Annotated in this window: 101 protein-coding genes and 1 pseudogene (2 of these 102 cut by a window edge); 57 read left to right on the forward strand and 45 right to left on the reverse strand. The window is 71.9% G+C overall.

Annotated elements, in window-relative coordinates; genetic code table 11:
• The 5 genes from ICC28_RS22405 to ICC28_RS22425 form a co-directional block, all read right to left on the reverse strand.
• Positions 1-118 carry the beginning of a PRC-barrel domain-containing protein gene (locus ICC28_RS22405; RefSeq protein WP_188290458.1) on the reverse strand. 332 nt of this gene lie to the left of the window's left edge, so the window shows 118 of its 450 coding nt (coding positions 1-118); its start codon is at positions 116-118; the stop codon falls past the left edge of the window.
• A 1-nt stretch (position 119) separates the two neighbouring features.
• Positions 120-692: a PRC-barrel domain-containing protein gene (locus ICC28_RS22410; RefSeq protein WP_188290459.1), complete on the reverse strand. Its 573-nt coding sequence runs from the start codon at positions 690-692 to the stop codon at positions 120-122.
• Positions 689-835 carry a hypothetical protein gene (locus ICC28_RS22415; RefSeq protein WP_188290460.1) on the reverse strand — a complete coding sequence of 49 codons (147 nt, stop codon included), beginning with the start codon at positions 833-835 and terminating at the stop codon, positions 689-691. The genes ICC28_RS22410 and ICC28_RS22415 overlap by 4 nt, the downstream gene beginning before the upstream one ends.
• Positions 836-1165: 330 nt before the next feature.
• A complete protein-coding gene (locus ICC28_RS22420; RefSeq protein ID WP_188290461.1) occupies positions 1166-2050 on the reverse strand; it encodes a universal stress protein in 885 nt (294 codons plus the stop codon).
• 103 nt (positions 2051-2153) lie between these two features.
• Positions 2154-3119 (reverse strand): TerC family protein, encoded by a 966-nt coding sequence (locus ICC28_RS22425; RefSeq protein WP_188290462.1) that lies wholly within the window; start codon positions 3117-3119, stop codon positions 2154-2156.
• A gap of 252 nt (positions 3120-3371) precedes the next feature.
• Here ICC28_RS22425 and ICC28_RS22430 point away from each other — a divergent pair, with 252 nt between their 5' ends.
• Together ICC28_RS22430 and ICC28_RS22435 are read left to right on the forward strand one after the other, a co-directional pair.
• Positions 3372-6428, forward strand: coding sequence for an FAD-binding and (Fe-S)-binding domain-containing protein (locus tag ICC28_RS22430; RefSeq protein ID WP_188290463.1), 3057 nt, complete (start codon positions 3372-3374; stop codon positions 6426-6428).
• 99 nt (positions 6429-6527) lie between these two features.
• The gene (locus ICC28_RS22435; protein WP_188290464.1) at positions 6528-6875 is read left to right on the forward strand and encodes a hypothetical protein; all 348 of its coding nucleotides are present in this window, start codon (positions 6528-6530) and stop codon (positions 6873-6875) included.
• On the opposite strand, the gene ICC28_RS22440 is transcribed toward ICC28_RS22435, so the two are convergent.
• Positions 6839-7360 (reverse strand): retropepsin-like aspartic protease, encoded by a 522-nt coding sequence (locus ICC28_RS22440; RefSeq protein ID WP_188290465.1) that lies wholly within the window; start codon positions 7358-7360, stop codon positions 6839-6841. The genes ICC28_RS22435 and ICC28_RS22440 overlap by 37 nt on opposite strands.
• 393 nt (positions 7361-7753) lie before the next feature.
• On the opposite strand from ICC28_RS22440, the gene ICC28_RS22445 reads away from it, so the two are divergent.
• From ICC28_RS22445 to ICC28_RS22485, 9 genes are all read left to right on the forward strand, one after another.
• Complete coding sequence (locus ICC28_RS22445; protein WP_188290466.1) at positions 7754-8104, forward strand: NADH-quinone oxidoreductase subunit A; 351 nt, start codon at positions 7754-7756, stop codon at positions 8102-8104.
• Positions 8095-9513: a hypothetical protein gene (locus ICC28_RS22450; protein ID WP_188290467.1), complete on the forward strand. Its 1419-nt coding sequence runs from the start codon at positions 8095-8097 to the stop codon at positions 9511-9513. Before ICC28_RS22445 ends, ICC28_RS22450 begins: the two co-directional genes overlap by 10 nt.
• Positions 9506-10435, forward strand: coding sequence for an NADH-quinone oxidoreductase subunit H (locus tag ICC28_RS22455; protein WP_411158616.1), 930 nt, complete (start codon positions 9506-9508; stop codon positions 10433-10435). The genes ICC28_RS22450 and ICC28_RS22455 overlap by 8 nt, the downstream gene beginning before the upstream one ends.
• 14 nt (positions 10436-10449) lie before the next feature.
• Positions 10450-11019, forward strand: a complete 570-nt coding sequence (locus ICC28_RS22460) for an NADH-quinone oxidoreductase subunit J (protein WP_188290468.1) — start codon at positions 10450-10452, stop codon at positions 11017-11019.
• Positions 11016-11321 carry an NADH-quinone oxidoreductase subunit NuoK gene (locus ICC28_RS22465; protein WP_188290469.1) on the forward strand — a complete coding sequence of 102 codons (306 nt, stop codon included), beginning with the start codon at positions 11016-11018 and terminating at the stop codon, positions 11319-11321. The genes ICC28_RS22460 and ICC28_RS22465 overlap by 4 nt, the downstream gene beginning before the upstream one ends.
• Positions 11318-13267, forward strand: coding sequence for a proton-conducting transporter membrane subunit (locus ICC28_RS22470; protein WP_188290470.1), 1950 nt, complete (start codon positions 11318-11320; stop codon positions 13265-13267). The genes ICC28_RS22465 and ICC28_RS22470 overlap by 4 nt, the downstream gene beginning before the upstream one ends.
• A gap of 5 nt (positions 13268-13272) precedes the next feature.
• Positions 13273-14778, forward strand: a complete 1506-nt coding sequence (locus ICC28_RS22475) for a NuoM family protein (protein WP_188290471.1) — start codon at positions 13273-13275, stop codon at positions 14776-14778.
• Positions 14775-16196, forward strand: a complete 1422-nt coding sequence (locus tag ICC28_RS22480; RefSeq protein ID WP_188290472.1) for an NADH-quinone oxidoreductase subunit N — start codon at positions 14775-14777, stop codon at positions 16194-16196. The genes ICC28_RS22475 and ICC28_RS22480 overlap by 4 nt, the downstream gene beginning before the upstream one ends.
• Before the next feature lie 143 nt (positions 16197-16339).
• Positions 16340-17872: a hypothetical protein gene (locus tag ICC28_RS22485; protein WP_188290473.1), complete on the forward strand. Its 1533-nt coding sequence runs from the start codon at positions 16340-16342 to the stop codon at positions 17870-17872.
• A 12-nt stretch (positions 17873-17884) separates the two neighbouring features.
• Here the strand turns inward: ICC28_RS22485 and ICC28_RS22490 are convergent, their stop codons facing one another.
• From ICC28_RS22490 to ICC28_RS22515, 6 genes are all read right to left on the reverse strand, one after another.
• Entirely contained in the window at positions 17885-18217 is a 333-nt protein-coding gene (locus ICC28_RS22490) for a hypothetical protein (RefSeq protein WP_188290474.1), read from the reverse strand.
• Positions 18214-18672: a hypothetical protein gene (locus ICC28_RS22495; protein WP_188290475.1), complete on the reverse strand. Its 459-nt coding sequence runs from the start codon at positions 18670-18672 to the stop codon at positions 18214-18216. Before ICC28_RS22495 ends, ICC28_RS22490 begins: the two co-directional genes overlap by 4 nt.
• 34 nt (positions 18673-18706) lie before the next feature.
• Positions 18707-19171, reverse strand: a complete 465-nt coding sequence (locus ICC28_RS22500) for a GNAT family N-acetyltransferase (RefSeq protein WP_188290476.1) — start codon at positions 19169-19171, stop codon at positions 18707-18709.
• Between the two features lie 27 nt (positions 19172-19198).
• The gene (locus tag ICC28_RS22505; protein WP_188290477.1) at positions 19199-19954 is read right to left on the reverse strand and encodes a transglutaminase domain-containing protein; all 756 of its coding nucleotides are present in this window, start codon (positions 19952-19954) and stop codon (positions 19199-19201) included.
• Between the two features lie 116 nt (positions 19955-20070).
• On the reverse strand, positions 20071-20919 hold the full coding sequence (locus tag ICC28_RS22510) for a cytochrome c biogenesis CcdA family protein (protein ID WP_188290478.1): 849 nt from the start codon (positions 20917-20919) through the stop codon (positions 20071-20073).
• A 7-nt stretch (positions 20920-20926) separates the two neighbouring features.
• Positions 20927-21490 (reverse strand): redoxin family protein, encoded by a 564-nt coding sequence (locus ICC28_RS22515; RefSeq protein ID WP_188290479.1) that lies wholly within the window; start codon positions 21488-21490, stop codon positions 20927-20929.
• Between the two features lie 280 nt (positions 21491-21770).
• Here ICC28_RS22515 and ICC28_RS22520 point away from each other — a divergent pair, with 280 nt between their 5' ends.
• On the forward strand, positions 21771-21962 hold the full coding sequence (locus tag ICC28_RS22520) for a hypothetical protein (RefSeq protein ID WP_188290480.1): 192 nt from the start codon (positions 21771-21773) through the stop codon (positions 21960-21962).
• A 185-nt stretch (positions 21963-22147) separates the two neighbouring features.
• Here the strand turns inward: ICC28_RS22520 and ICC28_RS22525 are convergent, their stop codons facing one another.
• The gene (locus ICC28_RS22525) at positions 22148-22558 is read right to left on the reverse strand and encodes a MerR family transcriptional regulator (protein ID WP_188290481.1); all 411 of its coding nucleotides are present in this window, start codon (positions 22556-22558) and stop codon (positions 22148-22150) included.
• A gap of 454 nt (positions 22559-23012) precedes the next feature.
• Here ICC28_RS22525 and ICC28_RS22530 point away from each other — a divergent pair, with 454 nt between their 5' ends.
• Positions 23013-24503, forward strand: a complete 1491-nt coding sequence (locus tag ICC28_RS22530; RefSeq protein ID WP_188290482.1) for a SulP family inorganic anion transporter — start codon at positions 23013-23015, stop codon at positions 24501-24503.
• A 3-nt stretch (positions 24504-24506) separates the two neighbouring features.
• Here the strand turns inward: ICC28_RS22530 and ICC28_RS22535 are convergent, their stop codons facing one another.
• The gene (locus ICC28_RS22535; RefSeq protein WP_188290483.1) at positions 24507-25007 is read right to left on the reverse strand and encodes a nitroreductase family deazaflavin-dependent oxidoreductase; all 501 of its coding nucleotides are present in this window, start codon (positions 25005-25007) and stop codon (positions 24507-24509) included.
• A gap of 169 nt (positions 25008-25176) precedes the next feature.
• On the opposite strand from ICC28_RS22535, the gene ICC28_RS22540 reads away from it, so the two are divergent.
• The 8 genes from ICC28_RS22540 (at position 25177) to ICC28_RS22575 (ending at position 33863) form a co-directional block, all read left to right on the forward strand.
• Entirely contained in the window at positions 25177-26268 is a 1092-nt protein-coding gene (locus ICC28_RS22540; protein WP_188290484.1) for a PP2C family protein-serine/threonine phosphatase, read from the forward strand.
• Positions 26269-26298: 30 nt separating this feature from the next.
• Complete coding sequence (locus tag ICC28_RS22545) at positions 26299-26835, forward strand: MarR family winged helix-turn-helix transcriptional regulator (RefSeq protein WP_188290485.1); 537 nt, start codon at positions 26299-26301, stop codon at positions 26833-26835.
• A gap of 223 nt (positions 26836-27058) precedes the next feature.
• A complete protein-coding gene (locus ICC28_RS22550; protein WP_188290486.1) occupies positions 27059-27760 on the forward strand; it encodes a hypothetical protein in 702 nt (233 codons plus the stop codon).
• 676 nt (positions 27761-28436) lie between these two features.
• Entirely contained in the window at positions 28437-29201 is a 765-nt protein-coding gene (locus tag ICC28_RS22555; protein WP_188290487.1) for a DUF899 family protein, read from the forward strand.
• A 105-nt stretch (positions 29202-29306) separates the two neighbouring features.
• A complete protein-coding gene (locus ICC28_RS22560) occupies positions 29307-30164 on the forward strand; it encodes an ABC transporter ATP-binding protein (protein ID WP_188290488.1) in 858 nt (285 codons plus the stop codon).
• On the forward strand, positions 30161-31147 hold the full coding sequence (locus tag ICC28_RS22565; protein WP_188290489.1) for an iron-siderophore ABC transporter substrate-binding protein: 987 nt from the start codon (positions 30161-30163) through the stop codon (positions 31145-31147). The genes ICC28_RS22560 and ICC28_RS22565 overlap by 4 nt, the downstream gene beginning before the upstream one ends.
• 5 nt (positions 31148-31152) lie before the next feature.
• Entirely contained in the window at positions 31153-33219 is a 2067-nt protein-coding gene (locus tag ICC28_RS22570) for an iron ABC transporter permease (RefSeq protein ID WP_188290490.1), read from the forward strand.
• A gap of 137 nt (positions 33220-33356) precedes the next feature.
• Positions 33357-33863: a GNAT family N-acetyltransferase gene (locus ICC28_RS22575; RefSeq protein WP_188290491.1), complete on the forward strand. Its 507-nt coding sequence runs from the start codon at positions 33357-33359 to the stop codon at positions 33861-33863.
• 43 nt (positions 33864-33906) lie between these two features.
• On the opposite strand, the gene ICC28_RS22580 is transcribed toward ICC28_RS22575, so the two are convergent.
• Both ICC28_RS22580 and ICC28_RS22585 read right to left on the reverse strand, forming a co-directional pair.
• Positions 33907-34368: a GNAT family N-acetyltransferase gene (locus tag ICC28_RS22580; RefSeq protein ID WP_188290613.1), complete on the reverse strand. Its 462-nt coding sequence runs from the start codon at positions 34366-34368 to the stop codon at positions 33907-33909.
• 274 nt (positions 34369-34642) lie between these two features.
• A complete protein-coding gene (locus ICC28_RS22585; RefSeq protein WP_188290492.1) occupies positions 34643-36955 on the reverse strand; it encodes an MMPL family transporter in 2313 nt (770 codons plus the stop codon).
• 96 nt (positions 36956-37051) lie between these two features.
• Between ICC28_RS22585 and ICC28_RS22590 the strand changes: the two genes are divergently transcribed.
• Positions 37052-37630, forward strand: a complete 579-nt coding sequence (locus ICC28_RS22590) for a TetR/AcrR family transcriptional regulator (protein WP_188290493.1) — start codon at positions 37052-37054, stop codon at positions 37628-37630.
• 36 nt (positions 37631-37666) lie between these two features.
• On the opposite strand, the gene ICC28_RS22595 is transcribed toward ICC28_RS22590, so the two are convergent.
• Positions 37667-38182, reverse strand: coding sequence for a hypothetical protein (locus ICC28_RS22595; protein WP_223189272.1), 516 nt, complete (start codon positions 38180-38182; stop codon positions 37667-37669).
• 5 nt (positions 38183-38187) lie between these two features.
• Positions 38188-39186: an RNA polymerase subunit sigma-70 gene (locus tag ICC28_RS22600; protein ID WP_188290494.1), complete on the reverse strand. Its 999-nt coding sequence runs from the start codon at positions 39184-39186 to the stop codon at positions 38188-38190.
• A gap of 227 nt (positions 39187-39413) precedes the next feature.
• On the opposite strand from ICC28_RS22600, the gene ICC28_RS22605 reads away from it, so the two are divergent.
• The 3 genes from ICC28_RS22605 (at position 39414) to ICC28_RS22615 (ending at position 45321) form a co-directional block, all read left to right on the forward strand.
• A complete protein-coding gene (locus tag ICC28_RS22605) occupies positions 39414-40409 on the forward strand; it encodes a hypothetical protein (protein WP_188290495.1) in 996 nt (331 codons plus the stop codon).
• 134 nt (positions 40410-40543) lie between these two features.
• Positions 40544-42382 carry an HSP90 family protein gene (locus ICC28_RS22610; RefSeq protein ID WP_188290496.1) on the forward strand — a complete coding sequence of 613 codons (1839 nt, stop codon included), beginning with the start codon at positions 40544-40546 and terminating at the stop codon, positions 42380-42382.
• Between the two features lie 2 nt (positions 42383-42384).
• A complete protein-coding gene (locus ICC28_RS22615) occupies positions 42385-45321 on the forward strand; it encodes a hypothetical protein (RefSeq protein WP_188290497.1) in 2937 nt (978 codons plus the stop codon).
• 161 nt (positions 45322-45482) lie between these two features.
• Here the strand turns inward: ICC28_RS22615 and ICC28_RS22620 are convergent, their stop codons facing one another.
• Positions 45483-46043 (reverse strand): TetR/AcrR family transcriptional regulator, encoded by a 561-nt coding sequence (locus ICC28_RS22620; RefSeq protein ID WP_188290498.1) that lies wholly within the window; start codon positions 46041-46043, stop codon positions 45483-45485.
• Positions 46044-46046: 3 nt separating this feature from the next.
• Positions 46047-46742 (reverse strand): type 1 glutamine amidotransferase domain-containing protein, encoded by a 696-nt coding sequence (locus ICC28_RS22625; RefSeq protein ID WP_188290499.1) that lies wholly within the window; start codon positions 46740-46742, stop codon positions 46047-46049.
• 185 nt (positions 46743-46927) lie between these two features.
• On the opposite strand from ICC28_RS22625, the gene ICC28_RS22630 reads away from it, so the two are divergent.
• A complete protein-coding gene (locus tag ICC28_RS22630) occupies positions 46928-47881 on the forward strand; it encodes a LysR family transcriptional regulator (RefSeq protein ID WP_188290500.1) in 954 nt (317 codons plus the stop codon).
• Positions 47882-48116: 235 nt separating this feature from the next.
• Here ICC28_RS22630 and ICC28_RS22635 read toward each other — a convergent pair whose 3' ends face one another.
• Entirely contained in the window at positions 48117-48461 is a 345-nt protein-coding gene (locus ICC28_RS22635) for a hypothetical protein (RefSeq protein WP_188290501.1), read from the reverse strand.
• Positions 48462-48637: 176 nt separating this feature from the next.
• Between ICC28_RS22635 and ICC28_RS22640 the strand changes: the two genes are divergently transcribed.
• Positions 48638-49453, forward strand: a complete 816-nt coding sequence (locus ICC28_RS22640; RefSeq protein WP_188290502.1) for an SAM-dependent methyltransferase — start codon at positions 48638-48640, stop codon at positions 49451-49453.
• A gap of 94 nt (positions 49454-49547) precedes the next feature.
• Here the strand turns inward: ICC28_RS22640 and ICC28_RS22645 are convergent, their stop codons facing one another.
• Positions 49548-50822 carry a cytochrome P450 gene (locus tag ICC28_RS22645; protein WP_188290503.1) on the reverse strand — a complete coding sequence of 425 codons (1275 nt, stop codon included), beginning with the start codon at positions 50820-50822 and terminating at the stop codon, positions 49548-49550.
• A gap of 471 nt (positions 50823-51293) precedes the next feature.
• Positions 51294-52187: a hypothetical protein gene (locus ICC28_RS22650; protein WP_188290504.1), complete on the reverse strand. Its 894-nt coding sequence runs from the start codon at positions 52185-52187 to the stop codon at positions 51294-51296.
• 325 nt (positions 52188-52512) lie between these two features.
• Between ICC28_RS22650 and ICC28_RS41560 the strand changes: the two genes are divergently transcribed.
• A complete protein-coding gene (locus ICC28_RS41560; RefSeq protein ID WP_188290505.1) occupies positions 52513-52659 on the forward strand; it encodes a hypothetical protein in 147 nt (48 codons plus the stop codon).
• Here ICC28_RS41560 and ICC28_RS22660 read toward each other — a convergent pair.
• From ICC28_RS22660 to ICC28_RS22670, 3 genes are all read right to left on the reverse strand, one after another.
• Positions 52656-53576, reverse strand: a complete 921-nt coding sequence (locus tag ICC28_RS22660) for a sulfite exporter TauE/SafE family protein (RefSeq protein WP_188290506.1) — start codon at positions 53574-53576, stop codon at positions 52656-52658. The genes ICC28_RS41560 and ICC28_RS22660 overlap by 4 nt on opposite strands.
• Before the next feature lie 93 nt (positions 53577-53669).
• Positions 53670-55559 carry an AMP-dependent synthetase/ligase gene (locus ICC28_RS22665; RefSeq protein WP_188290614.1) on the reverse strand — a complete coding sequence of 630 codons (1890 nt, stop codon included), beginning with the start codon at positions 55557-55559 and terminating at the stop codon, positions 53670-53672.
• 259 nt (positions 55560-55818) lie between these two features.
• The gene (locus tag ICC28_RS22670; RefSeq protein WP_188290507.1) at positions 55819-56520 is read right to left on the reverse strand and encodes a hypothetical protein; all 702 of its coding nucleotides are present in this window, start codon (positions 56518-56520) and stop codon (positions 55819-55821) included.
• Between the two features lie 497 nt (positions 56521-57017).
• Here ICC28_RS22670 and ICC28_RS22675 point away from each other — a divergent pair, with 497 nt between their 5' ends.
• The 3 genes from ICC28_RS22675 to ICC28_RS22685 all read left to right on the forward strand — a co-directional run bounded on the left by ICC28_RS22675 (position 57018) and on the right by ICC28_RS22685 (position 60384).
• Positions 57018-58571 carry a polysaccharide lyase 6 family protein gene (locus tag ICC28_RS22675; RefSeq protein ID WP_188290508.1) on the forward strand — a complete coding sequence of 518 codons (1554 nt, stop codon included), beginning with the start codon at positions 57018-57020 and terminating at the stop codon, positions 58569-58571.
• Positions 58572-58765: 194 nt separating this feature from the next.
• On the forward strand, positions 58766-59437 hold the full coding sequence (locus ICC28_RS22680; protein ID WP_188290509.1) for a bifunctional 4-hydroxy-2-oxoglutarate aldolase/2-dehydro-3-deoxy-phosphogluconate aldolase: 672 nt from the start codon (positions 58766-58768) through the stop codon (positions 59435-59437).
• Complete coding sequence (locus ICC28_RS22685) at positions 59434-60384, forward strand: sugar kinase (protein WP_188290510.1); 951 nt, start codon at positions 59434-59436, stop codon at positions 60382-60384. The genes ICC28_RS22680 and ICC28_RS22685 overlap by 4 nt, the downstream gene beginning before the upstream one ends.
• A 146-nt stretch (positions 60385-60530) precedes the next feature.
• On the opposite strand, the gene ICC28_RS22690 is transcribed toward ICC28_RS22685, so the two are convergent.
• Entirely contained in the window at positions 60531-61604 is a 1074-nt protein-coding gene (locus ICC28_RS22690) for a LacI family DNA-binding transcriptional regulator (protein ID WP_188290615.1), read from the reverse strand.
• A 208-nt stretch (positions 61605-61812) separates the two neighbouring features.
• On the opposite strand from ICC28_RS22690, the gene ICC28_RS22695 reads away from it, so the two are divergent.
• The 11 genes from ICC28_RS22695 to ICC28_RS22745 all read left to right on the forward strand — a co-directional run bounded on the left by ICC28_RS22695 (position 61813) and on the right by ICC28_RS22745 (position 75871).
• A complete protein-coding gene (locus tag ICC28_RS22695) occupies positions 61813-63066 on the forward strand; it encodes an extracellular solute-binding protein (protein ID WP_223189274.1) in 1254 nt (417 codons plus the stop codon).
• A 13-nt stretch (positions 63067-63079) separates the two neighbouring features.
• Positions 63080-64051, forward strand: coding sequence for a carbohydrate ABC transporter permease (locus tag ICC28_RS22700; protein ID WP_282699791.1), 972 nt, complete (start codon positions 63080-63082; stop codon positions 64049-64051).
• Complete coding sequence (locus tag ICC28_RS22705) at positions 64038-64976, forward strand: carbohydrate ABC transporter permease (protein ID WP_282699790.1); 939 nt, start codon at positions 64038-64040, stop codon at positions 64974-64976. Before ICC28_RS22700 ends, ICC28_RS22705 begins: the two co-directional genes overlap by 14 nt.
• Positions 64977-65012: 36 nt before the next feature.
• Positions 65013-65777: an SDR family NAD(P)-dependent oxidoreductase gene (locus tag ICC28_RS22710; protein WP_188290512.1), complete on the forward strand. Its 765-nt coding sequence runs from the start codon at positions 65013-65015 to the stop codon at positions 65775-65777.
• Positions 65765-67549, forward strand: coding sequence for a heparinase II/III family protein (locus ICC28_RS22715; protein ID WP_188290513.1), 1785 nt, complete (start codon positions 65765-65767; stop codon positions 67547-67549). Before ICC28_RS22710 ends, ICC28_RS22715 begins: the two co-directional genes overlap by 13 nt.
• Before the next feature lies 1 nt (position 67550).
• Complete coding sequence (locus tag ICC28_RS22720) at positions 67551-69521, forward strand: heparinase II/III family protein (protein ID WP_188290514.1); 1971 nt, start codon at positions 67551-67553, stop codon at positions 69519-69521.
• A 103-nt stretch (positions 69522-69624) separates the two neighbouring features.
• Positions 69625-70245 (forward strand): DUF624 domain-containing protein, encoded by a 621-nt coding sequence (locus tag ICC28_RS22725; protein WP_317454064.1) that lies wholly within the window; start codon positions 69625-69627, stop codon positions 70243-70245.
• The gene (locus tag ICC28_RS22730; protein WP_188290515.1) at positions 70242-71312 is read left to right on the forward strand and encodes a nitrous oxide reductase family maturation protein NosD; all 1071 of its coding nucleotides are present in this window, start codon (positions 70242-70244) and stop codon (positions 71310-71312) included. Before ICC28_RS22725 ends, ICC28_RS22730 begins: the two co-directional genes overlap by 4 nt.
• Positions 71309-72469 carry an SGNH/GDSL hydrolase family protein gene (locus ICC28_RS22735; protein ID WP_188290516.1) on the forward strand — a complete coding sequence of 387 codons (1161 nt, stop codon included), beginning with the start codon at positions 71309-71311 and terminating at the stop codon, positions 72467-72469. Before ICC28_RS22730 ends, ICC28_RS22735 begins: the two co-directional genes overlap by 4 nt.
• A gap of 10 nt (positions 72470-72479) precedes the next feature.
• Complete coding sequence (locus ICC28_RS22740; protein ID WP_188290517.1) at positions 72480-74894, forward strand: polysaccharide lyase 8 family protein; 2415 nt, start codon at positions 72480-72482, stop codon at positions 74892-74894.
• A 2-nt stretch (positions 74895-74896) separates the two neighbouring features.
• Positions 74897-75871 (forward strand): acetylxylan esterase, encoded by a 975-nt coding sequence (locus ICC28_RS22745; protein WP_317454065.1) that lies wholly within the window; start codon positions 74897-74899, stop codon positions 75869-75871.
• Between the two features lie 272 nt (positions 75872-76143).
• Here ICC28_RS22745 and ICC28_RS22750 read toward each other — a convergent pair whose 3' ends face one another.
• Positions 76144-76563 carry a hypothetical protein gene (locus ICC28_RS22750; RefSeq protein ID WP_188290518.1) on the reverse strand — a complete coding sequence of 140 codons (420 nt, stop codon included), beginning with the start codon at positions 76561-76563 and terminating at the stop codon, positions 76144-76146.
• 3 nt (positions 76564-76566) lie between these two features.
• Between ICC28_RS22750 and ICC28_RS22755 the strand changes: the two genes are divergently transcribed.
• Positions 76567-77046 carry a WG repeat-containing protein gene (locus tag ICC28_RS22755; RefSeq protein ID WP_188290519.1) on the forward strand — a complete coding sequence of 160 codons (480 nt, stop codon included), beginning with the start codon at positions 76567-76569 and terminating at the stop codon, positions 77044-77046.
• 59 nt (positions 77047-77105) lie between these two features.
• Here the strand turns inward: ICC28_RS22755 and ICC28_RS22760 are convergent, their stop codons facing one another.
• The 3 genes from ICC28_RS22760 to ICC28_RS22770 all read right to left on the reverse strand — a co-directional run bounded on the left by ICC28_RS22760 (position 77106) and on the right by ICC28_RS22770 (position 79161).
• Positions 77106-77882, reverse strand: coding sequence for a hypothetical protein (locus ICC28_RS22760; protein WP_188290520.1), 777 nt, complete (start codon positions 77880-77882; stop codon positions 77106-77108).
• Positions 77883-77932: 50 nt separating this feature from the next.
• A complete protein-coding gene (locus tag ICC28_RS22765) occupies positions 77933-78199 on the reverse strand; it encodes a hypothetical protein (protein WP_188290521.1) in 267 nt (88 codons plus the stop codon).
• Positions 78200-78381: 182 nt separating this feature from the next.
• Positions 78382-79161, reverse strand: coding sequence for a hypothetical protein (locus ICC28_RS22770; RefSeq protein ID WP_188290522.1), 780 nt, complete (start codon positions 79159-79161; stop codon positions 78382-78384).
• Positions 79162-79604: 443 nt separating this feature from the next.
• Between ICC28_RS22770 and ICC28_RS22775 the strand changes: the two genes are divergently transcribed.
• A complete protein-coding gene (locus ICC28_RS22775; protein ID WP_188290523.1) occupies positions 79605-82571 on the forward strand; it encodes a helix-turn-helix transcriptional regulator in 2967 nt (988 codons plus the stop codon).
• 248 nt (positions 82572-82819) lie between these two features.
• Here ICC28_RS22775 and ICC28_RS22780 read toward each other — a convergent pair whose 3' ends face one another.
• From ICC28_RS22780 to ICC28_RS22790, 3 genes and pseudogenes are all read right to left on the reverse strand, one after another.
• Positions 82820-83269 carry a hypothetical protein gene (locus ICC28_RS22780; RefSeq protein WP_188290524.1) on the reverse strand — a complete coding sequence of 150 codons (450 nt, stop codon included), beginning with the start codon at positions 83267-83269 and terminating at the stop codon, positions 82820-82822.
• The gene (locus tag ICC28_RS22785) at positions 83269-85035 is read right to left on the reverse strand and encodes a protein kinase domain-containing protein (protein WP_411158617.1); all 1767 of its coding nucleotides are present in this window, start codon (positions 85033-85035) and stop codon (positions 83269-83271) included. Before ICC28_RS22785 ends, ICC28_RS22780 begins: the two co-directional genes overlap by 1 nt.
• Before the next feature lie 392 nt (positions 85036-85427).
• Positions 85428-85877, reverse strand: a pseudogene (locus ICC28_RS22790) (IS5 family transposase); the annotation flags it as partial.
• Between the two features lie 445 nt (positions 85878-86322).
• Here ICC28_RS22790 and ICC28_RS22795 point away from each other — a divergent pair.
• From ICC28_RS22795 to ICC28_RS22805, 3 genes are read left to right on the forward strand one after another with little or no spacing between them, the layout of a single operon-like run.
• The gene (locus ICC28_RS22795) at positions 86323-87144 is read left to right on the forward strand and encodes a hypothetical protein (protein ID WP_188290527.1); all 822 of its coding nucleotides are present in this window, start codon (positions 86323-86325) and stop codon (positions 87142-87144) included.
• A 27-nt stretch (positions 87145-87171) separates the two neighbouring features.
• On the forward strand, positions 87172-89574 hold the full coding sequence (locus ICC28_RS22800) for a hypothetical protein (protein ID WP_188290528.1): 2403 nt from the start codon (positions 87172-87174) through the stop codon (positions 89572-89574).
• Positions 89571-91904, forward strand: coding sequence for a leucine-rich repeat domain-containing protein (locus ICC28_RS22805; protein ID WP_188290529.1), 2334 nt, complete (start codon positions 89571-89573; stop codon positions 91902-91904). Before ICC28_RS22800 ends, ICC28_RS22805 begins: the two co-directional genes overlap by 4 nt.
• 42 nt (positions 91905-91946) lie before the next feature.
• Here ICC28_RS22805 and ICC28_RS22810 read toward each other — a convergent pair whose 3' ends face one another.
• Complete coding sequence (locus ICC28_RS22810; RefSeq protein ID WP_188290530.1) at positions 91947-92426, reverse strand: GNAT family N-acetyltransferase; 480 nt, start codon at positions 92424-92426, stop codon at positions 91947-91949.
• Between the two features lie 161 nt (positions 92427-92587).
• On the opposite strand from ICC28_RS22810, the gene ICC28_RS22815 reads away from it, so the two are divergent.
• On the forward strand, positions 92588-93673 hold the full coding sequence (locus ICC28_RS22815) for a hypothetical protein (RefSeq protein ID WP_188290531.1): 1086 nt from the start codon (positions 92588-92590) through the stop codon (positions 93671-93673).
• A gap of 81 nt (positions 93674-93754) precedes the next feature.
• A complete protein-coding gene (locus ICC28_RS22820; RefSeq protein WP_188290532.1) occupies positions 93755-94171 on the forward strand; it encodes a RidA family protein in 417 nt (138 codons plus the stop codon).
• 27 nt (positions 94172-94198) lie between these two features.
• On the opposite strand, the gene ICC28_RS22825 is transcribed toward ICC28_RS22820, so the two are convergent.
• Positions 94199-94816: a TOPRIM nucleotidyl transferase/hydrolase domain-containing protein gene (locus tag ICC28_RS22825; protein ID WP_188290533.1), complete on the reverse strand. Its 618-nt coding sequence runs from the start codon at positions 94814-94816 to the stop codon at positions 94199-94201.
• Positions 94817-95175: 359 nt separating this feature from the next.
• On the opposite strand from ICC28_RS22825, the gene aspT (ICC28_RS22830) reads away from it, so the two are divergent.
• The 4 genes from aspT (ICC28_RS22830) (at position 95176) to ICC28_RS22845 (ending at position 102803) form a co-directional block, all read left to right on the forward strand.
• Positions 95176-96855, forward strand: a complete 1680-nt coding sequence (gene aspT / locus ICC28_RS22830; protein WP_188290534.1) for an aspartate-alanine antiporter — start codon at positions 95176-95178, stop codon at positions 96853-96855.
• A gap of 4 nt (positions 96856-96859) precedes the next feature.
• A complete protein-coding gene (gene aspT, locus ICC28_RS22835; protein WP_188290535.1) occupies positions 96860-98563 on the forward strand; it encodes an aspartate-alanine antiporter in 1704 nt (567 codons plus the stop codon).
• A 32-nt stretch (positions 98564-98595) separates the two neighbouring features.
• Positions 98596-100248: a bifunctional aspartate transaminase/aspartate 4-decarboxylase gene (locus ICC28_RS22840; RefSeq protein WP_188290536.1), complete on the forward strand. Its 1653-nt coding sequence runs from the start codon at positions 98596-98598 to the stop codon at positions 100246-100248.
• 185 nt (positions 100249-100433) lie between these two features.
• Positions 100434-102803 carry an ATP-binding cassette domain-containing protein gene (locus ICC28_RS22845; protein ID WP_188290537.1) on the forward strand — a complete coding sequence of 790 codons (2370 nt, stop codon included), beginning with the start codon at positions 100434-100436 and terminating at the stop codon, positions 102801-102803.
• A 124-nt stretch (positions 102804-102927) separates the two neighbouring features.
• On the opposite strand, the gene ICC28_RS22850 is transcribed toward ICC28_RS22845, so the two are convergent.
• Complete coding sequence (locus tag ICC28_RS22850) at positions 102928-103389, reverse strand: iron chaperone (RefSeq protein ID WP_188290538.1); 462 nt, start codon at positions 103387-103389, stop codon at positions 102928-102930.
• Between the two features lie 98 nt (positions 103390-103487).
• Complete coding sequence (locus tag ICC28_RS22855; RefSeq protein ID WP_188290539.1) at positions 103488-103943, reverse strand: carboxymuconolactone decarboxylase family protein; 456 nt, start codon at positions 103941-103943, stop codon at positions 103488-103490.
• A gap of 183 nt (positions 103944-104126) precedes the next feature.
• Between ICC28_RS22855 and ICC28_RS22860 the strand changes: the two genes are divergently transcribed.
• On the forward strand, positions 104127-106562 hold the full coding sequence (locus ICC28_RS22860) for a tetratricopeptide repeat protein (RefSeq protein ID WP_317454066.1): 2436 nt from the start codon (positions 104127-104129) through the stop codon (positions 106560-106562).
• 132 nt (positions 106563-106694) lie between these two features.
• Complete coding sequence (gene sigJ, locus ICC28_RS22865) at positions 106695-107567, forward strand: RNA polymerase sigma factor SigJ (protein WP_188290540.1); 873 nt, start codon at positions 106695-106697, stop codon at positions 107565-107567.
• A 19-nt stretch (positions 107568-107586) separates the two neighbouring features.
• Here sigJ and ICC28_RS22870 read toward each other — a convergent pair whose 3' ends face one another.
• The 3 genes from ICC28_RS22870 to ICC28_RS22880 form a co-directional block, all read right to left on the reverse strand.
• Complete coding sequence (locus ICC28_RS22870) at positions 107587-108291, reverse strand: hypothetical protein (RefSeq protein WP_223189275.1); 705 nt, start codon at positions 108289-108291, stop codon at positions 107587-107589.
• Positions 108292-108561: 270 nt separating this feature from the next.
• Positions 108562-109458: an SDR family oxidoreductase gene (locus ICC28_RS22875; RefSeq protein WP_188290542.1), complete on the reverse strand. Its 897-nt coding sequence runs from the start codon at positions 109456-109458 to the stop codon at positions 108562-108564.
• A gap of 152 nt (positions 109459-109610) precedes the next feature.
• Positions 109611-110189 carry a hypothetical protein gene (locus tag ICC28_RS22880; protein ID WP_188290543.1) on the reverse strand — a complete coding sequence of 193 codons (579 nt, stop codon included), beginning with the start codon at positions 110187-110189 and terminating at the stop codon, positions 109611-109613.
• Between the two features lie 235 nt (positions 110190-110424).
• Here ICC28_RS22880 and ICC28_RS22885 point away from each other — a divergent pair, with 235 nt between their 5' ends.
• Both ICC28_RS22885 and ICC28_RS22890 read left to right on the forward strand, forming a co-directional pair.
• Positions 110425-110832 carry an SseB family protein gene (locus tag ICC28_RS22885; RefSeq protein WP_188290544.1) on the forward strand — a complete coding sequence of 136 codons (408 nt, stop codon included), beginning with the start codon at positions 110425-110427 and terminating at the stop codon, positions 110830-110832.
• A 33-nt stretch (positions 110833-110865) separates the two neighbouring features.
• Positions 110866-111390: a hypothetical protein gene (locus ICC28_RS22890; RefSeq protein WP_188290545.1), complete on the forward strand. Its 525-nt coding sequence runs from the start codon at positions 110866-110868 to the stop codon at positions 111388-111390.
• Positions 111391-111459: 69 nt separating this feature from the next.
• Here the strand turns inward: ICC28_RS22890 and ICC28_RS22895 are convergent, their stop codons facing one another.
• The 4 genes from ICC28_RS22895 to ICC28_RS22910 form a co-directional block, all read right to left on the reverse strand.
• Positions 111460-112455, reverse strand: coding sequence for an AraC family transcriptional regulator (locus ICC28_RS22895; RefSeq protein ID WP_223189276.1), 996 nt, complete (start codon positions 112453-112455; stop codon positions 111460-111462).
• Positions 112456-112555: 100 nt separating this feature from the next.
• Positions 112556-112945, reverse strand: a complete 390-nt coding sequence (locus ICC28_RS22900) for a MarR family winged helix-turn-helix transcriptional regulator (RefSeq protein ID WP_188290546.1) — start codon at positions 112943-112945, stop codon at positions 112556-112558.
• Positions 112946-113020: 75 nt separating this feature from the next.
• Positions 113021-113371 (reverse strand): VOC family protein, encoded by a 351-nt coding sequence (locus ICC28_RS22905; RefSeq protein ID WP_188290547.1) that lies wholly within the window; start codon positions 113369-113371, stop codon positions 113021-113023.
• A 159-nt stretch (positions 113372-113530) separates the two neighbouring features.
• Positions 113531-114029, reverse strand: the final stretch of a protein-coding gene (locus ICC28_RS22910; RefSeq protein ID WP_188290548.1) for a LacI family DNA-binding transcriptional regulator. 533 nt of this gene lie beyond the right edge of the window; 499 of the gene's 1032 nt are visible here — the last part of the coding sequence; its start codon lies beyond the right edge, outside the window; it ends in the stop codon at positions 113531-113533.

Below are 114029 nucleotides of genomic sequence, written 5' to 3' on the forward strand. Positions count from 1 at the left end.
GGCGCAGTCCGGCGATACGCGCCGGTGACGGCGCGACGGTGCACGCGCTCACCGTCCCGACCGTCTCGGCCGTCGCGAGGTCCATGACGGCCCTGCCCCGGGCCTGGGTGAACAGCATCTCACTCACCCTCCTGCCGGTCGGCGCGGAGACGGTCGCGCAGACTCTCCACGGCGGCACCGAACCCTCCCAGGTCACCCGCGCTGCACTGCGCGGTGGCGTCCGGAACGAGCACTCGCTCGCCGGAGACGGTGACCGGGCCGGTCACCGGCACCAGGATGCGGCGGTGCTCGGCGGTCTCGATCTCGTAGCCCGCCACCACCGGGGCCTTGCCCATCGCGACGACGGCGTCGGTGACGGTGCCCAGCCGGGTGCCTCCACGGGTCATGACGGACAGGCCGAGCACCTTGCCACCGCCCGGTTCCTTCGCGGCCGACCGGGCGGCCGTGTCGTTCTCCTCCAGCGTGCTCTCGCTGCGCACCATGACCGCGTCCGTCCCCAGCGCGTGGACCTTCTCCCACAGCAGGGCCCGATGGAGAGGTCCGGCCAGCAGTCCTCGGCCCGCGAGAGTGAAGCATCGGATGCTTCCCGTCGCAGGGTCGAAGACGAGGTCCTTCACCTGCCCCAGGTCTTCCCCGGACAAGGTGACCACCGGCTTCTTCGCGAGCGCGCCGGCGCGCATGTAGACCGTCACGGCTTCCCGCCTCCTTCCTGCCGCGGGCGGCGGCCCTCGGCGATGACACTGCCGGAGCGGCGCCGCGCCTGAAGCGACACGAGCACAGCGGCCGCGGCCAGGAGGATCGCGAGAGCGATGATGAGCCAGGTCCACCATTCCATCGGTGTGCCCCTTCGCTCGACGGGTTTGCTGCTCGGACGGTGTGACGTCAGGGGCCGAAGCGAGCCGTACTGCCGTTCCCCTCACGCCGGCGGGCGCCGTGACCCCCGGAGGCGCCACGATCGGTTCCCGTGGCCGGACCGTCTGCACCCGGCCACCCGTTCTCCTCCCGGAGTTCCCTGCTCCCTCGGCGGCATGCCTGTTCGGGCCTGCGAATGGCGTACGGCGTCGGCTCGCCGCACGCGCCAACGGGCAGCGCGCGGCGAGGCCCCGACGGCCGACCGACGCACCTGCCTGTCCGTCCCCCGGACGGGCATCCCGCCCGGGGTTCCTCACTCGTCCGCCGCCGGGACCACGGCGACGGGACAGCGCGCCGTGTGCAGGACCTCGCCGCTCACCGAGCCGAGGAGCAGCCTGCGCAGACCCGTCCGGCCGGACGAGCCGACCACCATCAGGTCGGCCCGCTCGGACAGCTCCGTCAGGCAGGTCGGCGGATGCGTCCAGTCCACATGCAGCTCAGCCGATACGTCCGGGTACTGGGCGCCCAGCTCGGCGATCCTTTCCCGGAGGAACTGCCGAGCGCTTTCCTCGGTCCGGCGCACCTCGGGTTCCAGGGCCATGCCGGTGCGGGGGAGCGGCAGCAGCGCGGGCCGGTGCAGGGCGTGCACGACCTGGAGGCCGGCCGACCGGCGGGCGGCCTCCTCGAACGCGAACTTCGTGGCCGTAGCCGAGTAGTGCACGAGGTCCACGCCGACGACGACGGGCCCGCCCCGCGCATCGACCGGTCGGCCGGGACGCATCACGAGGACCGGACAGTGGGCGTGGGTGGCCACCTGAAGGCTCACCGAACCCAGTGACAGGCGTGAGAAGCCGCCTGCCCCGCGATGCCCCAGCACCACGAGGGACGTCTCCGCCGACCGCTGCACCAGCGTCCCGGCGGGATCACCGAAGGGCAGTTCGCCCGCGACGGTCAGGTGCGGGAAGGCCGACCGGGCGACCGCCTCGAACCGGTCGACCACCGTCTCGCCCCGCCGCACGGCGACCCTCGCCTCGGCGTCCTTCTTCGCCGCGTTCCCGAACGGCGAGGGCAGCGAGACGGCATGGGCGATGTGCAGGGGCACGTCACGCAGAGCGGCCTGCTGGGCCGCGAACCGTACGAGGGTGTCCTGGTCGTCGGCGTCGTCGACACCGACGATGACGGGTCCCGCATCAGCCATCTCGCCTCCCGGGTGACCTGCCGTAGGAACAGTGGTCAGCGCCGGGTACCCCCGACCGGGCGCACGAAGCGTGCCCCGGGACCCCGGCGTCGGCCCCTGCAGGTCACCGGGAAGGCCGGTCGGCGGTGTCCTCGGACGGGGCCGTACGCAGCAGGCTGAGCACGACGGAGGCACCCAGGATGACGGCGATCACCGCGAGGCTGATCAGCGGGTGGATCTCGGGGACCGCCGTGCTGATGACTTCGTGGGACGCCTGCATGACGAGTTTGACCCCGATGAGGCCGAGGATCAGCGCCAGGCCCGCGCTGAGGTAGTGGAACCGGTCCATCAGACCGGCGAGCAGGAAGTACAGGGCGCGCAGGCCGAGGATCGCGAAGGCGTTGCTGGTGTAGACGATGAAGATGTCGCTGCTCACGCCCAGCACCGCGGGAACGCTGTCCACGGCGAACACGATGTCGGCGCTCTCCACCGCGGCGACGACGGCGAGCAGCGGAGTGGCGACGAGCCGGCCGCCCTCGCGGACGAAGAACCGGGCACCCGCGTACTCGTCCCGCACGGGGACGAGCTTGCGCAGGAGCCGCACGGCGAGGCTCTTGCCGGGGTCGACACTGCTGTCCTCCTGGGTGAGGATCTTGTAGGCGCTGTAGAAGAGAAAGGCGCCGAAGACGAACAGGACGGCGGTGAAGCGGCTGACCACCGCCACACCGGCGGCGAGGAAGACGCCGCGGAAGACGAGGGCCCCGAGGACGCCGAGGAACAGCACGCGATGCTGGTACTCGCGGGGCACCTGGAAGTAGCCGAAGATCAGGGCGAAGACGAAGAGGTTGTCCGCGGACAGGCTCTTCTCCAGCAGCCACGCGGTCGTGTACTCCACGCCGGCGGTCGTGCCCACCGTGAGGAAGACGACAGCGCCGAAGGCGAGGGCCAGCCCCACCCAGACCCCGCTCCAGGCCGCGGCCTCCCGCATCTCGATGGTGTGCGCCCGCCGATTGACCAGAAGATCGATGGCCAAGGCCGTCGCCACGGTGACCACGAAGACGATCCACAGCCACACCGGTACATCGTGCACGAATCCCACCCTCCTGCGGTTCCGCGGCTCCCGTCCCGCATGCCCATTCGGCCGGGGTGCCCGCCCAGCCACCGGGCAAACGCCGGTGGACACCGACCGGTGCACGAGACCGCCGGGCTCCCGGGGCTGTCACGTGTATGCGCGGATGCTCGGTTTGCCGCGGTACGGCCGCGGATACACGGGCCGGGACATCAGGGCACGCAACGCCCCGCACCTGCACGACGCCCCGCACCCACAGAGGAGGGCTTTCGCATGAGCCAGGTGGACCTCCCGCTGCCCGTCGTCCGCCGGCCGTCCGAGGAGGTCGCCGTCGCCGGCCTTGAACGGGAGCTGCGGGACCGGGTCGACGGCGAGGTCCGCTTCGACACGGGGACGCGCGCCGCGTACTCGACGGACGGCTCCAACTACCGGCAGGTGCCCATCGGCGTGGTGATCCCCCGTACGGTCGAGGCCGCCGAGGAGGCGGTGGCGGTGTGCCGTCGGTACGACGCGCCCCTGCTCTCCCGGGGCGGCGGCACGAGCCTGGCGGGGGAGTGCTGCAACACCGCCGTGGTGCTGGACTGGAGCAAGTACTGCAACCGTCTGCTCTCGGTGGACGCCGGCAACCGGCGCTGCGTGGTCGAACCGGGCATCGTCCTGGACGACCTGAACCGGCAACTGGCCGCGTACGGCCTGCAGTACGGGCCGCGGCCGGCCACCCACCCGAACTGCACGCTCGGCGGCATGATCGGCAACAACTCGTGCGGGTCGACGGCCCAGGCGTACGGGAAGGTCGTCGACAACCTGCACCGCCTCGAGGTGCTCACCTACGACGGAACCCGTCTGTGGGTCGGGCGGACCGACGACGCCGAGCTGGAGCGGCTGATGTCGGGCGAGGGGCGGGAGGCGGAGCTGTACCGCGGGGCGGCGGCGCTGCGGGACCGGTACGCCGGACTGGTCCGGGAGCGCTTCCCGGACATCCCGCGCCGGGTCTCCGGTTACAACCTCGACTCGCTCCTGCCCGAGCAGGGCTTCGACGTCGCCGGGCTGCTGACCGGTTCGGAGTCCACGCTGGTCACCGTCCTGCGGGCGGAGCTGGAGCTGGTGCCCGTGCACACGCACAGCGCCCTGGTCGTCCTCGGCTACCGGGACATCTGCGAGGCCGCCGACCATGTGCCCGAGGTCCTGGAGCACGAGCCCGTGGCGCTGGAAGGAGTGGACCACCAGCTGATCCACTTCCAGCAGAAGAAGGACCTGAACCCGGAGGCGCTGCGGATCCTGCCCGGCGGGCGGGCGTATCTGTTCGTGCAGTTCGCGGGCGACACACGCGCGGAGGTCGAGGGCCGGGCGAGGGCCCTGATCGCGGCGAAGCCGGACGACGTCGACCACACCTGGTACGACGACCCCGAGGAGGTGCGCGGCCTGTGGCGGGTGCGTGAGTCCGGCCTGGGGGCGACCGCGCACGTTCCCGGGCAGCCCGACACCTGGGAGGGCTGGGAGGACTCCGCGGTGCCCGTGGACCGCCTCGGCGACTATCTGCGCGACCTCAAGCGCCTGTACGAGGAGTTCGACTACGGACACCCCTCGGTGTACGGGCACTTCGGCCACGGCTGCGTCCACACCCGCATCCCCTTCGACCTGGAGTCCGCAGAGGGCGTCGCCCGTATGCGGGCCTTCGTGGAGAAGGCCGCCGACCTTGTGGCGTCCTACGGCGGATCGCTCTCGGGCGAGCACGGGGACGGCCAGTCGCGCGGCGAACTGCTGGTGAGGATGTTCGGGCCGGAACTGATCGAGGCGTTCGAACGGCTGAAGGGGCTGTTCGATCCGGGCAACCGGATGAACCCGGGAAAGATCGTCCTGCCGTACCGCGTCGACGAGAAACTGCGGCTCGGCGCGGACTACCGGCCCTGGGAGCCGGAGACCGCCTTCTCCTACCCGCACGACGACGGACAGTTCAGCCGGGCCGCCGCCCGGTGTGTCGGCGTCGGGAAATGCCGCTCCCTGGAGGGCGGGGTGATGTGCCCCAGCTATCGGGTCACCCGCGAGGAGGAGCACTCCACCAGGGGCCGGGCCCGGCTGCTGTTCGAGATGGTCCGCAACGACTCGCCCGTCGACGCGGGCTGGCGTTCCCCCGAGGTGCGCGACGCCCTGGACCTCTGCCTGGCCTGCAAGGGCTGCAAGACGGACTGCCCGGTCAACGTCGACATGGCCACCTACAAGGCCGAGTTCCTGCACCACCACTACAAGGGCCGGCTCCGGCCGTTGGCGCACTACTCAATGGGCTGGCTCCCCGCGGCGGCCCGTGTGGCCGCGCTCGCACCCCGCACGGTCAACGCGCTGGCCTCGATGCCGTGGGCGGCCCGGACGGCCAAGACGCTCGGTGGCGTCGCGCCCGAGCGGGACGTGCCGCTCTTCGCCGAGCAGCGCTTCACCCACTGGTGGCGCGAGCGGGGCGGGCCCTGCGGCGACGGACACCGCGGCGAGGTCGTGCTGTGGCCCGACACCTTCACCGACCACTTCCACCCCGCGGTCGGCAGGGCCGCCGTCGAGGTCCTGGAGGCGGCGGGCTTCCGGGTCAAGGTGCCCGACGCGGCGGTGTGCTGCGCGCTCACCTGGATCTCCACCGGCCAACTCGGCATCGCCAAACGGGTCCTGGGCCACACACTCGACGTCCTGCGCGAAGACCTGCGGCGTGGCACACCGGTGGTGGGCCTCGAACCGAGCTGCACCGCCGTCTTCCGCGCCGACGCGGCCGAACTGCTGCCCGAGGACCCGGACATGGACCGCCTGCGGGACCAGACGCGCACCCTCGCCGAACTGCTCGTCGAACGCGCTGGCGACTGGCAGCCGCCGACCGTCGGCGCGCGGGCGGTGGTCCAGCGCCACTGCCACCAGTACGCCGTCATGGGCTTCGACGCGGACCGGAAGGTCCTGGAACGGGCCGGGGTGCACGCCGACGTACTGGACGAGGGCTGCTGCGGCCTCGCGGGCAACTTCGGTTTCGAGAAGGGCCATTACGAGGTGTCCATGGCCTGCGCCGAGGCCGGACTGCTGCCCGCCGTACGGGAGGCGGACGAGTCGACCCTGGTCCTGGCGGACGGTTTCAGCTGCCGTACGCAGGTCGAGCAGGCCGGTACGGGACGTACCCCGCTGCACCTGGCGGAAGTGCTCGCGGCGGCGCTGCACGAGGGCCAGGACACCACGCCCGAACGGCCCGCGCCGCCAGGGGCGTGGGCCCTGGTGCCGCCGGCCGCCGCGGGCGCGGCCGCCCTGGCGCTGGCCGCACTCGTGTCACGAACCGTCCGCCGGCGCAAGGGACCTGGCAGGTGACCGGGCGTTCGGCGTGGGGGTTTCGGGCGCGGGTTTCGCGGGACCCGACAGCATGCCCGGACAGTCGGTCGCGGCAGTGGAAACGAATGGTGGTTGACGATGGTTGAGTTGACACGGGTCACGGGCCACGAGCAACACGTGGGGCCACGTACGGAGTTCGCCCCGCTCAGCGTCATGGCGCTCGCCGGCGACGGGCCGGCCGGCGGCCGCATGGTGAGCTTCTTCGTGGACGATCCCGAGGGGACCGGGACCGACTTCCGCGGCGGCTCCCCGGTCCGGGTCACCACGGCATCGGACGGGACGGGAACGACGGACGTTCCGCTGGTGGCGGGTGACCTGCCGGGCGCCGTGGAGGTGAAGGCCATCGCGGAGGAAGGCGCGCACGCCTCCTTCGCCCTGCACGTGATCGATCAACGGGACGGCACGGACAGCGTCTCCTTGTCGTAGTCCACCGTGATCCGCCCGAAGTCGCTCAGGACGTCCGAGCCCAGCAGACCGTGCAGGGACCGCGCACCCGGCGCTTGCGGCAGGTCGATCACCGCGAGGTCCGCCGCGGCGAGGGACACCCGCCCCATCCGCCAGTCGGGCACCTCCACCACGGGCACGCGGCCCGTCCCGACGACACCGCTGACGGGCCGCCTCTCACCGGTCCTGGCCAGGTCCAGCTCCCGGGCGAGGTCGTCGTCGACGACGCTCGCGGAGGCGCCGGTGTCCAGTACGAACGTGTAGGGCCCCTCGCCCTTGACGGTCACCGGCACGAGGACCAGCGTCTGCCCACCGCTCTCGACGACCGTGAGGGACACCCGCCGCGTGCCCTCCTCGCCCTCGGGCGACGCCTCGGACCCGGCGGAGCCGTCCGTGTACCCCGTTGCGAGCGCGGCGGTCACGCACAGGGCCGCCCAGCCCGCGGTGCAACGCCTGAGCAGGGACATACCGGCGCCTCCTCGGCCTCGGGCCGGCCCACTGGAATCCCTTCCCGGAGTCCCCCCGCCGTCCCGGGCCAAACAGCCTCGCGAGAACGATGACAAAGGGGGTCCGCCCTTGAGGGCCTTCGCCCGCGGTGTCCCGTTCCACGCCGCCGGACTTACTCCTTGCGGTGCCGGATCACCTGCCGTCCAGCGTGGCGGCCCACCCGCGCACCCCGTGGACGTGATCCTCGGACACACGCCGGGCGAGGAACCCGGGCGGACGGTGGGCGCCGGCTGTGCCGGGGCAGTTCCGCGGGGCGTCCCCACGGACCGGGTACCGGGGGTTCGACCCGCTCGCCGCGGGTACGCGGCGGGCCGACGCGGAGGGAGCGGCGGACTGGTGAGTGGTGAGGTGCGGTGAGCGGTTTCACGGCGGCGCTTTCCCTGGCGGCCGTGGCGGTTCTGGCCGTCGTGGGCCTGTACGGGGCGGCCCGGTCCCTGCGGATCGCGCAGGACCCGTCGGCCGCGCAGCCGTACGGCTCGGGCCTGGAGCCCGTCGAGCACGCGGTGAGCCGCTACCACGCGCGCTGGTACACGGTGACGATGCTCTTCCTCGCCTTCGACATGGAGATGGTGTTCATGTACCCGTGGACGCTCGTGATCTCCGTGATGGGACCCGGCGCGGTGATCGAGATGTTCGTCTTCCTCGCCGTCCTGCTCACCGGCGTGCTCTATGCCTGGCGGGAGGGAGCACTGCGTTGGACGTGACATCCCTCCTGCTGCGGGCGAGCGCGGCCCGGCCGCGTGTCCTGCTGGTGACCGCACCGGGCGGAACAGCGGTGCGGCTGGCCGCCGAGAAGGAGCTGCGGTCCCGGGACTGGCCACTGGCCGCCACGCCCGCCGGAGCCGATCTGATGTTCGTAGCGGGCCCCGACTGTCGGCTTCTGCGAGCGGCACTGGGGCGGCTGTGGCACGACCTGCCGCAGCCGCGGGTTCGCGTGCAGGCGGTGACAGCCGGAGAGGTGTCCTCAGCGCTCGACGCAGGCCGCGCCCGCCTGGGGGCGCCCGGCCGCCGACGCGCCGGCCAGCGCTGGGCCGCCGGTGAGGACGGCCCCCCGCAGTCCGGACCGTCCGGCGGCCTGCACACGGAGAAGGGGCAGCGGGCGGGAGCGGACGACAGCGCACCCGGGGGAAGCGGAGGACACCGTGACGACGGCTCGGGGCGCGGTGGCCATGGCGCGGCGCACGGGAGGAGTCCGGGGGGTCACCCAGGGCACGACGACCGCGCCGGTCGCCGCCACGCCTCCGAGGAGCCGGAGCAGGGCGACGACGGTCGGCACGCCCGCGGCGGCGGCCACGGTGACCATGGCGACGAGGACATGGAGATGCCCGGCGGGTTGCCGATGGCCGAGCGGGGAGAGGACCGGGACGGACTGACGCTGGACCGTCTGCACGTTCCACTGGGGCCGTTCCTGCTCGACTGGCCCGCGGGGCTGACCATTCGGGTGGTGTTGCAGGGTGACGTCGTTCAGCAGGCGGACCTGGGCGAACTGCCTGCCGACGGGCCGAAGGACGTCTTCTGGTCCCAGCCGTGGATCCGGGCCCGGGCCGGTGAGCCGGTGGGCGTGGGCGAAGCCGCCCGGCGGCGGGCCGCGGGGCATCTGGACAGCCTGGGCCGGCTGCTGTCGGTGGCGGGCTGGCCCGCCGAGGCGGTGACGGCACGGCGACTGCGCGACGACCTTCTGGCGGAGGCGCCCGGTTCGGCGGTACTGCCCCGGCTGGAGCGCTTCGCCCGGCGGGTCGGACGGTCACGGACCCTGTACTGGCTGACGCGCGGCATCGGCTCGTTGAGCGCGGCCGAAGCCCGTGCCGCGGGTGTGAGCGGCCCGGCCGCTCGGGCGGACGGTGACGTGCCGGCCCGCTACCGCCAGTGGCTCGCCGAAGTCATCCACGACGTAAGGCAGTTGGACGAACCCGCCCTCCTCGACCCGGCCGCACACCAAGCTCCGCGCGGCCGGTGGGACACCGACCGGCCGCCCTCGCTCGCCCTGACCGAACTGCTGCCCCGCCTGCTGGTGGGAGCCGAGCTGAGCGCGGTCCGGCTCATCGTCGCCAGCCTCGACCCGGATCCCGACGAGTTGGCCGCCGCGCACCCCGCGGAGGTGGCCCGTGGTTGAGGCGGGACAGTGGTGGACGCTGCTGGCCGCGCCGGCGATGCTGCTCGGTCTCGCCGTCCTGGCGGTGACCGCCGGCGCGGCGCTGGACGCACGGAACGCCGGCCGCCCGGTCACCGTGTCCGGGGCGATGCGGCCCTTGCTCGGGGTGCCGCGGGCGCTGACGGAGCAGCCTCGGCGGCTGCCCGCGGCCGACCGGCTGCTGTGGCGGGCGGGCGTGGTCACCGTGCCGGTGGCCGCCGTGCTGTCGACGCTGGTCATCCCGTTCGGGGGCCACGTGGTCGCCGACCTGTCGGTCGGGGTGGTGTGGTTCAACGCCATGGAGGTGCTGACCTGGGCCGGGCTGTGGCTGGCCGGCTGGGGCCCCAACGCGGCGTTCTCCCTGGTCGGCGGCTACCGCTTCATCGCCCAGGGCCTGGCCTACGAGCTGCCGTTGATGTTCGCGCTGATCTCGGTGGCCACCGGCGCCGAGTCCTTGCGGACCAGTGACATCGCGGCCGCCCAGGACGGCCTGTGGTACGCGGTCTGGATGCCGTTCGCCTTCGTCGTCTACCTGGCCGGTGTGCTCGCCTTCGCCTTCCTGGGGCCCTTCGCCTACCCGGCCGGCCGGGACGTCGCCGACGGTGTGCTGGGCGAGACCACCGGGGTGGACCGCCTCCTGCTGCAGGCCGGGCGGTGGCTGTGGCTGGCGGCCGGGGCGGCGATGGCGGTGCCGCTGTTCCTGGGCGGCGGCGCGGGACCGGGGCTGCCGGGCTGGGCCTGGTCTCTGGTCAAGACGCTGCTGGTGCTCGGGCTGTTGGTGGGGGCGGTGCGGAGGCTGCCGATGGTCCGTGCCGACCGCTACGTGGAGCTGGCCTGGGTGGTGCTGCTGCCGCTGTCCGTGCTCCAGGCGCTGGTGCCGGCGCTGGTCCAGCTCAACCGCTAGGAAGGGAAGGCGTCATGGGGACGACGGGGACCGCGCTGCTGCTGGCGCTGGGGCCGACGGCCCTGGTCTTCGGCGTGCTGGTGTTCACGCTGAACTCGATGGCCCGGGTCACCTTCGCGCTGCTCGCGTCGCTGGTGTGCGTGGGAGGGGTGGTGACCGTGCTCGGGCTGCCGTACCTGGGTGTGGTCATCGTGCTGATGATGGTCATGGAAATGGTCGTCATGGCCGTGTTCATGATCGCCTACATGATGAACCCGGCCGGTCTGATGCCGATGTCGATGCTCCACAACAAGCGGGGCGCGGCGGCCATCAGCGGCGTCGTCTTCGCCGCCCTGGTCACCGGGATCTTCCTGGTGCCCTGGCCGGACCGCACCGGGACGCGCCCGGCGGACACGACCTTCCAGGTCGGCATGGCCCTGATGGAGGAGCAGATGCTGACCATGGTCACCCTCGGATTCGTGCTGCTGGCCACCATGGTCGGCGCCACCGTGCTCGCCACCCGGCGCGGCCGCTACGACCGTTTCGGCGACGACCTCGACCAGCGGCCCGCCAAGGACCCCAGCGGTGGGGGAGTGGGCCGGTGACCTTCGAACTCCTCCTGGTCCTCGCCGCCGGGCTGTTCTGCACCGGCCTGTTCGGCGCCCTCTCCCAGCAGTCCATCGTCATGATCATGATGGGCATCGAGCTGATGATCGGCGGGATCGTCGTCGCCGCCGCCGACTTCTGGCACTTCCTCGCCCCGTCCGTGGGCGGCGGACAGGTCGTCATCGTGGCCGCGGTGGTGGCGATGGCGGTGGAGATGGCCATGGGCTTCGCCGTCACCACCGCCATCTACCGCGCCCGCCAGGTCGACATGACCGACATGGCCGAGGAGTTGAAGGGATGAACGGCCTGGTCTGGCTGCTGGCCGCCCTGCCCCTGGGCGGGGGGACCCTGCTGGCCCTGACGGGTCAGCGCGGCCCGCGCACGGTCACCCTCCTCGGCGTGGCGGTGGCGGCGGCGACACTGGGCGTGGCCGTCACCGCCGCGGTGACCCGGCCGACGGCGAGCGCGCCGCTGTTCGCCGGGATGCGGGCCGGACTGGCGGTGGACGGTCTGTCCGCGGTCATGGTGGTCACGGTCGCCGCCGTCACGACAGCCGTCCTCGTCTTCGCCACGGGCGAGTTCACCGCCGGGGAGAACCGGGGGCGCTTCCTCGGCCTGATGCTGGTCTTCGCCGGAGCGATGCTGGTCACCGTCACGGCGACCACGCTGCCGCTGCTGCTGATGGCCTGGGAGGTGATGGGCGCCACCAGTTGGGCCCTGATCGGCTACCGGTGGCAGCAGCCCGAACGGGCGCACGCCGCCGACGTCGCGTTCCTCACCACCCGCGCCGCCGACCTCGGCCTCTACCTGGCCGCCGGCGCCGCCCTGGCCGCAGGCCTCGACTCCCTGAGCCTGGACGCCCTGGCACACGCGGATTCGCCGTGGCTGCACGTGATCACCGCAGGCGTCGTCGCGGCCGCCCTGGGCAAGTCCGCCCAACTGCCGTTCTCCTTCTGGCTGTCGCGGGCCATGCAGGGCCCCAGCTCCGTCTCCGCGCTGCTCCACTCCGCGACCATGGTCGCCGCCGGCGCCTACCTGCTGCTGCGTCTCCACCCGCTGCTGGCCGCCACCGACTGGGCCGGTCCGCTGGTCTCCTGGGTCGGCGTCCTCACCGCCCTGGCCCTGGGCGTGGTCGCCGTCGCCCAGACCGACCTGAAGCAACTGCTCGCGGCCTCCACCTGCGCACAGGTCGGCTTCATGGTGCTGGCCGCCGGCAGCGGCGGAGTCGCCTCCGGCACCACCCAGCTCGTCGCCCACGCCGCCACCAAGTCGGGCCTGTTCCTGGCCGCGGGCGCCTGGCTGACGGCGCTGGGCACCAAGCGGTTGTCCGCCCTGCGCGGCGCGGCCCGCTCCACGCGGCTGGTCGGCGCCGCCTTCGCCGTCGGCGCTCTCACCCTGGCCGGACTGCCCCCGCTGTCGCTGTGGGCGGCCAAGGACGAGGTCCTGGCCGCCGCCCGCGCCGAGGGAACCGTGCTGTACGCCGTGGGGCTGGCTGCGGCGGCCGTGGCGGCCGTCTACAGCGTCAAGGCCCTCTGGTACGTCACCCGGCCGCTCCCCGAGGACCCGGAGGCGGACTACGACACCGAGCGGCGCGGCACCCGGCACATCGCCGCCACCGTGCCGCCGCCGCTGCTCGCCCTCGTCCTCGCCGCCGCCGGCCTGGGCGTACTGGCCCTGCCCGGCCCCGCCTCCTGGCTGAAGCACCTGGTCGGCGCCGCGGGAGAGCCGTCCCCCCGGCTGTGGGAGTTGGCGCTGTCCGCCACGGTCGCGCTCGCCGCCGCGGGCCTGGCCTGGTGGTGGGCGTCGCGTCCGGCGCCCGTACCGGGTGTCGCCGTGCGCGCGGCGGAGGGCTGGCTGTACCTGGAGCGAGTCGTGCGGGCCGTCGTGGTGCGCCCCGTGTTCGGCCTGGCGCGGGCGCTGGCCGCCTTCGACGACCGCGTCGTCGACGGGGCGGTGCGGCAGACGGCGCGCGGCGGCTGGGCGCTGGCCCGGCTGGCCCACCGCCTGGACGACACCGTCGTCGACGGGGCCGTGCGCGGGGTTGCCGACGGGGGCCTCGCCGCCGGCCGCCTCGCCGGCCGGCTGGACGAGGACGGCATCGACTCGGCTGTCCGCGTGGTCGCCGCCGGCGCCCGGAACCTGGGCAGTTGGGCGCGCCGCCCGCAGACCGGCCTGCTCCACCAGTACTACGCCCAGGCCGCCGTCGCCTTCGCCGTACTGGTCCTGATCATCCTGTTGGTGAGGTAACCCCTGTGCTGACTGCCATGACCTTCCTGCCGCTGCTGGTGTGCGTGGCGCTGCTGCTCTGGCCGCGCGCCCTGTCCGACCGGGTGTACGTGCGGATCTGGATCACCACCGCCGCCGTCGAACTGGCCTTGGTCGTCGTGGCGTGGGCGGGCTTCGACACCGGCGGGGGGATGCAGTACGAACAGCGGGCACGCTGGATCCCCAGCGCCGGGGTCGGCTACCACGTCGGCGTCGACGGTCTGTCGCTGCCGCTGGTGGCGCTGACCTGTCTGCTGTTCCTGGCCGTCGCCGTGTACTCGCTGCGCGAGACCCGGCGGGTGCGCGCCTACGTCTGCCTGTTCCTGTTCCTGCAGACCGTCTGCATCGGCCTGTTCGTCGCCCTCGACCTGATCCTGTTCTTCGTCTTCTTCGACCTGTCGATCGTCGGCATGTTCTTCGTCATCGCCGGATGGGGGCACGGCGAACGCGCCCGGGCGGCGGCGCTGAAGTTCTTCCTCTACACGTTCCTCGGCTCTCTGTCCCTGCTGCTCGGCTTCATCGGCCTGTACCTGGCCGCCGACCCGCACACCTTCGACCTCACCGAACTGACCAGCAGCAACCCCCTGGCGGGCAGCGGCCCGTACGCCGGTCTGGTGCTCCTGGCCATCGGCCTCGGCCTGGCGGTCAAGACGCCGACCGTGCCCTTCCACACCTGGCTGCCCCCCGCCCACACCGACGCCCCGGCCGCCGGCTCGGCGATCCTCGCCGGGGTCCTGCTGAAGATGGGCACCTACGGGTTCGTCCGCATCGCCATGCCGCTGCTGCCCGGCAGCTGGCGCGACCACGCCCTGGTGATCGTGATCGTGGGCGTTGTGTCGGTGGTGTACGGCGCCCTGGTCGCGCTGGCGCAGACCGACTTCAAACGCATGATCGCCTACACGTCGGTGAACCACATGGGCTACGTCGTCCTCGCGGTCGGCGCCGCCGGAACCCTGGCCGGCACCGACGACCAGGCCCGCTCCCTCGCCGTCACCGGCGCGGTCACCCAGATGGTCAGCCACGGCCTCCTCACCGGAGCTCTGTTCCTGCTCACCGGAGTGCTGTACGACCGGGGCGGGACGAACGCGATGGGCGCCTACTCCGGGCTGGCCGCCCACACCCCGCGGTTCGCCGCGGTCACCGCCGTCGCCGCGTTCGCCAGTCTCGGCATCCCGGGCTTCTCGGGCTTCATCGCCGAGTTCCAGATCTTCACCGGCTCCCTGGCCTCGCAGACGACCGCCACCGCCATCGCTCTGACCGGCATCCTCATCACCGCCGCCCTGTTCCTGACCGCCCTGCGGCGGATGTTCCTCGGCGCCCCGCGCCTGCCCGGGACCATCCCCACCGGGGGTGTCGCGGACCTGCGCCGCCACGAGGCCCTGCCCACCGTCGGCCTGCTCGCGCTCGCCCTGGTGATCGGCGTCGTCCCCCGCTGGCTCCTGGACGTGATCGAACCGGCCAGCCGCACGCTGACCGGGCTGGTGGCGCGGTGAACGAGAACCTCACCGCGCTCATCCCCGAACTCGCCCTGCTCGGCGCCGCCGTCGTCGGCCTGCTCACCGGCTCCTGGCTGCCGCGCCGTCGCCAGTGGGCCGTGGCCGTTCTGGCAGCCGCCGCCTGCGTGGCCGGCCTCGTGGCCACCGCCGTCACCATGGCCACCGACCGCGAACAGACCGTCTTCTCCCACGCCTTCGCCGTCGACACCGCGACCGTCATGGGCCGCCTGGTCGTCCTCACCGCCCTGCTGCTGATCATCGCCATGTCCGTGGAGACCGTGCGCGGGCACAAACGCGAGACGGAGTACTGGGTCCTCCTGCTCCTGGCCGGCGCGGGCGCTCTCGCCCTGACCGGCGCGAACGACCTGCTGATGCTCTTCGCCGCCTACCTGCTGGCGAGCGTCCCGGCGTACGCGCTCGCCGGCTTCGCCAAGGACGCCCGGGGCACCGAGGCCGCCCTGAAGTACTACCTGATGGGCGCCCTGTTCGGCACGACCATGCTGGCCGGCACGGCCGTCCTCTACGGAGCCGGCCACGCCACCCTCTACCGGGAGCTCAACTCCTCCCTGCCCACCGCCTCCTACGGGCTGGTCGCCGTCGGGCTCCTCGGCGTGCTCGCCGGGCTGCTCTTCAAGGCCGGTGCGGTGCCCGCCCACTTCTGGGTGCCCGACGTCACCGACGGCGCCCCCGCGCCCGTCGCCGCCTACGTCACCACACTCCCGAAGATCGGCGCACTGATCGCCGGATTCCGCCTGCTCCAGCAGGCCCTGTCCACGAGTGACGTCAACTGGCCACTGCTGCTGGCGATCCTCGCCGCCGCCACCATGACCCTGGGCAACCTCGCGGCCTTCTTCCAGACCTCCGTCAAACGCCTGCTCGCCTACTCCACCATCAGCCAGGTCGGCTACCTCCTCATGGCCCTCGCCGTCGCGGGCCGCACCGAACTGGCCCAGAGGAGCCTGCTGTTCTACCTGGCCGCCTACGCCGCCACCAACCTCGCGGCGTTCGCCGTCGTCACCGAACTGCCCCGCGCCCGCACCCTCGACGACTACCGGGGTCTCGCCCGCCGCCGCCCCGTCCTCGCCGCCGTCCTCGTCGTCAGCCTCTTCGGCCTGGTCGGCACCCCGCCCACGGGGGTCTTCCTCGGAAAGCTGGAGATCTTCAGCGCGACCATCGACGGCGGCTACACCTGGCTCGCGGCCCTCGCCGTCGCCAACACGGTCGCCTCGCTCTTCTACTACCTGCGCTGGCTCGTCCCCGTGTTCGCCACCACCGATTCCGCGCCCGCCACCGCGCACACAGCTCTGGGACGCTGGGCCGCCGCCGCTGCCTCCGCCGCGGCGGCCCTCTCCCTGGTGCTCGGCATCGCCGGACAGACCGTCCTCACGCCCGCCACCGGAGCGCTGCTGCCGTGACCCGCGCCGAGCGACGTCCCCCACGGCGCCGACCGCTGCCCGCCGCCCCCTGACGGATCATTCGTCGCCCGCCGCGGTCGGCCGGCCCGGCCGACGTCGAAAACCCCGCGCGGACCGGATCCGGTCCCGGCAGGATGCCCCTCGTGAACCACGTGCTGTGCGGGCTCGCCGCCAACCCCGCCCTACCGTCCGAGCTGGTCGACCGGCTGATCGCGATCGCGGACGCCGACCTCGCCGCCGACCTCGCCGGTCGCGCGGACCTCAGCCGTGGGCAGGCGCTGGCGTTGGCGGCGCGGGTCGAGGAGAGTGCCGTACAACTCGCCTACCGGGGAAGGCTGTCCGCCGAGGACGTCGATCCCGCGGCCCAGCCCGACGCCGCGCTCGCCTTGCTCGACGAGGGGGCCGGAGAACCGGAGTGGGGCCGTCGTCTCGTCGCCGATCCGGAGGTTCGGCGTCGGGAGAAGCTGGCGGGCTGCCCGGACCTGCCGGCCGAGGTCGTGCGGGCGCTCGCCGCGGATCCCGACGTACGGGTCGTGGCGGAACTCGCGTTGTGGACCACGGCGGAGCGGGCCGCCGAGCTGGCGGAGCATCCGCACGCCGAGGTGCGGCGGGCGGTGGCCGCCAACGAGGCGACGCCTCCGGCCGTGCTGGCGAGACTGATCGGCGGCGAAGGGATGGCCCCCGCGGAGCGGTGCGTGGTCTGTGACCGGGAGCAGACGCCGTTCGCGCACGACCCGCACTGCCCGCGCCTGGACTGCGACCTGCCGCCGGGCGCGGCCTGCGACGGCTCCCACGAGTCCACGGTGCACCACCTGCGGGAGGCGGCACTGCGGAACCCGGCCACGCCCGTCGCGGCCGTCGTCGGCTTCGCGGACCACCCATCGGCGTTGCTGCGCCGGACACTTGCCGCCCGCGCCGACCTGCCCCCGGAGGTGGCCGCACGGCTCGCCCTGGACCCCGTCCCCGGTGTCCGGGCGGCTCTCGCCGAGAATCCCGCGCTCGACGAGGCCACGCTGCGCACCCTGGCCGACGACGCCCATCAGGACGTGCGGCGCAGCCTTGCGCACAACCCGCACGTGCCGTTCGACGTACTCGTCCGGCCGGCGGCCGGCACGAAGCTCGGCGCCACCCTGCTGCCCCGGGTCGAGGCCGCCTCGGCCGCCGAGGTGGCGGAACTCGCCCAGTCTCCCAGCGCGCCCGTGCGGATGCTCGTGGCCCACCGACGCGATCTGCCGGCCAGGATCCGCGACGCGCTGGCCGACGACTCCGACGCGAGGGTCGTCAAGTCCGTCGCCGCCCACCCGGGCCTGTCCGACGGCCAGTTGCGCGCCATGGTCCGGCGGTACGGCGTCCAGGTCGTCGCCAAGGTCGCGGCCAACCCCGACGCCGCACCGGCGCTCCTGGAGGACCTGACCCGGCACCAGCCCGCGGTGCGCAAGGCGTTCCGCGAGATCGCCCGGCACCGCCGCGCCACGGCTCCGGCGCTCCTCGCCTGTCTGGCGGACGTGCAGGCGAGACCCGTAGCCGCCGGTCATCCCGCCCTCCCGCCGCCGGTCCTCGTGGAACTCCTGACCGACACCGACCGGCGGGTCGCGGAAGCGGCGGCCGCCAACCCGTCGTTGCCCCCGGGCGTGATGCTGGAACTGGTGCGGTGGGCGGCGTCGGCGGGGGAGTGACCGGCAGCGTCATCACGCCGCCGCGTCGAGGACGACGTAGGGCACAAGGACGGCAGGCAGGGTCAACAGCCATGGTCCGAGCGGGCGTTCACGGATGAGCGGGAGGAGTACGTCGGCGAGCAGGACCAGCAGCAGGACGAGCAGTCCGAACAGGCCGAGGAGCACGAGGACGAGCCCGCTGTTCTCGATCTGGTCGTAGGTGCAGCCTGCCAGGTCGCGCCTGCCGAGGTCGCTGTCGTCGCAGTGCCCGTGGGCGGCGTACCAGCGGACGCACAGCACCACGGGGATCGTGGGGATGCCGATCAGCAGGTGCACCAGCAGGGGGATCGAGTAGCGGCGGATCAACGCGTCTCCTGCCGGGTTCGGTAGCGGGTCGCGCCGACGGCGAGCGCTGTGGCGGAAAGGGTGAGGGTCAGAGTTGCCCGATTCATCCATGTGTAGCTGGAGTCGGCGGAGTAGGTGGTGCCGTCGGCGCGGACGCAGTCGAAGCGGAGGGGCAGGTAGGAGGAGCGGTGGTGGGACAGGCCCTGGACCGTGGACTGGTCGAAGTCCTCGCGGCAGGCGGGTGCGGGGACCGAGTTCGCTCCGTCGTTGAATTCCAGTTCGGAGTCCATGACGGCGAAGAAGCCGAGGGAGTAGATGGCGGCGGCCGCGGCGGCGGCTGCCCCTGCGGAACGTTGCATCAGGTGTACCGGCCAGGGCTGGGGCCGACCCGGGAAGGCAACGGCAAGGGCGCCGGCCAGGGCGATCAGCGCCCCGATGGCGCATGCGGCGGAGATGCCGAGACCCACGAGCAGCACGGGCTGTTCCCTTCTTGCCTGTTCGTCCCTGTCCTCAGCTGTATCTGTCGCGCACGGGCGGTGCGGGCCTGCGCACCATGAACACATCGACCGGATCCTCTGTCTCCACGGTGAATCCGTGCCGTTCGTACAGCCGCCGGGCAGGACTGCCCTGCAGGACGTTCAGCCGGACCAGGGTGCCTTCGTGGTCGCACCGCTCCAGCAGCCCGCCCAGTACGGCGCTACCGATGCCGCTGCCCTGCACGGGCGGAGCCAGGTAGAAGTGCTCCAGCCAGTGGGCGTCCGCGGCCGGCCGCAGGGACACGCAGCCGGCGAAGGTGCCGCCCACCTCTATCACCCAGGTGTGGTCCGGAGCGAACCCGTCCCGCAGGCGCTGCCGCACCCGGTGCCCGTCGTACCGGCCGAGCCGCTCCAGATCCGCCCGCAGCACCACCGCCCGCAACTCGGCCACCGCCTCGACGTCCGCCGCCTCGGCCGGCCGAACTTCCCAGTCCGCCATGATCGTCAGACTACTGCGGCAGGCTGACTAGGCTCCCGCCGACCGGCGCCCCAGCACTGGCTCCGCCAGGAGGCGGGCAGGCCCGCAGAGGGTCTGGCCGTGGCGGGCGAAGAGGGCGTCGCGTGAGTCGAAGTGGCCGAGGTCCGCGAGGACGTGGGCCGAGAGGTCGCAGGCGGCGCCGTTGCTCGGGCAGGCGGCCGCCCCGTCCCAGTCGACGGCCGTGCGGGACAGCGCCTCGAAGAGGGTCTCGGGGCCCGCGTTGGTGAAGCCGCCACCGCCGTGGTGGCTCAACTCATCCAGGTCGCCGAAGAGTTCGGAGACCGTCAGCCATGGGGAGGGGGCGTCGAGGTGGAACTCCGGCCAGGCCAGCACTACTTGGTGGGGGACGAGTCCGCGCAGCCGAGGGAAACGCGGATACCAGAAGCTGCCGTCGACCAGTAGGCCCCGCACCCGCGTGGCCACGCCGGACGCCCGCGCGACGGACTCCAGCACCGCCAGCCGCTGACTGCACGAGCCGCGGCCCCGGCTCAGCACCTGCGACACGGGCCGCTCGTCCTGCACCGAGTACACCGGGCGGACGTTCTCGGTGATCCACTGGTGGGCCTGGCGCAGGGCCGCCGACTGGTGGGCGGGGTCCGCGGTGTCCGGCAGGTCGATCCGCCCGAGGAGTGCGGTGACGCGCGGGTGCTGCCAGTCGAGGATCCGGGTCGGGGCCGTGCTTCCGGTCGCTTCGGCGGTTCCCTCGCGGGCACGGCCTCGCGGCATGAGCAGCGAGCTCGTCATGGCCCTGTCCTCTCCTCCGGCACCCTTCTGCGGGTGGCAGGACGTCATCCTGTCAGGGAAGTTGAACGCGTTCAACCGGGGCGGGTGGGTCAGCTCTCCTGCTCGCGACAGGGGAGTCACCCTGTGCCGCCCCGCCTGCGGCGCCGGATCAGTACGGCCGTCAGCAGCAGGGCCGCGAAGATCACGGCGATCAGCGTCGGGCCGGCGGAGTCCAAGGCGTCGGCCAGGGCGCGCTGGACGGTGGCCGCTGTGTCGATGACGGGGTCGGAGGTGACGGCACCGTCCTGGGCGCGGACCTCGTACCAGCCGTAGTAGGCGACGTAGGAACCCACGAGGAGGAGCAGGCCGCCGCCGAGGCGCGGGGCGAGGGCACCCAGGCGGCGCAGGCGTGTGACGGCCGTCGTCCGGGTGAGCGCGACGGTGAGCGACGCGGCGCCGACGATCAGGCCCATCCCGGCCGCGTACGCGGTGAAGAGGGCGATGCCCTCGCCGGTGGAACCGCTGCGAAAGGCCGAGACGACGATGGCGAGGAAGGGCGCGATGGTGCAGCCGAGGGAGGCGGTGGCGTAGGCCATGCCGAACAGGGCCATCGAGGGCAGGGACCGGGTCACCTTCGGCGCACGCCGCAGCTTCGGCGCGAGCACGGGCAACTGGCGTCCCGCCAGGAGCCAGGCCCCGGCGACGGCGATGAGGAGGCCGAAGGCGATGGTGAACCAGGGCAGATGCTGCTGGACCTGACCGGCGACGGGCTGGACGGCGAGGCCGAAGACACCGAAGAGGGCGGCGAACCCGACGGTCATCGCGGCGGTGGCGGCGAGCGCCCGGCCCACGGCCACGCTCCGGCGGGGCGTGTCGTCGCCGAGGACGAGCAGGGACAGGTACGCGGGGAGCAGGGCGAAGCCGCACGGGTTGACGGCGGCGAGCATCCCCGCGCCGAGCGCGAGGGCGAGAGGCAGGTCGGCCATGGCGGGGTCAGCCGGTGACGGCGGCGACCTTCTCCGCCAGGCCTTCACCGCCGGGCAGGACACCCTCGTAGACGGTCTCCCCATTCTTGTCGAGGATCACGTAGTGGCTCTGCTGGGTCACCTCGAACCGCTTCCACACCTCGCCCTCCTCGTCGGACAGGTGCGGGAAGGAGCCGGTGCCCGTGTCGGCGACGAAGTCGCGCATGGCGGAGTTCTTGTCCAGGCCCGCGACGCCTACGACGTTCGCCCGGCCCTTGTACTCCTCGGCCACCTTGGCGGTCTCGGCGGCCTGCCCCTTGCACGTGGGGCACCAGGGCGCCCAGAACCACAGGACGGCGGGCTTGCCCGCGAGGGACTTCGCGTCGAACGGCTTGCCGTCCACCGTGGTGGCCGTGAAGCTCAGCGCCTGCGCGACCTTCTCCCCCTCCGCCCCGCCGCCGGCCGTGGCGGGGGACGAGGCCGCCGTCGACGGGGCGGCACCGGCCTCACCGTCGCCGTCGTCGGACCCGCATCCGGTGACGGCGAGGGCGGCGGTGGCCAGAACGGCCGGAAGAAGGACGCGGGCGCGCATGAACTGTCTCCTGGATCGGTGGCGGCAGCAGGGGTGAGGCTATCCCCGCCGCAGCGAGGCGGCGGTCGGCTGCCGCCTTACGGTTTCGTGACGTCAGCCGGCGGCGCCTTTGAGCCGGTCCGGGTCGAGGGCCGTGGTCCGCTCCGCCCCGGGCCGGCCGCAGCAGGCCGTGGTCGGCGTCGGCGCGCAGTATGGACGTGTGAGCGCTGTGCCTGTCCTGCATGGAGCAGGTGGGTGGGAGGCACGGTCCGCGCAATGTCTTGGATTGAGGTGATCCACCATGACCCTCCGCTCGATCGCTCACCACCTCGGCCTGCCTGTCCGGCGCGACTCGCAGGAGGTAGCGAAGATCATCGAGGGGCTCCGCCCCACCCTCGACGAGATCCCTGCCGACAAGCGGGAACGGCTCGCTGCCGAGTGGACCAAGGTTCTCAGTGAACGTCACTGGCACCGGCCCTATCTCCGGGACTGAGTGCCGCGTCCTCTGATCAGTACCACGACCTCAAGCTGACGGGCAGTCCTGGTTCCCGGAACGGCGGGGCGCCCAGGTGCGCATCGGGTGGCCTGGCCGAGGTCCTCGACGGAGCCCCGACCGTAGCGGAGCCGCGTCGCGTGCTCGGTGCGACCGAGGTGGGGTGAGGGGCGTCGAGGAGGCCGTCAGCGGACGGCGGTGCCCTGGTTTCGTTGCACCCGCTCGCCGAGGGTGCGTGCGAACTCCTCGGCACGTGCCAGCTGGACGCGGAGCTTGGTGACCTGTTCGGCCGCGGCCCGCTCGTACTCCCGCACTCGCTCCAGCAGCGGCTCGCGCTCGGTCGGCGTCAGCTCGTCGCCGTCGAGGCGGTCGGTGGCGTCCAGGAGGTCGCGCATCTGGTCGAGGGTGAAGCCGAGGGGCTTCATCCGGCGGATCACCATGAGCCGCTCGACGTCCCGTTCGGTGTAGAGGCGGAAGCCGCCCTGAGAACGGGCGGAGGGGACGACCAGGCCGGTCTCCTCGTAGTGCCGGATGGTGCGCAGGGACAGCTCGGTCCGTGCGGCGACCTCGCCGATCTGCATGTGCTTGCCGTCCACGCTCACCGCATCCCTGACCGTCTCGTCCCCGGCGGATCGAGCCCCGCCGATCTCTACCCTAACGTTAGGGTAGAGTTGCCGCCGGTGAAGGGCCGGTGTGCCGCCCCTTCGCCGTTGCCGTGCCGGGGCCGATGCCGCCCCCGGCGAAGCCCCGATTCTTGCAGAACAGGCAGGAGACAAGCGTGCGCGAGCCCGTGACGCCCGCCGCCTGCCCGCCGTGAGGCTTCGCCTCCGGACGTGAGCAGGGACGCCCCCGCCGCGGCCCCGAGGGTTCGCCCCCGGACGTGAGCGAGGCGGAGCCCGTCACGTCCCCTCCCGACTTCCGGCCCGCCTCGGCAGGCCGTCCGCGGGGTGCCGTCCGGCCTCCCGCGTCCTCCCGCACGTCCGGCTCGCCGTTGCCGGGCGGGCCCGAGTACGACAGGTTTCCGATCCGTTGTCTTCGTCTGCCCCTGCCGTGTCCCCGGCCGCGCTGCTGCGCGGTCTGAAACCCGAATGGCTCCGTGATCCGAGGGTGTGGCGCACCGAGGTGCTGGCCGGCCTGGTGGTCGCCCTCGCGCTGATCCCCGAGGCGATCTCGTTCTCGATCATCGCCGGTGTGGACCCGGCCGTCGGCCTGTTCGCCTCCTTCACCATGGCGGTGACCGTCGCGATCGTGGGCGGCCGCCGCGCGATGATCTCCGCCGCCACCGGTGCCGTGGCCCTGGTCATCGCCCCGCTCAACCGCGAGCACGGCCTGGGCTACCTGGTCGCCGCCGTCATCCTCGCCGGTGTGTTCCAGGTCGTGCTGGGCGCCCTCGGGGTCGCGAAGCTGATGCGGTTCATCCCGCGCTCGGTGATGGTCGGCTTCGTGAACTCCCTCGCGATCCTGATCTTCATGGCGCAGGTGCCGGAGATGCGGAACGTGCCCTGGGCCGTCTATCCGCTGATCGCCGCCGGGCTGGCGTTGATGGTGTTCTTCCCGAGGATCACCACGGTGGTCCCGGCGCCGCTGGTGTCCATCCTCGTCCTGACCGTGATCACGGTCGCGGCCGGGATCGCGGTGCCCACCGTGGGCGACAAGGGCGCCCTGCCGTCGTCGCTTCCGGTGCCCGGCCTCCCGGACGTGCCGTTCACGACGGACACCCTGACCACGATCGCCCCGTACGCCTTCGCCATGGCGCTGGTCGGGCTGATGGAGTCGCTGATGACGGCCAAGCTGGTCGACGACATCACCGACACCCACTCCAACAAGACGCGCGAGTCCGTCGGACAGGGCATCGCCAACATCGTCACCGGCTTCTTCGGCGGCATGGGCGGCTGCGCCATGATCGGCCAGACGATGATCAACGTGAAGGTGTCCGGCGCCCGCACCCGTCTGTCGACCTTCCTGGCCGGCGCCTTCCTGATGGTGCTGTGCATCGTCTTCGGGCCGGTCGTCTCCGACATCCCCATGGCCGCCCTGGTCGCCGTGATGGTCATGGTGTCGTTCGCGACGTTCGACTGGCACTCCGTCGCGCCGAAGACGCTCAGGCGGATGCCGGCCGGGGAGATCACCGTCATGGTGGTCACCGTCGCGGTCGTCGTCGCCACGCACAACCTGGCCATCGGCGTGGTCGTCGGCTCGCTCACCGCGATGGTCGTCTTCGCCCGGCGCGTCGCCCACCTCGCCGAGGTCACCGCCGTCGTCGACCCCGACCGCACCACCGTCGTCTACCGGGTGACCGGCGAACTCTTCTTCGCCTCCTCCAACGACCTCGTCGGGCAGTTCGACTACGCCGGCGACCCCGAGAAGGTCGTCGTCGACCTGTCCGCCGCGCACATCTGGGACGCCTCCTCCGTGGCCGCGCTCGACGCCATCGAGACCAAGTACGCCCAGCGCGGCAAGAGCGTCGAGATCACCGGGCTGAACGAGCCGAGCGCCCACCTCCACGACCGGCTCAGCGGCGAACTCACGGCCGGCCACTGAGGCTCAGGCCCGGCGCCGCCCCTCGGCGGCGTCGAGCCGGACGAAGGGGACGGCCCGGCCCGCCTCGCGGTACGACGCCTCCCTCCCGTCGACGGGGAGGCCCATGAAGGAGCACAGCCGACGGGCGGCCCGCGGGTGGCGCCGCGCGTAGTCGACCATGATCTCGGCGCCCTGGTCGGGCGTGAGGAAACGGGCGGTGACGGCGTGCGGGCGGGTGCCGAACCGGATGAGGGTCTTGGGCTGCCTGCGCAGATTGCGGTACCAGTCGGCCCGCGGGCCGAACCCGGAGGCGACGGTCCAGCCGTCCGGGCCGTAGGCCACCACTTCGAGGACCGCCTTGCGGTCGAGACCACTGACGCGGCCGGTGTGGTGCAGCAGCAGGAACCGCCGCCCCAGCAGCGGGCCGAGCCCGACACCGAAGAGCAGGATCGGCAAACGGAGGGCCAGACGTCGCCATCCGATGGGGAGTTGAGGGCGGCGGAGTGTGGTGTCTCGGTGTGCCATGCTCGCCTTCCGTGCGCCGGACGGGTCGGCTCCCGGGCTCGATTGCGGTAAAGCAGCAGAGACGGGAACCGTCTCACGTGGGCCACCTTTGCATAGTCTAAAGGTGGGGGAGGGGCGCCTGCGGGGCGAGGGGCGGCTCTCAAGGGCCGCGACATCGCTGGAGTACGTCATGACCGACCGGAAGCCGCCGTCGAACCGGACCCTGCTGTCCTGGATGCCGATCGTCGTCATGGCCGTGGTGGCGGTCATGGACGTTGTGGCCGGGCCGAGCGTCGGCTTCCTCCCCCTCGTCTCGCTCGGCCCGGCGTTCGCCGGACTGGTCGGCGGGTGGCGTCGTACCGCCTGGTTCGGCTGCGCGGCCATGGTGCTGTGCATGGGACTCGGCTGGTACGACGAACTCCTCGACGACCGCCGCGGCTACATCGCGGTGGCTTCGGTGGCGGGTGTGACCGGCGTGAGCATCGCGGCGGCTGTGATGCGTTCGCGTCAGGAGGGGGAACTGGCCAGTGTGCGGTCGATCGCGGAGGTGGCCCAGCGGGTGCTGCTGCGGCCGGTGCCGTTGACCGCGGGGCCGTTGCAGGCTGCGGTGTCGTACACGTCGGCGGTGGCGGAGGCACGGATCGGCGGGGATCTGTACGAGGTGGTGGCCTCGCCGCACGGTATCCGGGTGATCGTGGGTGATGTGCAGGGCAAGGGGTTGGCGGCGGTGGAAACCGCGGCGGTGGTGCTGGGGGCGTTCCGGGAGGCGGCGCACGACGAGCCGGATCTGGTGGGTGTGGGGGAGCGGCTGGAGCGGAGCGTGGCGCGGGAACTGGAAGGGGAGAAGTTCGTCACCGCGATCCTCGCCGAGATCGGCACGGATCACGGTGCTCTGCTGCTCAACTACGGTCATCCGGCGCCGATGGTGCTACACCGGGACGGGACGGTCGACTTCCCGCAGCCGCCCGCCTTCGCCCTTCCGCTGGGCCTGGGTGCGCACGGGAGCGAGGGCCCGAAGCCGTATCGGGTGGAGTTCGCGCCCGGTGATCAGCTGTTGCTCTACACCGACGGTGTCACCGAGGCCCGGGACGCGGAGGGCCGCTTCTATCCCGTCGGCGAGCGGGCGTATCTGCTGAAGGACCCGGACGCGAACCGTGCTCTGGAGGCCTTGCGCACGGATCTGGCTCAGCACGTCGAGGGACCGGCCCACGACGACGCCGCGATGCTGCTGCTGCGCTACCACGGTCACGAGGGGGAGGCCGCGCCCCCGTCGGAGGGGTGAGCGGGGACCTCGGCACGGTAGAAAGGACCCATGCCCAAACGCGAGGTCCCCTCTGGGGCGGTGGACGACGTGGACGCGGTGACCCGCGCGGTGCTGACCGCCTCGCGGCTGCTGGTGGCGGTCTCCGCCCGTTCCCTGGCCGCGGTGGAGGAGCGGGTGACGCTCGCGCAGTTCCGGATGCTGGTGGTGCTCTCCACGCGCGGGGCCACCAAGCTGGTCGCGCTCGCCGACCTCCTCCAGGTCGCGCCCTCCACGGCGATGCGCATGGTCGACCGGTTGATCACGGCCGGTCTCGCCGACCGGCAGGCCAACCCCGACGACCGCCGTGAGACGCTGCTGCGGCTCACCGACGAGGGCCGGCGCACGGTGGAGGACGTCACCGCCCGGCGCCGGGCCGAAATCGCCGGAATCGTCGAACGCCTCACCCCGGCCCAGCGGCTGGCCCTCGTCGAGGCGCTGGCCGCCTTCAACGAGGCCGGGGGAGAACCCCCGGCGCCCGTGCCGGACGACGCGGAGCCGCATCCGCTGGGCTGGGTGGTGGAACCGACCCCCGCCCGCGACGCCTGAACGGTGCGGGGCGGCGTGGGCACCGGCCGCGTTTCCCGACCCGGTGCACGTTTTGCATAATGCAAGGGAATCCGGCCGAGATGCGGCCTGCTGCCTGATCCCGGCAACTCCGACGCGCGTCCATGTCCGGCCGAAAGCAGTGCGGGGCACCGGTCCGGCACACCAGGATGTCGGACGCGAAGGACGCGAAGGACGCGAAGGACGCGGAGAGGGGAGACGGCACATGCGGCGCAGACGCCGGCCCCTCGCCGTGCCCGAACCGCATCTCCTGGGGCATCTGCGCAGCGCCGTGTGGGGACCGGCCGAGTTCGTCGGTCTGCCGCCGTGGTGGCTGACGGCCGAGGGGCTGCTGGCCGGGACAGCGGCGGTCGGCGGGATCCTCGCGGCCACCCTGGCCGGTACCTGGTACGGGATTCCCGGGTTGGCGGACGGTGAGGGCGGCCTGGTGTGTGCCGCCGCGCTCGTGGTCTACCTCTGCGTGGTGCGGGCCGGCCGGGCGCTGGTCGGCATCGCCGCCGTCCTGGGCGTCTGCCTCGCCCTCCAGGCGCCCCAGGCGGCCGTGGGCCTGGTGCTGGCGGAGCGGGGGCGCGTGGAGTCCACGGTGGTGATCTCGGTCGAGGGCGGGCCCGGAGCCGTCTCCGGCCGCGGGCTCTACCTCTGTTCGGTGGCCGACCGCAACGGCGTTCCCCTGAAGCGACAGATCCGACGCGGCTGCGAGCAGGCCACCCGACCCGGCGACGCGCTCACCGTCGTGTACGACACGCAGGGACGGATCCCGCCACGCGGCGTGGGCAGCGGCCTGCCCTGGCGGGAACCGCTGCGCGCGCTGGGCGGCTGGGCAGCGGCGCTGATCGCGGTGGTCGCGTTCGCGGTCGTACGGTCCTTCCGGCTGTCCCCCGCCGTGGAGGAACCGCCCGCTTCGTGATCCCGCGATGCTCAGCGTGGTGTGCAGGACGACGCCGGGTGCCCCGCCGCAGCGCTCGCGGAGCATGCCGTCCAGGATCTGGCGGGCGTCTGTGCACTGGTCCTCGGTAACGTCGGCCGGTGATCCACCGGGCGCCGAGGGGGTGCTGCGGACGGCGTCCAGCAGTCCCGCGCCGGGGCCGAGCGCGTGTCCAGCACGGCCTGCCGGACGGCCAACCCGGCGAGCCCGCCTCGCGCAGGGCGGCGGCGAAGCGTGGCGGGTCCGCGAGCCGGAGGGGCGGTGGCGCCGGGTCCGTCGGCACCGCGGCGAAGCCGGCTACGGCGGCCCGTAGGGCACCCACCGTCCAGGCGAGGAACTCCGCTTCCCGACGTGGGCGTCGGCGCCGGGGGCGTCGGTGATGTGCGGCGGGCGGTGGCGTGCTCGCCGTAGCGGAGCCGCGCCTGCGGCGTCCTCGTCGTACCGGAGCCGCGCTTGCCGCGTCCTCGCGACGGTCCGCATCGGTGGGCGCGTGCGGCGTCCGCCGCGCTCATGCCGAAGAAGTCCACCGGTGGAGCGACGCTCACGCCCACGCGGTCGCCGTCGGCGGCAAGGTGCCCCCGCGGCCGCCGCGATGAGTTTCGCCCCCGTCCGCAGTCCCCACCGGTGACCGTCGTACGACACACCCTGGAGGACACCCGTGACGACCATCCCGCCCCCCGGCCGCCCGCCCGTCGTCGACCTGGCCACCTGGCAGGCCGCTCGCGACGAACTGCTGGTCCGCGAGAAGGCGCACACCCGTGAGGGAGACGCCATCGCCGCGGCCCGCCGCCGGCTGCCCATGGTGGAGTTCGACGGCACGGTCGAGGTGGTGGGGCCCGGCGGACCGGTTCCCTTCCTGGACCTGTTCCAAGGGCGCGACGAGCTCGTGGTCTACAAGCACATGTGGCACGACGGCGCGCCGCACCAGGGGCAGTGCGAGGGCTGCACCACCACGGCCTGGCACCTGAAGGACGCCGTCTACCTCAACGCCCGCGGCGTGTCCTTCGCCGTCCTGACCACGGGCCGGTGGGAAGAGGTGGCCGCCTACGTCGATTTCATGGGCTACACCGAGCCGTGGTACTCGGTGCGCGGCGTGGACGGGCCGGCCGGTGGCGCGATGGGCTACCTGACCTGCTTCCTGCGCGACGGCGACCGCACGTTCCTCACCTACTCCACGACGGGCCGCGGCAACGAACGGGTCAACGCGTCCATGGGCCTGCTCGACATGACGCCCTACGGCCGCGGCGAGGCGTGGGAGGACAACCCCGAGGGCTGGCCCAAGGGGGAGAACGCGTGCTGGACCTGGCGCTCGGACGCGGACGGCAACCCCACCTGGGGACCGACCAGCCGCCCCCGCCCGCAGTGGACCCGGCCCGGAGCCACCCCCGTGCAGACCCTCGGCCGGAACGGCCACTGTCACTGACGACGGGCCTTTCGGCACGGCGATCGGTCTTTGGCGGAACTTCGCCTTGCGACCGATCGCCCACCCCCTCACGCGTTTCCGTAAGGTTAGGCTAACCTGTGTCGCGTGCGAGCAGGCGAAGAGATCTCCGCGACCCTCACCCCTCGTGGCCATGAACTCTCGGCCACGGGCGTCACCGTGGCCTACGACGGCATTGATGTCGTCCACGACGCCTCGGTGACCCTGCGGCCCGGTGACGTGACCGTGCTGGTGGGGCCGAACGGCAGTGGCAAGTCGACGCTGTTGCGCACGCTCGCGCGGCTGCAACGGGCGCGGACCGCCGCGCTCGCCATCGACGGCACCGACGGCCTCGCCCTGACCCCCCGTCAGCTCTCCCGCCGCCTGGCCCTGCTGACGCAGGACCGCCCCACCCCCAGCGGCCTCACCGTGCGGGACGTCGTCGAGTTCGGCCGCTACCCCTACCGGGGCCGCTGGGGCGGCGCCGATCCGGACGGCCCGGCCGCCGTGGACCGCGCGATGGCCCTGACCGGCGTCGCGGAACTCGCCGAACGGGGCGTCGAGCACCTCTCCGGCGGACAGCTCCAGCGGGTGTGGCTCGCCGGCTGCCTCGCCCAGGAGACCGGCGTGCTCCTGCTCGACGAACCGACCAACCACCTCGACCTGCGCTACCAGATCGAACTCCTCGACCTGATACGCGACCTGGCGGACGACCACGGCATCGCGGTCGGCGCCGTCCTGCACGACCTCGACCAGGCCGCGGCCGTGGCCGACCGGATCGTACTGCTCCACCAGGGGCGCATCATCGCCGCTGGCCTCCCCGAGGACGTCCTGACGTCGGAACGCCTGACCGACGCCTACGGCATCCGCATCGAAGTCGGCACCGACCCCCTCACGGGCCGCCTGCGCACCCGCGCGATCGGCCGACACCACACGCGAAGCGAAAGGCTCAGCACCCCCTCATGAGACGCCTGTTGACGACCGCGGCGGCCGCCACCGCCGCGGCGCTCGCCCTGACCGCCTGCGGTACGACCGAGCCCGCCGCCGACGCCACCGCCGAACCGAACACGGCCCAGGCCGTCACCCTCACCGACGCCTCCGGCAAGAAGGTCGAACTCGGCAGGCCGGCCAAGAAGGTCGTCGGCACCGAGTGGCACGAGGTCGAGCTGCTGATATCGCTGGGTGTCGACCCGGTCGGCGTCGCCGACGTCAAGGGCTACAAGACCTGGGACACCGCGGTCCCGTTGAAGAACGAGCCCAAGGACATCGGCACCCGCGGCGAGCCCAGCATGGACACCATCGCCTCGCTGGAGCCCGACCTCATCGTGGCCAGCACCGACCTGCCGCCGGCCGCCGTCAAGCAACTGCGCGAGGTCGCTCCGGTGGTGGAGGTGCGCTCCGCCGACGCCGCCGACCCGATCGGGCAGATGACGGAGAACCTCGACCTCCTCGCCAAGGCCACCGGCACCACCGAGCGGGCCGAGGAGATCAAGAAGGAGTTCGACACGAAGCTCGCCGACGGCAGGAAGGCCCTCGCCGAAGCCGGCCTCGACGGCGCCGAACTCGCCTTCGCCGACGGCTACGACATCTCCAACCAGGTCTCCATCCGGCCCTTCACCAGCGGCTCCCTCATCGGCGCGGTCAACGACAAGCTCGGCCTGAAGAACGCCTGGACCGTCGAGGGCGACAAGGACTACGGCCTCGGCTCCACCGACGTAGAAGGCCTCACCAAGCTGAGCGACGACGTCCGCTTCGCCTACATCGGCAACGACGGCGACAAGTCCAGCACCCCGTTCACCGACGCCCTGGCCAAGGACAAGGTGTGGACCTCGCTGCCGTTCGTCAAGAAGGGCAACGTGCACCGACTGCCCGACGGCATCTGGATGTTCGGCGGCCCCGGTTCGATGGGAGCCTACGTCGACGCCCTCGTCGCCGAGCTGACGAAGTAACGCCCATGGCCGTCACCGCGACCACCCCCGCCGCCCGTCCGTCCGCCGTCACGTCCCGGACGGGCGCGGCCGCGGTGACGGCCGCCCTGACCCTGCTGGTCGCGGCCCTCGCCGTCGTCGACATCACACAGGGCACGGCCGCCGTCGGCCCCGGGGAGGTGTGGAAGGCGTTCACCGGCCGGGCGGACGCCGCCGACTCCTCCGTCGTCATCGCCTCCCGGCTGCCGCGGATGACCGCCGGCCTCCTCGTCGGCATCGCGCTGGGCACGGCGGGCGCCGCGCTGCAGAAGGTCAGCCGCAACGTGCTCGCCTCACCCGACACCCTCGCCGTGAACGCCGGCTCCTACCTCGCCCTCGGCATCGCCGCCGTCACCGGCCTCTCGCTGCCGCTGCTCGCCTCCTCCGGCGTCGCCTTCCTCGGCGCCCTCGCGGCGGCCGCCGTCGTCCTCGGCCTGTCCGGACTCGCCGCCGGCACCGTCCGGCTCGTGCTCGCCGGCAGCGCCCTCGCCCTCGGCCTCACCGCCGTCACCGAGGGCCTGCTCCTGCTCTTCCCCCAGGAGACCCAGGGCCTCTACCAGTGGAACCAGGGCAGCATCGCCCAGAGCGGCTTCGACGGCGTGCTCCAGATGACGCCGCTCGTCCTCGTCGGCCTCACCGGACTGCTGCTGTCCGCCCGCCGCATCGACGCCCTGGCCCTCGGTGACGACGCCGCCCGCGGCCTCGGCGTCCCGGTCCGCGCCACCCGCGTCACCGTCGTCGTGCTCGCGGCCCTGCTCTCCACCGCCGCCGTCACCCTCGCCGGGCCGATCGGCTTCGTCGGCCTGTGCGCCCCCGCGCTCGTCCGCCCCCTCGCCCGCCGCTTCCGCGCCTTCTCCCGCACCCGCGCGAGCCTGCCCGCCGTGGGCCTGACCGGTGCGGTGCTGGTGCTCGGCTCGGACGTCCTGCTGCGCGCCCTGGTCCCGGCGGACGTGGCGGTCGCCGTACCGACCGGCGTCGTCACCAGCTTCGTCGGGGCCGTGTTCCTCGCGGTCATGGCCACGCGCGTGCGGCACACCGGCGCGTCCGCCGCCCCCGACCGGCTGCGCATCAGGAGCAGGGCCGTCTTCCTGACCACCACGGCCGTCCTCGCGGTGGTCCTCGTCGGCGTGACGATCGCCGCCGTACTCCTGGGCGACAGCAAGCTGCTGCTGGGCGACGTCGCCAACTGGGCGCAGGGCCGGGCGGGCCGGACCGTCGGCTTCGTCCTCGACACCCGGGTGCCCCGCGTCCTCGCCGCGCTCCTCGCGGGCGGCGCGCTCGCCCTGGCCGGCACGCTCGTCCAGGCCGTGACCCGCAACCAGCTCGCGGAACCCGGCATCCTGGGCGTCTCCGGCGGCGCCGCGCTGGGCGCCGTCCTCCTGGTCACGACGGCGCCCGTGGCCGGAACGTGGAGCGTGGCGGGCGCGGCCTTCGCGGGCGCCGCCGTCAGTTCCGTCCTCGTCTTCGGACTCGCCGCGCGCGGAGGCTTCGAACAGAACCGGCTGGTCCTCGTCGGCTTCGGCGTCGCCACCGGGACGTCCGCCCTGATCAGCCTGCTCATCATCCTCACCGACCCGTTCAACGCGGTGAAGGCCCTCACCTGGCTGTCCGGCTCCACCTACGGCCGCACCCTGCCCGACGTCCTCCCGATCGCCCTCGTCCTCGGCGTCGGCGTACTCGTCGCCTTCCTCCGCCGCACCGAACTCGACCTCGTCTCCCTCGACGAGGACACCCCGAGGCTGCTGGGCCTCGGCCTGTCCCGCGGTCGCCTGGGCTTCCTCAGCCTCTCCGTCCTGCTGAGCGCCACCGCCGTGGCCGCCGCGGGCACGATCGGCTTCGTGGGCCTGGTGGCCCCCCACGCGGCCAGGGCCCTGGTGGGCCGTCAGCACGCGCGCGTGGTCCCGGTCGCGGTGCTGCTCGGCGCCACCCTCGTCTGCACGGCCGACCTGCTCGGCCGCACGGTGATCGCGCCAGCGCAGCTCGGCGCGGGCCTGATGACGGCCGTGATCGGCACGCCGTACTTCCTGTACCTGCTGGTTCGTAGCCGCCGCTGAGCGCTCCGCCGGACGTGCCGTGACGTGTCGTCGTTCGCCTGCGGGCTCGTCGTGGCCGGTCCGCCGGCCCCGCTCGTGGACAGCCGTCGGAGCGTTGATCCGGTGGTGTCGTCCGGCGCGCTGTGAAGAATGCGACCATGCGTATCCGATCCGTACGCCTGGACGAACTGCCCGCGCTCCAGGACATCGAGAGGGCCGCCGGGCAGTGCTTCCGGGACATCGGCATGCCGGAGATCGCCGAGGACGAGCCGCTGCCGCTCGGTGAACTCGCCCGCTACCATCACGCCGGGCTGGCCTGGGTCGCGACCGACGACGCCGACGCCCCGATCGCCTACCTGATCGCCGACCGCGTCGACGGCAACCTCCACGTCGAGCAGGTCTCGGTGCACCCGGACAGCGCGCGCCGCGGGGTCGGCCGACTGCTGCTGGACCATCTGGCGGCCCACGCCAGGAACGCGGGCGTACCCGCCCTGACCCTCACCACGTTCACGCAGGTCCCGTGGAACGCGCCCTACTACAGGCGCTGCGGTTTTGAACTCATGGACGACAACAGGCTCCCTCCCGGCCTGCGCAGGATCCGCGAGCGCGAGGCGGCACACGGCCTGGACCGGTGGCCGCGGGCCTGCATGCGCCGGGAGCTGTGACGCAGGGAACGGCGCGCGCCGGAGAGCGAGCCGTCCGCCTGCGTCACGACGGTGCCGCGTAGCAGCGGACGGTCACCCTCTGGTGCGCACTCCACTCCTGCTCGACCGTGGCCGTCAACTCCCAGCCCAGCCGCTCGTACAGGGCTGCCGCCGCCGTATCGGACGCGACGACGTCGAGGACCGGATGCAGGCCACGGTGGCGCGCCGCCTCCACTGCGCTGCCGATCAACAGGGCACCGATTCGGTGTCCCCTCGCCTGCGGAGCGACGAACAGCCTGCTGACCACGGCGGTCATCTCCCGTGTCGTCCCGTGCCGTTCGCTCCACAGCACCGGGGCCAGATCGCCGTCGCCCGCCTGCGCCAGACTCACATGCCCCACCAGGCCGCCTTCGAGTTCGGCAACCCAGGAGCCCAGCAGGGAACCGCGCGAGAGCCACTCGTCGGGCCGATCCGGCCAGTTCACCGGATAGCCGTCGTGCGCATGGACCTCCGCGAGGATCCGCACGCACTCCTCGACATCGCCCTCCGCCCGCCGCCGGACCGAGCAACTTCGCCTTCCGTCAGCCACCTTGGAGCTCTCACTGTTCACGCAGGCATGGAAACACAGGCCACCGAGCCACAACCAGCCGGCGTGACCGAGGTCGGCGTGGCACCTGCGCCGCACGCAGGCGAGCGCCCGGCCGAGGCGGGGCCTGTGCCGGGCGCCTGTACGCGGCGGGGTGCCCCGCGACCACTGGCCGACGCGAGGCATCGCGCCTTGTGGGTGCGGGGCGGCACCGTCAGTCGTGCTGGGCTGCGGGCTCGGGAATCCGCGGTTGCCGCGAGGCGGGGGAGGCGGTGGTCGCCTTGTCGGTGTCGGTGTCGGTGTCGGTGTCGGTGTCGGTGTCGGTGTCGGTGTGGGCCTGGGGGTGGGTGTCGGTGGCCGGGTGCGGGAGGTTGGTGCCCTCGATGTCGACGTCGGGGGTGATGCGGTCCAGCCAGCGGGGCAGGTGCCAGGCGCGGCGGCCGAGCAGGGCCATGGCGGCCGGGACGAGGGTCATGCGGACCAGGAAGGCGTCGATGAGGACGCCGATGGCGAGGGCGAAGCCGATGGACTTGATGATCGGGTCGTGGTTGAAGACGAAGCCGCCGAAGACGGCGACCATGATCAGGGCGGCGGCGGTGACGACCCGGCCGCTGCCGGCCATGCCGTGGGTGACGGCCTGCGCGGCGTCGCGGGTGTGTTCGTAGTGCTCGCGCATCCGGCTGACGAGGAAGACCTCGTAGTCCATGGCGAGGCCGAACAGGACGCCGATCAGCAGGACGGGCAGGAAGGCGGTGATGGGTCCGGCGGAGGGGATGTCGAGGAGGTCGGCCAGGTGGCCGTCCTGGAACACCCACACGGTGGCGCCGAGTGACGCGGCGATCGACAGCAGGAACCCGAGGACGGCCTTCAGCGGGACGAGGACCGACCGGAAGGCGATGGTCAGCAGGACGAGGGCCAGGGCGACGATGAGGGCGATGAACAGGGGCAGGGCGTCGGAGAGTTTGGCGGACACGTCGATCGCGGCGGCCGTCGAACCGGCGATGTAGAGGGTGGCGCCCGCGGGGGCGATGGCGTCCTGGTGGTCGCGCAGGTGGTGTACGAGGTCGGTGGTGGCCTGGTCGTCGGGGCCGGTCTCCGGGATGACGGGGACGGCGGCCACGGTCGCGTCCTGGTTGGCGACGGGCTGGTCGACGTGGGCGACGCCGGGGACCTCGGTGAGCGCGGTGTGCAGCTCGGCCAGGGCCTTTTCGCGGTCGGCGGCGGGGATGCCGCCGGTGTCGACGACGGCGGTGAGCGGCGCGTTGAAGCCCGGTCCGAAGCCCTTGAGCAGGAGGTCGTGGCTCTTGTGCTGGGTGCTGGAGGTCGGCTGGGAGGCGTGGCTCGGCAGGCCCAGGCGCAGGTGCTGGGCGGGCAGGGCGAGGGCGAGCAGCGCGACCACCCCGGCGAGCAGCACGAGCAGGGGCTTGCGGGTGACCGTGCGGGCCCAGGCGAGGGACCAGGTGGTCCGCGGGGGCCTGCCGGTCATCGGCTGCTTGGTACGGGACTCCGTCTGCTTCGTACGGGGGCGCAGGCGCTCGCCGAGCAGGCCGAGGACGGCCGGGACGAGCGTGACGGCGATGAGGACGGCGAGGGTGACCGTCGCCGCCGCGGCCAGGCCCATGATCGCCAGGAACGGGATACCGGTGACGGTGAGCGCGGCGAGCGCGACGACCACGGTCGCGCCGGCGAAGACCACGGCGCTTCCGGCGGTGGCGGTGGCGCGGGCGCCGGACTCCTCGACGCTGACGGCGGGGTCGGCGAGCTGCTCGCGATGGCGGGCGATGATGAACAGGGCGTAGTCGATGCCGACGGCCAGGCCGATCATCAGGGCCAGCACGGTGGCGGTGCTGGTCATGTCGACTATGTTGGCGACGAGTTGCACGCCCAGGACGCCGATGCCGACACCGACGAGCGCGGTCACCAGGGGCAGTCCGGCGGCGACGAGGGAGCCGAGGGCCAGGGCGAGGACCGCGAAGGCGACGACGACACCGATCACTTCGGCGGGGCCGCCGACCTCGGTGACGGGTTCCATGACCGTACCGCCGAACTCGACCTGGAGTCCGGCGTCCCGGATCGGCGCCGCGGTGTCGACGAGCGCGTCCTTGGCGGACCCGGGCACCTGATCGGCGGCCTGCCGGAACTGGACGTCGGCGAAGGCGATCTTCCCGTCGGCGGACACCGTCCGCTCCGCGAAGGGATCACCGACGTGGACGACGCCGGGTATCCGGGCGGTCTCGCGCAGGCTCTCCCCGATGGCGGTCCGCGCCGTGCCGGAGGTGAGCGTGCCGTCGGCGGGGGCGGCGATCACGACCCTGGCGACGCCCCCGGCCGCCTCGGGCATCTTCTCCTCCAGCAGGTCCTGGGCCCGCTGGGACTCGATGCCCGGCACCGAGAACTCCGTACTGACCGGTCCGGCCATGGTGACACCGAGGCCGCCGACCGCGGCGAGCAGCAGCAGCCACACGGCGATGACCCGGCCGCGGTGCCGGCCCGCCCATCCCCCCAACGCGTACAAGACCGATGCCATGACACATTCCTCCGCTCCGAGAGCCGTTCAGGTTTTTGCAGCCTACGGTAATTTTGCAGTCAACTGCAAAAGTGCACTCGGTGGTAACCTGCGGGCATGGCAGACGGTGCGAGAGAGCGCGGCAAGGCCCGGCGTCGGGAGGCGATTCTGCGAGCGGCCTACAAGCTGTTCGCGGAGCGCGGCTTCGAGGCGGCGACGATCGCCGACATCGCGGAGGAGGCGGAGGTCTCACCCCGTACGGTCACGCTGTACTTCCCCTCGAAGATGGACCTGGCGACCTCGCACCTGGCGGAGTTCACCGAGCGGCTCAGCCGGGCGCTGAACGCACGTGAGCCCGGGGTCACCACCCTGGAGGCACTGGAGCGGTTCCTCCGGCAGGACGGCGCGAGCCAGCCGGACGCGACGGATGTGCTCTACGAGCGGATGCTCGACGCCAACCCGCAGCTGAGGGCCATCGCCAACAGCCGTCTCGCCGAGGTCATTCAGGAAGGCGCCCGCCTCTTCGCCGCCGAGCGCGGCAGCGACCCCGACGCCTTCGGGCCGCGGATGGTCGCCGCGGCCGCCGCCGCGGTCGTCGGCGAGGTGTATCTGCGCCCGAGCGAGGAGAACTTCGAGGCGGCCATGGCCTTCCTGGCCGCCGGGATCTCCTCCCTGCCCGGCGACCGCCTCGCCTGAGCACGTCAGGGCGAGATCCCCTGACGGCCCCCGTCGTCAGCCGGCCCCGGCGCGCAGGCTTCGCGCCCGGGCAGGGATCATCACCGTCGCGCCCATGGCCCGGGCAAGCGCAGCGGCCAGTGCGGTGGCCGCCGTCGCCGCGAGCGCCGCGACGAAGCCGCCGCCGACGAGCCCGCGGAGCCGGTGGGCGTGGCTGGTCCGGGCCGGTACCCGGCCTGCGGCGACGCCGGTGTCGTCCGTGCCGTTCATGTCGTTCATGCCGTTCTCCCGTCGCTCGGCCATGCCCGTACGGGGTGTTCCGGCCGGCCTGCGACGGTCCTGGCCCCGGCGCGTGACGACGCGTACCCGCGCCGTGCGACGGCCGGGGTTGCGCAGGGCGCGGACGCCGGTGCCGCGGAGCCAGAACCCGGCGTCCCGGCCGAGCACCGGGCCGGGCTCGCCGTCGCGCAGCTCCAGCTGCACGCGCCCCCGGGTGACGACGCCGAACGCGTCGTACCACTGGGCGGCGACCACTGCGACACGCGCGCCACCGCGCAGCGTGAGCGTCCGCACCGGGACTACTCCGTGCCGATCGCCGGCAGCCGCTCCGGCAGCCCGAGCCGCGGGAACCGGTCGTCGTGGAACGTGACGATCTCGGTGATCTCCCCGCCGGTGACGCGCAGGACGTCGACCGTCAGCGGCAGGTACGCGGACTCCCGCTCCTGCCAGAGGTAGAAGGCGACGGCGGGCTGCCGGTTGACGGAGATGGGAACCCCGCGCAGGCCCTTCATGCCCTCGAAGCCGTCCTCGACCCAGTTGCTCACGACGTTGTCACGGCCGACGTACAGGCCCGGCGTCGGCGGCATCGAGCAGCGGACGTCGTCCCGCAGCATCGCGGTGAGCGCCGGGATGTCCGTGGCCACGCTGGCGTCGGTGTAGCGGCGCACCAGCTCGCGCGTCCGGGCGTCCTCCTCGGCGCCGGTCCAGTCCTGCCGCTCGGCCGGCAGGTGCTCCCGCAGGCCGGCGCGGGCCCGCTGCAGCGCGCTGTTCACGGAGTTGACGGAATCCCCGAGGAGCTGGGCGACGTCCTTCGCCGGCCAGCCGAGCACGTCCCGCAGGATCAGCACGGCCCGCGGGCGCGGGGCGAGATGCTGGACCGCGACCAGGTAGGCCAGTTCGATCGTCTCCCGCGCGACGGCGACGCTCTCCGGCCCGGCCGCGTCGTCCGCGGGCAGCTCGTCCAGCAGCCGGTCCGGGTAGGGCTGCAACCACGGCACCTCGCCGCCGGTCGCGGGCTCCGGGCGGCACTTGGCGAGCAGGTCCAGGCAGGCGTTGGTGGCGATCCGGTACAGCCAGGCCCGGAACGTCGACCGCCCCTCGAAGGTCTCCCGCCGCCGCCAGGCACGCAGAAACGTCTCCTGCACGGTGTCCTCGGCGTCCTCGAACGACCCGAGCAGCCGGTAGCAGTGCACGTGCAGCTCCCGCCGGTGCCGCTCCGCCAGCCCCGAGAACGTCGGCTCGTCGACCTCGCCCAGCCCGCTCACGCCCAGCTCCTCCAGCCGTGTGTCCGTACTCATCCCGTCATCCTTCCGGCCCGTCGTGTCCCGTCGTAGGTGTGACGGGCGCGGGCGCGAAAACTCATCACCGTTGATCGCGGCGGATGCGCGGGACAGGGGAAGGGGCGTGAAGCGGCCGTGGCGTGGCGCGGCCGTGAAAACCCTGTGGAAGCGGTGTCAGTGGTGCCGTTTATGCTGCTCCGAACGATCATCGAAACGATCAAGCAGGACCCAGGGGAGGGCACGGCATGTTGGGCAGGTTGTTCGGCAGGGGTGGTGCGGAGAGACCGGGGGCGGATCCGCACGCCCTGCCCGTCCCGCGCAGGCGGAAGAACGGGGTGTACTCCCTGCGCGCGCTGGGGGACGCGCGCGTGCTCGCGCTCGTCGAGGCCGCCGACGCGGGGGACTGGCAGGCGGTCAAGGCGGCACTCGCCCCCTTCGACCTCGGCCGCCAGCAGGCGGTCCTGGGGCAGCTGGCCGTGCTGGACGGTGTGGAGGAGTGGGCCGTCCGGGCCGCCGAGCAGGACAAGGGCGACAAGGACCTCCGGGCGACCGCCCTGCTGATCTCGGGTGCGCGCCATGTCAGCTGGGGCTGGGAGGCGCGCACGTCCGCGCGTGCCGTGGACGTCAGCCGCGAGCAGTGGCAGACCTTCTACGAGCGGCTGCGCATCGCCGAGGAGCACCTGCTCGAAGCCGCCGAGCTGCGGCCCGACTGGATCACGCCCTGGCGCCATCTGCTCACCTCGGGACGCGGCATGTCCGTCGATGACAGCGTCCAGGAGGCCCGGCTCGCGGCCGGTCTGCGCCGTGATCCGCTGAACCTGGACATCCACCTGGAGTGGGTGGCGCACCTCCAGCCCCGCTGGGGCGGAGAACCGGGCCAGGCCCTGGAGTTCGCCCAGAAGGCCTTCGCCGCCGCGCCCGACGGGCACCGGCTCGGCTGTGTCGTCGCCATGGCGCGCATCGAGGAGTGGGTGGAGTCCGATGACAGCGACTGCCTGCAGCAGCCGCGGATCCGGGCCGAGTTGAGGGAGGCCGCGGAGCGCAGCATCCTGCACCACGCGTACGAGCGCCGCCTGGGCTGGCAGGGCGACTACAACATCTTCGCCATGGCCCTCTCGCTGGCGGGCAGCAGCACGGCCTCCAATGTCTTCCGCGAGCTGGAGGGTGTGATCACCGACTGGCCGTGGACCTTCATGGCGAATCCGCAGACAGCGTACGCGCGCTTCCGCAAGGCCTTCTGAGCCCCCGCCGGCACCGCCGTCGCCCGCACCGCCGTCGCCCGCACCGCCTTCGCCCGCACCGCCGTCGCCCGCCTCCGGCCGGCCCCTGCGGACCACCGCCGACCACCGCCGTTCCCTTCACCCCGGACTGACCCATGCCCCTGCGTGACACCTCCGCCCACCACACCTCCGCCGACCGCACCTTCCAGGTCGACCTGCGCGGCCTGGTGGACCTCCTCTCCCACCACCTCTACTCCAGCCCCCGCGTCTACCTGCGCGAACTGATGCAGAACGCGGTGGACGCGCTCACCGCCCGGCACGCCCTCGAACCGGCCGCCTCCCTGGGCATCCGCCTCTACGCCGACGGCACGGTCGTACGCGTCGAGGACGACGGCGTCGGTCTCACCGAGGCCGACGTGCACACCTTCCTCGCCACGATCGGCCGCAGCAGCAAGCGCACCGAGCACATAGCCGAGCAGCGCGCCGACTTCATCGGCCAGTTCGGCATCGGCCTGCTCTCCTGCTTCCTGGTCGCCGACGAGATCCACGTCCTCAGCCGCTCCGCCCGTACCCCCGACGCCCCGGCCGTGGAGTGGCGTGGCCGCGGCGACGGCAGCTACACCGTCCGCACCCTGCCCGCCTCCGCCCGCCCCCGGCCCGGCACCACCGTCACGCTCACCCCGCGCGCCGACGCGGGCGAGTGGACCCGCCCGGCCCAGGTGCACGCGCTGGCCCGGCACTTCGGCTCCCTGCTGCGCCACCCGGTGACCTTCGACGACGGCAGCGGCGGCCCGGGCGTGCCCGTGAACCCCGACCCCGCGCCCTGGGCGCTCACCCACCCCACCCCGGGCGCCCGGTCGCGTGCGCTGGCCGCGTACGGCGAGGAGGTCTTCGGGTTCAAGCCGCTGGACACCATCGAGCTGGACCTGCCGGCCGTGGGCCTGAAGGGCATCGCCTGCGTGCTACCGGAGGCGGTGCCGGCCGGCCGCCGCCACGGCCACCGCGTGCACGTCAAGGGCATGCTGCTGTCCGAGCAGGCCGAGGAGATCCTGCCCGACTGGGCGTTCTTCGTCCGCTGCGTCGTCGACGCCGAGAGCCTGCGCCCGACGGCCTCCCGAGAGTCCCTCTACGAGGACGACACCCTCGCCGCCGTCCGCGACGCCCTCGCCGACCGGCTGCGCGCGTGGATCGCCCGCGCCGCCGCCAGCGACCCCGAGCTGCTCCACCGCTTCCTCCAGGCCCACCACCTGGCCGTGAAGTCGCTCGCCGTGCACGACGACGAGATCCTGCGGATGCTGCTGCCCTGGCTGCCGTTCGAGACCACCGACGGGCACTGCACCCTCGACGAGTTCGCGCGCACCCACCGCACCGTGCTGGTGACGTCCAGCGTGGAGGAGTTCCGGCAGGTCGCCGCGATCGCCTCGGCCGCCGGACTCGGCGTCGTCAACGGCGGCTACACCTACGACCGCGAACTGGTCCACCGGCTCCCCGAGATCAGGCCCGAGGTCACCGTCGCCGACCTCGACCCGGCGACCCTCACCGCCCACCTCGACCCCGTCGACCGGGAGACGGAACTCGCCGCCGCGGCCTACCTCGCCCAGGCCCGTGACGCCCTCGCCGTCTTCGACTGCGATGTCGCGCTGCGCACCTTCCAGCCCGCCTCGGCGCCGGCCCTGCTGGTCGACAGCCGCGAGGCCCGGCACGAGCGCACCCGCTCCCAACTGGCCCGGGAACAGGACGGCGGGCTGTGGGGCGACATCCTGGGCGCCCTGCGCCAGGAGGCACCGCGCGCCCAGCTGATCCTCAACCAGCTCAACCCCCTGGTGCGCACCGCCGTAGCCATCGACGAACCCGAGCTGGCCCGCACCAGCGCCGAAGCCCTCTACGGGCAGGCCGCGATGCTGTCCCGGCGTCCGCTCCGGCCCGCCGAATCCAGCCTCATCAACCGCTCCTTCCTCGACCTCCTCGCCCACGCCCTCCGCAAGGACAGCTGACGATGCCGACGACCGCACCCCAGAACACCGACGAGCTGTACCAGGCGCTGCAGGACAACGACCGGCGCCCCTACGGCCGTACCCGCACCGTCACCGCCGAGGAACTCGTCGACGCCGCCGAGCAGTTCGGCGAGCCCGCCCCGCTGATCCACGCCCTCCTCGAACTCCAGGAGGCGTACACCTACGGCTCCGAGCCCCGGAAGTCGCCCGTCGTCTTCGCCCGCCTGCTCACCCTCTTCGACGAGCAGCCCGACGCCTTCGACGAGCGCCTGAGCCACATGGTGTTCTGGCGGTTCAAGTGGGTGTCCCACGCCCTGCGCCAACTGCCCGAGATACCGCTGGCCAGCCTGCGCCAGTGGCTCACCGAGATGCGCGACCGGTACGAGAAGGCCGGTCACGGCCTCCAGCCCTACTACGGGCAGGCCTACCAGCTCGCCGCCCACGTCGGCGAGGACACCGCCCTCGCCTACGAGCTGTGGGCGGGCCGCACCCGCACCCGGTTCAGCGACTGCGAGGCCTGCGAGACCTGCGAGCGCGCCCTGTACCACCTCGCCGCGGGCGACGACGAACGGGCGCTGAGGGCCTGGGAGCCGGTGCTGGGCGGCAAGGAGTCCTGTCAGGAGGAGCCGTCCCGTTCCATCTCGCACGCCCTGCTGCCACTGCTGCGCACCGGCCGCACCGACCGGGCCCGCGAACTGCACCTGGCCGGCTACCGCGGCTGCCGCCGCAACCCCTCGATGTCCCAGGAGGTCGGCCGGCACCTGGAGTTCTGCGCGCTGACCGGCAACGAGGCGCGCGGCCTGGAACTGCTCGCCGAGAACCGGATCCTGTTCGACGAGGTCGACTCGCCGCTGGACCAGCTCGGCTTCCTCACCGGTGTGGAGGTCCTCCTCCAGCGCGTCGAACTCCTCGGCCACGGCGAACTGCCCGCCACCGGATACGCGGGCCGCGGCTGGACGGTGTCCGCACTGCGCGCCGAGGTGCGGGGCCGCGCCGACGACCTCGCCGCCCGCTTCGACGCCCGCAACGGAACCACCGCCCACAGCGACCGCCGCAGGGCCCGTCTGGAGCGTGCCCCGCTCCTGGACGCGCTGGAACTGACCCTGCGCGTCCGCAGCCTCGACGACATGGCTCCGGCCGCTCCGGTCGCCGCGCCGCCCGCCGCCCGTACGGCCGCCGCCGTCCCCGACGCGCTGCCCGAACTGATCCTCCGGGCACGGACCTTGGACGACGAGGGCCACCCTGACGCGCGCGCCTGCTGGGACCGACTGCGCACGCGCGTCGCCGCCCGCGACTACGCCCACCCCGACGACCCGGCCGTCGGTCCGCTCGACCGACTGCGCGCGGACCTGCTGGCCGAAGAGGCGAGCCGGATGGTGGACAGGAACGAGTTCGCCGACGCCGCCGACCTGTTCGAGGAGGCCGCGGCCCTCTACGACGACGCCGGCACCCCCGGCCACGCGACGCTCGCCCGCGTCAGCGCCCTGCTCGCCACCGCCGAGTTCACGGTCCGGGACGCCGAGGGCGACGCGGCCGAGGCCGCGTTCACCACCGCCCACGCCTCCATGGTCCGCCTGCACGAGGAGACCCCCGGACTCGCTCCGCACCACGAGGCCCGGCTGCTGAGGAGGCGGGTGACCGCGCTCGCGCTGCGCGCGCAGGGCACGCGGGACGAGGGCCATGTCGCCGCAGTCTTCGCCGAGATCGACCTGCTGCACGAGTTCGCCACCCGGCACGACGTCGTCGCGCAGATCTCCGGCGCCCTGCTGCTGCGGGCCAGCACCCACGCCATCTCCGGCGACCTGCCCGCCGCGGTCGCCGAGATCGGTGCCCTCCTGGACCGGCTGAAGGCGCACGGCCCCGCCTGGCACCTGCCCCACACGCTCGGGCTGCGCGGCCGGTTCCAGCTCGGCCTGCGGGACGCGCAGGCCGCCCACGCGGACCTGACCGAAGGCCTGCGCCTGGCCGCCGACTGGCCGGCCGACACCATCGACACCGCCCGCCTGTACGGCGATCTGGCCGAGGCCGCCCTGCAGTTGGGCCGCCCCGACGAGGCCCTGCGGCACCTGACGCGCTCCGCGGAGCTGGAGCTTCGCCACGGCAGCCGTGTCGACGCGTTCTGCGCCTACAGCAACGCGGCCCAGCTCGGCCTCGACCTGGGCCGCACCGAGGACTGCATCGCCCTGCTCGACTCCCTGCTGACCGAACCGGACGTCGCCTCGGGGGAACTGGACGACCGGCTCACCGCTCAACTGCGCCTGACCCGGGCCCGCGCGCTGTACGCGGGGGAGGACCTCAAGGCCGCCACGACGGAGTTCGTCGCCCTCGCCGCCGAGTCGGCAGGCTGGGACGACGACCCGGGCAGCCACGCCATGATCGCCGCGGAGACGGCCGTACTCCTCGGCGAGTCCGGCGAGTTCGGCCGGGCCCGCGAGGCGGCGGACCAGGCCCTCGCCGCCCACGCCCGGGACCCGCGCTACGAGCAGCTCAGCAACTGCCTGCGCGAACTCGGCCGCCTCCAGGCCCAGCAGCAGGGCTCCGACGGCCTGTCCGACGCGCTCGCCTTCCTCGCCGACGCCGGGCGGATCGCCGACGCGGCCCGCGCCGCCGGATACGAGGCCCGCGGCCGTGCCCTGGACCCCGCACTGGCCTACGAGTACGGACGCGTCAACGCCTACGCAGGCCAGTACGAGGACTCCCTGGTCGCCCTGGACCGGGCCCTCACCCTCCTCGGCGGGCCGGGCGGGGACCGCGACCACGCCGGGGAGTGGGCTGAGTGCGTCCGCCTCGCGGGTGCCGTCGAGGGCATCTACCTGGAGCGCCCCGCCCCCGCCCTCACCCGCGTCGACGCGGCGATCACGCGGCTGACCGCCTTGGGGCACACCGCGGAGACCGAGTCGCTGAGGTCCCTGGCGACCCGGCTGCGCGACGAGGAGTGACGCGCAGGCCGGGGACGGGTACGGGCCACCGCGTCGGAGATGGGTGGCTCGGCCACGGTCGTGTTCGTGGCCTGCGCTGTCCCCGCACCGGCGCCCGGCCCGGGTGAGGGCGAACGCCGCCGACGTGTGGACGGCGGATGGTGATCGCTGTCGTCGTCCGGTCAGCGGCCCGTGCGCACGGGCGCGCCCAGCAGCCCCACCACCAGGGCCTCGGACGCGGGGGCCAGCAGCAGCGGGGCGTCCCGGGTCTGCTCCAGGCCGGTGACCAGGGCGAGGCAGATGTCGGCCGCCTCGGCGGGCTCGACCCCGTGCGCGCCGGCCGCGGCGAACAGGCTGGTGAGCACGGCGCGCAGCTCGGCGGTGAAGTCGGCGCAGATGTCGCCGAAGGCACGGGCCCTGCCGTCCAGCAGTTCGGCGGTGTGGGGAGAGGCGGCCTTGAGGCGCAGGACGAGGTCGAGCCTGGCGGCCAGGACACCCCGTACGCGATCGGGGTAGGGGGCGTCCTCGGCCGCCGCCCGCCGGGCCCGGTCGAGCGCGCGGTCGTGCAGCCGGGCGGCGAGGCGGCGGAAGGCGTCGTCCTTGTTGCGGACGTACTGGTAGACCGCTGACCGGGACACGCCCATGGTGGCGGCGATGTCGTCCATCGTCGTGCGCCGTACGCCGTGCCGGGTGAGGCAGTCGTAGGCGGCGTCGAGGACCTCGTCGAGCCGGTCGGTGGGCATCGTTCAGGCCAGCTTGGTGAGCAGCTCGGCCGCGAGCGGGCCGGAGGAGGCGGGGTTCTGGCCGGTGACGAGGTTGCGGTCGACGACCACGTTCGGCGCCCACGGCTCGCCGACCCGGACGTCGACGCCGGCCTCGGTCAGACGGGTCTCCAGGAGCCACTTGGCCTTGTCGGCGAAACCGGCCTGCGTCTCCTCCGCGTTGGTGAAGGCGGCCACCCGGTACCCAGCGAAGGCGTTGGAGCCGTCGCTCGCCTCGGCGGCGAGCAGCGCGGCCGGGGCGTGGCAGACCACACCGAGCGGCTTGCCCGAGGCGAGGGTGTCGACGAGGAGCCGGCCGGAGGTGGCGTTGACGGCGAGGTCCTCCATGGGGCCGTGGCCGCCGGGGTAGAAGACGGCGGCGTAGGCGTCGAGGTCGACGTCCTCCAGTCGGATCGGGTGGTTGAGCTCGTCCATCGAGGCGAGGGCGGCGGCGATCCGGTCGGCGCCCTCCTGGCCGCCGTTGGCCTCGGGGGCGAGGCTGCCCTTGTCGACGGTGGGGACGACACCGCCCGGGGTGGCGACGACGACTTCGTGACCGGCGGCCTTGAAGGCCTCGTACGGGGCGACGGCCTCCTCGGCCCAGAAGCCGGTGGGGTGCTTGGTGCCGTCGGCCAGCGTCCAGTGGTCGACGCCGGTCATCACGAAGAGGATCTTGGACATGGGGTGCTTCCTTCCGGGGGAGCGGAGTGCAGTGGCTGGGCAGGGCGGGTGCGCTGACGTTCTGGATGCAGATCGTCACTGCGGTGAACGTTTTCGACGGTAGGGCCTCGACCCATTGGTTTCCAATGAGGACCCCAATGCCTGACATTGGAAACCCTATGGCTGCAGGGCGCTAGATTCCCTGTGTGAGCACTAACGACGCGCAGGGCAAGAGCCCGGACGCACAGTCGGCCGACCCCGCGCCCCACCCCGACCTGAACCTGCTGCGCACGTTCCTCGCCGTGTACCGCTCCGGCTCCTTCACCGGTGCCGCCCAGTTGCTGGGGCTGTCGCAGCCCACGGTGACGACGCAGATGCGCGCCCTGGAACGCCAGACCGGGCGGCAGCTGTTCGAGCGGCTGCCGCGCGGTGTCGCCCCGACGGCCGTGGCGGACGAACTCGCGGCGCGGGTCGCCCCGGGCCTCGACCTGCTCGCCGCGGCGACCGGTCCGGACGCGGCGGCAGGCCGCAGGGCGCGGCCGGTGCACCTCGCCGGGCCCGCGGAACTGCTGTGCGTCAGCGTGCTGCCGGCGCTGGCGCCGCTCGTGGCCGAGGGGGTGCGGCTGCGGGTGGCGGCCGGGCTGACCGACGCACTGCTCGACGAACTGCGCGCGGGCCGCCACGACCTGGTGATCGCCACCGTCCGGCCCCGTGGGCGTGCCCTGTCCTCGGTGCCGCTGGCCGACGAGGAGTTCGTACTGGTGGCGGCCCCCGAGTGGGCCGAACGGCTGAGGGGACCGCTCGCCGAGGAAGGCCCCTCGGTCCTGCATCCGGTTCCGCTGGTGACCTACGCGGAGGACCTGCCCATCGCCCGCCGCTACTGGCGCCACGTCTTCGGCCGCCGACTGTCCTGCCCCGCCGCCGTCACGGTGCCGGACCTGCGCGGGGTGAAGGCCGCGGTGACGGCGGGCGCGGGCTTCACCGTGCTGCCGCGCTACCTGTGCGCCGAGGAGCTGGCCTCCGGCGCCCTGGTCCTCCTGCACGAGCCGGACGAGCCTCCGATCAACACGGCCTTCCTGGTCCAGCGGCCGGGCGTGCCGGACAACCCACACGTCATCCGCGTCCGCGACCACCTGCTGCACAGCGCACGGACCTGGTAGCCACGGATGCGACTGCCCATGCCCTGCGCCCGGACCTGGCGACCGTGGTAGCCGGGGTCAACGAACCGCTGAGACCGCGCTTCCACGCGCACGAGGTGGCAGGCCACGGGAGGCGATGTTCGACGCGCTCACCCCTCTGGACGGGAGTGTTGCGGATTCGGGGGAGTAGGCCCCCGCGCATTGAGGCGCGCGGGACGCTTCCCTCCGCGACCGGCAATGTCCGGTGAAACCAGGCTCACTCATCCAGCGCGTCGAACGCCTCGTCGCTCCAGCGCCAGCCGGCGGTGCCGTCCCCGTGAATGCGCAGCATGAACTCGGCGACCGAACCGCCGCCGGGGAACGTCATGGTGAGGGCGCTGCGGATCCGGTCGTGGCAGGCGTCGGCCCGGTCCCAGTCCTCCTCGTCGACGGCCCGCTCCTGCTCGGCGAAGACGGCACGGAACTCGTCGAAGCCGGCAAGCGCCTCGGCGTCGGCGAGAATCCAGGGCATATCGGCGCCGGTCACGGTCAGCCGGGCTATCTCCCGGTCGCCGTGATGGAGACGCCAGATACTGCCGGTGGTCAGGTTCGTATTGGCCATACTCCATGATGGCGATCACCACTGACACTCCGGGCGTGACCGGTGTGGCCGCTCGGGTCCCGTCCGCAGCTCCCCGACCCGAGCGGAAAACCCGAACTGACGGGCGAGTGAGCCGGGTTCGGACATAGGTTGTGCTCTGAGTGATAAACGCCTCGGTTGAAGAACGGATTTGACTGATGACCGACCCTGTGACGACGCCCGAGCCCGCAAGACACCAGAACATCGACACGTCGGTACCGCACTCGGCGCGGATCTGGAACTACTGGCTCGGCGGCAAGGACAACTACCCCGTCGACGAGGCGGCCGGCGACGCCTACACCGCCGTCTTCCCCGGCATCGTCACCATCGCCCGCAGCAGCCGCGCCTTCCTGCGCCGCAACATCACGTATCTGGTGGCGGAGGCGGGGATCCGGCAGTTCCTGGACATCGGCACCGGACTTCCGACGGCCCAGAACACGCACGAGGTCGCCCAGGGCATCGCCCCGGAGGCGCGGATCGTCTACGTCGACAACGACCCGATGGTCCTGGCTCACGCCCGCGCCCTGCTCTACTCCACCAAGGAGGGGGCGACCGCGTACATCGACGCCAATGTGACGGACCCCGAGCGCATTCTCGCGGCCGCCGCCGAGACGCTGGACTTCAGCCGTCCCACCGCGCTCATCCTGAGCAACATCCTGGGGCACGTGGCCGACTACGACCAGGCCCGTGACATCGTCACCCGGCTGATGGGCGCCCTGCCGTCGGGCAGCTACCTCTCCATCAACGACGGCTCCCGCGGCATCGACCCGGTCTTCGAGGAGGCCCAGGACGCCTACAACAACAGCGGCGCCGTTCCGTACAACCTGCGTTCCGTCGACGAGATCACCCGGTTCTTCGACGGCCTTGAGCTCATCGAGCCCGGGGTCGTCTCGGTCACGCAGTGGCGCCCCGAACCCGGTTCGCCCGCTCCCGAGGTGATCGCCGAGCACGGCGGGCTCGCGCGGAAGCCGTAGGCAGGCAGTCACGCGGTGGCTTGTGGTCGTGCCCCGTGCCGGCACGACCACAAGCCCACCCGGCATCGCGGGCCCGCCCGTACGCCGGCACGAGTCAGGTCACCTGGTGTCGCTGTTCGACGGCCACCCGCAGGGGCGCCCGGAAGGACAGCAGGCCCAGCATCGGGCCGTCCCCCGCTTCCTCCGCAAGCCGTACGCGCGGCAGATGGCGGGCCGCCGCCCGCAGGGCCACCGCCGCCTCCGTGCGGGCCAGGGAGGCGCCGGGGCAGCGGTGGCGGCCGACGCCGAAGGCCAGGTGCCGGCGGACGTTCGCCCGGTGCGGGCACAGGCGCTCCGGGGAGGCGAAGACGTCCGGGTCCGAGCCGCTGCCCATCAGCATCAGCAGCAACTGCGCACCCGCGGGCAGCTCGACTCCGCCCAGTTCGACGGGGCGTGCGGTGACACGGCGCCAGGTCGTCACCGGCGGCTCACGCCGCAGCACCTCTTCCACCCACGCCTCGGCCAGGCCCTCCTCCCGCGCGACACGGGACCACAGATCGCCGTCGGCCAGCGCCCGGCTCAGCACGGTGGCGATGAGCTGACCGGTGGTGGACTGCCCGGCGATGAAGACGAAGAAGCACACACCGACCGCGGTCTCCACGTCCAGCGGCCTGCCGTCGGGCAGCCGGTGCTCGGCCAGCGCGCCGATGAACGAGTCGCGCGGGGCGGTGCCGTCCGTCACCGTCCGCGTCAGCCACTGGTGGAACTCGCCCACGAGCGCGGCGAGTTCCACCTGGCGCTCGGGCGTCGGCCGGCCCCAGAACAGCTCCAGCGACGCGTCGCTCCAACGGATCAGTGTGGCGGGGGAGACCCCGTCGATGCCCAGAAGCTCCATCAGCACCCGGCACGGCAGCACTTGCGCGAACGACGTGAACAGGTCATCGCCCGTCACGTTCATCCGCTGCTGTATGTCCGTGAGCAGGTCGTCGGCGATGCGCTCGATGACCGGTACGGCGGCCGCGACGCGCCAGGCGTTGAAGAACCGGGTGACCACCCGGCGCAGCCCGGCATGGCTGGCGGAGCCGTTGTTGGCGAGCGCCGGCGGCAGCTTGAAGCCTGCCCGGGCGAGCACCCGCAGCACCCCGATCGGCAGCGGGGTGACGGTGTTCTGGGCGTTGTCCGGGTGGAAGGCGTCCGGGTCGAGCAACACCTGGCGTATGTCCCGGTAACGGCTGACCAGCCAGAGCCCGGTGCCGGGGTCGTAGTACACCGGCGACTCCTCGCGCAGCGCGGCCAGCCACGGGTACGGATCGCGGACGAAGTCGTCGCCGAAGAGATCGAGCAGCCCGGCCGGATCACCCGCGGACACGCTCTGAGCTGCGAAAGTCACGGCCGGACGCTAACACGTGACCGCGCGGTCGCTGTCCGTGTGTGCGCGGCATCACTCACCAACAGTGACGCTCACCCCTGATGCAGGTCACATCCGCTTCCCGTCAGCAATCGCCGCCTTGTTCCGCTCAAGCCACCGAGGGGACCAAGCGAACCGACCGGCAGAAGCAACGCCATTGTCATACCCGGCTCAGAGTTCGAGCCTGTCATGCGCCGCATCAAGATAGCCAGGAACGCATCTGCTGGAAGATCACCGAACGCCTCCGGCTCCGTGTTGAAGCGGCCCATGTCTATGTGGACGAAAACTGTTCAGCATGGCAGCGCAACTGCAGGCGGCCAGGGTGAGGAGAGATGCTGACGGCAACGGGTGACGGAAAGCGTCGGCACGTCATCGTTTACCACCCCCGACCACCTCACGCGACAGCCCAAGGACCTCGAAGAGGAGCGCTCGAGAGCCGACGGTCAGCGGCTGCTACGGGGCAGTACCCCCGGCTACTTGACGGATGGCAGTGAGTCCGGGCGGTCCGCTGCGGGGAAGGTGTCCCAATTCATTGGCGAGGCGCCGGATCTTTTCATCTGCGACGAGAACCTGGTCTTGGATCATCGTCACCCCCATGAGATACGTTCTTTCATCGAGGTTGCAGTAATAGAGAGCGCCCTGTTCGACATCGAAGACAACCCTGATGAGGATCCCGCCGGACAGGTGCTGCATGTAGGTGTCCAGCTGCTCAACGAGCCAATCAAGTTGCCTACCGGTTCGCTCGTAGGCCTGCCGTCGTTCGTCACGGCTGCTGCGGCGGAAGAATGGGTTCAGCGCTGGCGCTTCGAGGGCATCGATGTGAAACCTGCAGCGACCGTCCACGTAGTACCCGATGAACTGAAGGTCTTGAGGGTGTAGAGCCTCCCGGCACTTTTCCTCGACTTCCTGATCTGCGTCTTGGTACTCGTCATATCTGTGCGCGATCAGGATGGCACCCACATCGTATTGTTCGACGTGAGTTGCTCTACGTACTCGCCGTGTCGCCAGAAGAAGGGCAGATCCGCTTCTTGTCGCGATGTGCGAGTAGCCGGCTGTGATGGTAATCAGGAGTCCGAGGAAGGTAGTTCCCCAGGCCTTGGCAAGAACGACAGCCGAGGCTCCTGCAGAGTCGGCCACGTAAGAGACCCCAATCCCGAACGTAGCCAACCCGGTTATGAAAAGGACGGCGTCGAGACTGGTCCTCAGATTCTTGCCGCTGGCCCGGACCAAGAAAAGGACCAGAGCTGCGAGGGATATGACGCCAAGCACAACAAGTGCCCGTACGAAACTGTACGCCTCGCCCTTGATGTATGCGATCAACGCCTCGACGCAGATCGGTGCGATCACGCCTGTGCCCAGGCCCACCATCAGGAGTCTCAGACGCGACTGCAATGTGTCCCCCGCCGTCGAGCTCAGCAAGCTTCCTCAGTATGGAGGCTTGCACGTCGACGGGACAGGCGGAACGGACACTCGGTAGGCAGATCTTCCAAGCGGGCAGGAGCCGCGACGGTGTCGGCGCACCGCGGCAGATCGTCCACCCATAACCCATCCCGATGCTCCGGCACCTCGGTCGCGCTGATTCCGCGGTACCCGTCGGGGTCACCGCCGTACGCCCCGAGCGGCGGACCGTCGTCAGTGCTGACGCCGACGGTGGCTGCGAACTCGGCTACGCATGCTCGTCCACGCGCTCGGCAGCCAGGTCGCCGACCACGGCGCCCCCGGCGCGACCGACCATGCCTTCGACGCCACCGGCCGCCCCTCGGCACTGCCCTGCGCAAGCGCCTGGACGCCCAGGAGGGCTCCCGAGCCAAAGGGCTAGAGGGCGACGCGTTCGGGCTCCGTTGGGTCCGTTGTGTCCGCGGTCTTCGGTGCCGTCGGTGTGGCGCGGCGGGCGCGTACGGTCGTGATGGCGCCGAGGAGGGTCAGGGCCAGGCAGACCAGGAGGATGACGGCGGACGGGGCCTTGAGCATGGAGAGGCCGGAGCCGGTGAGCAGGACGACCAGGGCCCAGCGTACGGCGGAGCCGGTGACGCGGGTGGAGATGAGGGCGCCCAGGACGACTCCGGGGACGGCTCCGACGAGGAGCGTCGCCGCGAGGCCGAGATCGGCGTCGCCGACCAGGAGGTGCCCCAGGGCGGCGGCGCCCACCATGGGGATGGCCTGTACGAGGTCGGTGCCGACGAGGTGGTTGGCCTTGAGACGCGGGTGGGCCAGCATCAGCATGACGATGATCAGGGATCCGGAGCCGACCGACGTGATCCCGACGATGACACCGCCGACGAGGCCGATCAGCAGCGTGGCCACCGGGCGTACGGGGACGTGGGCGTCCTCGGTGACCGTGGCGGCGCGGCGGCGGTCGAGCCAGATGCGGCTGAGCATGCCGACCACGGCCAGCAGGAGCGCGGCGCCGACGACGTACTTCACGCGCTGCTGGAGCGCCTCGCCGTCGCCGAGGGCCTGGAGGACGAAGACGCCGCCGAACGCGGCCGGGACGGCGGTCGGCAGCAGCCACCGCACGATGTCCCAGCGCACCGTGCCGGCCCGCTGGTGCACGACGGCGCCGAAGGGCTTCATGAACACGGAGGCGGCAAGGTCGCTGCCGATGGCCGCGGTGGGGTTCACTCCGAACACCATGACCATGATCGGGGTCATGAGGGCCCCGCCGCCCATGCCGGTGAGCCCTACGGCAAAGCCCACGAGGGCTCCCGCGACGATGATCGGGCCGTCGAAGTCCATGGGGACGACTTTAAACAGTTTCCCTATGGGAAACGTATGGAACGAGTCATGTTCTCGCAGGGTGAGACGCCTGAGCGTCTCACCCCGGCCAGGTCACGCCTCGCGGGAACCCTCGTACATGGCCTCGATGGCCTCGGCGTACTCGCGCTCCACGACAGGCCGCTTGACCTTGAGGCTGGGGGTGAGCTCGCCGTGCTCCACGTCGAGATCACGGGGCAGTACCGAGAACTTCTTGATGGTCTGCCACCGCTGCAGCTCGCCGTTGACGCGCTGGACGAAGCCGTCGATCAACTCCCGGACCTGCGGTGACGAGACGACCTCCGCGTAACTGCGGCCTTCGAGGCCGTGCGATGCCGCCCACGGCATGATGGCGGTCTCGTCGAGGGCGATCAGGGCGGTGCAGTAGTTGCGGCCGTTGCCGAGGACCAGGACGTTGCTGACGAACGGGCAGACGGCCTTGAACCGCCCTTCGATCTCGGTGGGCGCCACGTACTTGCCGCCCGAGGTCTTGAACAGGTCCTTCTTGCGGTCGGTGATCCGGACGAAGCCGTCGCCGTCGACCTCGCCGATGTCGCCGGTGTGGAACCAGCCGTCGCTCTCCAGCACCTCCGCGGTCTTCTCCGGGAGGTTGTGGTAGCCGCGCATGATGCCGGGACCTCGGAGAAGGATCTCGCCGTCGTCGGCGATGCGGACCTCGGACCCGGGCAGGGGTTTGCCGACGGTACCGACACGAAGGTCGTCGGCGGGGTTGACGGTGCAGCCGGCGCTGGTCTCGGTCAGGCCGTAGCCTTCGAGGACGGGCACGCCGGCGCCGGCGAAGAAGTAGCCGATGTCGGGCGCGAGCGCGGCGCTGCCTGAGACGCTGCCGCGCAGATTGCCTCCGAAGGCGGCGCGGATCTTGCGGTACACCAGCCGGTCGGCCACGGCGTGGCGCACGGAGAGCCCCAGGGGAACCCGGCGGCTCCCGGCCGCCGCCACGGTCTTCTCCTGCGCCTTGGCGTAGTCGCGGGCGACCTGCGCCGCCCAGCGGAAGATCCTGTACTTGGCGCCGCCCTCGGCCCTCGCCCTGCTCGCGATGCCGTTGTAGACCTTCTCGAAGATCCGTGGTGCGGACGCCATCACGGTGGGCCGGACGGCGGGCAGATTGGTGATGATGCGGTCGACACGCCCGTCCACGGCCATCACGTGTCCGGTCTTGATCTGCCCCGAGATCAGGGCCTTTCCGAAGACGTGGGACAGCGGCAGCCAGAGGAACTGCACGTCGTCGGGGCGCAGCAGCCCGCTGACCTCCTGCGCGACACCCTGGTAGGACCAGCAGTCGTGGACGAGCCGGACGCCCTTCGGGCGGCCGGTCGTGCCGGAGGTGTAGATGAGGGTCGCGAGGTGTTCGCGCTCGATGGCGCCGACGGCTTTCTCGATCGCGTCAGGATGCTCCGCCAGATACGCGGCGCCGAGTTCCTCGAACTCGGCGAGGGACAGCACTTTCGGGCCGTCCACGGGTGGGGCGTCCGCCGGGGGGTCGAAGAGGATCGCGTGCTCGAGTCCGGGCAGGCGGTCGGCATGGGAGACGACCTTGGCCAGCTGGGCGGCGTTCTCGACGAAGATCGCCCTGCTGCCGGAGTCGGCGAGGATATACGCCGTCTCGTCGGCGTTGGTGCTGGGGTAGACGGCGGTGGCGGCAGCGCCCGCGCACATGACGCCCATGTCGGCCAGGATCCACTCCACGCGGGTGGAGGAGGATATCGCCACACGTTCTTCGGGCCGCACCCCGAGTGCGAGAAGACCGGCGGCGATCACCTTGACCCGCTCGCAGGTCTGCGCCCAGGTCAGCGAGTGCCACTGCTCGGCGCCGGCGGCAGCGCCGTCGTCGGCCGGTGCGGGGTAGCGGTAGGCCTCCAGGTCGGGTGTGGCCCGGACTCTTGAGAGGAAGAGGTGCGCCACGGAAACGGGGCGACTGTCAAGAAGGGACTGCGCGGAACTCACATCGACCTCCGGGCCGGGGGTGCGCCCATCCATGGACTTGTTAACTGGCTGGTAACTCGTAAGCAGGGCTGAGATTAGAGGCAAAACCGCCGATGCGTAAGGAGTCGCACGGATCGGGTGCGTCGGCGACGTGGCAGCCCGTAGGGCTGTGCCGTGCGGAACGCGGTCGGCGGGGACGGTCAGCGCTGTGGACGATGCCGGGCGCGACCGGGCCCTGGGGGGGTGGACAAGCCCGGCCCCATCCGGCTCGGCCATGGGTTCAGGTGTCGCGTGTTTCGGCAGCGCGGAACGGCAGACCTGCGTAGACGCGCCGCTTCAGCTCGCGGAAGTCGCGGAAGCCGTCCACGTGGGTGATCGCGTTGCCGTCGTCGTCATGGTCGTGGAACACGCGCAGCAGGTCCCGGTCGAAATGGTCCAGCATGCGGAGGTCGTCCTCCTCGATCACGGTCGGCGGGGTCCCGACTTCGAGGCGCGGCCGACCGATCACCGCGTTGGCGTCGAGCGCGCCACCGATCGTGAAGTGATGGTGTTCGCCGTAGAAGAGCCGGGCATGAACGTCGCCGCCGATGTAGGCGCCGCAGTCGTTGTAGTCGCCGATGAGCCGATCGGTGCTCAGGTCGCCGTGAACCTCCAGCCAGCCGGCGGTCACCACGTCCCGTGCCCGCATGCTGCCGGTCACCAGCAGGAAGGACTCGGGATGGTCGCTGTCGCCGTACACGCCGCCGACGACCAGGCCACCGAGTACGACCAGGAGGTAGGCGCGCTCTTGTGTCAGGTCGAGATCGCCGGGCACGTGCAGGTCGTGATCGACGAGCCAGATGTCGCTGGTGAAGTCCTCGATCTCGTCGAGCGCCGCGGTGACACGCCTGATCTTGTGGTCGTCGCGGAACCGGCCGACTGCCGTGACGACCTCGGCCCGTGAGACCTGGTCCTTCTTGTAGCTGCGCACGTGGTCGATCATGGTCAGGGCAGCATCCTCCTGTGATGGGCGCCGAGTCCGTCGGCGTACGTCTGCTCGGACGGCGAGCCGTCGAACTGACCTCTGCGAGGCCGTGCCAGCACGATAGGCGCCCTCGTCGGCGCGCCCGCTCCGGCCCGCCATCCCGCGCCGAAATGCCGTAGCGCGATAGGTATTTCTACCGACGTCACCGATCCGGGGGCGTCTGCGTGCCTGTCGCGGCAAGCGCAGTCGGCAAGGGCAGCCCCGCCTCACCCGTGGCCTGTCCGAGACAGGCCGGCCACCCGTCGCGTCCACGGATCGGCGCGGGCGGAGGTGCCCACGGCGGTCCCGCGTCGGCTCATCACGTCAACGCACGCCTCTTGTCCGGCCGTTGAGTCGCCCCTAGCCTGGTGCATCGTTACACCAACCTCTGCTGGATTCTTCCGTGTCCGCACAGGGGTATTGGCGGTCGTTCTGGATGCATCGATATACAAACTCTGCAGGGACAAGGAGCACCCGTGAAGAAACCCCGGTCGTTTCCCGTCCTCACTCCGACCGGCCTCGCGCTCACCGCGCTGCTGCTGACCGGCTCTCCACCCGCGCACGCTGTGACGGCAGCCGAGCCCGCCGGATCCGCGTCGCCGGCCGAAGAGACCAGGCACCGGCTCGTCACCGTCTCCACCTCGGCGGAGTTGAGCGCCGCGATGGACGCCGCGACGGCGGGTGACACCATCGAACTACTCGACGGCGACTACACGATCGGGGCCCTGAGCGGCAAGAGCGGCACCGCGACCGCGCCGATCACCATCCGGGCCAAGAACCTCGGACGTGCCGTCGTCACCGGCGGACACCTGAGCATCGTCGATTCCGAGCATGTCGTCATCAAGGGCCTGACCTGGAAGAACACAGTCAAGTTCGACACACTCGGCAGCATCGGCTCGCGGCATGTACGGCTGACCCGAAACCATTTCGCCTTCGCGCCGGAGCCCAGTCCCGCGCCCGACAAGTCCTACCACTGGGTCTTCATCTCCGGCACCGACAGCGGTCACCACCGCGTCGACCACAACCTGTTCGAGAACAAGACGCTGACCGGGAACTTCGTCGACATCGTGGGGACCGCGCCGCAGATCTCGCAGTACAACCGGATCGACCACAACCACTTCCGCAACGCCGTTCCGCAGTACGACGAGAAGGGCAAGCTGAAGAACGGCGGCGAGGCCCTCCGCGTCGGTGTCAGCACCATCTCCGAGTCCAGCGGCTACAACGTCATCGAGCACAACCTCTTCGAGGACTGCGACGCCGACCCCGAGATCGTCTCGATCAAGAGCGACGACAACATCGTCCGGCACAACACCGTCCGGCACTCGTTCGGATCCGTGACGGCACGCCGCGGCGACCGGAACTCCTACTACGGCAACTTCTTCTTCGGCGACGGCAAGGCGGGCAGCGGCGGGATCCGCCTCTACGGCGACGACCAACGCGTCTACAACAACTACTTCGAGGGCCTGACCGGCACCGGCTTCAACGCCGCCCTCCAACTGGGCGGCGGTGACATCGGATACGACGCCGATCCCACCGACAAGGACGCGTGGAGCAAGCACTGGCCGGTCCGGCGGGCCCGGATCGTGCACAACACGTTCGTGGACAACGTGTCGAACTTCGAGATCGCCAGTGACTACACCAGGTACAACTACCCACCGGTCGACAGCCTCATCGCCGACAACATCGTGGTCGGCTCGCAGGGGGAGCTGTTCAAGGAGGCGCTGGTACCGGTGAACCAGACCTACGCCGGCAACATCGCCCACCCGACCGGCACCGCCGTGGTCGGTGTGTCGGCACCGCCGTCGGCGATCCGCGTCGCCGACCCCCGCCTGACGAACGCGTCGGGCCTGTACCGGCTCGGTGACGGCAGCCCGGCCATCGACGCCGCATCCCGCCGCTACCCGTATGTACACGCCGACATGGACGGCCAGGCACGGCCGCGGCCCGACGTCGGCGCGGACGAGCGGTCCGGGGCACCGGTTCGCCGGCGCCCACTGGATGCGGCCGACGTCGGCGTCAACGCGCCGTGACCGCACGCCCGTTGCGGAGCGGTGCTCGTGTCGTGCCCTCCTCGCGGTACGGCCGGCGACCCGGCGGTCCCCTGGGGCGGAGCGCCTTTCCTCGGAGCACGCACGGCAACCAGATCGACAACGACACCTTTGGCACCTGCCGGATGCCCCGGAATCCGGCAGGTGCCGGCCGCTGCCACCGAAACGGATCCTCGATGAACACCGTTCCGCCCTCACCGTACGGCCGACGCCGTACCGCCCCCAGTGAAGCGCTGCTGCGCACCGGCGTCGTGGCGGTGCTGCGCGCCGACTCCCCGGACCACCTGCTGCCCGCGGCCGGAGCCCTGGTCGAGGCCGGGCTCGTGTGCCTTGAGCTCACCCTGACCACTCCGGGCGCGCTGGAGGCGCTGGAGCGCATGCGGAGCGAGTTCGGCGAGGCCGCCGACATCGGGGTCGGCAGCGTCCGTTCGGCCGTCGAGGCCCGGCGGAGCGTCGACGCCGGCGCGGCCTTCCTGGTCTCGCCCGCCTTCGCCGCCGAGGTGGTCGAGGAGGGGGTGGGGGCCGGTGTCCCGGTGTATCCGGGCGGCTTCACCCCCACCGAACTGGCCGCCGCCTGGGACGCCGGAGCCACCGCCGTCAAACTCTTTCCGGCGTCCACGCCGGGACCGGCGTATCTGAAGACGTTCGCCGACCCCTACCCCGAGGTGCGGGTGATGCCCACCGGCGGCATCGGCCTCGACGACGTCGGTCCCTGGATCCGCGCCGGAGCGCTGGCCGTCGGTCTCGGCGGTGCGCTGTCCGGTGACGCCCTGTACGGCGGTGATCTCGCCGCACTCGCACAGCGGGCGAGACGCGCACTCGACGCGGCCGCGGGAGCCCGGGCATGAGCGCCGGCCGGGTCATCACCCTCGGCGAAACGATGGGGCTGCTCGCCGCCACCGACGTCGGACACCTGCCGCACATCTCCCACATGGCGCTGGGCATCGGTGGCGCGGAGAGCAACGTGGCCGTCGCCCTGGCACGGCTGGGCACACCGGTGAGCTGGATCGGCCGACTCGGCGCGGACTCCGTCGGCGACCGTGTCGTACGCGAACTCACCGCCGAGGGGATCGACGTACGCGCCGTACGGGACGCGCAGGCGCCCACCGGTCTGATGCTCAAGGAACGGTTGCCGGGCGGAGCGGTGAAGGTCTGGTACTACCGCGCACACGGCGCGGGCGCCCGCCTCGCTCCCGCGGACGTCGACGACAGCCTGATCGCCGGTGCCCGGTTGCTGCACGTCACCGGCATCACTCCGGCCCTGGGGGAGTCCGCCGCCGCTGCCGTGTCGCACGCCGTGGAGGTGGCCCGCTCGGCCGGGGTGACGGTGTCGGTCGACGTCAACTACCGGTCCGCGCTGTGGCCGCCCGACCGTGCCGCGCCGGCCCTGCGCGCGCTCGTCGCCCAGGCCGACGTGGTCTTCGCGGGCGACGACGAGGCCGCCCTCGTACTCGGACGCGGGGGCGCTCCCGAAACGCTCGCCCTGGCGCTGACCGAGCTGGGGCCGACCACCGCGGTGATCAAGCTCGGCGCCGACGGCGCTCTCGCCCGGGTCGACGGTGAGACCCGTCGGCGGGCAGCGGTCCCGGTGCGGGTGACGGACCCGGTGGGGGCGGGGGACGCCTTCGTCGGCGCCTACCTCGCGGAGCTGGTGGCCGGCGCGGACGTCGAGCAGTGCCTTGCAACGGCCGTGCTGGCGGGAGCGCTGCTCTGCACGGTGCCGGGGGACTGGGAGGGCATGCCGAGCCGGGCGGTACTCACTGGCTGGACGGGCGCGGTGGACGTGGAGCGTTGAGCATCTCGCGGTCGATGGCCCCGGGCGTTCCCGGCCGGGCGGTACTCACTGGCTGGACAGGCGGGGCGGAGGTCGAGCGCTGAGCATCTTGCGGTCGACGGCCCCGGCCCATCCGGGGCCGTCGACCGTATTCCCGGGGCCGGAACTCACTCCTGGACGGGTGCCGTCGACTCCCGTACGACCAGTCGCGGCCGGATGAGCAGGGAGCGACCGGCCTCGGCGGTGGACTCGATACTCGCCCGCAGTTGCTTGAAGGTCTCGGCGGCCATCTCCGGGAGGGGCTGACGGACCGTGGTGAGCGGCGGCTCGAAGAGGTCGGCGAGCAGGATGTCGTCGAAGCCGACCACCGAGATGTCCCGCCCCGCGGTCAGACCGACGTCCCTTGCGCCCCGGCAGATGCCGATCGCGCACATGTCGTTGACGGCGACGAACCCCGTGGGCGGCTCGGGGAGGGAGAGCAGTTCCCGGGCGGCGCTGCGGCCGAGTTCCGCGGACTCCTTGTCGCCGAACTCGCTGGTGTCGGCACCGGGCCAGACCACCGCCGCGGACGGGTCGATCCCCGCCTCCTCCAGCGCGGTGTGGAAACCGCGCAGCCGCTCGCGGCGGTTGACGCTGTGCACGGAACCGGAGATGAAAGCGAGCCGGCGGTGGCCGAGTTCGAGGAGGTGGCGGGTGGCGAGCTCGGCGCCCATCGCGTTGTCGACGCTGATGCTGGCCAGGGACGCCGGATCGCCGACCTGCGCGGTGCGGTCGAAGGCGACCATCTTCAGGCCCCGCTTCAACAGCGGCGCGACATGGTCGACCGAGGGGAGCGAGGAGCACAGGACGACGCCGATGACACCGTCGGCCAGCAGCTCCTCCCCGTACTTCAGCTCGCGGGCGGGATCGCGCTCGCTGTTGCACAGCAGCACGTGGTAGCCCTCCGCCAGCGCGATGCCCTCGAGCTCGCGGGCCAGGGCCCCCCAGAAGGGGTTGGCGACGGACGGCACGATGAGGCCGATGACCTTGATGCGCCCGGTCCGCAGCATGCGAGCGGCACGGTTGGGGCGGTAGCCAAGACGGCCGATCGCCTCTTCCACCCGTGCGAGGGTGGCCGGCTGCATACGGCCGGTACGGCCGTTGAGGACATTGGACACCGTGCTTGCCGACACCCCGGCAGCCTCGGCGACCTGATGGATGGTTACCCCGCTCAACGTTTCCCTCCGAGTCCGGCCGTCCAGTCTAGTGTATCGATCTACTCGTCTCTACCGTGGTGCATCTGTGAATTGCCGGGAAAATTTTCTTGTGTACGAGCCGTTGACGGCTCTCCGGACCCGTTCCTAGCATCAGTGCATCGATTTACCACCTCCCACCCCCACCAAACCGTTAACGGTCAGTGTATCGATGCAACAGTTGAAGGGGTTTCCTATGGGAATCAACAGACGATCAATGCTGGCCGCCCTCGGAGCCGGCACCGCGGCGGCCCTCACCGGATGCGGCAGCGGGAACTCGGACGACGGTACGGCGGGCGGTGGCCCCGCCCAGGGTGAAATATCCCTGCTCACCCCCATCTTCGAAGGATCCGACGGCAAGAAGCTGCTGGAACAGGACATCCTCGGCGCCTTCCGCGAGAAGCACCCGGATGTCACCGTGAAGGTCGACTACACCACGTACAAGCAGCTCAACGAGAAGATCACCACCGCCATCGCGGGCGGCCTGGTGCCCGACGTGCTGATGATCGGCGTCGGCTGGGTCCCGCCGTTCGCCGCCAAGAAGGTGCTCGCACCGCTGCCGGAGTCGTTCGCCACCGCCCACGGCTACGAGGAGCGGGTCCTGGAACCCTCCCGCTACGACGGAAAGCTCTACGCGCTGCCGACCGTGATGGCCACCCGCCTGGTCGCGTACCGCAAGGACCACTTCGCCGCCGCGGGCATCAAGAAGCCCCCCGCGAACTTCGCCGAACTGCGCGCCATGGCCAAGCAGTTGACCAAGGGCGACCGGATGGGCATCGACCCGTACTCGATCGACCTGCGCCAGTGCTGGGAGACGTTCCTGTTCGCCGCCGGCGGTTCCCTGTTCAGCGCGGACGGCCGCAAGGTGACCTTCACCGACCAGCGCGGGGTGGAGGCGCTGCAGTTCTTCAAGGACGTCAGCGCGGACGGCTCGGCCGACTACGCACGCAAGACCGAGGGCGACGCCGGTGCCCCCACCAACATCCAGTCGGGCAAGGCCTCGATGATGGTGACGGGCAGCGGACTGTGGAAGCAACTGCGCGAGCAGACCCCGGAGCTCATCGAGAAGGACCTGATCGGGGCGTTCGTACTCCGGGGCCGCAGGCCCGCGATGCTCACCGGCGGCACCCTGGTCACCCAGTCCGCGCGCTCCCGGCACCCGGAGGCGGCCCGCGCGCTCGTGCAGCACCTGGCCGCACCCGACTCGATCCTGGCGGCCGCCGAGCAGCGCGCCACCGTGCCGGGCCTGCGCGAACTGCGCTCCAGCGAGTACGTCAAGGGGAACAGGCTCGTCGACTTCTCGCTGCAGAACCTCGACAGCGCCTGCGCCGAAGGCGGCACGCCCGCCTGGATGGAGATCCGGGAGAAGATCAAGCCGACGCTGGAGCCCGCCATCGTCGGGGGCGTGTCCGCCGCGGACGCCATCGCCGAACTCGGCGCGCTCGCCGAGTCCGCGATCGCGCGGCTGTGAGGGGCTGAACGACGTGGTCTCCCTCTCCATGGCGAAGACGCGGTCGGCCCGGCCGCCCTCCGCCCCGCTCCCGTCGTCCCCGTCACCGGCCGGCGCACCCCGGCGCGGCCGGGGTCCCGGAGCGCGCCGCCGCCGGGCCGGGCTGCTGATGGTCGCCCCCGCCATGCTGCACGCAGGGCTGTGGATCGGGCTGCCGGTCATCGCGGCCGTGGTCCTGGCGTTCACGTCGTACGACGTGCTGTCCGCCCCCGAGTTCGTGGGCCTGGACAACTTCCGGGACATGCTCGACGACGAGGTGTTCCGCAAGTCGATGGTGAACACCGTCGTGTACACGTTCTTCACCGTGCCGGTCGGCATGGCCATCGGCCTGCTGCTGGCCCTCGCCCTGAACACCGGGCTGCGGGCCCGCGGCATCTTCCGTACCGCGATCTTCCTTCCGCAGGTCACCGCCACCGTGGCGATCGCCCTGGTCTGGCTGTGGATCTACAACCCGCGCAGCGGTCTGTTCGCCACCCTGCTCGCGCTCTTCGGCATCGACAGCCCCGCCTGGCTGGCCTCGACGACCTGGGCGATGCCGTCGGTGATCCTGGTCGGCATCTGGCAGGGCATCGGGATGAAGATGCTGCTGTATCTGGCGGCCCTGCAGAACCTGCCCAGGGAGCTGTACGAGGCGGCGTCGGTGGACGGCGCGTCCCGGGTCCGGCAGTTCTTCTCGATCACCCTGCCACTGCTGAAGCCCGCGACGTTCTTCGTCCTCATCACCTCGATGATCACCGCGTTCCAGTCCTTCGACCAGATCTACGTCCTCACCGACGGCGGCCCCGCCCAGAGCACCACGATGATGACCTACGAGATCTACAAGTCGGCCTTCCGGGAGTTCCGCTTCGGCTACGCCTGTGCCCAGTCACTGGTCCTCTTCGTCCTGTTGATGGCCTTCACCCTGGTCAACCGGCGGATCATGGGAGGTACCCGTGGCCACAGCTGAAAAGCTCCGGACCACCGGAGCAGGCCCCACGGGCCGCCGGCCCGCACCGCCCGCGCGGAACCGCGCACCCGGCACGGCCGGGCGGCTCGCGCTCTACGCGACACTGACCGTCGTCGCCGTGCTGATGCTGGCGCCGTTCGTATGGATGGTGCTGACCTCACTGAAGACCCCGGCGGAGTTCGCCGCACAGGACGCCACACTGCTCCCGCGAAGCTGGGAGTTCGGCAACTACCGGGACGCCTTCGAGGCGGCGCCCTTCGCCACGTACGCACGCAACAGCCTGATCATCGCGGTCAGCCACACCGTGTTGAACGTCGTGGTCGCCTCGATGGCCGGGTACGCGCTGGCCCGCATCGCCTTCCGGGGCCGCGAGATCATCTTCTACTGCTTCATCGCGGCGCTGATGATCCCGACGTACACCAAGGTGCTGCCCGAGTTCCTCATCGTCCGCTTCATGCCGCTGGCCGGCGGCAACGACATCCTGGGGCAGGGCGGCAGCGGCTGGCTCGACTCCTGGTGGGCGCTGATCATCCCGGGGGCGGTGACGCCCTTCGCGGTCTTCCTCTTCCGTCAGTTCTATCTGGACCTGCCGGTCGAACTGGAGGAGGCCGCGCGGCTCGACGGGCTGGGCGAGTTCAGCATCTACGCCCGCATCATGACCCCGCAGATCCGGCCCGCCCTGATCACGGTCGCGCTCCTGACCTTCGAGAGCTCCTGGAACAACTTCCTGTGGCCGCTGCTGGTGACCCGCAGCGACAGCCTCCGCGTGATCCAGGTCGGACTCTCCGTCTTCCAGACCGAGAACAACACCCAGTGGCACTTCCTGATGGCCGGCACGACCCTCGCCACGCTTCCGATGGTCCTGCTCTTCCTCGTCAGCCAGCGCTACTTCGTCCAGGGCTTCGCCACCGCCGGCCTCAAGTGACCGCAGCCACAACGCTGCTGAAAGGGTTTCCTCTCCATGACTGCTGATCTCCAGGGATCCCGTGCGCTCGTGACCGGTGCGGGACACGGCATCGGCCGGGCCGTCGCCGTCGCACTCGCCGCGGCCGGCGCGGACGTCGCCGTCCACTACCACAGCTCCGCCGAACAGGCCGGACGGACGGTCGCCGCGATCGAGACGCTCGGCCGCCGCGCGAAGGCGTTCTCCGCGGACGTCACGGTGACGGCCGAGGTGGACCGGCTGGTGGACGAGGCCACCGGCTTCCTCGGCGGTCTCGACGTCCTCGTCTGCAACGCCGGTCATCTCATCGGCCGGGTCGCGGTCGCCGAGATGACCGACGAGCACTTCGGCCGGGTCGTCGACACCAACCTGACGTCCACGTTCCGCACCTGCCGCGCCGCGCTTCCCCACCTCGCCCGCTCCGACCACGGCCGCATCGTCACCCTGTCCTCCCTCGCCGCGCACAACGGCGGCGGCCCCGGCTCGGTGGCCTACGCGGCGGCCAAGGCAGGGGTGCGCGGCTTCACCAAGGGCCTGGCGAAGGAGACCGCCGCGCAGGGCGTGACGGTGAACGCGGTCGCGCCGGGCTTCATCAAGGGCACCGCCTTCCACGACACCTTCACCGCACCCGAGGCGCAGCAGGCGCTGGAGGCCGGTATCCCGGTGGGGCGCGCGGGCACCGCGCAGGACGTGGCCGCCGCGGTCGTGTATCTGGCCTCACCCGCCGCCGGGTTCCTGACCGGCACGACCCTCGACATCGACGGTGGCGTATGGCCGCGGTGAAGCGGATCCCCCGCGAGCGCGGCGGCTGGTGGCACGCGCACGTCTGCCCGGTGCACGGCGTGGAGCTCGGCCACGGCGACCTGCTGGCCGGCCGTTTCCCCGAGGCCGGTGCGCGCTGCCCGCACGGCTGCCGCGTGGCCACCGACGAAGTGCGCGGCGCGTGGACGGTCCTGTCGCACCAGGCATGGGCGCGGCACATCCGCCTCCTCGCCGAACGCGGCGACCACGACGAGGCGCTGCGCCACCTCGTGGAGTACGCCGCGCTGTACGCCGAACTGGCCGACGGGCAGCACGACGGCGCCCAGACGTGGATGCTGCGCGGGCGGCTCTTCCACCAGGCGCTCACCGAGGCGATCTGGGCGGTGAACATCGGACACGCCGCCTGGACGCTCGCCCTGCGCGGCGCGCCCGGCCTGCCGGCGGTGCTGCCACTGCTCGACGCGCTGGAGGCGGCGGCGCAGGACGCCCGTGACGCACTCGTCGCACGGGACGAGGGGCTGGCCTCCAACTACACGGCCTGGCTCACCGCGGCGGGCATCGTCACCGGCCGCGCCGCGGCGGCCGTACGCGCCATGCCGTGGACGGATGCCAAGCAGTGGCTCGACGGGGACCACGGCCTCTACGCCCATCTGCGCGCCGCCGTCACGCCCGACGGCTGGGAGTGGGAGGGCAGCACGTACTACCACGGCTTCGTGCTGCGCGCCGCGCTGCTGGCGCTGCGCGGCACCGATCCCGCGCAGCTCCCGCCCGACATCACCCGCACCCTCGCCCGGATGACCGATGTGCTGGCGGCGATCAGCACCGACGGGGGAGTCCTGCCCGCGCTGCACGACGGCCCGTACCAGCGCCCGCCCCTGGCACTGGAGTGGCTCGAACTGGTCTCCCTGGCCCAGCAGTTCACACCGGCCCCGACGCTGACGGCGATCGCCGGACGGGCCCGTACCGAGCTGGGCGGCGCCGACGACGGTCTGGACCGGCTGCTGGACGGCTGGTTCGCCGGCGACCCGCTGCCCGAGCGCCCCGCACCGGACCCGGTCACCGTCTTCGAGGACACCGGATACGCCGTCGTACGAGCGCGCGGTATCCACGCCGTGCTGGACTTCGGGCCGCACGGCGGCTCCCACGGCCACCGCGACAAACTGTCCCTGTACCTGTACGGCAAGGACACCCGCTGGCAGCCGGATCCCGGCCAAGTCCCCTACGCCCACGCCGAGTTCCGCGAGCTGTACGCCTCGACCGCCGCGCATCCCGCGTTCCGCGTGGACGACGCGGAACAGGACGAGTGCGCCGGACGGCTCCTCGCGTCGGACGACCGGTCGGTCACCGCCGAGGTCACCACGGCCTACGCCGGCGTCCGGGCGGTGCGGCACATCGAGACCGGCCCGGCCCATCTGGTCGATCTGCTCGTGGTGAGCGCCGCCGACGCCCGGCGCATCACCGCTCAGCTGCGCCCGGACACCCCTCTGGACATCCAGGCACAGCCCGGCGGCCCGCTGCGGACCACCTGGTACGGCGAGGAGGTCCTGCACGGCTGGCACACTGCCTCCGCGCCGGTGGACGTCTTCACCCGGCCAGGACCCGGACCCGCCGACGACCCGCAGCGCACCCGCACCCGGGTCGACCTGACGGTCCGGGCCGAGGAGGTCGTGTTCGCCTCCGTCTACCAGGCGGCGTCCGCGGGCCCCGCCGTGACCGACGTACGGCTGACCGGCTCCGGACTCGAGGTGGAGTTCGCCGACGGTTCCCTCGCCCTGCACCGGACGGAATACTGACGTGCTGCTCTCCGCGACCCCGCCCCCCGGGCCACGGCCCGCCCAGGAGCAGCGCCTGTACGACGAGGCCGTACGCCACCGTGCGCTCACTCCGCCGGCCGAGCACCCCTCGGCGAGCATCACCTGGCTCGGTCCGGCCGCCGCCAACCCCGCGCTCGCCCACCGCCTGTCCGGCGACCCCGCCCACCTGGCGGAGAGCCTGCGGTGGATCGAGGCCGCCGTGCGCTTCCCCCACTGGGGCAAGGCCCACATGCCGGACCACGACCTGGACGCAGGATGGCTCCTGCACGGGTTGTCCCTGGCGTACCACTGGCTGGGCGAGGCGCTGCCCGCCGAATCCCGGGCGCTGCTGCGGCACAAGCTCACGCTCCAGGGCCGTCGCCTGTACGAGTTCGCGGTGGCCACCGAGGGCCGCTGGTGGTCCTCGTCGTACTGGCAGAACCACAACTGGATCTGCCACGCGGGCCTGGCCACGGCCGGCTACGTCCTCGGCGAGCAGGAGTGGACCGAGCGCGCCAAGGACAATCTGGGCCGGGTGCTGGACCTGCTGCCGGAGGACGGCTCGCACGCCGAGGGCGTCGTGTACTGGCGCTACGGAGTCCCCTGGCTGGCGATACACCTCGACCTGCTGCAGGACGCCGAGGGCATCGACTGGTGGGAACGCGGCGGCTTCCTGGCCCACACCTTCCGCTACCGGCTGCACCAGACCGCCCCCGGATTCGCCACCAACGTCGACCACGGCGACTGCCACGACCGGCACAGCGGACACAGCGCCGCCCTCTACTACCGGCTCGCCGCACGCTACGGCATCGCCGAGGCGCAGTGGCTGGGGGAGAAGGTGAGCCGCGACCTGCTGGGGCAGGAGGCGGCCGCCAGCGGGGTGCGCCCGGGCATCCTGCCGGAGGCGTACCTGGAGTACCTCTGGTTCGACCCGTCCGTACCGGCCCGCGAACCCGCCGAGACCACCGCCTACTTCCCCGACCTGGGGCTGCTGGCGGCCCGCACCGGCTGGGACGACGACGCGACGCTGGTCTCCTTCAAGGCCAGCCCGGGCGGCGGGCACAAGGCGTGGGAGACCAGCGCCAAGCACCGCGCCGAACTCGGCTGGGACACCCTCAACACCGGTCACCACCACCCCGACTCCGGTTCCTTCGTCCTGGTCGGGCAGGGCGCGTACCTCGCCGTGGACGAGGGCTACAGCAACCGCAAGCGCGCCGCCCACCACAATCTGCTGCTGGTCGACGGCCAGGGGTACGCCGACGAGGACCGCTACCACGTCTACCGGGACATCCCCTACGAGCGGCAGGCGCGGCAGCGCGACGTGCTGGCCGAAGGCGGCTGGGCGCACGCGACCGCGGAGATCGCCGCCATGTACGAACCGGCCCTCGGCGTACGCCGGTTGGACCGCACCCTGGTGTTCACCCCGTCGGGCCGGCTCGTGCTGCTGGACCTCGCGGAGGCGGACGGCGGGCGCGAGTGGACGTTCCTGCTCCAGACCGACGAGCCGGTGGCGGACGCGGCGGACGGCGGACTGCTGATCCGCGCCGGGACGGCGCGGGCCCTGGTACGCCGATTCGCACCCCACCAGGCCCGTGTCTCCGCCACGGTCACCGAGGTCGAGGCCAATCCGACGTCCAGCACCCCGGCGCTGCGCATCACACGGACCCTGCACACGACGCGCACGACGACGCAGCGGACGTCCTCCGCCCACTTCCTGACCGTCATCGAGCCGGGCACCACACCGACCGCCCGAGAGGTGCAGTGCGAGGAGGGCCACGGCGTGTCGTTCGGCGACGAGACCGTGCTGCTCGCCCCCGTCACCCGGCGGATCCGCGGAGGCGGGGTGACGGCCGAGGCCGCCGCCGTCCTCGTCGGCGGCGAGGAGATCCACGTGGTCGCCGCGCGGCGGGTCGAGGTGGCGGGCCGCGTGGTGCTCGACGACTCGCAACCGTTCACGGGAAGGATCTGCTGACATGCGGACCACCGCCGCGTCCTCCTCGTCCGCGCCTTCCGCGCCCTCTGTGTCTTCCGCACCCTCTGTGTCTCCCGCACCCTCGGTGTCTTCCGCTCCCTCCGTGCCTTCCGATTCCTCTGCGCCTTCCGAGCCTTCCGCGGGCTGGTCGCTGCTGCTGCGGCGCCTTGAGTTCATCGCCTACCCGGCCGCCGCCGGGGCCGCATTCACGCTGCTCGCCCTCGGCGTGGTCACCTGGCTGCCGGCGCTCGCGGCCATGGCGCGGGCACTCCAGCGGTGGCGGGCGGACGGCGACGGCCGCTGCTTCACGGGCACCTTCGCCGCCTTCCCGCACTACTGGCGCGCCCTGTGGCGGCAGGGCCTGGCGGCGACCGCGGCACTGGCCGTCCTCGCGGCCAACCTCCTTCTCCTCTTCGGCCGGCCCTCCCCGGTCGCCTTCGCCCTCCTCGCCGGCCAAGTCGGGATCGCCGCCACGCTGACCGTCCTGTGCGTGTCGCTGGCCGCCCGCGCCGCACTGGACCCCGGTGCCCCGGTCGCTGACTGGGTGCGCGGCGCGGTCGCCCTCGGCTTCGGTTCGCCCGCCCGCGGCACCGCCCTGCTGGGGGCGGCGATCTCCGCCGCGGTGCTCTCGCTCGTCGTTCCGCTCGGCCCGCTGCTGCTGGGCCCCAGCCTTCCCGTCCTGCTCGCCCTGTCCTTCGCCGATCCCCGGAGGAACCCGTCATGATGCGCATCACCCGCACCGCGCTGACGTCAGCACTCCTCGCCTGCGCGGTACCGCTGGCCCTCCCGTCGCCCGCGGCGGCCGCAAGCGCGTACTACGTGAGCCCGACCGGCAGCGACACCAACCCCGGCACCTCAGTCGGCGCTCCGCTCGCCACCGTCCAGCGGGCCCTGGACCTCGCCCCGTCCGGCGCGGTGGTCAGACTCGCACCGGGCACCTACCGCCAGGACTTCACCACCCGGCGGCCGGGCGTCACGGTCACCGGCCCCTCGTCCGCGGTGGTCAGGGGTGCCGGAGAGATCCGGGTCATCCAGGTACAGCACGACAGGACGGTGCTCGACGGCTTCACCGTGGACGGACTGCACGGAGCGCCGGACAGCGCGGCCGGCTACCGCGCCAAGCTCATCTACGCCATGAGCACCACTCCCGGCGACGGAGTGGACAGGCTGCGCATCAGCAACATGACGATCCGGAACGCCCTGGACGAGTGCGTGCGGCTGCGCTACCTCGTCACCCGCGCCGAGGTGTACGGCAACACCATCCGCAACTGCGGGGTGGACGACTTCCGCTTCGGCGCCGGAGGCAAGAACGGCGAGGGAATCTACCTCGGCACCGACCCCGGCCAGCAGGGGACGAACGGCGCCCCGGACGCCGCCCCGGACGTCAGCCGCGACAACCGCATCCACCACAACACCATCGACACCCGGGGCAACGAGTGCGTCGACATCAAGGAGAACTCGACCGCCAACCTCGTCGAGCACAACGACTGCACCGGCCAGCGTGACACCAGTTCCGGCGGCCTCGACGCACGCGGCAGCGGCAACACCTTCCGCTACAACACCGTCCACGACAACCTGGGCGCCGGCGTCCGGCTCGGCGGGGTCACCCCCGAAGAGGGCCTGCGCAACAACGTGTACGGCAACACCATCACCGGCAACGCCAAGGGCGGCATCAAGATCATGACCACCCCGCAGGGCCAGGTGTGCGGCAACACCATGAGCGGCAACACCGGCGGGAACTCCGTGGGCACCCACGGCCACCTCTACGACCCGACGGCGCGGTGCGCATGAGGCACGGCAGACCCGTCGCACGGCGCGGGATCCTCACCGCGGCCGCCGGGCTGGCGGTAGCCGGCCAGGTGGCGCCGACCGCACACGCAGCGCCGGCACGTGGTCCCGCCTGGGCCGCGTCCTGGGCGACAGCGCAGACCGCGCCGACCGCCGCCGACCCCCTGGCGTCCGAGGGCCTCACGGACGTGACCCACCGTGCCGTCGTACGGCTGTCGGCCGGCGGACGCCCAAGACTGCGCTACGGCCACGCCTTCGGTACCCGACCCGTCCTGGTCGGGCCGGTGACGGCGGACGGGCACCGGGTGACCTTCGGCGGGTCGGCACAGGCGTGGCTGGCCGCGGGCGCGTCCCTGACCAGCGATCCGGTACGCGGACTGCGCAAGGCGGACGGCACCGACCTGACCGTGGACACCCATCTCCCGGGCCCCACCGGCCCGTTGTCCTTCCACCGCAACACCCACGCCACGCACTACGTCTCCGACCCCGGCGGCGGCCCGTTCCGTACCCGCACCAACTCGGTCTTCCTGCTCACCGGGGTGGACGTGGCCGGACCGAGCGGCCCCACCGTGGCCGTGCTCGGCGACTCCATCGCCGAGGGAGTCGGCACCCCCGACAACGCCAACCTCCGCTGGCCGGACCGGCTCGCGGACCGGGTGCGCGGCGCGGCCGTCGCCAACCTGGGCATCAGCGGCAACCGACTGCTGCTGGACGACGCCCGGTTCGGCCCCGGCGGCCAAGCCCGCTTCGACCGCGACGTGCTGGCCCTGCCCGGGCTGCGCACACTCCTCGTCCACCTGGGCATCAACGACCTTCAGCAACCGCCCAGCCAGACCGACCCCGCCCGGATCCTCGCCGGCTACCGGCAGCTCGTCCTGCGCGCCCACGACGCCGGACTGCGCGTCATCGGCGGCACCATCACCCCGTTCGAGGGCTGGATCCGCTGGACGCCCGAACTCGACGCGGTCCGGCAGGAGATCAACCGCGTCCTGCGCACCGGGCGGGTCTTCGACGCCCTCGCCGACTTCGACGCCGCCCTGCGCGACCCGCAACACCCGTCCCGGCTGCTCCCCGACCACGACAACGGCGACGGTCTGCACCCCAACTCCACCGGACACGCCGCACTCGCGGCGGCGGTCGACACCCGACTCCTCCAGTGAGGTCAGCGCCATGACACCGAACCCCACGACACCAGGACCGACAAGACGCACCGCCCTCCTCGGCGCCGCCGCCCTGGGAACGGCCGCCGCGCTGCCCACGCTCGCCGCCGTCGCACCCGCCCACGCGGCCGAAGCAGCCGACGCCGGTGATGCCTCGACACTGCGTGCCCGCTGGCACGAACTGCTCACCGGAGGCCCCGGCCTCGACCTCGCCGACCCGCGGATCGCGGCCGCCGTCGACCGGGTGGGCCGCGCCGCGACGACCACCACGACCGGCCTCGATCCGTCCAGGACCGACGGCCTGTGGCCCGACCTGAGCAACCCCGCCCTGTCCAACCACGTCGCCAGCGCCTTCCGCCGCATCGCCACGATCGCCACCGCCTGGGCCGTCCCCGGCACCCCCCAGTACGGCGACACGGCGACCGCCGACCTGCTCACCGCCGCGCTCGACTGGATGCTGGACCACCGCTACGGCCCCGGTCACACCCGCTACGACAACGACTACGACTGGGAGATCGGCGCCGCCCTGGCGCTCAACGACACCACCGTGCTGATGTACGACGTGCTCGGCGCGGACCGCCGCGAACGCATCAACACGGCCGTACGGCACTACACCCCCGACCCCAACCTGTGGCGCGCCAACCGGCAGATCGTCACCGGAGCCAACCGGGTGTGGATCTGCACCGTCGTCGCCGTCAACGCGGTCCTGCGCGAGGACACCGCGTTCCTGGCCGCGGTACGCGACGCCCTGTCCGACGTCGAGGGCGGCGGCGCCAACAGCGTGCTGGCGTTCAACGACCGGGCGGGCGGCACCGGTGAGGGCTTCTACTCCGACGGCTCCTTCCTCCAGCACTACAAGCACCCGTACAACGGCGGCTACGGCAAGGAACTGCTGAACAACCTGTCCCGGCTGCTGCGCCTGCTGGCCGGCACACCGTGGACGGTCACCGACCCGGATCTGGACAACGTCCGCCGCTGGGTGACCGACGCCTTCGACCCGCTGATCGCCCGCGGCGATGTGATGGCCTCCGTGTGCGGGCGTGAGATCGCCCGGCCCAGCAAGCAGGGGCACGCCCCCGCCCAGACCGTCATCGAGGCCGTGCTGCGGCTGATCCCGAGCTTCCCCGGGGAGACGGCCGACGCGTTCACCGCACTCGCCAAACAGTGGATCACCGAGGACACCTACCGCGACTTCCTCGCCGTCACCGACCTCGCCTCGCTCACCGCCGCGCGCAAGGTGCTCGACTCACCGGTGCCCGCCCGCGGCCGGCTGGTGGGACACCGCCAGTACCCGCGGATGGACAAGGCCGTCCACCACCGGCCCTCGTTCGCCCTCGGCATCTCCGCGTACTCCTCCCGCGTCTACAACTACGAGTCGATCCAGAACGAGAACCTGCACGGCTGGCACCTGTCCGACGGCATGGTGCTCCTGTACACCGACGACCTCGGCCACTACAGCGAGGACTACTGGCCCACCGTCGACCCGAAGCGCCTGCCCGGCACCACGGTGACGACGGACCGTCCGGCAGACGGGGCAGGCCATCGCACCGCGAGCACCGCCGACTGGGCGGGCGGCACCGTACTGCCCGGCACGACCCTCGGCGCGTACGGCATGGACCTGCGGGCGTACGGTAGTTCACTGCGCGCCCTGAAGAGCTGGTTCTGCCTGGACGACGTGATCGCCTGCGTCGGGTCCGGCATCGGCGCGGACGAGGGCACGGCGGAGACGATCGTGGAGAACCGCAAACTGCGCGACCCCGGCGCCACCCTCCTCGTCAACGGAGCCCCCGCCCTCCACGGGCCGGCCCGGTCGGCGACGCTCGACAAGGTGCGCTGGCTGCACCTCGACGGCACCGGCGGCTACGTCTTCCCCCGTCCCGCGCGGCTGCGCGCCCTGCGCGAGGAACGCACCGCGACCTGGCGGGAGATCAACCTCAAGTACGGCACCGACACCCCCGTGACCCGCCCCTATCTGACCCTGTGGCACGACCACGGCCCGGCACCGGAGGACGCCGGCTACTACTGGCTCCAGGCCCCGGCCGCCTCAGCCGCCCGCACCCGGCTGTGGTCCCAGGCCCCGCCGCTCGCGCTCGTCGCCGACTCCACGGCCGTGCACGCGGTGCGGCGCGGCGCCGACGGTCTGCTCGCCGCCAACTTCTGGGCGGCCGGCCGAGCCGGGCAACTGGCCTGCGACGGACCGGCGTCGGCGCTCGTCCGGCCCGACGGCAGAACGGTGACCGTGGCCCTGTCCGACCCGACACAGCTACGCGATCGGGTGGTCCTCGACCTCGCGGTGCCCGCGCTGAAGGTCGTCTCCGCCGACACCGGAGTGCGTGCCGAGCGCACCCCGGGCGGGACCCGCATCACCGCCGAGACCGCCGGCCTGCACGGCGCCACCGTCACCATCACCCTGACAAGGAGCTGACGTTGCTGTTCGACATGCCGCTGGAACGCCTGCGGGACTACCGGCCGGAGCCCGAGGAGCCCGGCGACTTCGACGCGTTCTGGGAGAAGACCCTCGACGACGCCGCCCGGCACCCGCTGGACGCGGAGTTCGCCCCGTACGACACGGGACTGGTCACCGTCGACGTCCTCGACGCCACCTTCAACGGCTGGGGCGGCCAGCCGGTGAAGGCGTGGCTGCTGCTGCCCCGGGGCAGGACCCGCCCGCTGCCCGCCGTCGTGCAGTACATCGGCTACAACGGCGGCCGCGGCCTCCCGTACACCTGGCTGACCTGGAGCGCGCTCGGCTACGCCCACCTGGTGATGGACAACCGGGGCCAGGGCGGCGGCGGCAAGAACACCGCCGACACCCCCGACATAGCGCCGGACGGCCACGGCTCCTCGTCCCCCGGCTTCCTCACCCGGGGTATCGAGGACCCCTCCCGCCACTACTACCGGCGGCTGATCACGGACGCGGTACGGGCCGTCGACGCGGCGAAGGCCCACCCCGACATCGACTCCGCCCGGGTCGCGGTGCTCGGCGGCAGCCAGGGCGGCGGCCTAGCCCTGGCCGTAGCCGGACTGCGCGAGGACGTGGCGGCGGCCGTGGCGGACGTGCCGTTCCTGTGCCACTACCGGCGCGCCTCGCAGATCACCGACGCCGGGCCGTACGCGGAGATCGCCCGCTGGCTGTCGGGGCACCGCTTCGCCGTGGAGCGCGCGATGCAGACCCTGTCGTACTTCGACGGCGTCAACTTCGCGGCCCGCGCCACCTGCCCGGCCTGGTTCTCGGTGGGCCTGATGGACAAGGTCTGCCCGTCGTCGACGGTGTTCGCCGCCTACCACCGTTACGCGGGCACCGCTTCGATCGAGGTGTTCCCGTACAACGGCCACGAGGGAGGCGCCGAACACGACCTGCCACGCAAGCGCGCCGCCCTCGGGGGAGTCCTCGGGAGCTGACCCCCGGCTCCGCCGCCGAGGCGAAAGCACCGGCAGCGGTCAGGCCGGCAGCCCGGTCTCCGCGTGATGCCGGATTTGCGTACCAGGTTGGGTACTTCAACGGATCTCTTCGGCATGCGGCGTGTGCGAGGCTCCGTCCGGGGCCACGGAGGAGCGGCGACACACGCCGTACCCATGCGGCTCACCCCCATCAGGCCCCTGGGGTGAGCCCGTTCCCCGTCCCCGCCCCGAAGAGGAGCGACGATGCCCGGTCACGACGAGATCAGCAGGTTCTACGGGCTGCCGATCACGCCCCGGATGCCGGAGGCGTCCGGGTATCGGCTGAGGCCTGGTCGACGGCACCTGGAACCGGTGCCGTGACGGAACACCGGTTCCCCCGCCAGCAGCCGGTCGAAGAGTTCGTACCGGTCCAGGCGTGCCTCGCCGTCCCCACCGTCGTCGGTGAAGACCTCGTCCACCAGCAGGGCCCGCAGCCGCTCCCGCAGTCCCTCCTGGCCGTCCGACCGTCCCGCGAGGTAGCTGTCGTAGTCGAGGTGGACGTCCGCGTCGACCCGGGCGCCCGAGGGATCCTCCTCCAGGACCAGCCGCGCCCGGAGGGTACCCGAGGCGGTCGTACGAGGATCGAGACTGACGCAGCAGACGACGTCCGCACGGATGTCTCCCTCCACCAGCAGGTCTCCGGCGCTGAACACCGCGTGCGCCGTCAGGTCTCCGCCGACGACGATCCGCCCTTCCGAGCCCTGGTCGTACAGACAACCGCCGACCATGAGCGAGCCGCCGACCACCAGCGGCGCCGCCACACCGAGTGGCTGCTGGGCGAACTGACCGACGTCGAGAACCGCATCGCCGAGCCCGGCTTCGCGGACGACACCGACCCCGACGAGGCGGCCGACCCGCACCGGCTGCTCGACTACTCGCTCGAAGCCGTCCTCAGCCGCCCTCCGTACAGCGCGGCGGACCTGGAGCTGAACTGGGTCGAGGACCAGTCGGACTCCCCGTACTCCTACGGGCTGATCGACGCGGAGGGGCGCTGGCGCATCCCGATGGGGCGACGGTATGTCGAGGTCAGGCCGTTCCGCGACGGAGTCGCCGAGGTACGGCTGCCCGCCGGGGACGGGTCGTACGGCGGCCCGTGGGTGCGGATCGACACCGGGGGCGAGACGGTCGGCCCGTAGCGGAGCGGGCCTCCTCCACGCGGCCGATGCCGACCGTTCCGGCGCGGTCGTGGCCGCTGTCACCCGGAGCCGGGCGCCGCTGAGGGGCCGACGGCGAGCAGCCTGTCGGCGTACGCCTGGTCCAGCTTGTCGTCCGCGGAGAGGCCCAGCGCCCGTGCCGCGGCGGTGAGGTCCCACTCGGTGATCCGCTCGGCGGCGTCGACGCGGCCGAACGCGTTGGAACGCTCGAAGTCGACGAGCACCCCGCCGTCGAAGAGGGGCGCCCGGCACGCGTAGTCGTTCCCGCTGAGGTACAGGGCACCGGTGCACCGGACGGCGTCCAGCGCCAGGATCTCCCCGGACGTCACCCCGTCACGGCACCCGACCTCGGCCGCGGCCACCATCGAGTAGTCCCACAGGGAACCGACCAGTGCCCCGGTGACCGTGAGTGTGCCCAGGACGAGGACCATCGCCTGGTCCTCCAGTACCAGGTCCCCCTCCACGACCACGTCGCCGGTGGCGACACGGAGGCTGCCCTCGGGGACGGTGATCCGCCCGGCGAGCCGCAGCGCTCCGGGAACGGCGAAGCCTTCGGCCAGCACCCGCAGGCCCGCCCACCGGTACTGGTCGGCTCCGCCGAGCCAGTCCCACAGCGTGCCCGCGTCCAGACGGCCGGGCGGCCGGGCCATTCTCAGGTCGAGTTCCTCCACGTCGACGTCGAAGGCGGCGGCGCTCTCGACGAACAGCCGATCCCTCCTCAGCGCCGGACGCACTCGCTCGTACGCCGACTTGATCCGCCGGGCGTCGAGGGGGAGCCCGTCCTCCGACCAGTGCCCGACATCCGGTGTTCCTGCCATGTCCCTCCGTTCTTGCGGGCGTGCTGTGGTCGACGGCGGTCAGGCGCCGCTCAGGCCCCCGTCTGTTCCTGTGGCTCCCGGTAGGTCATCCAGAGCCCGTCGAAGATGCGGCGCACGACCCCTTCCTGGTCCGCCGTCAGTTCGACGTCCTCCTCCTCCAACCGCTCGACAAGCTCCTGCCAGACCACTTCGGCGTCGTCGAAGGGCATGTGGTTGTCGTGTTTCCAGGTGTCGAAGGTCAGATCGATGCCTTCGAACCAGCCCTGCTCACCCTCACCGTCGTTCCAAGGGAACGTGGGAAGCTCCACCTTGCTCACTGCTCATTCCTTTCCCGTTCACACCGCAGCAGGGGCCGCCCTGCGAGCGCGGCGTCCCGGAGTCTCCCCGAGATGTCCGTGTCACCGTCGAGGAGCCCAGGCCAGGCGACAGGGCTTCGGCCGCGTCCTCGGCTTCGTCCTGTTCGTCGTAGGTGCTGCCGCACATGCTCGCTCCACGCCTCCTACCAGGGCCACCACCTGGGCCTGGCCAGGCTCTTCAGGGACTCCCGCGCGCGGTTCACCTGCTCTTGCAGGTAGGCGTGGTCGATTCCGGCGAAGCGGGTGACGACGTAGTTCCATTGGGCGGCCGCCTCGTCGCGCTGCCTCAGTTCCAGGTAGGCATCGCCGAGACTGGCCGCCGCCCAGGCCACGAACTCCAGAACGCTGGGGCGTGGGTCGTTGCCGACACGGTTCGTCAGGTCGTGCCAGGTGGCCATGGCCTCCTGGTCCCGGCCCTGCGCCTGGAGGGCGGCGCCGTAGTTGAGAGCCGCCTTGGCCAGTTCCTCGCTGACCACCGTCTCGTCGTCGGAGAGATCCCACGGCCGGTAGTCGATCCGGCGGGCAAGCTCGGCGAGTGCCTGCATCCGTTCGGCCAGCCGGCTGAGTTTCTTGAAGGCGATGGCCTTGCCGCCCCAGGCGACTGCCAGGTTGCGGCGGAAGACATCGTCCGGCCATCCCTCGAACATGACGATGGTCTGCTGGTAGCGGGCAAGGGCCCGTTCCAGGGAGCCCTGGTCCATGCAGATGTGGGCACCCCAGGTCAACGCGTCGCCGACCCTGCAGGCCACCAGCGGATCCCGGCTGTGCCGGAAACGTGCGATCAGATTGTCGTAGGCGGCCAGCGCCTGCGTCCCCGCCGCCCCGTCACCCTGTAGTTGTAGGGCCTTGCCCGCCTCGAACATGGCGGTGGCGGTGGCGGTGGAGGTGGCGGTGGCGCGATCATCCCCGTGGACGGTGGTCATCGGTTTGACTCTTCTTCCCTGTCCCGCTCCGTGTACGTGGGACATGACCCTCGGCACGGTAGCCATACTCACCACCGCCCGGCCGTCGTCCGGCGACCTGCCCACGCGGGTTCAGTAGCGGATTAGGTAGTTCCACGGACCGGTGGCCCCTCGGCCACGTCGTTCGCCTCGCCGGACATGACCCCCGGCATGGCGGCCGCGATCACCGGTACCAGCGGTTCCGACAGAGCGACTGGTCAGTAGTGTGACGCGCTGCGCTCCTGTCAGCCAGAATGCGGCGTGGTCGGAGAATGCCGAGGTGGAGGTCTGCGGCGGGCTGCGTTGTCGTAGCCGTGTTGTAGAACGCTGATCGACAGAAATCGACAGAAGCCGATGTCACGCCCGGTGCTCCCGGCCCGGGGCCAGGGCATCCGGCGACAGCGTTCGTTCCGAGGGAGATCGCGGTGGTTGAGTCGTACGACGGACTGGCGGGGCGCGCGGCGACAGTGCCGTTCGTCAGCAGGTCCGCGGAGCTCGGCCGGCTCGAATCGGCCCTGAAGCACATGGGCGCCGGCGGTCCGGCCGTCGTCGACCTCACCGGCGAGGCGGGCATCGGCAAGAGCCGGCTGCTGGCGGAGTTCACCGCGCTCGCCCGCCGCCGGGGCGCGATCGTGCTGCGCGGCCGGGCCACCGAGTACGAGCGGCACGGCCCCTTCCAGCCGTTCGCCGACGCCTTCGCCGACCTCGGCCCACGCGCGCTCAGGACCGTACCGTCGCTGCGGGAGCTGCCGCCGGTGCTGCGGGGGAGGGGCGAGCCGGAGGGCGAGGCCTGGACCCGGGACCGGTTCGGGCTCTACCGCACCACCGTGGACGTCCTGCGCCGCGTCCGAGGGACCCGGCTCGTGGTGGTCCTCGACGACCTGCACTGGGCCGACCCCGCCTCCCTGGAACTCGTCGACCACCTCGTACGGCACCCGGTACCGGGCCCGTTCCTGCTCGTCGTGGCACGCCGCGACCGGCAGGCCCCGGCCGCCCTCACCGCGGCGCTGGCCCGCGGCGCCGACACCGGCGTGGTGCTGCGCGTCGCCCTCGGCCCGCTGGGCGAGCGGGACTGCGTCGAGGAACTGGCCCACGACCTGCCACGGCGCCGGGCGGCCGAGCTGTACGCGGCGAGCGAGGGCAACCCCCTGTACTTCCTCGCCCTCCTGCAGTCCCATCGCGGCTCCCGGCGGCTCGGGACACCGCTTCCCGAACCGTCGCGGAGGGCCGCCGCCCACGCCTTCCCGGACGGCTTGCCCGCCGGGCTGGGGGCGCTGCTGCTGGACGAGCTGGCGCCGCTGGAACCGCTGGAGCACTACGCCGTGGAAGCCGCCGCCGTCCTCGGCGACCGCGCCACCGCCGAGCTGATCGCCACCCTCACCGCCTCGCCCGTCGCCGACGTCGTCGAGGCACTGCGCGAGGTGACGCGCCGCGATCTCGTCCGGCCGGACCGGGACGGACACCGCCTGGCCCTGCGCCATCCGCTGATCCGGGCACTCGTCCACGAGAACACCGACCCCTGGCGGCGCCAGGAGTTCCACCGGCGCGCGGCGGCCGCCCTCGCCCGGGCCGGCGCCCCCCTCGCCGAGCAGGCCCACCATGTGGAGCACTCCCTGACCGGATGGGACCCGGACGCCGCCGCCGTCCTGACCAGGGCCGCCGAACAGAGCGCCGTGACCGCGCCCGCCACCTCCGCCCACTGGCTCCAGACCGTTCTCCGGATCCTGCCCGACACCCCCGAACACCTCGACCGGCGCCGCGAACTGATGCTGGCCCGGGCCGCCGCACTCGGCACCACCGGGGCCCTGCGGGACAGCCGGGACCTCTTCCACCAGGTGATCGACATGCCGAGCCGGAACACGGAGGACGACGCGCTCCGCATATCCGCGGTCGTGCAGTGCGCCGTCATGGAACGCCAACTCGGGCGCTACGCCGAGGCCGACGCCCTGCTGCGCCGCGAACTGGACCGACGCCCAGGCCCCTCCCCGGCCCAGCGCATCGCCCTCGTCGTCGAATGGTGCTGCCGCGCCCAGTTCGTCGCCCGCTTCCCCGACGTACGGGACGAACTCGCCCGGACGCTCGCCGAGGCCCGCGCGCTCGGGGACGGACTCGGCGAGATCGGCGCCCTGACGCTGGCCGCCATGAGCGAGGCGTACGAGGGCGACACGGCCGAGGCCCGCGACCTCGCCCGTACCGCGTCCGGACTGGCCGACGCCCTCACCGACAGTGACCTCGCCGGGGTGTGCGAGCCGCTGGTCCGGCTGGGCTGGGCCGAGGTCATGCTCGACGCCTACGCCGACGCCGAACGCCACACCGCCCGGGGCGCGGACATCGCCCGCCGCACCGGACGCCTCTACATGCTCTCCCAGCTTCTGCTGGGCCAGGCGTACGCCCACTTCCTGACCTGCCGCATCACCTCGGCGCTGGAACTGGCCGACGAGGCCGCGACCATCGCCCGCGCCCTGGGCAGCGGCGAACTCCTCGGCTTCACACTCGCGGTCCGGGCCCTGTTCCTGGGGCAGGCCTGCCCGCCGGGCGACCCGGAGGTCCTGGCCGCCGCCGAGGAGGCCGCGGGGGCGGTGGAGGGCGCCGCCGAGAGCTGGTGGTCCACCCTGTCCCGGTCCCTGCTCGCCTTCGCCGCGCTGAGCGCCGGCGACCCGCACCGCGCCCGGGACGTCCTGCTGGACGCGGGCGGCGGCAGGGACCTGCACCGGCTCCAGCCCTCACTGCTGCCCGAGTTCCTGGAACTGCTCGTCGCCACCTCCCTGGCCGTCGGCGAGACGGCGGACGCCGAACAGGCCGCCGAGCGCGCCCTGAAGGAGGCCGAGCGCATCGACCTGCCCACCCGCCGGGCGGCGGCCCTGCGCGCCCTGGGCCGGGTGGAGGCCCACCGGGGGGATGCGGCCGCCGCGGCACGCGCCTTCGCCGAAGCGGCCCGGGAAAGCGCGCGCTCCGGCGCCACCCTGCGCGAAGTGCAGAGCCTGCTGCTCGCCGCCCCCTTCGCACGGGCCGCGGGTGACGGCCCGCGCGCGGCGGAGATGTGGCGGCGGGCCCGCCGTCTGGCCGCCGAGGGCGGGGCGGTGCTGCTGGTCGCGCTGGCCGACCGGCAGCACCCGGAGGTCCTGGGCGAGTCGGCGGGCCCGGGGGAGGAGGCGTCCGGCCCGGCCGTCGTACTGGCCCAGCTCACCGCGCGGGAGCGGGAGATAGCGGAACTGGTCGCCGAGGGCCTCACCAACCATGCCGTCGCCTCCCGGCTCTGCCTCAGCCCGCGCACGGTCGAGAGCCATGTCGCCCGTGTCTACCGCAAGACGGGCGTCCCGTCCCGCGCCGCCCTGGCCACGCTGATGGCCCGCCAGGCGGAAGCGGGGCGCGAGGCGCCGCCGCCTCCGTGACGGGCCTCCTGGAACTCGCCCCGCCCGCACGCGAACATCCCGACCGCGCCGCAGCACGCGTCGGGTTTCTATGACGACCCCGGGGCGCTGCGTCCCCGGATGACGGTCCGCGTCCATCGGGTCTCCGCGGGAGACAGCCTTGTCACAAAGGGCCGGGGCATGATCGTCATGGTGGACGACGGACTTCCGCCCCCGTTGGCCGGCCGACTCCCGGCGTGCCGCCGCTCGCCGCACCGCGCGGGCGTGGATCAGTCCTCCCAGCGCCGCCGGTAGCGCGGAGGGCGGCGCGGCGGTTCCACGGACAGCACCGGCTCGTCGGCCGGCTCGTCCGTGCACCCGCCCGGCGAGGTCGGTGACGCGTACCGCGCCCAGCGCAGGGCGTGCCGCACGCCGAGCACGTACGACTCCGTCCAGCGTCCGCCGGCGGGGTACATCGGCGGTGCCCCGGGCCGGTCGCGGACGATGCCGTGGGCCAGCAGCTCCTCCTCCGCCGCCGTCCGCGGTGTCGCCGGGGCGGCGGCCGGGCCGCTGAGCGGAGCGGGGCCCCGGCCGAGCAGCCAGTCGTAGGCGTCGATCGCGCCCTGCTCGAAGTCGGTGCGTGAAGCGGCGCGGTAGGACTCACACCGGGTGCGGTCGGCCGTGATCTGCTCGGCTGGACGCAACAGGCGTCGGCCGTCGGGGCGTTGGGAGGAGATCATCACTGGCCGGCGGGATACATGCGGAACACCTCGCCGTCGACGTTCGCCTTCAGATAGCCGCTGTCGTATTCGTCGCCGACGTAGACACGGATCTCCGGCTCGTGGCTGATCACATCGGTGGTGATGCGGAGGTAGCGGATGGTCGGTTTCTCGATGCCGAGCTCGTTGTCGGCCTTGGTCAGCAGCGCGGGCAGTTTGTCCCAGGCGACGGCGTCGAGGTCGATGAGCGCGGTATCGGAGCTCAGGGTCCCACCCGCCCGGTCGCGCGTCATGGCGCCGTCGCGGTATTCGAGCACGTCCCACCGGCTGCGGTTCGCCTTCGTCGGGGCGTCGAGGAAGGCGTAGTCCAGGTAGACGCTGGCGTCCTTGACCTCGGTGCCGCCCGAGGTCGTGCGCAGGGCCTTGGTCAGGGTGCGCATACCCGCCGGCGTGAGCAGGTTCTGTGCGGAGTCGGCATCGGTGCCGTTCCCGTTCTCGTCGTCGGCCTTCTCCGCGCCGGCGGAGCCGTCCGCCGAGCCCTTGGCGCCGGAGTTCACGGGAGCTGTGTCGGAAGCCGAGCCGGGGTTCGCCCCGGCCGTGGAATCGCCGAAGTCGGGGCGCGACACCCACAGCATGGTGCCGGTGATGATCATCACCGTGGCGACGGAGGCTGCGAGTTTCCTCCTCGGTGCGGGGCCTCGCCCACGCGGACGTCGCGGGGCCGGGACAGCCGGGGTGCTCGGGGTTGCCGGGGTGCTCGGGGACGCCGGGGCTGTCGGCTCGGCGGGAGTCGTGGTGAACGGGACGCCGACCGTCGCCGCCCCGGCGAAGGCGGCCGGGTGGGGCGAAAGGTCGGGCGTCACCGCCGGAGCCGGGTTCGGCATCGTCGGCGCGGGGCCGAAGCTGTACGAAGGAACTGCGTCCGACCGACCGCTCTCGGCGTCGGCCAGCATGCGGTCGAGCTGCTCCGCGTCGGGACGTACGGCCGGGTCCCGCTGGAGCAGGGCGGACAGCACCGGGGCGAGAGGCCCGGAGCGCACCGGCGGCGGAATCGGTTCGTCGAGCACGGCGACGAGCGTGGCCATGCTGGTGGCGCGCCGCAGGGGGGAGTGGTCCTCCACGGCGACGTACAGCATCATGCCCAGTGACCACAGGTCCGAGGCAGGGTTGCCCTCCTCGCCGCGGATCCGCTCGGGCGCGATGAACTCCGGTGAGCCGATCAGATCGCCCGTGGCCGTCAGCCGGGTGGAGGCGTCCGGCAGGGCCGCGATGCCGAAGTCGGTGAGTACGGGGGTGCCGTCCTCGCGGAGCAGCACGTTCGGGGGCTTGACGTCGCGGTGGTGCACGCCCGCCGCGTGCGCGGCCCGCAGCCCGGCCAGCACGCCCCGCCCGACCCGGGCGGCCTCGGCCGGGGACAAGGGGCCCTGGTCCAGACGGTCCTGGAGGGAACCGCCGGTGACCAGCTCCATCACCAGCCACGGATGGGGAGTGTCGGCCCGGTCCACGATGTGGTGGATCGTCACCACGTGGGGGTGGTGGAGCCGCGCCAGCGAGCGCGCCTCGCGCAGCACCCGCTCGCGCAGCATCCGCGCGACCGCCGGGTCGCCCTCGTGATCCAGCGACGCGGGCGGGCGCACCTCCTTCAGGGCGACTTCCCGGTGCAGGAGGATGTCACGGGCACGCCACACCAGCCCCATGCCTCCACCGCCGAGCCGCTGCAGCAGTTCGAAGCGGTCGTCGATCAGTCGTGGGTGTGGGCCCGACCCCGGGGTGTTCATGGCGCGCATCGTAGGTGTCGCCGGTGGGGAGTCGGGGCGGCCCGCGGCCGACCGGGGAACTGCCGACTGCCGGCCCCCGAGAATTGCGTATCCGGTTCCGTAGTTCCACGGATGCCGAGGCCGACGCCTCGGGCAGGGTGATCAACAGGCGGCGGACGGTCGGCCACTTCGACAGGCCGACCGTCGACCGCCTGCGCGACCAACTCCCGCACGTCCGCGTGCAACTGTGAACGGACGACAAGAACGACGAGAATGCCCGCACTTGAGCAGCAGCACATCAAGCAGTTGCTGCGGCCACTGGTCCGCAGCCGCACCGTACTGGCCGACGCCCCACCCTCCCGTGACGCGTCAGCTCGTCGCGGCCCGTTTCGGCGGGCTGACCTAGGTTCTGTCGTCAAATGTCAGGCCCACATCAGGAGTGATGCGAGGGCGACGGCGGCTTCGTAGGACTCGGCGTTCTTGTCGTACCGGGTGGCGATGCCACGCCACCGTTTCAAGCAGTTGAAGCAGCGTTCCACGACGTTGCGGTGCTTGTATGCCTCGCGGTCGAAGCCCGGCGAGTGGCCTCCGTGGCTGCCTCGCCGGGCCCGGTGGCTGGCCTGGTCGGCCCGTTCGGGGATCGTGTGCGGGATGCCGCGCCGGCGGAGCCAGGCGCGGATCGCCTTCGAGCTGTAGCCCTTGTCGCCCAGGATGTGATTGGGCCGGACGCGGGGCCGACCGGGCCCGATCCGGGGCGCCCGGATCGCTTCCATCACCGCGGTGAAACGGGTGCAGTCGTTGGTGTTGCCGCCCGTGGCGACGAAGCCGAGCGGGCGGCCTCTGCCGCTGAAGGCACCGCCCAGGCTTGCGCCATGAAGATCACGTACGAGTGGCGGGGCGACATCGACGACGTCGCGCTCGACGCGCTGCACGCGAAGGGTTTCGGCCACCCGGCCCCGGGCGCCGACTGGGCGGCCCGGCTCCGGCGCCACAGCCTCGACTGGGGCTGTGCACCCCGGGTGACCTGCGGTCGAGTGGTCACGACGGCGCACGGCGGGAGGAGCGGTTCCCCGGTATGTCCGGTATGTGGCTATGAGGATCATGCAGCGATGCGGCTCATGCAGCGGTGTGGCTCAGTAGAACTACGCAATCGGCCACGCAAACCGCCGGAACCTCCCTGCTCATGGCCAACGGTGAGGGTATCTGTTCTACGTTGCGGAGGTCCGGCGTCCGCCCGGTCGGGGCCCGTTGTCGGTGGGCCGTCCTAGAGTCCTCACCATGAACGAAGACATGAGCGAATCGCATTTTGCTGCTGACATGCCCGCTCGCGGCGACCACCCGCTGCCCATCGACATGGAGGCGATCCGGCGGGTGGCCGGGGCCATGCGGACCGAGCGGGCCGCGGTGTGCGAGGCCGCCGGGACCCCCGACGACAGTGGCTGGCTCGCCGAGCTCGTGGGGCCGGACCTCGGCAGCTACCGGGAGTTCGCCGCCCAGCTGGGTGAGGGCATCGACCCCGACCTGCTGTGGGCCGTCCCGGAGATGTGCGCCAAGGCGCTCGGCGGGGACGGTGCCACCCGTACCCTGCGCGGTGACCAGCTCCTGGACACGCCGTTCTTCCACCACGGCGACCTGGTCGTGAAGGGCCATCTGCAGGTGGCGGCGCCCTTCGTGCTGACCGGTTCACTGACCGTCGAGGGCGTGCTGAGGGACTGCGGCCCCGATTCGGTCATGGCCGTCGGCGGCGATGTGACGGCCCGTGGGATGTTCACCGACGGCGAGGTGGAATGCGGTGACATCCACGCCGAGGTCGTCTACGGCTCCTACAACGACCACACCCTCCGGGCCGGCACGATCCATGCCCGCCTGGTCATCGAGGACGACCACGAGACGATCGCCTCGGTGGAAGCGGACCACTACTACGACCAGGACACCTACCAGGACATCTTCGGCGAAGGCGTGCAGGAGCAACTGCGCGAACTCCTGGTGGACGAGGTCTTCGCCGCGGAGGACGCGGAGGACGCCGAGGACGCCGAGGACGCCGAGGACGAGGAGCGGCTCGACCCGGGACGGCTCTTCGACCGGCTGGCCGAGGACCTGCCCGTCTTCCGCGCCTCCGCCGCCCCTCAGACCCACTGAGCGACCCCCACTCGCCCCACCCCACTCATGGAGCAGTCACAGATGGTCCACTCGCCGCCCGGCTACCGCGTCATCGGCGTCCAGGAGGCGGAGGAGCGGTTCCAGGTCTCCGCCGATGTCGCCCATTCCTACGCCGAGTTCGCCGACGACCAGGAGATCCGGCTGTACGAGGGCGGTCTGCGCATCACCGGGAACCTGGCACCCGAACCGGAGCAGGACTGGGTCCTCTACAACATCGTCGTCGACGGTGACCTCGTCCTCCACGGCGACCTGGACTGGTTCTCCCGCACCGAGGGCAGCTTCCTCCTGGTCACCGGGAACCTGCGGGCCCGCCACGTCATCCTCGACGGCCGCCCGGACGTCGTCGTGCGCGGGAAGCTGGAGGCGAACGGGGTCGTCCACGGCTGGGACGAGGACCATGACGGCTGCTGCTCGGACCTGGCCGACAGCGGCAAGCTGACGGTGCGCGGCGCTACCCGGGCCGCGCTGATCGTCGTCACCTCGCAGTTCCGTATGGACTTCGGGGCACGGCCCCAGGCGCTGATCGCCGGCGCCCCGGAGTGCGTCAACCCCACGGCGGACCTCGACGAGGAGGGCCTGACCGGCCTTCTTGAGCCCGAACTCCTCTACGAGGACGGCCGCCCCGACCCCGCCAAGGTCGCGGACGCCCTGCGCACCGACCGGCCGGTGGTGCGCTTCGGCGTCGATCTGACGCCTCCCGCCTCGGCGCAGGGCCGGGAGGGCAGCGGGCACCCGCGTCTGGACTCCCTCCTCGAACGCGCCGAGGAGGTCACCGAGATCGACCTGGCGTACAGCTCGCTGGAGGACTTCCCCGAACAACTCCTGCGCTTCCCCAACCTGCGGTTCCTGTCCCTGGAGGGCACCGAGGTCGGCCGTATCGACGAACGCATCGGTGAACTGACCTCCCTGGAGGTCCTGCGTCTCGACCATGCCGCACTGACCGAACTCCCCGACTCCATCGGCCGGTTGCCCAACCTCCGTCGGCTGGACATCTCCAACAACGCCTTCACCGCCCTGCCCGACTCCCTCGGCGACCTGGACCGGCTGGAGGTCCTGCGCGCCGGGCGCCTCACCTGCCCGCTGCCCGCATCCCTGGCCCGCCTCGGCTCACTGCGTCACCTGTCCCTGCCGCACCTGCACCACGGCCTGCACGACGACAGCCCGGCCCCTCTGGTCGACTTCCCCGACCTCGTCCTGCGCCTGACCGGTCTACGGTCCCTGGACCTGTCCGACACCTGGCTGGCCTCCGTCCCGGACGACCTGCTGAACCTGACCGAACTGGAGGAGCTGTACCTCGCCCGCTCCCTGTCGGACCGGGTGACCCGACTGCCCGACCTGGCCCGGCTGCCCCGGCTGCGCGCACTGCGCCTCAGCGGACACACCCCGGAACAGGCCCCGCCCGGCCGAGACCTGCTCGCCGGCATCTGGGACATCCCCACTCTGGAGTACCTGGAGATCGACGGCTGGGGCGAGGCGGTCGTCGACGGGGACACCGCGCGTACGCCCTTCACCGCCCTGCCCGACGGCGCCTGCGCCCGGACCCCGAACCTCCGCTACCTGGACCTCGCCCACAACGAACTCACCACCCTCCCCGAGCCGTTCTTCGCCCTGCGCCACCTGGAGTTCGCGAACCTGCGCGCCACCTGCCTCGACCGGGCCACCGTGGACCGCGTGCGCGACACCCACCCCGGCGCCCACCTCGTACTGGAGGACATCGCTCCCCGTCCGGCCGCCGCCGACCCGACCCGGCAGCAGGTGCGGGACCTGGTGCGGACGGCCGCCGAGAAGCTCTACGGCGGCACGGACGGCGACGTCCGGGAAGCCGTCGCCTCCTACGAAGCCGCCCTGGCCCTCTGCGTCCCCGGCGCCCACTACTCCGACCACGACCGGCTCCACGCGTACCACGGCCTGATCGAGGCCCTCAGCAGCATCCTGCGCGGCAGCCCCGCCCCCGACCACCCCGAACTGACCGCCAAGCTCATCCACCGCGCCGAGCAGGCACTGTCCCTGCTGCCCGACCACATCACGACCACGACCGACGAAGGCCACCTCCAGGCGATGGTCAAGCGCCACACCGGCAACGCCCTCGCCTGGTATCTGCTGCACAGCGGCGAACCGGAGCGCGCGCTGACCGCCGTGGAACAGGCGCTGTCGGTCGCCGACGACCCCGGACACGACTGGGTCCGCGACACCCAGGTCCGCGTCCTGCTCGCCCTCGGCCGCACCGACGAGGCGTACCGGGTGACCGACGAGGTTCTTTCCCGCGTCCCCTCCTACCTCCTGACCGCCGGAATCGTCCTGCGCGACGCCGTCTTCGGCGACCTCACCGACATCGTCGCCTCACCGGGGTTCCAGCAGTGGCGCGAAGCCCGGCGCGACGCACAGCAGCAAGGGAGCACCCCCGCATGACCGACCAGAAGTCCGCCGGCACGGCCGCCATGGTGCACTCGCCTCCGGGCTACCGCGTCATCACCGTCGAGGAGGCCGAGAAGCGCTTCCGGGTCTCCGACGACATCGGGTACCCGTACGCCGACTTCGCCGACGAGCAGGAGATCCGCCTGTACGAGGGTGGCCTGCACGTCGCCGGGCACCTGGGGCCGGAGGGGGACGACGACTGGGTGCCGTACAACACGATCGTGGACGGGGACCTCACCGTCGACGGCGACCTGGACTGGTGGGATCACAGCGGCGGCAACTTCCTCGTGGTCACCGGCAGCCTGCGGGCCCGCAACGTGATCCTGGCCGGCTGCCCGAACGTGGCGGTGCGGGGCGACCTGGAGGTGACGGGCGGCATCTGCTGTTCCTACGGCGACGACGGCGGCCTCCTCACGGTGTGCGGCAGCACCCGCGCCCAACTCCTCGTCAGCATGCTCTACTTCAACCTGGTCCTCGCCGAGCAGCCGCAGGCCCTGTTCGTCTCCAGCCGCTACCGCAGCAACTGCCCGGTCGACTTCGACGACGACGAACTGCACACCCTCCTGCTGCCCGAACTCCTCGACGACCACGGCGAGGCGGACGCGGAAGAGATCGAGCAGGCCCTGCGCGAGGGACGGCAGGTGCTGCGAGCGGGCGTGCGCCCGAGCCACCTGGCCGCCCTGGAGGAGCTGGACGCCCTGCTGGACCGGGTGGAGGAGGTCACCGAACTCGACCTCTCCGCAAGGAGGTTGAGGCACTTCCCCCAGCAACTGCTCGCGTTCCCCCGGCTGCGCGTGCTGTCCCTCGCGGACAACCCCGACCTCGGCCGCCTCGACCCGCGCATCGGTGAGCTCACCGCACTCGAAGAACTCGACGTGTCGGGCACCGGCCTGACCGAACTGCCCGAGTCCGTCGGACGGTTGCCCAACCTCCGCGAGCTGGACATCTCCGACAACGACTTCACCACCTCCACCGGGCTACCGGACTGCCTCGGCGACCTCGGCCGACTGGAGGCACTGCGCGCCTCGCATCTGACCTGCCACCTCCCCGAGTCGCTCGCCCGGCTGCGCTCACTGCGCGAGCTGGACCTGTCCCGCTACCGCCAAGGCCGCTACCTCTCCGACACACCCGTCGACCTCCCCGATGTCGTCACCCGCATGCCCGGATTGCGCTCCCTGGACCTGTCCGGTACCCGGCTGGACTCCGTCCCCGACACCCTGCTCAACCTCACGGAACTGGAGGAACTGAACCTCAACGGCAGCCTGTCCGCCCAGGTGTACCGCCTGCCGGAGCTGGCCCGGCTGCCCCGGCTGCGCGTGCTGCGCCTCAGCGGCCACACGCCGTCCACCGACCAGCGCCCGCCCAGCCGCGACCTGCTCGCCGGCATCTGGGACATCACCACCCTGGAACACCTGGAGATCGACCGCTGGGGCCAGGAGGTCTTCGAGGGCAACAAGGTCCGCAAGCCCCTCCGGGCCCTCCCGGACTGTGCGTTTGCCCGCACCCCGAACCTGCGCCACGTCGACCTGTCGTTCAACGAACTCACCACCCTCCCCGAGCCGTTCTACGCCCTGCGCCACCTGGAATTCGTGGACCTGCGCTACTCCCGGCTCGACCAGCCCACCCGGGAGCGGCTGCGCGGCACCTTCCCGCACGTCCGCATCGACCTGCGCGACACCGGCACCCGCGGCACCGACGTCGACGACGCGAACTGGCAGGCTGTGCACACCCTGGTCAAGGACGGCGGCGCCAAGCTCCGGGCCCAGGACCACCAGCAGGCCGCGACCGCCTTCGAAGAGGCCATCGCCCTGTGCGTCCCCGGCTCCCGCTACTCCGACTACGACCAGCTCTACGCCCACTACGGCCTGGTCGACGCCCTCGGCCACCTCGCCGACCACGCACCGGAACGCGACCGCCCCGCCATGGCCGTCAAGCTCATCCGGTACGCCGAACAGGCGCTCGCGCTGATACCCGGCACGATCTGGCACTTAACCGACGAGGGTGCCTTCCAGGAGGAGGTCAAGCGCCGCACCGGCAACGCCCTCGCCTGGCACCTGCTGCACAGCGGCGAACCGGAGCGCGCGCTGACGGCCGTGGAACAGGCCCTGACGGTCGCCTCCGCCCCGGAGTACGACTTCATCCGCGACACTCAGGTCCGCGTCCTGCTCGCCCTCGGCCGCACCGAAGACGCCTACCGCGTCGCCGACCGGGTCCTCACCCGCGACCCCTCCTTCGACGACCTGACCGACATCGCGGCCCTGCCCGAGTTCCAGTCGTGGCGCCGGGAACAGCGCACCCACCGGGCCCTCGGAGGCGGTCGATGACTCCCGAACCCGCGGCCGTGGCCCTGGCGCGCTGCGGCCGGTTCAGGAGCTGTGCGAAACCTCGTCCGTGCAGTCCTGTGCGTTCTCTTCGCCACTTCCGTGCATCGAGCGGTACATGCCGATCGAGCCGTGCGCGGCGGTGTCGGCGAAGCCGAACTTCTCGTAGAGGAAGCGCGCAGGTCCGTCCGCGATCAGCGAGACATATGCCGTGGCGGGCGCCCGGCGTTCCAGTTCCTCGACGAGCGCGGCCATGATGCGCTTGCCGAGCCCTCGCCCCTGATGCGCGGGATGTACGCATACATCGACTATCTGAAACGCGGTGCCGCCGTCACCGATGATCCGCCCCATGCCTATGGGCTCGCTCTCGTAGGAGAGGACCACGCCGTACCACGTGTGGGGCAACGCGAGCGCGACCGCTTCGGGGGCTTTGTCGGAGAGTCCGGCGTCGGTACGCAGGCGGCGGAAGATCTCGACGGAAGGTACGTCCGCACGCAGCGTGTAATGACCGCTCAGGTGATTCATGTATTACATGCTAGGGCGTGTGTCCTGCCGCGAACAAGCCGCGCATGGTCGTCACCGGCGCACCGGCCGGTCGGCGGCCGCCCCCCGGGAACCGCCGGACCGCCCCGCGCACTCTGTGAGGGAGTCGGCCCTGTTGAACCACGTACACATGGGGGTTGTTTGTGAGCCAGGTGCTCTATGGCGAGCGGTCGTGGAACCCGCTGGCGCGAACCGTCGAGCTGACCGAGGACGGCCTGCGCCGGGGCGGCAGCGTCATGCCGCTGCACGAGCTGAACCTCGCCGCCATGGCCGAGGCGTTCCAGCGCGGATACTGGCTCGGCGGCGGCGGGGCGGAACGCCCGCTGGAGCGGCTTGCGGACGGTCCCGGCGTCGTTCCGGTGACCAGGGTGACGGGTACCACCCAGCCGGTGAAGGTGCGCCGGGCCGAGGAGTTCGCCCGCATGCTGGGGGAGACGGCGGTACGGCACTGCGGCGGGCCGGAGCAGGTCGCCGCCCTGGGCGCGAGGGCCCGCGCCGAAGGCGTACCGCTGTGGATCGCGCGCCGGTTCGCGCCCGGGCCCGTCGGGCCGATCACCGTGGCCGTGGACCGGCGCCTGGTGCGGGTGGACGTGTGGGGGCCGCACGCTCCCGTCGTACGCATCCGGGCCCCGTTCGGCTTCCACCGCGACTCCTCCGACCCCGCCCAAGGGCTGCGGCTGACCGTCGGAGAGGCGCCGGCAGAGCTCAGGCTCATCCGGAAGAAGCGCAAGTCCAGGCGGCGAGTGGAGGTCCAACTCCCCGGACAGAGCTGGGTGTTGCAGCGGGAGAGCGCCAAGGCCTCGCTGCTGCTGCGCGACGAACGGCCCGTCGCCCTGCTGACGCGGCCGCAGCGGCGGCAACTGCCCGAGCCCGGCACGGTCCTGCTGCCGCTGACCCCCGTGCGGTACGAGAGCGGCGATCCGCTGGACGCCGTCATGGCACAGGCCTTCGCGGTCGCCTTCGGGCTCGGGGACACGACCGGAGCGGCACGGTTCCGGGCCGAGAGGCGCCGCTTCGACGACGGTGAGCCGGGTGAGCCGGTCGCCGTCGACGCATGGTGGGACCGCCCCTGGTTCAGCAACCTCGGGACCGGCCGGGACGACAACGAACCCGGCGGCTCCGACGGCTGGGGCGCGGACGGCGGCGACGGCGGCGACTCCGGCGGCGGCGACGGCGGAGGAAGCGACGGTGGGGGCGGCGACGGCGGCGGGGGCGGCGGGGGCGACTAGGAACGCCGGTCCCCGGGGTCCCGGACCCGTGCAGGTGGCCCTGTTCGACGTATCACGGCTGTTGATCTAGCCTTCGGGCGCATGACAGAGCGACGCGCGATCCTCAGCGGCTCGACCTTTGAGGACCAGATCGGTTACGCCCGTGCCGTGATCGACGGCGACTGGGTGCATGTGTCCGGGACGACCGGGTTCGACTACGCCACCATGACGATCTCCGACGACGTGGTGGAGCAGGCCGAGCAGTGCCTGCGCAACATCGAGTCCGCCCTGGCCGAGGCCGGATGCACCTTCGCCGATGTGGTGCGCGTGCGCTACCTGCTGCCCGACCGCGACGACTTCGAGCCCTGCTGGCCGGTCCTGCGCCGCTGCTTCGGCGAGGTGCGACCGGCCGCGACGATGCTCGTGTGCGGTCTCGCCGACCCCCGCATGAAGATCGAGATAGAGGTGTACGCGCGCCGGCACACCCCGGCGCTCGGGGCGGAGCCGAGCGCTCACTAGCAGGCGCCCGTCGCCTCGGCGCGGGCGTCAGAGGACGGCCAGCAGGTCGTCGAGCGGGGCCGGGACGTGGGTGGGGTCGAGAGCCTCGACGAGGACACGGCCGTAGTGGATCTTGCGGCCTTTCTTCGTGCCGAAGAAGCGTCTGAACTGCTGTTCCGGGGCGCGGCCCTGCTGTGCGGGCTGGCGCAGGAAGGTCTGCAAGGGGCGCAGGTCGCCCTGTTCCTGGACGAGTTCCGCCACCCGCGTCAGCCCCAGGGCGCGGATGAGCTCGTCCTCCAGGTCGGCGGCGCAGACGAAGAAGCCGTTCGGGGCCGCACCGGCGCGTTCGAAGCCGCGGGCGTAGTACGGGCGCTCCGCCTCGTCGCACAGGCCCGTGAGGCGCAAGCCCAGGCCGGGCGGGCCGAGGAGTTGGGCGTAGCGCCCGACGCTCATCGCGCCGCCGATCGACAGGACGCAGATTCCCTCGGCCTCCAGATCCCGGCCGCGGCGGTCGGCCAGCGCGTTGACCGCCGCGACGTCGCTCAGCCCTTCCAGCAGGACGGCGGTCCGCACAGGCAGCCGCGCGCACAGTTCGTGCGCGGGAGCGCCGGGGCCACCCGCCGCCCATGCGGTAACCGCGTCCCGGAACGCCCCCATGTCAGCCATGGGGGGAGTGTCGGTCAGTTCCGGCCGCGGCGCGAGCGGATTTCCGCCGGTGCGCCCTCGCCGGTGCCCCGGGTACGCCCTCCGCAGGGCGCGCCGACAGCGGCACCGGCTCCCTCACCCGCTCGGCCCACCCGCATGGTGAACGCCCGCTCCCCGTCGCAGAGTCGAACCACCGCTGGTCCGACGCGGCTGCGCGCACCGCCAGGGGAGAGGAGACGCGTGATACCGCTGCACCCGAACGACCCACACCCTCCGGGCACCTCCGGCGTCCCGCCCCCGTCCGTGCCGCCCCCTCCGCCTCCGCCCCGCGCGGCCGCACCGAGCCGCGTCCGCCCGTACGCATCCCCCACCGAGGTGTCATGGGTGTCATCAAGGACCATCCGGAACTGGCGCTCTTTCTCTGCCTGGCCGCCGGTTACCTGGTCGGCAAGCTGCGGGTCGGCCCCATCGCGCTGGGCGGCATCGCCGGCACGCTGATCGTCGCGCTGCTGCTGGGCGCGTGGACGGAGGCCGAGGTCTCCGACGACGTGAAGACGGTGTTCTTCGCGATCTTCATCTTCTCGCTCGGCTACATGGCGGGACCGCAGTTCTTCGCCAACCTCAACCGCAAGGGCCTGCGGTTCGGGGTGCTGTGTCTGATCGAGCTGGTCTGCGTGGTCTCGATCGCGTACGGGCTGGCCAAGGCGTTCGACCTCGACGTCGGCACCGCCTCCGGCATCCTCGCGGGCGCCGCCACCGAGTCCGCGGTGGTCGGCACGGCGACCGAGTCGATCGGCAAGCTCACCGGGCTGACGGCCGCCCAGATCGACGAGTACCAGGGCAACGTGGCCACCGCCTACACGGTCTGCTACCTCTTCGGCCTGATCACGATCGTGCTGTACAGCAGCCAGATCATGCCGATGCTGCTGCGCATCGACCTCCGGGAGGCCTCCCGCGAGCTGTGGCAGACGATGCGCGGCGGCAAGGGCGCCCTGGAGAGCGACGAACTGCCCGGCCTGCCCGGCATGGTGAGCCGTACCTATCTGGTGACCACCGGCGACGGCCTGCGGGTCGGCGAGCTGCAGGCCCTGGACGGCGGACTCGTCACCGTCGAGGCCGTCAAACGCGGCAGCCGGACCCTCACCGTCGATCCGGACCTCGAACTCACCCTCTCCGACCTGGTCCTGGTCGTCGGCCGCCGCGCCGCCGTCATCGACGCGGGCCGCCACCTCGGCCCCGAGACCTCCGGCATCCCCGGCGTGGAGACCCCGCTGGCCACCAAGCAGGTGTCCGTCACCGAGAAGTCCACCGCAGGCCTGACCATCGACGAAGTGCGCACGCGGCACCCGGAGTTCACCGCCTCCGGGGTGTACATCACCGAAGTCGTCCGCAACGAGCAGCACATGCCGGCGTCCGGTGAGACCGTCCTGGAACGCGGCGACGTGCTCACCCTGGTCGGCGCCCGCTCGGGCCTGGACCGGCTGGTGAAAAAGATCGGCGCGGTGGTCAGGAACGACGCCGCCGACTTCATCTACATCGGCTTCGGCATCGTCGCCGGCTCCCTGCTCGGCCAGATCATCGTCCACGCCGGGGACGTACCCCTGTCCCTGGGCACCGGCGGCGGCTGCCTGATCTCCGGTCTGCTCTTCGGCTGGTTCCGCTCCCTGCGGCAGACCTTCGGCGCGTTCCCCACCCAGGCCGCGACCACCCTGAAGGACATGGGCCTGGCCGTCTTCATCGCCTGCACCGGCCTGACCTCCGGCCCGCAGGCCTGGCCCCTGCTGAAGGAGTACGGCGCGCTGCTGCCGTTCGCGGGCATCGCCATGGTGCTGATCCCGGCGACCCTCTCCCTGATCGTCGGCCTGAAACTGCTGAAGATCGAGAAGCCGTTGCTGATCGGTGCCATCGCGGGCCAGCAGTGCTCCACGCCCGCCATCACCGCCATCAGCCAGGTCTCCCAGTCCACCGTGCCCCTGCTCGGCTACACGATCACCTACACCCTCTCCAACTTCCTGCTACCGCTGACCGGCCCGATTCTCGTCGGCATCCTGGGAGCGTGACCCGGTGATCGACTTCCTCAACCGCAACATCTTCCAGCCGCACCCCGAGCTGCTGGTCTTCATCGCCGTCGCCTTCGGCTTCCTCGTGGGTAAGGTGCGATACAAGGCCATCGCGCTGGGCTCGGTGACGGGCTGCTTGATCGTGGGCCTGTTCTTCGGCGCCCAGTTCGAGGTGGAGATCGACGACACGGTCAAGAGCCTGTTCTTCATCATGTTCCTGTTCGCCCTCGGCTACCGGGTCGGCCCGCAGTTCTTCCGCGGCCTGAAGAAGGACGGCCTGCCCCAGGTGGTCAACGCCGTGGTCGTGTGCGTCACCGGCCTGCTGGTGTGCTGGCTGTTCGCCTGGATGCTCGGCTACGGCCCCGGACTCTCCGCCGGCCTGCTCGGCGGCGCGCTCACCCAGTCCGCGGTCATCGGTGTCGCCCAGGACGCGATCGGTGCCCTGCCCGGCTACAGCGCGGCCGAGTTGAAGACGGAGGAGAACCTCGTCCCGATCGGCTACGCCGTCACCTACCCGCTCGGCACGATCCTCTGCGCGATCCTGCTGGCCAACGTCCTGCCCCGGCTCTACGGCAAGGACCTGGCCGCCGAGTCCGAGGCGCTCGCCAGGGAACTCGACGCGCACGAGGCGAACCCCGACCTCGGCGAGGGCTACTACGAAGTCGTCCTGCGCGCCTACACCGTGCAGCGCCCCGACCTCGTCGGCCGCACCATCGACGACGTCGAGCACCAGCAGAAGGAGCTGGGCCGCCGCGTCTACATCACCGCCGTGCGCCGCGACGGCAGCGTCCTCGACCACACCCAGCAGACCACCCTGCGCGAGGGTGACGTCGTCGCCGTATCGGCCCTGCGCCACGACCTCGTCGACTTCGACGCCCGCACCCACATCGGCGCCGAGACCGACGACGTCGAACTCCTCGGCTACCGCACCGAGTCGATGCACGTCGTCGTCTCCGAGAAGGCGCAACTGGGCAAGTCCATCGCCGAGTTGCGCGGCGAGCCCTTCATGGTCGGGGTCTACGTCGACAAGGTCTACCGCTCCGGCTCGGAGTTCCCCTACCGGCTCTCCACCCGGCTGGAACGCGGCGACACCCTGATCCTCACCGGGCCCAAGCGCCTGGTGGACCCGGCCGCGCGCGAGATCGGCAAGCCGGTGCCGACCTCCTTCGCCACCGACATGCTCTGGGTGGGCCTCGGCATTTTCCTCGGCGGCTGCATCGGCATCCCCGCCCTGACCGTCTCCGGCGTGCCCATCTCGCTGTCCACCTCCGGCGGCGCGCTCATCATGGGCCTGGTCTTCGGCTGGATCCGCGGCAAGTACCCCACCTACGGCAACGTCCCGCCCGGCGCCCAGTGGTTCATGGACACCCTCGGCCTGTGCCTGTTCGTCGCCGTCGTCGGCATCAACGCCGGACCCAGCTTCACCAGCGGACTGTCCGAGGCCGGCTGGGGACTGCTGCTGTTCGGCGCGGTCGCCACCCTGGTCCCGCTGATCGTCGGCTTCCTCGTCGGCCACCACGTCCAGAAGATCCGCTTCCCCGTTCTGATGGGCGTCCTGGCCGGCGGCCAGACCACCACCGCCGCCATCGGCGCCATCAACGAATCGTCCAAGTCGCAGATTCCGACGCTGGGTTACACGATCCCCTACGCGGTCGGCAACGTGCTCCTGACCATCTGGGGCGCGGTCATCGTCATCCTCCAGCACTGAGAAAAAGCCGCTGCCACAGCAAGGAGCCCCGCATGCCCGAGACGACGTTCTCCCGCGAGGAGATCCAGGCCCTCGCCCAGCTCTCCCCGTTCGAGCTGAAGGACAAGTTCATCCAGATCGCCAAGGAGTTCCAGGAGAACCGGCCCGGGCAGAAGGACAAGTCGAGCGTGCAGATGCTCAACGCCGGCCGCGGCAACCCCAACTGGGTCGCCACCGGCCCCCGCGAGGCGTTCTACGCCCTCGGCTACTTCGCGCTCGCCGAGTCGCGCCGCGTCTGGACCGCCGACAACCTCGGCGGCATGCCCGAGAAGCAGGGCGCGGGCGACCGCTTCGACGCCTTCGTACGGCAGCACCCCGACCTGCCGGGCATCGAACTCCTCGACAAGTGCGTGGCGTACGCCCTGGAGCGGTTCGGCTTCGACAAGGACTCCTTCGTCCACGAGCTGACCGACTCGATCACCGCCGACAACTACCCGGTCCCCGACCGCATCCTGCCGCACACCGAGGACATCGTCCGCGCCTACGTCGCCGACGAGATGTTCGACAAGCGGCCCCCGGCCGACAACCGCCTCAGCCTGTTCGCCACCGAGGGCGGCACCGCGGCGATGTGCTACGTCTTCGACTCCCTGATGAAGAACGGGGTGTTGAAGAAGGGCGACCGGATCGCCCTGATGGTGCCGGTCTTCACCCCGTACATCGAGATCCCCGAACTCGACACCTACGAGTTCGACGTCGTCCTGGTCAACGCGAGCAGCATGGTCGAGGTCGGAGTCCGCGAGTGGCGCTACCCCACCGAGGAGGTCGCCAAGCTGGAGGACCCGAGCATCAAGCTGGTCTGCCTGGTCAACCCCTCCAACCCGCCCTCCCTGGCGCTCAGCGAACGCGTCGCGAACCAGATCAGGGACATTGTCGCGACGAAGAACCCCAACCTCCTGATCGTCACCGACGACGTCTACGGCACCTTCGTCGAGGGCTTCCGCTCGATCGCCGCGGACCTGCCCCGCAACACGCTGCTCGTCTACTCGTACTCCAAGCACTACGGCGCCACCGGCTGGCGGCTCGGTGTGATCGGACTGCACGACGACAACGTCATCGACGAGATGATCGCGAACCTGCCGCAGCCGGAGAAGGACCGCCTGAACAAGCGGTACGGCTCACTGAGCCTGGAACCGGAGAAGATCCGCTTCATCGACCGCCTGGTCGCCGACTCCCGCCAGGTCGCCCTCAACCACACCGCCGGCCTCTCCCTGCCCCAGCAGGTGATGATGGCCGTCTTCTCCCTGTTCGACCTGCTCGACGAGGGACAGGCGTACAAGCACAAGGTGCGCGCCATCGTCCAGCAGCGCCTCGACCTGCTCCTCGAAGGCGCCCAGATGAAGATCTCCGACGATCCCAAGCGCGCCGGCTACTACATCGAACTGGACCTCCTCGCCGAGGCCGAACGCGTCCACGGCAAGGACTTCGCCGCCTTCCTGCAGAAGAACTACGAGCCCGTCGACCCCCTGTTCCGGCTCGCCGAACAGACCGGAGTCGTCCTCCTCAACGGCGGCGGCTTCGACGGGCCCGAATGGTCGGTCCGCGTCTCCCTGGCCAACCTCGACGACCTCGACTACCTCAAGATCGGCCACCATCTGCGGGAGATCTTCAACGACTACGCGGCCGAATGGCAGGCCGCCACGTCCTGAACCGGTCAGAAATCGAGAAGCGCCGGACTGCCCGCCCCGCATAGCGTGACGGGCAGCCCGGCACGTCCGTCGTCCTGGAGCCGCCAACCTGGTCCGGTCCAGGAGCTGCGGTGAGGCGTCCGCGTAGGCTCGACAGCGGCCGGACCAGGCCGGAAGGCGCTCGACAGATGGGGACGAGAGAGACGATGAGCAAGGCCACGCAGCACGTCGCCGACAGCCATGATCTGATCCGCGTGCACGGCGCACGCGAGAACAACCTCAAGGATGTCAGCGTCGAGATTCCCAAGCGCCGGCTGACCGTGTTCACCGGAGTCTCCGGCTCGGGCAAGAGCTCGCTGGTCTTCGACACGATCGCCGCCGAGTCGCAGCGGCTGATCAACGAGACCTACAGCGCCTTCGTGCAGGGCTTCATGCCCACCCTGGCCCGCCCCGAGGTCGACGTCCTCGACGGGCTGACCAGCGCCATCACCGTCGACCAGCAGCGGATGGGATCCGACCCGCGCTCCACCGTCGGCACCGCCACCGACGCCAACGCGATGCTGCGCATCCTCTTCAGCCGCCTCGCCGAGCCGCACATCGGTCCGCCCAGCGCGTACTCCTTCAACGTCGCCTCCGTCTCCGCCAGCGGCGGCCTCACCGTCGACCGCGGCGCCGACAAGACCAAGACCGAGAAGGTCACCTTCAACCGCACCGGCGGCATGTGCACCCACTGCGAGGGCCGCGGCACGGTCACCGACATCGACCTCACCCAGCTCTACGACGACTCCAAGTCCCTCAACGAGGACCCCTTCACCATCCCCACCTACACCGGGGACGGCTGGGTGGTGCGGGTCATCAGGGAGTCCGGCTTCTTCGACCCGGACAAGCCGATCCGCCGCTACACCAAGAAGGAGCGGCACGACTTCCTGTACCGCGAGCCCACCAAGGTGAAGATCAACGGCATCAACCTCACGTACGAGGGGCTGATTCCCAAGCTGCAGAAGTCGATGCTGTCCAAGGACCCCGAGTCGATGCAGCCCCACATCCGGGCGTTCGTGGAGCGGGCCGTCGCCTTCACCACCTGCCCCGACTGCGAGGGCACTCGGCTCAGCGAGGGCGCCCGGTCCTCCAGGATCGGCAAGGTATCCATCGCCGACGCCTGCGCCATGGAGATCAGGGACCTGGCCGAGTGGGTCCGCGGCATCGAGGACCGCTCGGTGGCGCCGCTGCTCAAGGCGCTCCAGCACACCCTCGACTCGTTCGTGGAGATCGGCCTGGGCTACCTCTCCCTCGACCGGCCCTCGGGCACCCTCTCGGGCGGCGAGGCCCAGCGCGTCAAGATGATCCGCCACCTCGGCTCCTCGCTCACCGACGTCACCTACGTCTTCGACGAGCCCACCATCGGCCTCCACCCGCACGACATCCAGCGGATGAACGACCTGCTGCTGCGGCTGCGCGACAAGGGCAACACCGTCCTGGTCGTGGAGCACAAGCCGGAGACCATCGCGATCGCCGACCACGTCGTCGACCTCGGCCCCGGCGCCGGCAGCGCGGGCGGCACCGTCTGCTTCGAGGGCACCGTCGAGGGCCTGCGGGCCAGCGACACCGTCACCGGCCGCCACCTCGACGACCGGGCCTCGGTGAAGGACACCGTGCGCACCGCCACCGGCAAGCTCCCGATCCGCGGCGCCACCGCCAACAACCTCCAGGGCGTCGACGTCGACATCCCGCTCGGCGTGCTCACCGTCGTCACGGGCGTCGCCGGCTCCGGCAAGAGCTCCCTGGTGCACGGCTCGATCCCGGCCGAGGAAGGCGTCGTCGCCGTCGACCAGACCCCGATCCGCGGCTCCCGGCGCAGCAACCCGGCGACGTACACCGGACTGCTCGACCCGATCCGCAAGGCCTTCGCCAAGGCCAACGGGGTCAAGCCCGCCCTGTTCAGCGCCAACTCCGAGGGCGCCTGCCCGGCGTGCAACGGCGCCGGCGTCGTCTACACCGACCTGGGGATGATGGCGGGCGTCGCCACGCCCTGCGAGGACTGCGAGGGCAAGCGGTTCCAGCCCTCGGTGCTGGAGTACCGGCTCGGCGGCCGGGACATCAGCGAGGTCCTCGCCATGCCGGTGGCCGAGGCCGAGGAGTTCTTCCGGGAGGGCGAGGCCCGTACGCCCGCCGCGCACAAGATCCTCGACCGGCTCGCCGACGTCGGCCTCGGCTACCTCACCCTCGGCCAGCCGCTCACCACGCTCTCCGGCGGCGAACGCCAACGCCTGAAGCTGGCCACGCACATGGGCGACAAGGGCGGTGTCTACGTCCTCGACGAGCCGACAACGGGCCTCCACCTGGCCGACGTCGAGCAACTCCTCGGCCTGCTCGACCGGTTGGTCGACTCCGGCAAGTCCGTCATCGTCATCGAGCACCACCAGGCGGTCATGGCCCACGCCGACTGGATCATCGACCTCGGCCCCGGCGCCGGCCACGACGGCGGCCGCATCGTTTTCGAGGGCACCCCGGCCGACCTCGTCGCCCACCGCTCCACCCTCACGGGCGAACACCTGGCGCAGTACGTCGGCGCCTGAACCGTTTCTTCCCGGCTCCGGTCCGCCGGAGCCGGGAGCCCGTCGTCGCGTGCCGTACCCGGACGGCGCTGACCGCGCCGGCCAGGAGGCGGGCGCGGTCAGCGCGGTGCAGGTGGGGCGGTGCTCAGCCCGCCGCCCGCTTCACCAGCTCCCCGATGCGCGCCGCGTCCGCCTCCGACAGCTCCGTCAGGGCGAAGGCCGTCGGCCACATCGCGCCGTCGTCGAGGTTCGCCACGTCGTTGAAACCGAACGTGGCGTACCGGGCGTTGAACTTCTGGGCGCTCTGGAAGAAGCACAGCACCTTGCCGTCCTTGGCGTACGCGGGCATCCCGTACCAGAGCTTGGGCGCGAGGTGCGGTGCGCTCTCCTTGACGACGGCGTGCAGCCGTTCGGCCATGACCCGGTCCGACTCCTGCATCTCGGCGATCTTCGCGACCACCGCGGCCTCCTCCTCGGCCGCCTTGTCGGCGCGCGTCCGGCGGCGCGTGGTGGTCTTCAGCTCCTGGGCCCGCTCCTTCATCGCGGCGCGCTCCTCGGCGGTGAATCCCTCGTACGACCCGGCGGCGGTCTTCTGCGTCTTCGTCATGGCTGTTTCCTCCTGGCGCGGTCTGCGTGCGGTCTAGGTGCGTTTCGCGTGCGGTCTGCGTGTGGTGTGCGTGTGGTGCTGTTTTGAGCGGCCGGCCGTCAGCCCCACGCCCCCGCGATCTGGCGGGTCGTGGCGTTGAGCCGGTTGAACATGTTCGTGACGCCGATCACGAGGACGATGGCGGCGAGCTGCTTCTCGTCGAAGTACGTGGCGGCCGCGTCCCAGATCTCGTCGCTCACCGCGTCCGGGCGGTCGGCCAGCCGCGTCGCGGCCTCGGCGAGCGCGAGGGCCGCCCGCTCCTCGTCGGTGAAGTAGGGGGCCTCGCGCCAGGCGGCGACCGTGGCCAGCCGCTCGTCGTTCACGCCCGCCTTGCGGGCGGTCCTGGCACCGCCGTCGACACAGGCGCTGCACCCGTTGATCTGGCTCACCCGCAGATGCACCAGCTCCAGCGTCTGCTCGTCCACGCCACCGGTCCGGGTGGCCTTGAGGATCTCCTGGATGGGCTGCATCGCACCGGACAGGACGAACGCGGGGTTCTGCATACGGGACTGCATCTCGATCTGCTCCTCTTTCGGGCCGGTGCCCCGTTCCCTCGGGGCGTGACACCATCACAGCCCGAGCCGCCCGCCACGACCACGGCGATGGGACACCATGGGACAGTCGAAACGGCCTTGACCTGCGGCGACTTGACCCTGGAGACTTCGTTGCGGACGGGACGGAAGGCCGGGGGGAACACCGTGGACGCACACGACGGGACAGCACAGGGCGAGCTGGCGGCACGGCTGCGCCTGATCCAGGAACTGTCCGGGCTCGGCGTCCGGGCCCTGGCGCGGGACACCGGACTGAGCTCCTCGTCGCTGTCGCGCTACCTCTCGGGGCAGACCGTGCCGCCCTGGCCCGCGGTGGTCGCCCTGTGCCGTCTCGTCAAGCGCGACCCGCGCCCGCTGCGTCCGCTGTGGGAGCGGACGTCGAACCCGCTGCCCGCGCCACCGAAGAGCAGCCGCCAGGTGCGCCCCGCGCCGCGCAACGACCTGCCGCGCGACGCCGCCGACTTCACCGGCCGCGAGAGCGAACTCGCCGCCGTCCTCGCCGCCGTGGACAGCCACCGCGCGGTCTCCGTGGACGGCATGGCGGGCGTCGGCAAGTCCTGTCTGGCCGTGCACGCCGCACACCGCCTCGCCGCCGACTTCCCCGACGCCCAGCTCTACGTCGACCTGCACGGCTTCACCGAGGGCCGACCCCCGCTGGACCCCGACTCGGCGCTGCGGATGCTGCTGGGCGCCCTGGACGTCCCCTCCGAGCGGGTCCCGCAGCAGGGCATCGAGCAGCTGTCCGCCTGCTGGCGTGCGGAGTTGGCCCGCCGCAAGGTCGTCGTGGTCCTCGACAACGCCGCCGACGCCGACCAGGTCCGCCCCCTGCTCCCCGGCGCCGGCCCTTCCGTCGCCCTGATCACCAGCCGCAACCGGCTGCTCGGCCTGGACGAGGTCCCCCCGGTCTCCCTCGACGTGCTCAGCCCCGAGGAGAGTGCCGAACTGCTGGCCCGGGCCAGCGGCGACCCGCGCGGCCCCGAGGGCAGGCTGGCCCGCGACCCGCACTCCGCGGCCGAGGTGCTGCGGCTGTGCGGCCACCTGCCGCTGGCGCTGCGGCTGGCCGCGGCACGGCTGCGGCACCGGCCGGGCTGGACGGTCGGCATCCTCGCCGAGCGACTGGCCCAGGGCGCGGGGGAGTTCGACACCGCGCTCGCCATGTCGGTCCGCCAGCTCAACCGGCCCCAGGCCCGCCTGTTCCGCCTGCTGGGTCTGCTGCCCGGCGCGTCGTTCGACGAGTACGTGGTGGCCGCGCTGGCCGACGTACCGCTGCACAACGCCCGGGACATGCTGGAGGACCTGCTCGACGCGCACCTCGTGCAGCAGCCCACGGCAGGCCGCTACCGGCTGCACGACCTGGTCCACCAGTACGCCCGCCGCACCGCTACCGAACAGGACGCGGCGGCCGACCGGGAACGCGCCCTGGGCCGGGTGCTGGACTACTACGTGCACGCGGCGGCCGCCGCCGACGCCGCGATGCCCTTCGTGTCACCCGGCCGGGCGGTCTCCGCGGGTCGGCCCCCCGCCCAACTGCCGCGCTTCCCCGACAAGAACGCCGCCTTCGGCTGGTTCGTCGCGGAGTACGCCAACCTCGTCGCGGCCTTCGAGACGGCGGCCGCCGTCGGGGCCGACGTGCACGTGTGCGAACTGCCGCGCTTCCTGCGGGCGTACTTCGCGCGCCGCTGCGGCACCACCCACCTCAACTTCCTCTTCGAGCGCTCCCTGGCCGCCGCCGAACGCCTGGGCGATCCGCGCCAACTGGCCGAGGTGCACAGCGATCTGGGCTTCGCCCGCTACAACGCGGGCCGGATGGCGGAGGCCGCCGCCGCATACGCCGCGGCCGAACTCCAGCTGTCCAAGGTGCCGGACGCCCACTCCGAGGCCGAACTGGCCATGCGGCGCGGCTACTTGAGCTGGGACGCCGGGCACACCGAGGAGCCGCTGGACTGCTTCCGGCTCGCCGGCAAGCTGTACGAACAGGCCGGCAGCCCGACCGACGCCGCTCACGCCGTAGCGGCCGAGGCCTGGACGATGCTCCAACTGGGACACCGCGAGGAGGCGGCGCAGCGGGCGAGGGAGGTGCTGGACATCCCGCACGGCGACCCCGCCTGGCCGCCCGCCCTGACGGCCCGCATCACCCTCGGCGTGGCCACCGCCCGCGAGGAGCCCGACACGGCCGCGGCACACCTGCACCGGGCGCTGGCCGTGGCCCGCGAGGACGGCCACCTGAACAACCAGGCCTGGTGCCTGAACTGCCTGGGCGTGGCGCTGCGCCACATGGGTCGCTACGAGGAGGCCCTGGCCAGCCACCGGGAAGCGTTCGCGCTGCTGGACGAGTTGTTCGAGGAACACTGGAAGATCCACTTCCTCAACGGGTACGCCGAGACCTGCCGCCTGGCGGGGCTGCCCGAGGAAGCCCTACGACTGCACCGGCAGGCCCTCGACATGGCCCCGGCCCTCGGCAACCGGCACGAGGAGGCGCTGGCCCACGAAGGCATCGCCACGCTTCTCGACGCCACGGACCCGGAGACGGCCGCCGCCCACCGCAGGGCGGGCGAGGCCGTCCTGCGGGAACTCGGTGGTTGACTGGCCGGTACCGCACCATTGGTCACGTGACCGACGGACTCCCGCTGGAGCAAGAGGACTTGACCAAGTAGCGTCGGATGTCATGCTTCCCCTTTGCACAGGTGGCCGACCGCCCCGCCCGGTGTCCCCGACATGATCGAAGCACCCTTCCGCGCCCACCACAGCCTGCTGTTCACCGTCGCCTACGAGATGCTCGGCTCCGCCACCGACGCCGAGGACGTCGTGCACGAGACCCGGCTGCGCTGGGCGGAGCTCGACAGCGCCGCCCGCGAGTCGGTCGAGGACCCGCGGGCCTACCTGCTCCGCACCGTCACCCGCGCCTGCCTCGACCGGCTGCGCGCCCTGACCCGGCGCCGCCGGGACTACGTTGGCACATGGCTCCCCGAACCCCTGCTGACCAGCCCCGACGTGGCCGAGGACAGCGAGCTCGCCGAGAACATGTCGTTCGCGACACTGACCGTCCTGGAGAGCCTGCACCCCACCGAGCGGGCGGTGTTCGTCCTGCGCGAGGTGTTCCGGACGCCCTACGACGAGATCGCGGCGGCGGTCGACCGAACACCCGCGGCCGTGCGGCAGATCGCCCGCCGGGCCCGCGACCACGTGGACGCGCGGCGACCGCGCACCCGGGCGAGCCGGGCCGAGCAGCAGGCCCTCGTGGAACGGTTCCTGACCGCGCTCCGCGACGGCGACCTGTGGGCCCTGCTGGATGTGCTCGCACCGGAGGTGGTCGCGGTGGCCGACGGCGGCGGCATCGTCACCGCCTTCCACCATCCGATCGAGGGCGTGGGCCTGGTGGCGCGCCTCCTCGTCCGTCCGGCCGACCGGAACGGCACCTTCGAACCGGTCTGGCTCAACGGGGCACCGGCCGTGCGCCACAACCTCGACGGCGTGCCGCACGGCGCCCTCGTCCCGGACATCGAGGACGGCCGCATCACCCGGATCTACGCCGTGCGCAACCCGCACAAGCTCTCCCGCCTGGACGAGGAGGCACCGATCAGCCGCTGAAGAGTCGGCGGCGGCTGGGTCAACTCAAGCCCATTGACCGCGCGTTCGGCTCCTCGAACGGAACCGGCCGGCCGGTGAACGCATCGACGACGATCCGGCCGCCGACCGGCTCCGCCAGCCGCACGACCACCTCCTCGGCCTCCAACGAAGCCGCACACGGGCCGTCCTGCGTGCCCCGCACGTACGCGGACAGCACCACACTGCCGCCCGTCTCCAGCACGTCCACGGCCGGTCCGTCGTCGCAGGACCCGTGGAGGGCCATCACGGTGACGGCGCGGCCGTCGTCCGCGACCTCGACCAGCCCGCCCAGCGAACGGAGTTCGCCCGTGGAGACGTCCTCGGCCGGTGCGACGGGGGTCTGCGGCAGCTTCGACGGCGTCACCGCGGCACGCTTCAGCGGAGTGTCGTAGCCGTCCAGGGTGAACAGCCACGCCGGGACGGTCGCGGGGCCGCGGCTGGTGGCCACCCGCATGGTGCCCAGCTCCGCTCCGGTCACCGTCAGCCGCGGCCCCGGGCCGCTGCTGCCGCGTTCCAAGGCGTCGTACGCGGTCCGGGCATCGGTGACCCTCATGACGCGCGAGCCGCCGCTCTCCCAGGTCACGCGCCCGTCGGCGGGGGGCGCGGCGGGCAGCTCCGCACGCAGGTCGAAGTTGCCGCTCACGTACGCGTTCCTGTCGGCCTTACCGCGCAGACCGCCTTCCGGTACCTGCGTCTGCTCACTCATCGGGTGGTAGCCCCTGTGCCACAGGTCGGCCGCCGCCGATCCGTCCCAGGCCTTGGCGACCTGACCGGCACGAGCCTTCCGCGCCGGCGCCGCGTCGGCATCCCCCCTCGGCCCGCTGCCACCACCGCCCTCACCGCCACAGCCTGCCGCGGTCCCCATCCCCACCCCGCACAGAACAAGCAGAGACAGCAGACGGACAGTGCGATGCGTGGTCGTGCGCATGGTTTCCCCCAGGACCGAGGAGCAGCAACGGAAGCTGCACCGTGGATGTCAAGCCGCGTCGCCACTGTGACGCGCCGACTCCTGGTTTCGTTCGGCCGATGCGGGGTGAGTCGCACGGAACGCGGCGACATTCCCCGCGACCCACTGGTGAAATCGTCTGGCAGGGGAGCCGGTGACCCGCGCCACCGTGTCCCGCACCTCCAGAAGCTCTGCGTTGACGTCTCCGCCGGTCAGATCGAGCACCGCGTCCGCGACCTCGTCTCCCAGGAACGCGGCCATGTCGCGGTGCGCCTCCGCACGGCTGACCTCGGCGAACGGCACCTCCCGCGCCAAGGCCGCGGCGATGGCCGCCACCTGCTGCCGGGCCGTCACCCGCTCCGGGCCGGTCAGGGCGTACGTCCGGCCTCGGTGACCGGGCTCCGTCAGTGCCACGCGCGCCACGGACGCGATGTCCGCGGGGTGGATCGTGGGCAGCGCGACGTCCGCGTACGGCACCCGGACCGGTTGACGCTCAAGGATGGACGGCGCCCACCACAGGGCGTTCGAGGCGAACTGCGTCGGCCGCAGAATCGTCCAGTCCATGCCGCTGCCCCGGAGGAGCCGCTCGACGGCCAGCTTCTCAGCGGCGGGGCCGAGGTGCGGATGGGTCTGAACGGTAATGGACGACACCAGCGCCACGTGCTCCACCCCGGCCTGCCGAGCGGCGGCGAGGACGTCGGCATCCGCTCCCATGCCCGAGACGAGGAACAGCGAGCGAACCCCGTCCAGAGCCGGCTTGAGCGAAGCGGCGTCGGCGAGGTCACCCTCGACTGCCTCGACTCCCGCGGGGAATGAAGCCCGCCCGGCGTCACGCGTGAGACCCCGCACGGGCCCGTCCTTGCGCGCGTGCAGCTCCCGCAGCAAAGCGCTTCCTGTGTTCCCGGTGGCCCCAGTCACGAGAATCATGAGCACGTTCTCCCGCCCCTTGGTGATCAGCTGAGGGCCACGCTAAGAGCTCAATCACGCTTGAGGTCAAGGAGAGTCCGGACGGCATGGCGGACGCGGTGCCCGCCTCCGGCGACGGGACGGGCACCGCGCACGGGTCCGGCCGCGGGCTGTCAGCGGGCGCCGGTCCAGTTGTGGGCGACGTCCAGGACGATGCGGTCGGTCAGGACGAGCACGCGGAAGGGCAGGCGTGCGCGGACCCCGAGTCCGACGAGCGTCTCCCCTTCGAAGCTGCCGGCGAACCGGGTGTCCCGGAAGGTGCGGTAGCCGGTGAGGTCCACCCCCGGCAAGGGCCGGTTCACCCGCCCGGGATACGTGGGCAGGCCGGTGGCGGGATCGTAGGCGGGCGCGGCCGCGCGGACCTCCAGGACGGCTCCGCCGGCGACGGGTATGAGCCGTCCCGAACCGTCCTGGCGCAGCTCCTTGACGTACCTGACGGAGTAGCCGAGGGCGCTGCGGCCCGCGCCCGGGACGTCGACGACCATCCGGTCGTAGCAGGCGTGGCGGCCGGTCCTGATGTTCGTCACCGGCTTGGCCGTGGAGGTGGCCCGGACCTCGGCCAGGCTGCCCCAGCCGGTCGGGCACGCGGTGGTCTGAGCGGTGGCGCCCGAGGCGGTCGCGGCCGGCAGGACCGGCACCGCCAGGGCCGCTGTGACAGCGACTGCCACCCAGGTCTTTCTGAAGCTTCGCATGGCGTCCCCCGCCGTGTGCGTAGTGCTGTTATCAGGGGAGACATCCGTGTTACGGAAAAGGTTGCAGTACGTCCAAAAACTTCCGATCCGGAGCGGCTCAGGTCGGAGTCCGGGCCGTACTCAGGCCCCCCGGATGATTGCTCGACGTGCGACCGGGTACGCGAGCAGGACCGCGACCGGGGCGATCTTGTCCCGGGAGGCGGGCCGTACGACCGCCGCTACCAGGGGATGTGTCATGGAGACACCCGCGAACGACCACACCGCCACACCGGCCCGGCGGGCGCTGGACGCGCTGGCCGACAACAACGAGGACCGCGGGGCGCTGGAGGCGCTCGCCGGCAGTGACGTGCTGGTGCCCGTGCCCGACGACGCCGGTGACGGGGACGCCGCCGATCCCGGTGCCGTGGCGCTGCCCGTGATCGAGCGGCCCGACGGGGATCCCGTGGTGCCCGTGTTCACCTCGGAGCCCGCGATGGCCGAACTGCTGCCCTTCGTCGGCCGCTACCGGCTGGTCCCGCTGGGGGCGCTGGCCTCGCAGTGGCCCGCCGACGAGCTGTCGCTCACCATCGACGCCGGTTCGCCGCACCCGCTCACGCTGACCTCCGAGGGGGTACGCACCCTGCTGGCCCGGCCGCGGGGCTGACCCCGTCGCCCGTACGGGCGGTAGCGTTCCGGCATGACCTCACCGCCGCCCCGGTTTCCGCCGTATCCGATCCGTGGTGTCCGTATGCGGCACCAGAAGCAGAACTGCGCGCCGCACTTCGCGGAGATAGAAGTGGACTTCGAGCCCGCGGCCGAAGGTTTCGTCTTCGAGGTGACCCCGGGCCTGACGGTGAACTACGAACCCGCCGAGGACCTGCCCCGCTTCTTCTCGGCCGTGGCGCAGGGCATCGAGGAGCAGTTGAGCCCACGCGGGCACGAGGCCGTGATCGCCACTCGGGTGGTGCTGCGAGACTGCCGCGCCGAGACGTTCGGTTCCCATGAACTGGCGTTCAGGATCGCGGGCTGTGTGGCCGCCCGCACGGCCTGGGAGCGGGCGTTCCCCGCGGCGGGCCCGACCACCGATGGCGTACGGAGGGGGAGCAGTCGGGCCCGGGGTGCGGACGTGCTCCCGCTGCCGCACCCGGACGCACGCGCGGCGGGGGTGAGCAGCACCGACCCAGCTCAGTCCGACGTCCGCGGGCGCCGTGGCCGACGATAGGACCGAGGCCTGCCCCTGTCGCTCCCCGATGCGCGGGGGATGTCCGCAAAGCGCGGCGGATCAGCAGGCTCAGGCGGTCGCGCGCAGTGTCTGGGACGGCGTCTCGCCGAACCGCTCGCGGTAGCGCCGCGCGAAGCGGCCCAGATGGGCGAAGCCCCACTGGTAGGCCACGTCTGCCACGGTCGTGGAGCCGGGGGAGGAGACCCGCAGCTGTCCGTGGACGCGTTGCAGACGGACCTCGTTGACGTACGCCATCGGCGGCAGCCCGACGTGCCTGCGGAAGGCCTCCTGCAGCGTACGCACACTCACCTGGCCGATCGCCGCGAGCCGGGTCGCGTCGTACGGCTCGGCGGGCAGATCCTGTACCGCGTCCATGACCCGCTTGACGGAGGCCGGTCGCATCGGCGGCGCAGGGGCCTCCAGCTCCTCGCGGCAGGAGTGGTCCGCGGCCAGCAACAGCCCTTCGAGCAGCGTCTGTTCGAGCCGTCCCCGGATGATCGGCCGGCGCAGCAGCCCGTGGGCGACGTCCCTCTCCAGCAGGCTCCAGACCGCCAGCTGGGACCAGCTGCGGCCGGGGCCCTGGCTGACGTCGATGAAGGGCCGGAAGACGGGCGGGCGGCGCACCGGCCTGCCCAGCAGGCTCTCCAGCGCGTGCAGCACGGCCAGTTTGTCGATCTTCACGGTGATCGAGTGGCAGTCCGGAGACCAGGCGTCGATACGTATGTCGCATCCCGGGTCGAAGAAGACCGCGCGCCGTGGGGTGGCGAACACCGGGGCGTCACTGCCCTGTTGGACGCTGAAGCTGCCCGCCAGCGGTACCGCCACGTGGTAGACGCCCGGTTCGCCGAAACTCATCCGCATCTCGGTGCCGAAGCTGACGTCGCCCACGGTCAGAGAGCCGAGGTCGACCACGTTGAGACGGGCGGCGAACTCCGCCGAGGGGCCGGTGACTTCGAGGTGCAGGTCGTAGTAGTGGGCCGCGATCGCGGTGTGGGTCTCGTCCACGTCGCGCGTCGTGTACGTGTTGAACCCGGCGGTCCCGGCCTCGTCGACGGCCACGGCCATGTCTCTCCGTCCCTGCTGGGCGCTCTCGCCCCGGATGGCTTGTCCGGGGTTGAGAATGCCCAGGGGGTGACGGTTTCGAACAGGTGCGAAACGGGTCGCGTCAGTCGGCGAGCATACGGGCCAGCACCTGCCGCTGCAGGGGCAGCACCTCGGCGTGCAGCTCGCGCCCCTTGCGGGTGAGGGCGACCCGGACGCCGCGTCGGTCCTCCGCGCAGACCGACCGCTCCACCAGGCCGTCCTTCTCCAGCCGGCCGATGAGGCGGGAGAGCGCACTCTGGCTGAGATGCACCCGTTCGACGAGGTTCTGCACCCGGCACCGGTCGCCGTGCTCGGGCGGCTCGGCGGCGAGGACGTCGAGTACCTCGAAGTCGCTGGCGCCCAGCCCGTACGGGTGCAGCACGCGGTCGATCTCGCACATCGTCCGCGCGTGCACCGCCAGAATGCCCCGCCACCGCTCTTCGAGGGCCGCCTCGGACGTCTTCACTGCCATACCTGCACGGTAGCACCGATCCGGCCAATTGTTGAGTATGCAACTAGTGCATGTGCAAGTGGCCGGTGTGCCGGTTCACGCGGGCGGGTCCTGGGTGATCCCGACCAGGTTGCCGTCGGCGTCCTTCACGAAGGCGATCAGCTTGCCGCCGCCGACGTCCTGGACGTCCTGAAGGGGTTCGGCGCCGGCTGCCAGCAGCGCCGCGAGGGTCTCCCGGATGTCGGCCACGTGCCAGTAGGGGACCGGCCCGGTCATGCCCCGCGCGTGCCCGTTGGGGTCGAGGCCGACGTCCTGGCCCGCGTCCTTGAAACCGACGTAGTAGGGCTCGTCCGCGTACGGCTCGGTGCCCAGCAGGGCGGTGAACAGGGCCTTCGCCCGGTCGAGGTCCTTGACGGGGTAGATGATCGTCTTCAGGCCGTCGGTCATGGCGTACTCCTTGCGTGAGGTGGGGATCCCGACGGGATGCGCCGGTGGTCTCACGCTAGGACGGGGGAGCCGTTCCCGCTTCTCCGATCCTGACCGGTCCCGGGACCGGTCCGCCCGGCGCCCCCTCGTGCCGAGCCGCCGCGACGGCTGCGTCTACGTCTACGTCGACTCGCGCTTCACCAGCTCCGTCGGCAGGATCACCGCCGCCGGGTCCTCGCCGCCTATCTGCGCCAGCAGCACCCGCACCATCTCGGAGCTGATCCGGTCCCAGGGCTGGCGGATGGTGGTCAGCTCGGGGCGGGCGGCGAGCGCGGCGGGCGAGTCGTCGAACCCGCCGACCGCCACGTCCTGCGGCACCCGCCGCCCGGCCCGCTCCAGAGCCGTCAGCACCCCCTGCGCCATCAGGTCGGAGGCGACGAACACGGCGTCCACGTCCGGCGCCCGCGCCAGCAGCCGCTCGCCGCCCGCCTCGCCGCTGGCCCGGCTGTAGTCACCGGAGACGATCAGCCGCTCGTCGAGCGCGACGCCCGCCTCGGCGAGCACCTCCTTGTAGCCGGCCAGCCGCTCGACGCCGCCCGGGGTGTCCAGCGGACCGGTGACCACACCGATCCGGCGCCGGCCGAGCGAGAGCAGGTGGCGCACCATGTCCCGGGCGCCG

It is taken from the genome of Streptomyces sp. TRM68416, from assembly GCF_014596915.1.
Taxonomy (GTDB): Bacteria; Actinomycetota; Actinomycetes; order Streptomycetales; family Streptomycetaceae; genus Streptomyces.

What these genes read in the sequence shown, in the direction of transcription:
- sigJ (WP_188290540.1), top strand. Translation starts at nt 106,695, where the DNA reads ATGATCGAAGCACCCTTCCGCGCCCACCACAGCCTGCTGTTCACCGTC.
- ICC28_RS22805 (WP_188290529.1), top strand. Translation starts at nt 89,571, where the DNA reads ATGACCGACCAGAAGTCCGCCGGCACGGCCGCCATGGTGCACTCGCCT.
- ICC28_RS22545 (WP_188290485.1), top strand. Translation starts at nt 26,299, where the DNA reads ATGCCCAAACGCGAGGTCCCCTCTGGGGCGGTGGACGACGTGGACGCG.
- ICC28_RS22800 (WP_188290528.1), top strand. Translation starts at nt 87,172, where the DNA reads ATGGAGCAGTCACAGATGGTCCACTCGCCGCCCGGCTACCGCGTCATC.
- ICC28_RS22875 (WP_188290542.1), bottom strand. Translation starts at nt 109,458, where the DNA reads ATGATTCTCGTGACTGGGGCCACCGGGAACACAGGAAGCGCTTTGCTG.
- ICC28_RS22880 (WP_188290543.1), bottom strand. Translation starts at nt 110,189, where the DNA reads ATGCGAAGCTTCAGAAAGACCTGGGTGGCAGTCGCTGTCACAGCGGCC.
- ICC28_RS22885 (WP_188290544.1), top strand. Translation starts at nt 110,425, where the DNA reads ATGGAGACACCCGCGAACGACCACACCGCCACACCGGCCCGGCGGGCG.
- ICC28_RS22605 (WP_188290495.1), top strand. Translation starts at nt 39,414, where the DNA reads ATGTTGGGCAGGTTGTTCGGCAGGGGTGGTGCGGAGAGACCGGGGGCG.
- ICC28_RS22810 (WP_188290530.1), bottom strand. Translation starts at nt 92,426, where the DNA reads ATGAATCACCTGAGCGGTCATTACACGCTGCGTGCGGACGTACCTTCC.
- ICC28_RS22470 (WP_188290470.1), top strand. Translation starts at nt 11,318, where the DNA reads ATGAACGGCCTGGTCTGGCTGCTGGCCGCCCTGCCCCTGGGCGGGGGG.
- ICC28_RS22505 (WP_188290477.1), bottom strand. Translation starts at nt 19,954, where the DNA reads ATGACGAGCTCGCTGCTCATGCCGCGAGGCCGTGCCCGCGAGGGAACC.
- ICC28_RS22735 (WP_188290516.1), top strand. Translation starts at nt 71,309, where the DNA reads ATGAGGCACGGCAGACCCGTCGCACGGCGCGGGATCCTCACCGCGGCC.
- aspT (WP_188290534.1), top strand. Translation starts at nt 95,176, where the DNA reads ATGGGTGTCATCAAGGACCATCCGGAACTGGCGCTCTTTCTCTGCCTG.
- ICC28_RS22590 (WP_188290493.1), top strand. Translation starts at nt 37,052, where the DNA reads ATGGCAGACGGTGCGAGAGAGCGCGGCAAGGCCCGGCGTCGGGAGGCG.
- ICC28_RS41560 (WP_188290505.1), top strand. Translation starts at nt 52,513, where the DNA reads ATGCTCGTCCACGCGCTCGGCAGCCAGGTCGCCGACCACGGCGCCCCC.
- ICC28_RS22420 (WP_188290461.1), bottom strand. Translation starts at nt 2,050, where the DNA reads ATGGCTGATGCGGGACCCGTCATCGTCGGTGTCGACGACGCCGACGAC.
- ICC28_RS22620 (WP_188290498.1), bottom strand. Translation starts at nt 46,043, where the DNA reads ATGCCCACCGACCGGCTCGACGAGGTCCTCGACGCCGCCTACGACTGC.
- ICC28_RS22680 (WP_188290509.1), top strand. Translation starts at nt 58,766, where the DNA reads ATGAACACCGTTCCGCCCTCACCGTACGGCCGACGCCGTACCGCCCCC.
- ICC28_RS22710 (WP_188290512.1), top strand. Translation starts at nt 65,013, where the DNA reads ATGACTGCTGATCTCCAGGGATCCCGTGCGCTCGTGACCGGTGCGGGA.
- ICC28_RS22585 (WP_188290492.1), bottom strand. Translation starts at nt 36,955, where the DNA reads ATGGCATCGGTCTTGTACGCGTTGGGGGGATGGGCGGGCCGGCACCGC.
- ICC28_RS22850 (WP_188290538.1), bottom strand. Translation starts at nt 103,389, where the DNA reads ATGACGAAGACGCAGAAGACCGCCGCCGGGTCGTACGAGGGATTCACC.
- ICC28_RS22575 (WP_188290491.1), top strand. Translation starts at nt 33,357, where the DNA reads ATGCGTATCCGATCCGTACGCCTGGACGAACTGCCCGCGCTCCAGGAC.
- ICC28_RS22660 (WP_188290506.1), bottom strand. Translation starts at nt 53,576, where the DNA reads ATGGACTTCGACGGCCCGATCATCGTCGCGGGAGCCCTCGTGGGCTTT.
- ICC28_RS22635 (WP_188290501.1), bottom strand. Translation starts at nt 48,461, where the DNA reads ATGGCCAATACGAACCTGACCACCGGCAGTATCTGGCGTCTCCATCAC.
- ICC28_RS22905 (WP_188290547.1), bottom strand. Translation starts at nt 113,371, where the DNA reads ATGACCGACGGCCTGAAGACGATCATCTACCCCGTCAAGGACCTCGAC.
- ICC28_RS22625 (WP_188290499.1), bottom strand. Translation starts at nt 46,742, where the DNA reads ATGTCCAAGATCCTCTTCGTGATGACCGGCGTCGACCACTGGACGCTG.
- ICC28_RS22845 (WP_188290537.1), top strand. Translation starts at nt 100,434, where the DNA reads ATGAGCAAGGCCACGCAGCACGTCGCCGACAGCCATGATCTGATCCGC.
- ICC28_RS22870 (WP_223189275.1), bottom strand. Translation starts at nt 108,291, where the DNA reads ATGAGTGAGCAGACGCAGGTACCGGAAGGCGGTCTGCGCGGTAAGGCC.
- ICC28_RS22780 (WP_188290524.1), bottom strand. Translation starts at nt 83,269, where the DNA reads ATGATCTCCTCCCAACGCCCCGACGGCCGACGCCTGTTGCGTCCAGCC.
- ICC28_RS22840 (WP_188290536.1), top strand. Translation starts at nt 98,596, where the DNA reads ATGCCCGAGACGACGTTCTCCCGCGAGGAGATCCAGGCCCTCGCCCAG.
- ICC28_RS22785 (WP_411158617.1), bottom strand. Translation starts at nt 85,035, where the DNA reads ATGCGCGCCATGAACACCCCGGGGTCGGGCCCACACCCACGACTGATC.
- ICC28_RS22600 (WP_188290494.1), bottom strand. Translation starts at nt 39,186, where the DNA reads ATGAGTACGGACACACGGCTGGAGGAGCTGGGCGTGAGCGGGCTGGGC.
- ICC28_RS22760 (WP_188290520.1), bottom strand. Translation starts at nt 77,882, where the DNA reads ATGGCAGGAACACCGGATGTCGGGCACTGGTCGGAGGACGGGCTCCCC.
- ICC28_RS22500 (WP_188290476.1), bottom strand. Translation starts at nt 19,171, where the DNA reads ATGGCGGACTGGGAAGTTCGGCCGGCCGAGGCGGCGGACGTCGAGGCG.
- ICC28_RS22770 (WP_188290522.1), bottom strand. Translation starts at nt 79,161, where the DNA reads ATGACCACCGTCCACGGGGATGATCGCGCCACCGCCACCTCCACCGCC.
- ICC28_RS22565 (WP_188290489.1), top strand. Translation starts at nt 30,161, where the DNA reads ATGAGACGCCTGTTGACGACCGCGGCGGCCGCCACCGCCGCGGCGCTC.
- ICC28_RS22415 (WP_188290460.1), bottom strand. Translation starts at nt 835, where the DNA reads ATGGAATGGTGGACCTGGCTCATCATCGCTCTCGCGATCCTCCTGGCC.
- ICC28_RS22855 (WP_188290539.1), bottom strand. Translation starts at nt 103,943, where the DNA reads ATGCAGTCCCGTATGCAGAACCCCGCGTTCGTCCTGTCCGGTGCGATG.
- ICC28_RS22520 (WP_188290480.1), top strand. Translation starts at nt 21,771, where the DNA reads ATGACCCTCCGCTCGATCGCTCACCACCTCGGCCTGCCTGTCCGGCGC.
- ICC28_RS22730 (WP_188290515.1), top strand. Translation starts at nt 70,242, where the DNA reads ATGATGCGCATCACCCGCACCGCGCTGACGTCAGCACTCCTCGCCTGC.
- ICC28_RS22610 (WP_188290496.1), top strand. Translation starts at nt 40,544, where the DNA reads ATGCCCCTGCGTGACACCTCCGCCCACCACACCTCCGCCGACCGCACC.
- ICC28_RS22685 (WP_188290510.1), top strand. Translation starts at nt 59,434, where the DNA reads ATGAGCGCCGGCCGGGTCATCACCCTCGGCGAAACGATGGGGCTGCTC.
- ICC28_RS22570 (WP_188290490.1), top strand. Translation starts at nt 31,153, where the DNA reads ATGGCCGTCACCGCGACCACCCCCGCCGCCCGTCCGTCCGCCGTCACG.
- ICC28_RS22795 (WP_188290527.1), top strand. Translation starts at nt 86,323, where the DNA reads ATGCCCGCTCGCGGCGACCACCCGCTGCCCATCGACATGGAGGCGATC.
- ICC28_RS22740 (WP_188290517.1), top strand. Translation starts at nt 72,480, where the DNA reads ATGACACCGAACCCCACGACACCAGGACCGACAAGACGCACCGCCCTC.
- ICC28_RS22670 (WP_188290507.1), bottom strand. Translation starts at nt 56,520, where the DNA reads ATGATCGACCACGTGCGCAGCTACAAGAAGGACCAGGTCTCACGGGCC.
- ICC28_RS22695 (WP_223189274.1), top strand. Translation starts at nt 61,813, where the DNA reads ATGCTGGCCGCCCTCGGAGCCGGCACCGCGGCGGCCCTCACCGGATGC.
- ICC28_RS22535 (WP_188290483.1), bottom strand. Translation starts at nt 25,007, where the DNA reads ATGGCACACCGAGACACCACACTCCGCCGCCCTCAACTCCCCATCGGA.
- ICC28_RS22895 (WP_223189276.1), bottom strand. Translation starts at nt 112,455, where the DNA reads ATGGCCGTGGCCGTCGACGAGGCCGGGACCGCCGGGTTCAACACGTAC.
- ICC28_RS22510 (WP_188290478.1), bottom strand. Translation starts at nt 20,919, where the DNA reads ATGGCCGACCTGCCTCTCGCCCTCGCGCTCGGCGCGGGGATGCTCGCC.
- ICC28_RS22820 (WP_188290532.1), top strand. Translation starts at nt 93,755, where the DNA reads ATGACAGAGCGACGCGCGATCCTCAGCGGCTCGACCTTTGAGGACCAG.
- ICC28_RS22715 (WP_188290513.1), top strand. Translation starts at nt 65,765, where the DNA reads ATGGCCGCGGTGAAGCGGATCCCCCGCGAGCGCGGCGGCTGGTGGCAC.
- ICC28_RS22440 (WP_188290465.1), bottom strand. Translation starts at nt 7,360, where the DNA reads ATGTCCCTGCTCAGGCGTTGCACCGCGGGCTGGGCGGCCCTGTGCGTG.
- ICC28_RS22825 (WP_188290533.1), bottom strand. Translation starts at nt 94,816, where the DNA reads ATGGCTGACATGGGGGCGTTCCGGGACGCGGTTACCGCATGGGCGGCG.
- ICC28_RS22435 (WP_188290464.1), top strand. Translation starts at nt 6,528, where the DNA reads ATGGTTGAGTTGACACGGGTCACGGGCCACGAGCAACACGTGGGGCCA.
- ICC28_RS22640 (WP_188290502.1), top strand. Translation starts at nt 48,638, where the DNA reads ATGACCGACCCTGTGACGACGCCCGAGCCCGCAAGACACCAGAACATC.
- ICC28_RS22460 (WP_188290468.1), top strand. Translation starts at nt 10,450, where the DNA reads ATGGGGACGACGGGGACCGCGCTGCTGCTGGCGCTGGGGCCGACGGCC.
- ICC28_RS22890 (WP_188290545.1), top strand. Translation starts at nt 110,866, where the DNA reads ATGACCTCACCGCCGCCCCGGTTTCCGCCGTATCCGATCCGTGGTGTC.
- ICC28_RS22615 (WP_188290497.1), top strand. Translation starts at nt 42,385, where the DNA reads ATGCCGACGACCGCACCCCAGAACACCGACGAGCTGTACCAGGCGCTG.
- ICC28_RS22540 (WP_188290484.1), top strand. Translation starts at nt 25,177, where the DNA reads ATGACCGACCGGAAGCCGCCGTCGAACCGGACCCTGCTGTCCTGGATG.
- ICC28_RS22430 (WP_188290463.1), top strand. Translation starts at nt 3,372, where the DNA reads ATGAGCCAGGTGGACCTCCCGCTGCCCGTCGTCCGCCGGCCGTCCGAG.
- ICC28_RS22515 (WP_188290479.1), bottom strand. Translation starts at nt 21,490, where the DNA reads ATGCGCGCCCGCGTCCTTCTTCCGGCCGTTCTGGCCACCGCCGCCCTC.
- ICC28_RS22900 (WP_188290546.1), bottom strand. Translation starts at nt 112,945, where the DNA reads ATGGCAGTGAAGACGTCCGAGGCGGCCCTCGAAGAGCGGTGGCGGGGC.
- ICC28_RS22550 (WP_188290486.1), top strand. Translation starts at nt 27,059, where the DNA reads ATGCGGCGCAGACGCCGGCCCCTCGCCGTGCCCGAACCGCATCTCCTG.